The sequence below is a fragment of the Calidifontibacillus oryziterrae genome (genome assembly GCF_000331575.1).
GTDB lineage: Bacteria > Bacillota > Bacilli > Bacillales > Bacillaceae_J > Calidifontibacillus_A > Calidifontibacillus_A oryziterrae.
Genome location: NZ_ANOK01000007.1, coordinates 1 through 115083 on the forward strand (window position 1 = coordinate 1; position 115083 = coordinate 115083).

Consider the following 115083-nt stretch of genomic DNA (forward strand, 5'->3'; position numbering starts at 1 on the left):
TGAAACATCTAAGTACCCGGAGGAAGAGAAAGCAAACGCGATTTCCTAAGTAGCGGCGAGCGAAACGGAAGAAGCCCAAACCAAGAGGCTTGCCTCTTGGGGTTGTAGGACACTCAAAACGGAGTTACAAAAGAATGATGTAGGTGAAGCGACATGGAAAGGTCGGCCGAAGAAGGTAACAGCCCTGTAGCTGAAACATCATTCACTCTTGAGTGGATCCTGAGTACGGCGGGACACGAGAAATCCCGTCGGAAGCAGGGAGGACCATCTCCCAAGGCTAAATACTCCCTAGTGACCGATAGTGAACCAGTACCGTGAGGGAAAGGTGAAAAGCACCCCGGGAGGGGAGTGAAAGAGAACCTGAAACCGTGTGCCTACAAGTAGTCAGAGCCCGTTCAAGGGTGATGGCGTGCCTTTTGTAGAATGAACCGGCGAGTTACGATCTCGTGCAAGGTTAAGTTGAAGAAACGGAGCCGCAGCGAAAGCGAGTCTTAAGAGGGCGAGTAAGTACGAGGTCGTAGACCCGAAACCAGGTGATCTACCCATGTCCAGGGTGAAGGTAGGGTAACACCTACTGGAGGCCCGAACCCACGCACGTTGAAAAGTGCGGGGATGAGGTGTGGGTAGCGGAGAAATTCCAATCGAACTTGGAGATAGCTGGTTCTCCCCGAAATAGCTTTAGGGCTAGCCTTAAGAAAAGAGTCTTGGAGGTAGAGCACTGATTGGACTAGGGGCCCCCATCGGGTTACCGAATTCAGTCAAACTCCGAATGCCAAGCACTTATGCTTAGGAGTCAGACTACGAGTGATAAGGTCCGTGGTCAAGAGGGAAACAGCCCAGACCACCAGCTAAGGTCCCAAAGTGTACGTTAAGTGGCAAAGGATGTGGAGTTGCCCAGACAACCAGGATGTTGGCTTAGAAGCAGCCACCATTTAAAGAGTGCGTAATAGCTCACTGGTCGAGTGACTCTGCGCCGAAAATGTAACGGGGCTAAACGTACCACCGAAGCTGTGGGTGAACAGAAATGTTCGCGGTAGGGGAGCGTTCTAAGGGCATTGAAGCTAGACCGGAAGGACTGGTGGAGCGCTTAGAAGTGAGAATGCCGGTGTAAGTAGCGAAAAGACAGGTGAGAATCCTGTCCATCGAAAGCCTAAGGTTTCCTGAGGAAGGCTCGTCCGCTCAGGGTAAGTCGGGACCTAAGCCGAGGCCGAAAGGCGTAGGCGATGGCCAACAGGTTGAAATTCCTGTACCACCTCATTACCGTTTTCCCGCAAGGGGACAAGGGGCACTAAGCGCTAAAGCGCAAAGACCCCCTTCGAAGCAATGGAGGGACGCAGGAGGATAGGGCAAGCGCGCTGTTGGAAATGCGCGTCCAAGCAGGTAGGCTGAGAAGTAGGCAAATCCGCTTCTCGAAAAGGCTGAGCTGTGATGGCGAGGGAAAAACAGTACCGAAGTTCCTGATTCCACACTGCCAAGAAAAGCTTCTAGCGAGGTAGAAGGTGCCCGTACCGCAAACCGACACAGGTAGGCGAGGAGAGAATCCTAAGATGCGCGAGAGAACTCTCGTTAAGGAACTCGGCAAAATGACCCCGTAACTTCGGGAGAAGGGGTGCTCTGATAGCGTGCAAGCGTGAGAGAGCCGCAGTGAATAGGCCCAAGCGACTGTTTAGCAAAAACACAGGTCTCTGCGAAGCCGTAAGGCGAAGTATAGGGGCTGACACCTGCCCGGTGCTGGAAGGTTAAGAGGAGAGGTTATCGCAAGAGAAGCTTTGAATCGAAGCCCCAGTAAACGGCGGCCGTAACTATAACGGTCCTAAGGTAGCGAAATTCCTTGTCAGGTAAGTTCTGACCCGCACGAAAGGTGTAACGACTTGGGCACTGTCTCAACGAGAGACTCGGTGAAATCATAGTACCTGTGAAGATGCAGGTTACCCGCGACAGGACGGAAAGACCCCGTGGAGCTTTACTGCAGCCTGATATTGAATTTTGGTACAGCTTGTACAGGATAGGTAGGAGCCTGGGAAGTGGGAGCGCCAGCTTCCATGGAGGCAATCATCTAGTTGGGATTTAATACTTTGCAACTCTGTTAAAATCTGTTGTAATATTTTGTCGCCCATGGCTATCCACCCTTATTAGTTTTATTGTTTTTATTTGTTAGCAATTCAAATGTTCTTCGTAAGTGCTCGATATCTTTGCGGCTCATGTTTTTCCATTTTTCGATGTCAAAGAAGCCGATGTCGTCGATTTGATATTCATTAAGCAACTTATTAATCTCAGATAGCTGATTAAAATCTTCGTGAGAATAAGGTATTGATTGCTTTGGGTTGTCCGTTCTACCAAGTATATAGTCTGTTGTTGTACTAAATATTTCAGCAATCTTATTTATTGCATCAGCAGGCGGGATTTTTGTTCCATTTTCATAAGCAGTATAAGTTACTCTTGCAATTCCTATTAAATTTGCAACATATTCTTGAGTATATTTACTGTTTTCCTTTTTCTTTTCATCACGTAGTTGTTTTATTCTCTTAGCTAAAATATCCATTATCATCAGCTCGTTTCTATGCTACCTTATTCTAATTATAATGTTACCGAAAGAAACTTTGTATAAATGTTACTAATAGGATAAAAGATAAAGGAAACAAGACGAACAAAGTGAGTCAATGTTGACTTATCGTAGGGAGATGAGCGAAGTTTAGAAGTCGCTGGGAGCTGAAGCTGGACAAAAAAACGCAGTAGATATGAATGACTGTTATCTAGTTTTGAAGGAACAAACTTCAAGTAAATAGTAATGACGAATCAGGACAAGAAAGACAAGGCGACGAGCTTACGAGGAGCGGAGTGTACGTTTAAAGGGTACAACATGAGCACCACAGGAAGCGAAGTCAACGTAGTATTTCGCCGTTTATCATTTGTCAGATGTTTGGTGACGATAGCGAAGAGGTCACACCCGTTCCCATTCCGAACACGGAAGTTAAGCTCTTCAGCGCCGATGGTAGTTGGGGGCTGTCCCCCTGTGAGAGTAGGACGTTGCCAAGCATAAATCTTATTCCACAGTAGCTCAGTGGTAGAGCTATCGGCTGTTAACCGATCGGTCGCAGGTTCGAATCCTGCCTGTGGAGCCAATGCTTCCATAGCTCAGCAGGTAGAGCACTTCCATGGTAAGGAAGAGGTCACCGGTTCGAGCCCGGTTGGAAGCTTATTTAAATAATATAGATATATCAAGGGTTTCTCGATACTAGGGGAAGTCTTTTTTATTTGATTGGAATATTCGGGAGACTAAACAGGAGACCGATTTTAAATTTCAATTATATGTATTTTTGCATTTTGCTAGATTCTCTATTAAAGCGGAATGATCGACGATCAGGTAATTCTATATTAGAATCTAATGCATAAAGCCGTTAATGTTTGTTGATTTTTTAAGTTCCTCGATTTCATATGAAAAAATAAAAAACACACACCAACATGGATGTGTGTCCTTGTAGTTACCTATAAAAATGATTTTGCTACTGCTAGTAATTTATCTTTATAATTCATTAAGTCAGAGACTTGATCAATATTAACGACCGTACGATGTTCATCATTAAACTGGATATATTTGTTTTTGCTATTTAATCCAAGGCGGCATACCCATTTTCTAATACTGTCATCTAAAAGTACATTAAAGTAGCTTTGATTATCACGGTAGAAGACTCTTTCTGGTTCCACAGTTTCTTTTAATAGGAGTTTAACAGTTACATAGCCTTCAAGTTCTTCTTCTGTTGTGACTATGATTGGAGTATTTTCCGTTTCACTTTCCAGTTTTCCTTCTTGTATTTCATTTTTTGAATCAGTTGAAACTGCAGGTTCTGCTTCTGAATCATTTAAGGCTGCTTTCAACTTGTCGCTAACTAAATCATTAATGAATTGTTTAAGTGATTTTTTTACTACTGGTGTGAATTTCTCTATGACGTTCCGCGTCTTTTTACCAGGGTAAATATCCGCAATAATAAAAGAAATAAAGTCATCTGATGGGTTATCCCATTGTTTAGAAAGAAACTGTTTAATTTCACCAGTGTATTTAAGTTCTGAAGCTGTTGTTAAAATATTTTCGACGTCAAATCCACCTTTTCTAAATTTAGCTAATTCTATTATTTGTGTATCTCTTATGTCTGAGAGATTAAACTCAAAAAATGGTGCGGCATCCATTTTGTTTTGTTCATCCAAATCGGTGTAAAATCGGTATACGAGCCCGTTGGTTAGTATAGCGAATTTAGCGGTAGTTGTTCCAAAGTATCTAAATAATTGAGAGTCATGTTTTTCAAGCTGTTCGTTAATTGCTTTAGCTTCAACCAAAATGATTGGTTTACCATTTTGTAATATGGCATAGTCCACTTTTTCACCTTTTTTTATGCCAACATCAGCAACATATTCTGGAAGAAACTCCTCTGGATTAAAGACATCGTAACCTAGTACTTGGAAAAATGGCATGATTAAAGACGTTTTTGTTGCTTCTTCTGTACTAATATTACTCTTCACATTTTGAATTCGCCTCGAGATGCCCCTGATCTGATCGATAAAGTTTTCCATTTTAACAGCTCCAATCATTAATTAATAAAAAAGACACACTCCAACATTGGATGTGTGTCTGGTTGTATATCTATTTGTTGTCTTTTTCCTTCGTTAGTAAATCGAATGTTTTTCGTAAGTACTCGATATCTTCGTTGCTTATGTTTTTCCGTTACTTATTACTTAATTCGTTTTAAGTCACGAAGCTCTGTTTCTTGCTCAAGAGATCGCATAGCTAGTGATTCAAGAATTTTATCTTGACGTTCTTGACCTTCTTTCAACGATAGTAGTTCACCTTTTATTTTATGAACATCCATGGAAAGGTTTACTAATTTTGCGTCTGTTTCTTCTTGTCGATCACGTATTGTTTTTGTTATTTGGGTGTTTTCATCTAGTTGGGATTTAATACTTTGCAACTCTGTTAAAATCTGTTGTAATATTTTGTCGCCCATGGCTATCCACCCTTATTAGTTTTATTGTTTTTATTTGTTAGCAATTCAAATGTTCTTCGTAAGTGCTCGATATCTTTGCGGCTCATGTTTTTCCATTTTTCGATGTCAAAGAAGCCGATGTCGTCGATTTGATATTCATTAAGCAACTTATTAATCTCAGATAGCTGATTAAAATCTTCGTGAGAATAAGGTATTGATTGCTTTGGGTTGTCCGTTCTACCAAGTATATAGTCTGTTGTTGTACTAAATATTTCAGCAATCTTATTTATTGCATCAGCAGGCGGGATTTTTGTTCCATTTTCATAAGCAGTATAAGTTACTCTTGCAATTCCTATTAAATTTGCAACATATTCTTGAGTATATTTACTGTTTTCCTTTTTCTTTTCATCACGTAGTTGTTTTATTCTCTTAGCTAAAATATCCATTATCATCAGCTCGTTTCTATGCTACCTTATTCTAATTATAATGTTACCGAAAGAAACTTTGTATAAATGTTACTAAAAGGATAAACAAAATGTTATCATGTCACTTAAAGGAACTAATAATTGTATAATGTTACTTTATAGAACATTAATGAAAAGGATATCTTATAAAAGAAGAGGTTAACGTTTAGTTTTAACAACCATTTTATAAATCATTTTAAAAACTATAAACTTTGACTTTACAAATATGTTGGAGATTGTATATAATCTATTTTGTCAGCTTATTCATCTAAGAAATATTAATTATTTACGTGGGAATTAACTATGTTCGGCCCGTTGGTCAAGTGGTTAAGACACCGCCCTTTCACGGCGGTAACACGGGTTCGAATCCCGTACGGGTCACCATTTAATACAATTTCAAATTGCCGGCTTAGCTCAATTGGTAGAGCAACTGACTTGTAATCAGTAGGTTGGGGGTTCAAGTCCTCTAGCCGGCACCATTTTCCCTAAAATATCTGGAGGGGTAGCGAAGTGGCTAAACGCGGCGGACTGTAAATCCGCTCCCTGTGGGTTCGGCAGTTCGAATCTGCCCCCCTCCACCATTTCAATTAAAACAAAAATACTCAAGTTTGCGGAAGTAGTTCAGTGGTAGAACACCACCTTGCCAAGGTGGGGGTCGCGGGTTCGAATCCCGTCTTCCGCTCCAAAAGAACTATTTTTGCTAAAAGTTCGGGGGCTTAGCTCAGCTGGGAGAGCGCCTGCCTTGCACGCAGGAGGTCAGCGGTTCGATCCCGCTAGTCTCCACCATTTTATATACATATAAATAACTAACGTTCAGGACCATGCTCTGAACGTTTTTTGTTTTTTTCTAACATTAATTCAAGGTATAGACAACAGTACATATTTGCTTCTATATCTAAAAGAGAGCCTCCCTTGGGTTAATGTATATATATTCAAAATAATGTTGAGTTGAGTCATTCAATCTATTGCAGGTAAAATATACCTATAGTAGCTAGAGTAATGTTTAGGGAACTTTGTGGCAATATTTTTTTCATTAAACCAATATGTTAGTTGGTTACGCAAGAGTTCTTTGAAATCAATGGTTTTTAACAGCAGCTACCACAGGGATTTACAGGGGGGGTACTTAATGAAAAAAAAGATATCGATTATCGGTGTACCAATCGATTTAGGTCAAACCAGACGTGGAGTTGACATGGGACCTAGTGCCATTCGATATGCAGGGGTAATTGAAAGATTAAATGAATTAAATTACGACGTTATAGACCTTGGGAATATAGAAATTACACGACCTTCACACGGAAAGGAAGTAAAAACTTCAAACTTAAAAAATTTAAAAGAAGTAGTTGAAGTTAGTGGGAAGCTCACAGAGAAGGTTGAGGGAATTATAAAAGCAAATCGTTTTCCCTTAATATTAGGAGGAGACCATAGCCTTTCAATTGGTTCCTTGGCCGGAATCTCCAAGTATTATGAAAATTTAGGAGTCATTTGGTATGATGCACATGGTGACCTAAACACGGCTGAATCATCACCATCAGGTAATATTCATGGTATGCCTCTTGCGATCAGTCTTGGACTAGGTCATTCCGAATTGGTTAACATCGCAGATTATAGTCCAAAAGTAAAACCTGAGAATATTGTAATTATAGGTGCACGTGCATTAGATAAAGGGGAAAAACAATTAATTCGTAATATGGGTATTCGGGTTTATACAATGCATGAAATAGATAGACTAGGAATGGCAAAAGTTATGGAGGAAACAATACAGTATTTATCAAAACGAACAGATGGTGTTCATTTAAGTTTAGATTTAGATGGATTAGACCCAAGCGATGCCCCAGGAGTTGGGACGCCTGTTATTGGGGGATTAAGCTATCGTGAGAGCCACCTAGCAATGGAGATGCTTGAAGAAGCAAATATCATTACTTCAGCAGAATTTGTAGAAGTAAATCCTATTTTAGATGAAAGAAATAAAACAGCTTCTCTTGCAGTTGCATTAATGGGTTCTTTATTTGGTGAAAAAATATTATAAAACAAATGAAAAACAGTAATTGGTATTTCAGTTTCTGCTTTCTTTTTTTAATGATTCATATTCATTTAATAACATATCTAATTCTTGACTAATAAGTATAACTTCTTGTGATTGATAAGAAAAATGTGAAGAAAGCTTATGCATTTTTTTTCTACATTGTTCAATATTGTAGAGTAATCTATTTTCAGTTTTTTCATGATAATACACGTTTGCGTCACTCCTTATACCAAGAAATTAGCTATTCTATAGTATCATCTATATCCACTAAAATAATTTTTAACCGTATTGGTTCATTTCTTCAGAAAAAGGTATTATGTTTATGAAACCTTTTTGCATAGTTATCCGTAAATTAGGTTAGCCGCAGATGCGGAGGGAAAATAAAAATGGAAACCATAATAAAAAAGAGAATAAAACAAGTGAAAAAAGGCGATCAAAATGCATTTGCAGAAATAGTTGAGCTGTTCAAAGATAAAGTATATCAACTTTGCTATCGAATTGTTGGAAATGCACATGACGCAGAGGATTTAGCACAGGAAGCGTTTATAAGAGCATATGTTAATATTAATAGCTATGATACGAATCGTAAATTTTCTACGTGGATATTCAGGATTGCAACGAATCTGTCCATTGACAGATTGCGAAAGAAAAAGCCTGATTACTTTTTAGATGCAGAGGTTGAGGGAACAGAAGGACTTACCATGTACTCGCAAATTGCTTCCGAGGAACCATTGCCTGAGGAAAGTGTAGAGAATTTAGAATTTCAACAATGGATTCAGCAAGAAATTAATGAACTGCCTGTCATGTATCGATCGGTAATTGTATTAAAGTATATAGAAGAATTATCGTTAAAAGAAATAAGTGAAATTCTTGACCTGCCAATAGGTACTGTTAAAACTCGCATACATCGGGGCCGCGAGGCGCTGAGGAATAGATTACGGGAAGTGTAAGGGGTGAGATAAATGAGATGTTCACAAACCTATGTGGAGTTAATGCATAAATACTTAGACGATGAAGCTTCAGATATAGATCAGCAAAAACTTAAAGAACATTTACTTAGATGCACAGAGTGTCAGCTCCATTTTCAGGAGTTAAAGAAAGCAATAGCATTTGTACAAAGTACTGCAAATATACATGCGCCAGCAAATTTCACTAATAATGTAATGGCTAGGTTGCCTAAAGAGAAGTCGGCAGTAACATATAAAAGATGGTTTAGAAGACATCCAATGCTTGTGGCAGCAGCTGTTTTTATTTTATTAATGTCCGGAAGTCTGCTGTCAAATTGGAATAACGATAATCAATTGTTAGTTTCGAAGCAGTCTAACCTACAGATACAAGATCATACCGTCATCGTTCCTGAGGGTGTAGTAGTAGAAGGTGATGTCATCGTTCGAAACGGTGACCTAAAAATAGAAGGAGAAGTAAGAGGAGATGTCGTTGTCATTAATGGAGACCAATATCTCGCTTCTGCTGGGCATGTTACCGGTGAAATAGAAGAAATAGATAAAATGTTCGGTTGGATTTGGTATAATATGAAGCAACTTATTACAAAGATTATTTAATAGAATAACGTAGTTAAAGCCATCGTCTAATGAGTTGGCTTTCTTTATTTTTCTAATTTCTTGAACACCAAAAAGTGGTTGCAACCCAAAATATGTTATAATAATGTAGTTATAATTAGTGGACGGTAAAATAGAATGTTACGAATAATGTATAGAAGGAAGTGTAAAAATGCCTGTTGGAGATTTTTCAATATTAGATTACATCGGCGAAATTATAGATGTCCTCATAGTTGCTTTTGTAATCTATAAGTTATTAATGCTAATTCGTGGCACTAAGGCTGTCCAATTGTTAAAAGGCATTTTTGTTATCATTGCGGTTTGGCTATTAAGCGGTGCTTTAGGATTGAGCACAATGGAATGGCTAATGGACAAAGCGATAACGTGGGGATTTTTGGCCATTATCATTATCTTCCAGCCAGAATTAAGACGAGCATTGGAACAATTGGGGCGGGGACGTTTATTTTCACGAAGTGCTGTACATGAAGAGGAACAAATGACGAAAACAATTGAAGAAGTTGTAAAGGCTATAAGCTATATGGGCAAACGCCGTATTGGAGCGCTATTATCGATTGAGCGAGAAACAGGCATGGGAGATTATGTGGAAACGGGTATTCAGCTAAATGCAAATATTTCTTCAGAATTATTAATTAATATATTTATTCCGAATACCCCTTTACATGACGGGGCAGTTATTATCAAAGAAAATGAAATTAAAGCAGCGGCATGTTACCTACCTTTATCTGAAAGCCCGTTTATATCGAAGGAGCTTGGGACACGACATCGCGCTGCACTAGGTATAAGCGAGGTAACGGATAGCATTACAGTAATAGCTTCAGAAGAAACAGGTAATATATCGCTAGCAAAAAATGGAGAATTGTACCGGGATTTAACGAATGAAAAGCTTAAAGAAATGCTAACAGAAGAGCTTTCCAAAAAAGTGAAGGCAACTTCCTCATCACGTTGGAATTGGAGGGGGAAGAAAGATGAAAATCGACAAGTGGTTAAATAGTCCGTGGTTTATTAGAGTGTTAGCTCTTTTTATTGCGTTAATGCTCTATACGGCAGTTAATATGGAAACAAGGACAACTCCTAAGCCAACAGGAATATTGCCAACAATAAGCCAAGAAACAGAAGCATTAACGAATGTCCCACTTGATGTGTACTATAGTTCAGATGACTATGTTATAACGGGCTTACCACAAAATGTGAACGTTTATTTAGAAGGAACTAATAGTGCAATTAAAACTGCAAAGGCTCAGGGCGGGTATGAAGTTTTTGTTGATTTACAAAACTTACAACCGGGCACTCATACTGTTGAGGTGCAACATAGTGGTTTTTCAGAAAAATTAAAAGTTAGAATTGACCCGACAGTCGTAAATGTAACAATTAAAGAGAAGATTGAACAGGTTATGCCAATTACGATCAAAACATTAAATGAAGACCATTTACCAGAAGGGTATGTAGTTGAACAGCCAATTACAGTTCCGAATAGTGTAAAAATCAAAGGTTCAAAAGAAGAAATTGATAGAATAGGCTTTGTTGAAGGTTTTGTTGATTTAGATGGTGCAACGGAAACAGTTGAAAAGGACGTTGCATTAAATGTTTATGACGTAAACGGAGCTCAACTAAACTTGGAAATTGAACCTGCGGTAGTGGAGGCCAAAGTCCCAATTATTCCGCCTAACAAAAAAGTTCCATTTAAAATTAATCGAAAAGGGAATTTACCAAAAGGAGTAAGTATTCAAACGTTTGAAGTTACACCAAGTGAAATTACAATTTTTGGTCCAATAGAGATTATTGATCAAGTTGAAATGATTGAAAATATTGAAGTGGATTTATCTTTATTAGATAGCGACCAAACAATAGAAGTAAAGGTCCCAGTACCACAAGGTGTAAAAAATATTAATCCAGAAGTTTTGACCCTCAAAGTTGACGTGGAGCCAGAAGAGAGCAAGACACTAACGAGTGTTCCTGTAAAAGTAAATGGAATATTAGAAACAAAAAACGTAACATTAATTGCACCTGAGGATGGTTTGGTGAATTTAACGATATATGGTGCTACTAAGGTATTAGAAGAAATACAACAAAGCGATTTTGATATCAGGTTGAATACGAGTGGTTACACAAATGGAGAACATGAATTAGATATCGAGGTTGTTTCTGGCCCGCAAAACGTGAGATGGGAAATTAACCCGTCAAAGGCAATTATTCAAATTTCAAATGAATAGTGGGTAAATTCTGTTCAGTACGTTGATATTGAAGGAGCGATATAATATGGGAAAATATTTTGGAACCGATGGTGTTCGTGGGGTTGCTAATAGTGAACTAACCCCAGAACTTGCTTTTAAACTAGGACGTTACGGTGGATATGTGTTAACAAGAGATACAGCTACTCCAAAAGTATTAATTGGAAGAGATACAAGAATCTCAGGCCATATGTTAGAAGGGGCTTTGGTGGCAGGTTTGCTATCAATTGGAGCAGAAGTTATGAGAATTGGTGTCATTTCTACACCAGGAGTTGCTTACTTGACAAAAGCATTAGGAGCCCAAGCAGGGGTAATGATTTCAGCTTCTCATAATCCAGTTGAGGATAATGGTATAAAATTTTTTGGTTCAGACGGCTTCAAGCTTTCAGATGACCAAGAAGAAGAAATAGAAAAGCTACTAGACATGGAGGATACACTGCCACGACCAACAGGTGGAGATCTTGGTCAAGTAAATGATTATTTTGAAGGCGGACAAAAGTATTTGCAATTTCTAAAACAAACTGTGGATGAGGATTTTTCTGGAATTCATGTTGCATTAGACTGTGCGCATGGAGCGACATCATCCCTTGCACCTCACTTGTTTGCGGATCTAGAAGCTGATATTTCAACAATGGGAACAAATCCAGATGGCCTTAATATTAATGATGGAGTAGGGTCAACACATCCAGAAAGCTTAGCAAAGTTTGTACTGGAGAAGAATGCGGATATCGGGTTAGCATTTGATGGTGATGGAGATCGATTGATTGCCATCGATGAAAATGGAAAAATTGTTGATGGCGACCAAATCATGTATATATGTGCAAAATATTTACATGAACGAGGTAGATTGAACAAAGAAACGATAGTTTCAACAGTCATGAGTAACCTTGGCTTTTATAAGGCAATTGAAGCACTTGGCATAAATAGTGTACAAACGGCTGTAGGTGACCGGTATGTAATGGAGGAAATGAGAAATAGCGGCTATAACTTAGGCGGTGAGCAGTCAGGACATATCATTTTTCTAGATTATATTACTACTGGCGACGGAATGTTATCGGCAATTCAGCTTGTAAATATTATGAAATCAACGAATAAAAAATTATCAGAACTAGCTAATGAGGTAGAAAAATTTCCGCAAATATTAAAAAATGTACGTGTTAAGGAACGTACTTTAGCAGACGCAAATACAAAAATTCAATCAGTTATAGCTGAGGTTGAGCAAGAAATGGGTGAGAATGGACGCCTATTAGTACGTCCATCCGGAACAGAGCCTCTAATTCGCGTGATGGCTGAAGCTCAAACAAAAGAGCTTTGTGAATACTATGTAGACAAAGTTGTAAAAGTTGTTGAAGAAGAACTAGGAGAATAGTAAATACAATATGCATAGGCGGCACATGTGTATCCGCTTATGCATATTTATATTATGAGAGTTTGTAAACTTTACCACTATTACTGATGAAATATATAAATTGACGATTTTAATGCACTAAGGTAAGATTAGATGGATAATTTTAATTTAGAGGTAGAAAGGTGGATAGGGGTTAAATGGATTTATAAGCGCCTGAGCTATTCTGAGCGATAAGAATAGTTGACGAGGTGGGGGTTTATCGAATGTTCGGCGGATGCCTCCTGGTTGCGGTCACAACCATAAACTTAAGCGAAAACAAAGAGGCAACTCTTTGCATAAACGTTTAGGTATGATTAAGAAAACAATTTACAATTATAAACAACGGGGTAAGAGAGCCCCACTTTCTTGCCCCGGCAAGGAGGAAGATGTTAAGTGTGCGGAATAGTAGGATATATTGGTCATGAAGATGCAAAAGAAATTTTGTTAAAAGGTTTAGAAAAGCTAGAATATCGTGGATATGATTCGGCTGGTATTGCGGTAAATAACGGGAACGGTGTTCATTATTTCAAGGAAAAGGGACGTATTGCAGATTTACGTGAAGCTATTGATAATGAGGTAGAAGCAACAGCGGGTATTGGTCATACACGTTGGGCAACCCATGGAGTGCCAAATCGAATTAACGCTCATCCGCATCAAAGTGCATCGTGTCGTTTTACACTTGTTCATAATGGTGTTATTGAGAACTATGAGATGTTAAAACGTAGTTTTTTAGAAACGGTTGAACTAAAAAGTGAGACAGATACAGAAGTCATTGTGCAAATGGTCGAGTACTTTGTAAATAATGGAGATACGGTCGAAGATTCATTTCGGAAAACATTGAAAGAATTAAAGGGTTCGTATGCTTTAGCTCTTTTGGATAATGAAGACAAGGATCGTATTTATGTGGCTAAAAATAAAAGCCCATTACTTGTTGGCGTTGGAGATAACTTCAATGTTGTGGCAAGTGATGCGATGGCAATGCTGCAGGTTACCGATCAGTATATTGAATTGATGGATAAAGAAATGGTTATTGTAACGAGGGATTCCGTAATTATTAAAAACCTTGATGGCGCTGAAATAATTCGAAATTCGTTTACATGTGAATTAGATGCAAGTGAAATTGAAAAGGGTACGTATCCTCATTTCATGTTAAAGGAAATTGATGAGCAGCCATTTGTTATTCGAAAAATTATCCAAAGATATCAAGATGAACAAGGTGCGCTTAAGCTTGATGAAGATATCAGAGGTGCAATGCAGGATCCTGACCGTATCTACATTGTTGCTTGTGGCACAAGCTATCATGCCGGTCTTGTTGGTAAGCAGTTTATTGAAACGTTAGCCAAAATTCCAGTTGAGGTCCACGTAGCTAGTGAATTTTCATATAATATGCCATTATTGACGGGAAAACCATTATTTATTTTCATCTCACAAAGTGGTGAAACAGCTGATAGTCGTGCTGTTTTAGTAAAAATTAAAGCGTTAGGTCATCCAGCAATTACGATTACGAATGTACCTGGATCAACTTTATCCCGTGAAGCGGATTATACGTTGCACTTGCATGCTGGCCCGGAAATAGCGGTTGCTTCAACAAAAGCATATACAGCACAAATGGCGGTTTTAGCAATTTTAGCAGTTGATACCGCACGTACAAAAGGGATTGAGTTAGACTTTGACCCAATTCGTGAATTAAGTATTGTTGCGAATGCAATGGAAGTTCTTTGTGACCAAAAAGAAGAGATGAATCAAATCGCACGTGAATATCTAGCCACAACAAGAAATTGCTTCTTTATCGGACGTGGCATCGACTTCTATGTCGGTTTAGAAGGGGCCTTAAAATTAAAAGAAATTTCATACATTCAAGCAGAAGGGTTTGCAGGCGGTGAGTTAAAGCACGGAACAATTGCTTTAATTGAAGAAGGTACACCTGTGATCGCAATAGCAACCCAAGAACAAGTAAATTTAGGTATTCGCGGTAATGTAAAAGAGGTTGATGCTCGTGGTGCTAACTCATGTATTATAAGTATGAAAGGGTTAGAATCAGCAGGCGATCGATTTGTGATTCCAGCCGTTCATGAATTAATGACACCATTAGTTTCCGTTATACCTCTACAGCTTATTGCTTATTACGCAGCACTTCACCGTGATTGTGACGTTGATAAACCTAGGAATCTAGCAAAATCAGTAACAGTAGAATAATAGATACAGTTGTGATACATATATGTGTCTCTTTGTAACCAAGTTCTTCCCTCGTAATTCAAGTTCGTACCTGCGGTAATTAAGTTGGTACGCAAGAGGGGGAAAAGGGCGAGACCATTATGTATGTATTATTCAACTGAATTAAAAAATGGAGAGAAGAATCGGGAAACGTACCGTTGGTACGTATTCTCGGTTTATTTGTTTTGGGCTTACAATGGTTTCTACTAAATGATGAACAAAATAAGAACGTAGCTTGAATGAGTAAAATCCAAGCTACGTTCAATTATTGAAGAATGTAATTACTGAGTTGCTTTTAAGAGTAACCTTTTCCCATCAATGAATTAACATTGTTTTTTACCTCGACAAAAAGAGAATGCCACTAACAACCACAACAAATTTCAGATTACAACAGGTACATAGTTGCCAATAATCCTGTAAGAGACATAAGGATGGCGTATGGCAGAGCAAGTTTCACCATTTCCATGTAAGACAGACGAATCAGCGGTGCAAGTGCTGAGGTTAACAGAAATAGGAACGCTGCCTGTCCGTTTGGCGTGGCAACGGAAGGAATGTTTGTACCCATGTTGATGGCAACCGCCATCTTTTGATATTGATCTATCGCAATACCACCAGCCTCAAACGCTTTTTGTGTTTCTGACATATATACGGTCGCTACAAAGACGTTGTCGCTAATTGCCGAAAGAGCACCGTTTGCCAAGAAGAAAGCGACAAGCTGATTTTGTCCTTCCATGTTTAGTACCCAACTAATGATAGGAGCAAACAGATGCTGATCATGAATAACCGCAACAATGGCAAAAAATACAACCAACAAGGCAGTAAACGGCAGTGCTTCTTCGAATGCATGACCGATACGACCTTCTTCAGTAACCCCGTTAAATGCGGTAAGGATAATGATAATCATAAGACCTATAATACCAACTTCTGCAAGGTGCAATGCCAATGAGAAAATCAGCAGAACACCAGCTATAGCCATAATTATCAAACGTACACGTCCGCGTGTATCCATTGCAGCATCTTTTTCCTTAATATCCTCTTCCATAACGTTTCGCACTGACTCAGGAAGCTGATATCCATATCCCCAAAATTTTGTGATTTCGAGAGTAATAGATGTTAGAAGACCAACAATCAGTACGGGGATAGATACAGGTGCGCTATGTAAAAAGAAATCTATAAAGTCCCATTTCATAATGTTGCCGATCATAAGATTTTGTGGTTCGCCAACAAGTGTTGTTGCACCACCTAGAGCAGTACCCACAGCACCGTGCATCAATAGATTACGCAGAAAACCTCGGAACTCGTTTAAGTCCTCGCGATATTTGTCATCAACAATGTGGTCGTTATTGATATCATACTTATCGTATATTTTATCGCTAGAAGCAAATTTGTGGAAAATGCTGTAGAAACCATATCCTACGGCGATTATCACTGCCGTTACGGTTAGTGCATCTAGAAAAGCGGAAAGAATTGCCCCCATTATAGAGAACAAGAATGAAAGGGCGACTTTAGAACGCACTCTCGTTAGGACCTTGGAAAATAAATATACAAGACCTTCCTTCATAAAATAGATCCCCGCAACCATGAACATTAGAAGCAAAATGACAGGGAGGTTCAATTCAATTTCATGATAGATCGAGTAAGGGTTCGTTAACCCTATCACAACGGCTTCGATCGCAAGAAGTCCACCTGCAGGAAGCGGATAACATTTTAACGCCATTGCAAGCGTGAAAATAAATTCGATAATCAACATCCAACCGGTAAAGGACTTGCCGACGGTAAACATCAATATAGGGTTTAGCACTAGAAAAGCTAGAATTGTTGTTTTGTACCAGTTTGGAGCATTACCTAGAAAATTTGCTCTGAATGCTTGACCGAAACTCATTTGTTTCATATGTATAAGACACCTCCATAATAAAAAATTTCTTTCCTAACAACATTTGTAGGTTAGACACTATTTTATCACATTACCACATTAGTATTCAAAAATAAAATAAATAGAATAATAATGATGTAATTTCTATGGAATATATTTTAAGTACATTAAAATATCCATATCCGACCATAACCGTTTTTTATTCATCGGGTATTATTTTATGATTGTTATTAAAATGAACACAAGGAGGGAAAAGCGGTACTAAAAAGTATGAACGAGGCGTTATACATGGGCAAAAACGGCTTCAGAGTGGCTCCCTTCTTCGGATTATGAATTAGTAGGATCGCCAAATATTTCATTTACGGGAGATCTATCAGACAGGAATAATGTTTATAGTGAAATTTGGTTCTCTGTGAAGAAGAAAGGCGAAAATTAAATGATAAAAAGTTGACTGTATTCTAATAGGGGTACAGTCATTTTTTTCATTTTCATAAATGTTTATGAATAACGTAGAAAAATTAAGAAAACTTTAAGAATTTCCCTACTCTTTTCTTAATAAGTTTTCGCTATTCTTTTTAGGTGAAGGTCAATCGTGCACCTTCAAATAAGGAAGAAATAAATTTATGCATGTAGGATAGTAAAAGTCTTGGAGGTAGAAAAGTGAAAGAAGTATTTAAAACCCTCTATGAAAAGTATAACTTTGACCTATTTAATTTTTTATTTTATATGGTGAGTAATCGTGAACAAGCTGAAGTCGTTGTTCGAGAGGTGTACATAAAAGTATTAAATTCATATGATCAATTTGATAGAAAAAGTGATGAAAGAATTTATTTGTTTTCCATAGCTCAACAGGTTGCTATAGAACGTATAAAAAGACAAAATTGGCAAAACTCAATAAGTTCTCTAGATGAGGAAGATTTACAATTACCAAAAGAAATTGCTATTCAAGATAAAAAAATTCAGAGGTTATTTAAATGTATATGTAATTGTACTATTGAGCAACGGTCTGTACTTGTTTTACGTTATATTCAAGGGTTTTCGATAAAAGAAACATCCGACATAATAGGATGTACGGATAGGAAAGTAAAAACAGAACAGCGTAAAGGAATGATGCTTTTAAAAGATCATATTTTTTAGCTGTTTTCTGTGGAGATTCCTTTTTGTTTGTACAACCATTAAACTTCATTAAACTAAACTAAACATAGCAAATTCCGAATAAATCCCCTAAATCTTGAAACCATACTGCTATTTTTGCGACTAATCTATTGAATGAACTATATTGAATAAAAATGGGGGATAGGGGGATAAACATGAAAAAATTTTTTCTGTTAATCACTTGTAGTATGCTAATTATGCTTATTGGTTGCGATGCCAATTCAAATACTAATCAAGATCCAGGGAATGCCAGCGCTCCTAATGGACCTGGAATTGAGGGATATGTTGTTGGAAAAGAAAATGGGCGAATCCTTGTTATTGATCCAATCCCACAGGATTTTAGTTCATCGGGTGGTATATCTGAATTTTATAATGCGATTTGGTTCTCCAATGTTGACGATAACATTGAGATTGGTGAAAAAGTTCAAGTATGGTTTGACATTGTAGCGGAATCCTATCCTGGTCAAGCTGAGGCCACAAAAACGGCCGTAATGGAAACGGAAAAGCCAGGCAACTCTGATTTAACTGAAGCTCAAGCGATTCAAAGAGCTTTACAATCAGATGAAATTTCTTCGCAAAACATTACAGTTATTTTAACAACAGATTATGATGCAACAAATGACAAATGGAAAGTGGAAGTAAAGCAAGGTGAAAAAAGTTTAACAATTCAAGTGGTAGATTCTGAAAAGGAAGTGGCGGATAAACAGAAAGATTCTTCTAACATCCCAGAGGTTCCCGTTGAAAAATTAGAAACAGAATTTCAAAACCGCCTTTATAAAGAAATCGAAGTAGATGAACAAACGAGAAAAGTGAAAATGTTTAATTCAAAATCTCAGTGGATAGAACATATGACGAAGGTTATGGATGAAAAGCTTGCGCAAGAACTTGCAAATGATTTTTACAATGAAAAAGATGGCGAGCTCTACCTCATTTCTAGAGGCGGACCAGTAATCTTAACCATTGGTCAACCTTATGAAACAAATAAAATAGATGACACAAAAGTAGAAGTTTTCCAAAAAGGTGAAAATATGCTCCACGGGAAATATGAATTAGCGATTACTTACTCTTATAGAGATAGTGGTTGGATTATTCAAAATCGACAAGTTGATTTTTTAGATGATGTTGGAGAATAATACTAAAAAATATTTCCTAAATAAATAACCTCTTACGGACATAATACCGTAGAGGTTATTTATTATCGAGCTGGAAAACGCAAATAATGGTAAATATAACCTAAGTAGTAGTATAAGTGAGTAAGTCACATAATTTATATCGGGGTTTACTACAGCAGAAAGGACAATTTGCACAGACGTTTATATTTGAATACTCGTGAATCGGAATTTGTGTTATACATTGATAAAAATGAAATACTATGTTAAATTTATATAGTTACACATCGTATAATTATAACAAATGCTCACAAATACCCTTATTTTAATTATACAACATAATAGATGTGTTAGTCAACCCTTGAATAAATATTTAATGAGGAGTGTTGCTATGAATTCGGAATTTCTGCAGGAGCAAAAACGAGTAGACAGTGTAATGGCGACAATTAAGAAAGAAATCAACAGACTAGAAGAAGAAACTGTCAAACGTAGGAAAGAAGTTGTTCATATTCGCAAGCACTTTTGGGATGAAATTAAGGTGAATACGGATACGTTTGATGATTACCTTGAGACCATTATTGGCCTAAGGCAAGAGGCACAAGCCCTGTCCGTAAGCCAAAGCACCCATAGACATGCATCCAAGCGCTTATCCACGTTGCGCCGAATGCAGGATGTTCCATATTTTGGCCGGATCGATTTTATTGAAGATGGAGATGCAACGCAGGAACAAATTTATATAGGTATCGCTACCCTTAGTGATAGTAGTGGTGAAAATTTCCTGATTTACGACTGGAGGGCGCCAGTCTCGAGTGTATACTATGATTATCAGCCTGGACCAGCTAAGTATACAACACCCGGTGGTGTAATTGAGGGCATGCTTGAGAAAAAGTGGCAATATATTATCCGCAGCGGCGTTTTAGAATCCATGTTTGATACTAGTCTCACTATAGGAGACGAAATTTTGCAGCAGGTTTTGGGCAAAGGGACTGATAACCACATGCACAATATAGTAGCCACCATTCAACAGGAGCAAAATAAGATCATTCGTCATGATCGTGGACGGTTACTCATAGTACATGGTGCGGCGGGGAGTGGAAAGACATCAGCGGCCTTACAACGGATTGCTTATTTGCTTTACAAATATCGAGATAGTCTGAATGCTGATCAAATTATTCTTTTTTCACCTAATACGATGTTCAATAGTTATGTGTCCAATGTGTTGCCGGAACTTGGCGAAGAGAATATGCAACAGGTCACATTTCAAGAATATTTAAATCATCGGCTTAAAGAGTTTCAAGTTGAAAATGCATATGAGCAATTGGAATATGTTTTAACTGCAGCGAATACCCCTTCGTATAAGTCAAGGGTTGCAAGCATCAAATTTAAAGCCTCTACTTGTTTTTTTAAGGCGATCCAATCATATAGACAGTCTCTAGAAATATCAGGAATGATATTTAAAGACATTACCTTCAGAGGAAAACCAATTGTTACTGCCCAACAGATAGCAGATACTTTTTATAGTAGCGACACCTCACTTCGCTTCCATAATAGACTTGAGAAGTTGATGGATTGGCTAACTAAGCAAATAAATGAAGCTGAAAAGACCGAACGGACAAAGCCATGGGTACAGGAGGAAATCGAGTTGCTGAGCAATGAGGATTACCATAAGGCACGTGTCTATTTAGCGAAAAAACGAGGCTTTAGAGGTGAATCGATTGCGGACTATGAGGTAGAGCCAAAAGATCTGGCTCGTTTGATTGTTCAGCGGAAATGGAAGCCATTACGAAGTAGAATTCGATCTTTTCGCTTCATCAACTTTAAGGGAATCTATAAGCAACTTTTTTCTGATCAATTAGAGATCAAACAGTGGATTGAAGGGGATATACCTGTTGAGTGGCAAGATATTTGTCAGGCGACACTGAAAACGCTAGATGAAGATAGACTTTTTTATGAGGATGCTACTCCATATTTGCTTTTGAAAGAACTAATTCAAGGCTTTGAAACGAACAGTTCGATAAAGCACATCGTTGTTGATGAGGCACAAGATTATTCCCCTTTTCAATACGAGTTTTTGAAACGTTTGTTCCCTTCGGCAAGGATGACAGTGCTCGGAGACTTTAATCAGGCAATATTTGCTCATGCCAGCGAAATGGTGGATTTTCACACACTTACAAGTCTATATGGACGGGATGAAGCGGAAGTAATCGATTTAGCACGGAGCTACCGGTCAACGAAACCAATCATTGAATTTACACGAAGACTTGTTCCAAACGGCAATAGAATTATTCCTTTTGATCGTGACGGCGAGCTACCGAAACTAAAACAATTGTTCGATCATGCAGAACTCCACAGCTGTATTGAATCAAAAGTTGCCGATTTGCGAAATCAAGGGTTTAATAGTATTGCAATCATATGCAAATCTGCTGAGGAAAGTAGGATTGCATATGAATCCCTATCGAACATTGATGGAATTAAGCTTTTAAAAAGCAGCACAATTGAATATGAACAAGGAGTAGTTATAGTACCATCGTATTTGTCCAAAGGTATTGAATTTGATGCAGTTATTATTTATGATGCATCGGAGCATGTATATGGTAATGAGAGCCTGCGCAGAGTTTTCTATACCGCCTGCACCAGAGCGATGCATTATTTGCAGCTATACTGCGTAGGAGAACCGAGTCCATTCCTACAAAATGTTTTGCGCGATGGATTCATCCAATAAGGATGAATCCAAATGAGTTTTTTTGGAAAAACATGCACCGCCATAAAGGTCTTGAATGGACTAAAGTCCAAGCAAAACTGGAAGCTAATGCAGAATAGGTGAACCTTTACTTACAACAAGTACATAGTTGCCAACAATCCTGTTACAGACATCACGATCGCATATGGCAGTGCCAGCTTCACCATTTCCATATAAGACAGGCGAATCAACGGCGCAAGTGCCGATGTTAACAAGAACAGGAATGCTGCCTGACCGTTTGGTGTCGCAACAGAAGGGATGTTTGTACCCATGTTGATTGCAACGGCCATCTTTTGGTAGTGGTCGAGAGCAATACCACCAGCTTCAAACGCTTTCTGTGTTTCGGACATATATACGGTCGCAACAAAGACGTTGTCACTAATGGCAGAAAGGACACCGTTTGCTAGAAAAAATGCAACGAGTTGATTCTGGCCTTCCATGCTTTCCAGTACCCATTGAATAATTGGCGAAAACAGATGTTGGTCATGAATAACCGCAACAATCCCAAAAAATACGACTAGTAGTGCAGTAAACGGTAGTGCTTCTTCAAACGCATGGCCGATTCGCCCTTCTTCAATAACCCCGTTGAAAGCTGTAAGTAGAATGATAATCATTAAACCTATAATACCAACTTCTGCTAGGTGCATAGCTAAAGATATAATTAGAATAATACCGACTATAGCCATAATAAGTAGACGAATACGTCCGCGAGTGTCCATCGAGGCATCTTTCGCTTTTACGTCATCCTCCATAACTTTACGGACTGACTCTGGAAGCTGATAGCCGTACCCCAATAATTTCGTGACTTCAAGGAGAATCGCTGTTAGAAAACCAACAATCATTACTGGAATTGACACAGGTGCGCTTCGTAAGAAGAATTGAACGAAGTCCCAACCCATAATAGTGCCGATCATTAAATTTTGTGGTTCACCAACTAACGTTGCTGCGCCACCCAAAGCTGTTCCTACAGCACCATGCATCATAAGATTGCGCAGAAAGCCACGAAACTGATCCAAATCTTCATGATATTTTTCATCAATTATATGGTCGTTATTAATATCATACTGTTCGTATACTTTTTCACTAGAAGCAAACTTGTGGAAGATGCTATAGAATCCTAACCCTACGGCAATAATCACCGCCGTTACAGTTAGTGCATCTAGAAAAGCGGAAAGAATTGCACCCAATATAGAGAATAGGAGGGCAAGCACGACCTTAGATCGTACTTTCGTAAGGACTTTAGAAAATAGGTACACAAGGCCTTCTTTCATGAAGTAAATTCCAGCAACCATGAACATTAGTAGCAGAATGACTGGAAGATTCAATTCAATTTCATGATAAATGGAATAAGGATTAGTAAGTCCGATAATAACGGCTTCAATCGCAAGAAGTCCACCAGCAGGGAGGGGATAACATTTAAGCGCCATTGCAAGCGTAAAGATAAATTCAACAATCAACACCCATCCAGCAACAGTCTTACCAACAGTAAGCACCAAGATAGGATTCAATAGAAGAAAAGCGAGAATTGTTGTTTTGTACCAGTTCGGAGCACTACCTAGAAAATTAGCTGTAAACGCATTTCCTAAACTCATCTGTTTCAGTTGACACACCACCTACATGAAAAGTACGACACCTATACATTGCAAAAATAAATATTGTAAAAATAAATATTGTAAAAATAAATATTGTAAAAATAAATATTGTAAAAATCGATTGTAAAAATTGATTATAAAAATTGCAAAAAATCACAGGTAAGTCACTTGCTGTGGTATTTTGCCACATTCCCATTTTTTTATTCAATCAGATCGAGTTATAAAAATTAGAAATTGCGATGGATGGATTAACCTAAGTAGTTCAGTTCTTCGAACGTTTCTTTTGCTTCAAATAAAATATTTGTACATGATGCTTTTTTATAAATGGTACTATTTTGGTTGGAAGTATTACTCTCTGTAATCACAATTCAAGGTTTGACATTTGAGGATTATTTAGTTAAAGTCCACATATAAAGTTAAAAGGTGAGGAACGATGACCAATAAAGAAAAAAGTGCTGAAGTAATTCGCAAATTTGTGCATGCATTTAAATGTCCACTTTGTAATAGTTCAATGGAAGTAGTTGACTTAAAAAGCCTCGTATGCTCGAATAATCATACGTTTGATATAGCGAAACAAGGATATATAAACTTGATGACTCGGTCTTCAAATAGTCATTACGATAAAAATTTGTTTGAATCAAGACAAAAAATTATTATGGAAAGTAGCTTATATTCAGTGGTACATGCGAAGATATCAGAAATCATAAAGGAGCATGTGGATGATTCTATTTATCCTATAATGATTCTGGATGCAGGATGCGGGGAAGGTTCACATTTACAAAGGATCATCGAAGAATGCAACAATATAGCAACAATTGGAGTTGGTTTGGATATTTCAAAGGCAGGCATTTTGTTGGCAGCTAAGAAATACAAAAAGTCCATTTGGCTTGTAGGTGATTTAGCAAATTCGCCTTTAGAGGATCGGTCATTTCATGTTATTCTTAATATCCTATCGCCCTCAAATTACAAGGAGTTTAAAAGGGTTTTAGTTCCAAAAGGTCTCATAATTAAAGTTGTTCCTCGTCCAAATTATTTAGTAGAATTACGAGAAGCACTTTTTGATGATAATGAAAAGAAGGTTTATCAAAACGATGAAACGGTGGATCTTTTCAAAAAAAATTTTTATCTAAAAGATGTTTTCAACTTAAGTTATACAAGAAAGTTAGATCACGAAGAACTTGAAAATCTTGTGAAAATGTCTCCGCTCTCTTGGAATTCAGAGAAGGCAGATATAGGTGTTTTTCTGAATCGTGCTTCCTCTGAGATCACAGTAGATTTAGATATTTTAGTTGGATCGAATAATAACTAATACTAAAAATAAAATATTCAATACAAAAAATATAATAGGCTGTATAACAGGAGAGGGTTGTTTTTTATGAACAAAGGACCCAATTCGTCTGGATCCTTTGTTTATTATATTACAGTATTTAATTGTTTAAATGCCCCCTTATATTTTCCATTCACATTAAAGGACAACTGCCATTTGAGAAAAGTAACATGTGTTGAAACTTTAGAGCTTCATATTTTCCATTCACATATAATGGACAACTGCTCATTAATTAGCTCACCAGTAATAGCACCGTTCATTTTTTCCATGAGACCTTTAACAATTGACAAGCCCAACCCAGTGCTTTTGTCAGTCCGAGATTGGTCTGCCATATAAAATCGCTCAAACATGCGGTCAACATCTTTTTCAGTTAATAAATGTGCATCATTTTTTATAATCAGTCTAACTGTTGAATTGTTTTCCTCAAGACTGATGGCCATATTTCCATCTGAGTGTGTAATAGCATTAGAGATCAGATTCTCAATGACTCTCGTAACGGCTGATGCATCTCCGGTCATGAAAACATCGTCTTCTGGCATGTCGATGATTGGTTTCATGTTTTTCTCATTAAAACGGTCATAAAAACTCATTACTACATCTATTGTTAAATTCTTTAGATTAATTCTTTCGCTCTTAAGATGATGATCAGCAGACTCAATAACAGATAGCTCAAAAAAATCATTTAATAATGACTCCAATCTTTTGGCTCGGTTTTGGGCAATTGATAGTAATTCCATTTTTTCATCTGCTGTAACATCTTCCGATTGTGCTATTTGGATGTAACCTAAAATCGAAGTTAATGGCGTTCTCAAGTCATGAGATATATTTGCTACTGCTTGTTTATGATCATTTTCAAAACGTATTTTATTCCTGTTTTCAGCTACGTACAAATCAATTAGTTTATTGATCTCTAATCCCAGGTTTTCGATATCTTTATCTATAAGTGCCAAATCAACTTTTTTGTTTGTTTTTCGATTGTTATAGGATTGTAGCTGGTTGCTAATTTTTTTTATTTCTTTTTTAAAAGTAAATAAGCGGGTGAGTAAAAATGCTGTTACTAACGACATTATGATTACTAAATAAATCAAGACCATCACCCGCTTATTTGTAAGTTATTTAATTTCTTTTCTGTTGAAAACGAACATACCACATAATGAAATGACAATTAATGATACGGACCCTATAAGAATAGCTTTTATAATCGCATCGTTCGTCATCATAACCTTGAATACTTCTGTAAACTCAAAAAAGAATGTATTCTCATAAACCATCCTGACAATTGGAAAGGTAAAGAGTTTTTCAATCGCAAACATTATAATGGAAAGTAAAAGTGTAAATATAATAGTTTTTCCACTATCTTCTGTTACAATCGCGATTAATAATACTATCGCTGTAAAACACAAAAATTGTAATGCAAATAAACTAAACGCTCTTCCAAGATACATAAGATTAGATGCGTTCAATATTTCCCCATATCCAAATAAGCTAACCATGATGATAGCTGTTAATAATGGGATTACAATCGTAACAAGACTAGCGCCAAGCGAAAAAACAAGATATTTTGCAATATAAATATGCGACCTTTTATTACCGCTTATCACTTGATTTTTGATCACACTGCTTTGCGAAAATTCAGTTGAGATATAAAAACCAGCCAAACTACTGACAATTAAATTAAAGAATAATGGTATTGTGAATGGGGATAAAGCGTTCAATTCACTTAATCCAGCCTGATCAAACTCAGTTCCTGTTAATTGCCACCAATCAATAATAACGAGAAAATGTAACAATCCACTTAATCCTGCTACCGTTCCGAATAATACCCAGAATGTCTTATTTCGTTGTAATTTATACAATTCTGCCCGGATAAGGTTACTCATGGTCCACACCCCCTACAAGCTTTGAAAAATAATTTTCGAGACTGTCACCAGTTTGTGAGAGATGTTCGATTATAAGACCATTGTTTGTCAAGGTACGTGAAACTTCTCGTACATCATCAAGGTAGTTGTATAGTTTTATTGTTCCATCTGCCATTACTTCAAAATTAGTTGTCGATAAATTGTTTTCCAACACTGTTGCGCCCATAGGCGGATTATCAACTTTTATTCGTAAATGTTGTCTGCATTTTTCATCAAGCTCTTTCGCTGAAAGTTCCTCCAGTAGTCTCCCTTTATGGATTATCCCGTAACATGTAGCTAATTGGTGCAATTCACTTAGGATATGACTCGATATTAAAACGGTAAGTCCTTTTTCTTGATTCAGTTTCTTTATTAATTCCCTCAGTTCAACGATTCCCATTGGATCGAGTCCATTTGTTGGCTCGTCAAGAATTAAGAATTCCGGATCGCTTAATAGGCTAATAGCAAGACCAAGTCTTTGCTTCATTCCAAGGGAAAAGTTTTTCACTTTTTTCTTCCCTGTATCCCTGAGTCCTACAAGCTCTAATGTATTTTTGATACAGTCTTTTCCAGGGATACCCTTTTGTAAGCGATGGACTTCTAAATTTTCATAAGCGCTCATATTTGGAAAAAGTGCAGGATTTTCGATAACGGCACCCATTCTTTTCTGTGCCTCTGTTAACTGATTCGGGCTGTCATTCCCAAATAGCTCGATTGTTCCATCTGATGGGAAGGCAAGTCCTGTTACTAAACGTAGCAATGTTGACTTGCCGGCCCCATTTTGACCAATAAATCCATAAATTTCTCCCTTTCTGATGGTTACATTAATTTTTTTTAGGGCAAAATCATTTTTATATTTTTTAGAAAGTTCTTTTGTTTTTAGAATATATTCACTCATAATTGTTAGCCTCCTTATTCGCTTTAACCTTAGTATGCGATCTAAAACATAAGAAAGGCTTAAGATAAACCTTAAGAAAACCTTAAGATTTAAGACGATAGCCCATTCCCCATATGGTCTCTATATATTCTTCATTGGGATTTGCTTTGGCAAGTTTATTTCGTAGGTTACTCATGTGAACATTAACTGTATTATCATCCCCGTAGAAAGGCTCATTCCATACACTTTCAAAAAGGTTAGATTTTGAGAAGACTTTTTGTGGAGATGACATGAGAAGAACTAATATAGCATATTCCCGGACTGTTAATGTAAGCTCTGTACCATTTGCAACAACAGTTTTTGCATCCAAATCAATTTGAATATCCTTATGAGTCAACTGATTTCTATATGTAGCTTCATTGCTATATTTCGATCTTCTTAATAGAGAATCTATACGTGCAGATACTTCTTCAACATCAAATGGTTTAGAAATAAAGTCATCCGCGCCTGATCGTAAGCTATTAATTTTTGATTGTTTTGTGTTTTTTGCCGAAATAATAATCACCGGAGTAGGCCCCCTTGAATTAATTTCTGAAAGTACTTCCTCACCCTTTAAACCTGGAAGCATAAGATCCAATAGTACCAAGTCCCACTTCTGTTTTTCTAAATAAATTAGAGCTTCTGTACCTGAATAAGCAGGCTGTGGAAAGTAGTTGCTTTTTTTAATAATTTTACATAGCAACTGATTAATATCATTATCATCTTCAACAACTAAAACGTTTATTGGCTGTTCCACTTATTTTCTCCCTTTCATAATTCCGGATTTATGAATTCGAATCTTAAAATTTGTTTAAATTATAATATTGGAAGTAGTACACAAAATACCATACGTGGTATTATAAACCTTATGAAATAACAAAATATTAAAATTATTAGAAAGTATTATGAGCTATGTTTGACCAAATATAAAAATAAAATAGGTGTGATTATAAAATGATTAGTTATGAGCAGAGAATTCTTTATAGTTTTTTATCATTAGGGATATTAATGGGTGTAATATTCCCTATATTTGCAAATCTATTTGTAGAAGTTCAAGATGGGAAAAGACTTTTATTTGCTATTAGTTGTATTTTCGCTGGATTATTTATGGGTATTTTTAACTATTTAATTTATAAGTTTGTAATTAGTAGAGTGTTAGGGAAAATGAGAAAATTAGTTGCGCCTGTTTCAACTGGTGACTTGACAGTTTCAGTTAATATTCAATCAAAAGACGATATTGGATTGTTGGCATTAAGCTTTGAAAATGTCATTCAAAATCTCCGTAACTTGGTCAGAAAAATTCAGGAGGATTCATTATACGTTGCTTCATCCTCTGACGAATTAAAGTCTACTATTAAAAATAGTAAGCATGCGCTTGAGCAAATCTTAGAAGCTACGAAAAAGATTGCTAGTAGTGAAGAGTTACAATTAGCAAGTGTTGAACAGGCATTAGATTTTTCAATTCAAAGTTCGAATAGCATGAATGAAGTATCGTAAACCATTAGCCAAGGTACGAAGCTTGCAGACGAAACAAGCAGTAAAGCTATTAATGGTACAAAAATTGTAAATGAAACAGAATTAAAAATGACCGAAGTCCAACATCAGGTTGAGAACACTGCAAATGTTATTAAAAAATTCGAAGATCAAACAGCCCAAATAGGCAATGCTTTAAAAATTATTAATGAAATTGCTGAGCAAACAAATTTATTATCTTTAAACGCAGCGATTGAAGCTGTTAGAGCGGGCGAACATGGCAAAGGCTTTGCAGTAGTCGCAGAAGAAGTTAGAAAATTAGCACAACAATCTTCAATCGCATCAGGTGAAATTGCTAAAATTGTAGAAGAAATTCAACTAGAATCAAAAAATGCTGTTTATTCTATGCATAATGGTACACTGGCTTTACATGAAGGAATAGTCAAATTTCATGAGACAGAATCTGTTTTTAATGAAATTACTGAAATGATTCAAAATGTAACTAGTCACTTTTATGACGTAGAATCGAAAATAAAGCATATTAAAGATGGCTCGATTAACATGGAAAACATGATGAGAGAAATAGCGCAAAGTTCAAGGTTGAATTCTGATAACTCTCATAATATTGCAAATTCTGTGGCTGCATCTTCTGAGGAACAATTATCATCTATAAAGGATATAGAAAAATCAGCTGAGACACTATCAAGAGTATCGGTTGATCTACAAAACGTAACAAGTACTTTTAAGGTTTAAGAACGGGTTGTTTGTTATTCTAATTTGGGGTGGTTAAATGTTCTTAAAAAGAAAATTTATTCATTTGGTGGGCGAGTTTCAAAAAGACCATAAAATCACAACAAAAAGACGATTAAACAAACGTTTAATTAACATGATCGAAAAACCAACTGCTAATTTTTCAGATAGTGGGCTGCTCTATCCACGACTAGGCTTGTTATTGTCGCAATAATTGCACTGCCAACAATATCAATGGGATAATGGTGCCCCACCCAAATACGTGAAAAACCGGTCAATACAGATAAAATCCACATGAATGTTCCTAGTACACGTTCATAAATGAATATAGTTGTAGATATAGCGAAAGTCAGAAGCGTATGTTTACTAGGAAAGGTGGAATCCGTTTTTGAAGGTATGAGAATCCCAACGCGACTCTTTAAAAACGGGCGCGATTTATAATAAAATAGCTTTATTAGTGGATTGATAATTAAAGTAAGTCCAGCAGAAAGTATTGCATATAAAGCTACCTTCTTATAAAACTTATTCCTTACCCACATAATAATTAGTACAAAGATAAATAAATAACGAATTTTATTTGAGAGTATAATCATAAGAGAATCAATGAATGGAGTACGGCCGGAGAACTGGTTTAATATTTTAAAAAGTTTATCATTCATATAAATTACCCCTTGTTCTAAGATAATAAATAAAATACCCTTTTTAACAAAAAAATATGTAAAAGATGTCCCTTTGGGGTTTTTAGTTATAAAAATGAGCTAGCCGATATTAACTACCTCATTAGTATTGGTTAGTTTACCTAATGGATTAAGTTGGATACAATAAGGAGTAGATTGACAACTTGCTGGTGGAGGAATGTGCTATGAAATGCAAAATTAATCGTAATGCCGCAAAAGTATTAAATGAAATGCTAAGTAATGCAGATGCAGAAGGGAAGATGATTCGCGTATATATCACATATATGCACGACGATCATGCCCATTATGATATCAAATTGGATGTGCCTGCTGAACATGATGAAGTTGTTCACACAGATAAAGGGATTGATGTGATTTTAGATAAACGTGAGGAATTTTTAGATGGTGTGTGGATCAAATATTTTTATGTGCCTGAGGAAGGGTTTGAAATTACAAATCCTTCTAAAGAACCGCAAGGACATCATCATCATTAATATTGAAATGTACACTTTTTTATTGCTATAGCGGACGGTATTAGGCCTGTTCGCTATATTTTTTAAGGACGTTACATTAACGTGGTATGATTTTACATAATTTCAATAATATAGATGTTGGCTTAGATTAAAGAATGTTTCTTAAGTGATTTTGTTAAGTGAAGTAGTTCTCTAACAATCAATTGTATATTTCTATTTAGCATGGAGGATATTACCTTAAAATTGAGGTGAAGTGTATGATAGTAGTGAGTTCTTGTTTGGCGGGTTTAAAAGTAAGATATAATGGTACGCATTGTTTACAAGATAAAATTAGTAAGCTGTTGGCAGAGAACAAAGCAATTACAGTTTGTCCAGAAGTACTCGGCGGTTTATCAATCCCTAGAGAACCAGCTGAAATTGTCGGCGGCGACGGAGATGCAGTCCTTGATGGCAAGGCTAAGGTTATTAATAAATTAGGTAAAGATGTGACGGAGGAATTTTTAAAAGGGGCTTATGCAACATTAAAAACAGTTAAAGAAGTTAATGCTACCGTAGTTGTACTAAAAGAATCCAGTCCATCCTGCGGAAGCACGAAGATTTATAATGGGGAGTTCAACGGAATGAAAGTGGCTGGCAATGGCGTCACAGCAGCTTTGATGAAAAGAAATGGGATCAAAGTTCTTTCTGAAGAAAGCTTTGCTAATAACTTGGATTACGAAAGGTGATTAAATGGGTTTTTATTGGGTTGGTTTATTTTTTTATTTTTGATTGTTGTTGTGATCCTGTTAGATGTAAGGGGACTATCAAAAAAGTCATGGAAAACACTAATAATTAGTGGGATATTATTAGTGCTTCCATCGTTGTACTTTTTTGGCCCAGAAAATGGTTTGTATTGTACCACAAAATTTGTCAATTCTCTTAGGATTAAGCCAGCCTGCTTTACGCCGAGTTATATGGGTATTCCAGCAAAACTCGTGGGTAAATCCCTGAGTTATATGGGTATTCCACCCAAATTCGTGGGTAAAGCACCGAGTTATATGGGTATTCCACCCAAACTCGTGGGTAAACCGCCGAGTTATATGGTACTCCACCCAAACTCGTGGGTAAATTGCCGAGTTATATGAGTGTTCTACCAAAACTAAGTTTTATTGTTGATCTAGCTCACGCTTTTCTTTTAGTAGCTTCTGAAATTCCATCTCTAACTCCTCAGACGGCTCAATGCTAAGCCGGCTTAATACTTCAGAAATTTTTGTTTCTAATAAAAGTCGTTGGTCTTCTTTAGAATCACGTTTTTCTTGCGGCTCAAACCGCTTAAAATCCGCATATGTTCCATTAAAAATGGTAATTTCATTGTTATCAAACGATAATATACGAGTGGCAATATTTTCGACAAAACGGCGATCATGACTGACAAAGATAACCGTACCTTCGTACTCCTGCAGCAGAGATTCCAACGCTTCAACTGCTTCAATATCGAGAAAGTTCGTTGGTTCGTCTAAGATTAACGTATTAATATCACTCACAAATAGTTTAGCTAAAGCGACTTTGACACGCTCACCTCCACTTAAAACCTTCACTTGTTTATAAACGTCGTCTCTGAAAAAATGTAATCTTGCTAGGACAATTCGAATAAACGTTTCTGTTTGTTTCGAAGTGGAGCTGACATTTTTTAATATTGATTTTTCGCTATTTAAAATAGTTAAGTTTTGGCTAAAATAACCGATTTTCATTGTTGGAGAAATCGTGATCCCTTTGTCATGATTGATCATTTTTTTCGCGAGTGTCGTTTTTCCACAGCCATTTGACCCAATAATTGCAAGTTTATCACCACCGCGGACGTGAAAGCTTATCGGTTTCCAGAGAATGCGGTTACCAATTTCCCCAGACATATCTGTTATGCGTAGAATAATCCGATTTTTAAAAGCCTCTTCATTTGGTAAATTCATTTTTACAGGTGTTACATCTTTCACTTTTTCAACCTTTTCGAGTTTTTCCAATCTCGTTTCAATTGCTTTCGCAGCTTTGTTAAGCTTTTTTTGTTTTTTGGCAAAGTATGGTTTGGCACCTGTAATTTTTGCTTCTGAAGGGCTTACCTTTTTCGGTGCTTTTGTAGCTCGCGCAGCTTTCTTCTCTTTTAACTTAAGTGCTTCCTCCAACTGACTTTTCTTTTTCTCGTATTTTTCATAAGCCATTTCGTGTTGACGATGAGCAAGTTCTTTTTGTTCCATATAATCGGAATAGTTCCCTTTATATTCTTTAATGTGCGCTTCGTCAATTTCCCAAATTGTCGTACAAAGTGCATCGAGAAATGCTCGGTCATGGGAGACTATAACGAAAGCGCCTTGCCAGTTCTTTAGTTTTTTTTCGAGCCATTCAATATGGTTCGTGTCAAGGTTAGTTGTAGGTTCATCGGCAAATAAAATGGCCGGGTTTTTGGCAAGAGATTTAGTAATATAATCTTGTGTGACCTCACCGCCACTTCTTGTCGTTGTGTCCATTTGTTTTAGCTGTGGTAAAAGCTCACAGATTGCATGTGTTGCAACAGTTCCGCTGTCAGGAGCTTGTGCTTTAGCCAAGATGTTTAATAATGTTGTTTTACCGCTACCGTTTTTGCCAACTAAACCAATGCGATCACTTTTGTGGATTTGTAATTGCTCAACGTCAATTAATAAACGATCGTTTACAAAATGCTTAATATGATTTGCTTCTAGTAATTTCATAAAATCATCCCCATTTTCATCATGTGCTAGGGACAAAAAATGCCCCCTATCTACATTCAGAATAGGAGGCAATAGGTGCACGCACGCCAAAAGAGACTACTCTCTTTTTGGGTCCAGTTACATGGATGTCCAATCCTATTCTGAAAACTTCAATTGAAAGATACACGTGAAAGCAACACGAAAAGTGCAGAGAAATCTTCTGCTGTTCCAAATGTTTCTTCAATTGATTGTCTCGAAAAATAGGATTAGAACTTCATGTAATTGGGTCACCCTTTCGTTTTTTTGTTACTTTAACAATAAAATATTACAATAATGATGTCAATGATTGCCTAGCTATAAGGAGAAGCCAAGGTCGTTCTGAACGCTCTCATTAAAAAGGCATTTGTGGTCTCGGGTTATTAATGAATAGTTATTCGGTTCACATTAAAACGGTTGGAACTGGGTTCATCAAATCCAATTGCCCGTTTGCTAATTCATAACGGTTTCCATCATCATTAGCTGCATAGTCATCATATGTAAGACCATGTTCTTTAATGTTGAGCTTTGATTGATCTTGTTTTTCTTCGCTCATCAGAGATCCCTCCGAGTTTTTCCTTAATTTCAGTATAGCACATCCTTTTATGCTTATTAGCGGCAACAATACTTCGGTTTTTTATTCCGTTAATAGCCTTGTTCTCATTGGTGGTGTTTTCCTTTTTATAATGCTCCTTGGTTTTTAATCGTTAGCTATTATTAAAATCGTGGCAGGCGGAAAGATGTTTATTTTACAAGTATTTTTACGTCATTGTTATATTTTTCTAATAGACTATCCATATGATCGTTGAGATTTTTCGTAAATTCCTCTACGTTTTCTTTGGATGGGGTTCCAAATTTTTTCTCGATATATTGATTCATATATTCGGCTTTAATACTAGTCTCTTTAAGGAAGAAGTCATAATACTCCTCTAGTGTCATATCCAAATAATCGGCTTGTCTTTCAAAGAATTTGCGATTTTCTTCAGGCTGACTTTCGAGCGAAAACAGTTGTATTAAAGATTCAATATCTGCATCGTCGACGACAATCCCCATTTCGGTCGCTTCATAAATGACAAGCTCTTGTTGTACATAACCTTTAACAAATTGCTTCATTTCCTCGTCCTTTACACCATATATAGACCGAATATCTTTAACCGTGATTTCTTTCCCTTTTACAACCGCGACAACATCTGCATCGTTATACTTCGAGTTGGCAGTACAAGCAACAGTAAAAGCTACAAATGTCATTAAAAGAATAAACAAAAAGATTTTTTTCATTCAATATCATCCTTGTATACTTGAATTTCTCATGACCACATTCGCGAGGTTTCTGCTAGGGTACTAGATTTCGTTGCTGCACTACTACCTAATAATACCATTTTTTTCAAACGCATAATAGCAAGGCTTCGAAGGATATTAAATAATATCGCAATCGCAATGTTAAATGTATACGGCGATCCTAATTGAATGTTGATTGTGAAGGCGGCGGCTCCTAAGGGTTAAGCAAGCGAACCGAGATCCTAGACTGAGCATAGCGAGGGAATCGGCTCGGTGCTTGCCCGAGGAAAGCGTCCGCCTGGAACGAAAATCAACAATATAATTTAACTGCAATGATAATATAAAACAGCAATGAGGAGTGTATTCAGAGTGAGTAGGATTATTATGTTCGTTATTATATTAACAATGATTTTCCCACTAAATATATTAGCAGCAGGAGAAAGTGCGGATGTTAAAGCTAGCTTCATAAGGGATAGAAATTTATGGGTGTTTATAAATGGGAAAGAACAGCAAATCACAAATTCAGGTAACATATATAACAAACCAAAATGGTCCCATGATGGAATGTGGATATTGTACCAAGTTGAAGTTCCTTCAGAGCTACAAAAGGGTGAATTACAGGTTGAAATATGGGCTTATGAGCTTGAAAGCGGGAAAAAAAAGAAAATATACTATGATGGCTACTCACCAACATGGGCACCAAATGAAAATATTATTGCGTTTAACGATGCAGGAATATTGGACATTTCCGATTTCAAACGATTTTATAATATCGCAACGGGTGTCCACGGGTATACTTGGTTGCCGGATGGAAGTGGTTTTTTGCTATCATCATCAGGAGACTTGAAACCGGATGGTTGGTCAAGTGCGATCCTTTATAAAAAGAAGGTAAATAAAAATTATGAGGATATTGTTTTATTTGGTGGAGTGGAACACTTCTTTACTCTCCCTAGGGAGGTTGGCTTAAACGATAATAAAGTAATTTCGGTTTATGCTGATCATTTTGCTTTTTCACCTAGCAACAGATGGATTTCCTTTATTGTTTCACCGACAGCATCGTGGTCAATGGACAGCAATATGCTTTGTGTGATAGCAAGTAACGGCAAAAATTTCACAGTGTTAGATGAGGTTATTTTTGGTGTGGGAGAGCCAAAATGGGCTCCAACAAAAGACACGATTGCCTTTATTGCTGGTGGTGGCCGGATTGTCCTTGGTTTTAAAAATAAGGATTTGAAGGTGCAGGAAATGCCGGCATCAGGAACGTATACACCTGAGAATTACGCAGACCTTGACTTCGATTGGGTATCTGACCAAGCGATTGTGACTTCAAGAATTGAGGAACGAGAGTGGTCGAATGATTTCAGTGAGCATCCGTTACCGACTCTTTATTCTATTAATATTGATGATAATAAACAAATGCAAATTACAAAACCACCCGGAGGGTACGGAGATTACAATCCACGTTATGTAAAGTCTCTGGGACAACTTGTCTGGTTAAGAGGAACATCAATTTCCAATGAAGATAGGGTCGTTTGGAAGGCTAACCGTGATGGCTCTAATGCAGAGGAATGGATTAAAAATGTTGACCAGATTGAATTTTATTAAAAGGACTCCAGCCCTAGTATGTATGGGGCTGGAGTCCGTATTTGTTTTTTTATGGTTATAATTTTATTATTTTGAACCTGGCAGTAATTTATCTTGGATAAACACTACTATGACCATGATGGAAGCCATAACCAGGGTAGTAACCGCCATGACCATGATGGAAGCCATAGCCAGGATAATAACCGCCATGACCATGATGAAAGCCATAGCCAGGATAATAACCGCTATGACCATGATGGAAGCCATAATCAGGGTAGTAACCGTCATGACCATGATGGAAACCATAACTAGGGTAGTAACCGCCATGACCATGATGAATACCATATCTCTGATCTTCAATATATTGTTCCATAACCATTTCTCCCTTACTAGTTTTCAAATAGTGTATGTGTCTAAAATCTAATACGTATAGATATTTGCCCATAATGTATAAAAAAACTAGTAATCAAATATAATCTTATTAGGCTTGATTTTTTTACGATGGTTGTAGGAAAAGCTTAATAAAAATATATATAAAAGAAGCAAAAAATTAAGAAGTAAAAGTACTTACAACTATTAGATTTTTGAATGGAGGGATTGAAACGTGTGAAACCGCCTTATGAAACAAAAATTTTACAAAACTCAAACTATACTATTCAGCTTTTTTTAGATTATTTCAATGAACGTCTCCGGGTTGACGATTATCGGGGGAATTTAGATAGGATTGTCGAAGAGCTGGATTTAATTATGAATAATAATAGCTTTACTAAACTAATATTTTATTCTAAGTCTGAACATTGGAGGCAGCTTTTATGTAAAGGTTTTGAACTTGAAGGAATCATAAATGGATTTTTTAACGGATCAGACAACTATATTATGACAACATATAAAAAAAATGAGAGAAGGTCTACTGAACATTGGATTAAGGAAAATAACATTCTTGCATCAATCAAAACGAATAAGAAAAGCCTCGGTATAAACAAAATAGTTAGCAACTATATTTATAGAAAAGCAAATAGTAAAGATGCAAAAAGCCTTGCGGGTTTATACGAGAAAGTGTTCTCGATTTATCCAACACCAATGAATAATTCTGAGTACGTAGAGAAAATGATTAAGCAAGGCACAATTTTTTACGTTGTGGAGGGTGATAAGGAGTTAGTAAGTGCAGCATCCGTTGATATTAATTCAAAATGGCACAATGCGGAATTAACTGATTGTGCAACATTGCCTGACCATCGTAAAAACGGTTTGATGAAGTATTTACTTTCACTTTTAGAAAAAGAATTAAAAGATCAAGAGATTTATTGCGCGTATTCTCTAGCCCGAGCATTATCATACGGTATGAATGCTTCGCTTTTTCAGCTTGGCTATCAATATACAGGAAGATTAACAAACAACTGTTATATTTTTGATAAATTAGAGAATATGAATGTTTGGGTTAAAGATTTACGCCTTAGTACTAGTGAATGAATATTTAAGCTAATTCGCATATTAATTTTTTTATAAAGTTCCATTAATTACTCCCTCACCTTAAAGGTGATTTACAAGTGTAAAAGCAAAACAATAATTGAAGGGGGTTAATTACATGCTAAATGATTTATATAAACCACCGCGCCATTGGAAGGACATCGAGCTTTGGAAGGATGTGCCTGAGGAAAAATGGAATGATTGGATTTGGCAATTAACAAATACAATTCGCACGATTGATGATTTAAAAAAGGTAATCAACCTAACACCTGAAGAAGAAGAAGGTGTGAAAATATCTACAAAAACAATTCCACTAAACATTACCCCATATTATGCAGCGTTAATGAATCCTATCGATCCTAGATGCCCGATACGAATGCAATCCGTTCCAATTAGTCAAGAGATTTATAAAACAAAGTATGACTTAGAGGATCCGCTTGAAGAGGATGAAGATTCTCCTGTTGCAGGTTTAACTCATCGGTATCCAGATCGTGTACTGTTTCTCGTAACAAATCAATGTTCAATGTATTGTCGTTACTGTACGCGTCGCCGCTTCTCCGGGCAAATTGGGATGGGTGTTCCGAAAAAGCAAATTGATAATGCGATTGAATATATTCGTAATACTCCTGAGGTTCGAGATGTTCTGTTGTCAGGTGGAGATGGGTTACTCATCAATGATAATATTCTTGAATATATTTTGAAAAATTTACGGGAAATTCCTCATGTTGAAATTATTCGTATTGGCACAAGGGCTCCTGTTGTTTTCCCACAACGTATAACAGAAAATCTTTGTAATATCTTGAAAAAATACCATCCTGTTTGGTTGAATACGCACTTTAATACGCCTATTGAAATCACAGAGGAATCAAAACGAGCTTGTGAAATGCTTGTAAATGCAGGAGTTCCAGTTGGTAATCAATCGGTTATTTTAGCTGGAATTAATGACAGCGTACCAATTATGAAAAAATTAATGCATCAATTGGTGAAAATTCGCGTGCGTCCATATTACATTTATCAGTGTGATTTATCTGAAGGGATTGGCCATTTCCGTGCCCCTGTTTCAAAGGGGATTGAAATTATTGAAGGGCTGCGTGGACATACTTCGGGTTATGCTGTCCCTACCTTTGTTGTCGACGCTCCAGGTGGTGGTGGCAAAATAACGTTACATCCGAATTATTTACTTTCACAAAGTCCGACGAAGACGGTTTTGCGGAATTTCGAAGGTGTAATTACAACTTATCCAGAGCCAGAAAATTATGTTGCAGGTCGGGCAGAGGAGTATTTTTATGAGGTATTTCCAAAGCTCGAAATCAAATCTTCAAAAACTGGGATTACTTCATTATTGGATGATGAACGCCTAAATCTTATACCAAATTCGTTACAACGCTACGACCGCCGCGAAAATTTTAAGCAAAGTCCAACTTATTCTAGTTTAAAACAAAAGCGGGAAAAGCGTGACGAACTTAAGGAGAAAAAATTTCAAGCACAGCTTAAGAAGGATATAGGAGAAATAGATGAATAAAAATGAAGATTTCTGGTAGATGGTGCCACCTCGATTCGGGGTGGTATCTTCCTCAGAGAGGGGATATGCATGAAACGTTCGTTATTGATCAAGCCAATGATGAATGAATTCTATCCAATAGTCACTCATGGAGATGGTATTTACTTATATGATGATACTGGGAAAAAGTATATTGATGGTTGCTCTGGAGCGGTTACGGCATGTATAGGTCATGTGGTTCCAGAAATTGTTGAAGCAATGAATGATCAAGCAAAGAAAGTGTCATTTGTCTATCGCTCGCAATTTACATCGGAGCCGGCAGAACAGCTTGCCAACAAATTAAATGAGCTTTTGAGTAGTGACAATGATTATTGGTCATTCTTTGTAAATAGTGGCTCTGAGGCGATTGAGACAGCTATGAAGGTCTCAATTCAGCATTGGCAGGAGCAAGGAAACTACCAAAAAAATAAAATATTGTCACGGTGGATCAGTTATCACGGCATAACAATTGGCGCACTTTCATTGTCTGGCCATGTGAAAAGGCGCGAGAGATTTGTAAGTATGTTAGAAGATTGTCCGGCTGTGGCAGCTCCTTATTGTTATCGATGCCCTTTTAATAGCAGCTTTCCTGAGTGTAAGCTAGCTTGTGCAACTGATTTGGAAACAGCCGTTGAGCGTATAGGTGCAGAACAAATTGCTGCTTTCATTGCTGAACCTGTTGTCGGGGCCGCAGGAGGAGTGATCCTTCCACCACCCGGGTATTACGAAAAAGTGAGAGAAATATGTGATAGACATAATATATTGTTTATAGCTGATGAAGTAATGACCGGTATAGGGCGAACTGGTAAAATGTTTGGCTTAAATCATTGGAATGTCCAGGCTGATATCATTGCACTAGGAAAAGGTATGAGTGCTGGATATACACCTATAGCCGCAACACTTGTAAGTGAAAAAGTGATATCACCAATTTTGAAGGGTTCAAATTCTATTATGAGTGGTCACACCCTTAGTGCAAATCCTCAATCAGCAGCCACTTCTTTAGCGGTTGTTAGATATATCGAGAATAATAAATTGGTAGAAAATGCAAATAAACTAGGAGCACATTTGCTGAAAAGACTAAAAGAATTAGCTATATCTTCTCCAATCATTGGGGATGTTCGCGGAGTTGGATTAATGATAGGAATTGAATTTGTGACAGATAAACAATCCAAGAAATCTTTTCCTAAGAGTAGCATGGTAACCAAAAAAGTAGTTGATCAAGCTAGAGAAAAAGGATTGTTAGTGTATCCTTCAGCAGCAGGGAAGGAAGGGGTGCATGGTGATGCAATAATCATTGCTCCGCCATTTACTATTACAAAGTTGGAAATTGATCAGCTTGTTTCAATTTTGGAAAAAGTAGTTTCAGAAGTTGAAAGTGAAATAACTTAAAAGGACAAGGTATTTCATGGGGTTGAATGTACCGATTAGATAAAGATTAGCTACAGGGAGTGAATAATGGCATGCAAGCTGCTCCACAGAGATTAATAAACAAAGTTATTAGTTTAGAAGAGGCTATTAAGTATATTGAGGATGAAAACACAATTATGTTTGGTGGATTTGGTGGAGTAGGGAATCCACCGACTCTTATAAATGGAATCATTGAAAAGGGCGTAAAGAATCTAACTCTAATTGGGAATGATGCAGGGTTTCCAACAATAGGAATTGGTAAGATTGTTAGTTTAGGTAGAGTGAAAAAACTAATTGCATCACATATTGGCTCCAATCCGATCGCAGGACTGCTAATGCTTGAAGGGAAGATGGAAGTGGAATTTTCACCGCAAGGTACTTTGGCGGAACGAATCCGCGCAGGTGGAGTTGGTCTTGTAGGCTTTTTAACAGATATCGGTCTAGATAGTATAGTGGCGGAAGGAAAACAGAATGTTAGTGTTAATGGCCAACATTACTTATTAGAAACAGCTCTAACGGCGGATGTGGCAATTATATATGCAAAAAAGGCAGATACATTTGGCAATCTTGTATATGAAACAAGCGCCAGAAATACGAACCCGTTAGTAGCTATGGCAGGTAGGTATACGATTGCAGAAGTTGAAGAAATTGTTGAAGCTGGGGAGCTTGATCCTGAAGAGATTATAACTCCAGGTATATTTGTGGACCGTGTTGTTCAGAGCAAAGGGGTCGATTGGAAATGGGCATGGGAGTAGATGTGCGAAACAGAATTGCAAAACGGGCAGCTAAAGAAATTAGTGAAGGTATGATAGTGAATTTAGGAATAGGAATTCCGTCACTTGTTCCAAACCATCTCCCACCGAACAGTAAGGTGATGTTTCATGCGGAAAATGGAATTTTAGGAATGGGGGAATCACCGAAAAGAGGGAATGAGAATCCAACTCTTTGTAATGCAGCGGGTTTCCCGGTAACAATCGTACCCGGTGCTTCATTCTTTGACAGTGCGATTGCATTTGGAATGATCCGCGCTGGATTTCTAGATGTTACAATCCTTGGTGGATTAGAAGTGAGTGAAAAAGGTGATCTAGCTAATTGGATTGTGCCAGGGAAAAGAGTACCTGGAATAGGTGGCGCAATGGAACTAGCGAAAAAAGCGCAGAAAGTCATTGTTTTAATGAATCATTGTAATAAAAAAGGAGAGCCGAAAATTGTAAAGGAATGTACATTGCCATTAACTGCTAAAGCTTGTGTAAATATGATTATTACCGATATGGCAGTTATTGAGGTAACTGGGGGTGGCCTACTTTTAAAGGAAGTGATGGCGCCATTTACAACGGATGATGTTGTAAAATACACAGACGCTCCTTTAGAAATTGCCAATAATGTTGAGGTTATAATGTAATTGTGATTAAGCTAAGCACTATTTCATATTTATAAATTGGTACAAAGTTCACACGGAAAACGTCCGTTCTACGATTTTCTCGATTCAGTATTCAAAAAAGGTTTAAAAACTATTATACGAGGAGGGGAAAAATTGAAAGATGAGCGCTTAAAGCAGCAAATCCGTCAGTGGCTTTTTGAAAATAAGAGCGATGGTATCAAGCTCTTACAACAACTAGTTCAGGCAGATAGTACACAGGGAAATGAACAAACAGCGCAAGACATTGTCATCGCTACCCTGCAAAATATAGGTTTAGAGGTAGATGTTTGGGAACCAGATGGAGTGGAATTAATTAATCATCCATATTTTGTTTCGCCTCGGGGAAAATTTCAGGGAAGCCCCAATGTCGTCGGTATAAAAAAAGGAAACGGGGAAGGTAGGTCGCTAATTTTAAATGGGCATATAGATGTTGTTCCGGCTGGTGATATCGAACAATGGGAGCATGATCCTTTTAGTGGAGAAATTATTGATGGTAAATTGTTTGGTCGTGGTGCGACCGATATGAAAGGTGGTAATGTATCGCTACTATTAGCATTATCAGCACTTCAAAATTTAAAAGTGTCTCTTAAAGGGGATGTATATTTTCAAAGTGTAATAGAAGAAGAAAGTGGGGGCTCAGGAACGTTAGCTGCAATTTTAAGAGGCTATAAGGCGGATGCTGCCATTATTCCAGAACCAACAAATATGAAAATATTCCCAAAACAGCAAGGGTCTATATGGTTTAAAATTCATATAAAAGGCCGTGCTGCACATGGTGGAACTCGCTATGAAGGTGTGAGCGCAATTGAAAAGGCACTCATTGCCATAGAACATATTCAGGAGCTTGAGAAAAAACGAAACGAAAGAATAATAGATCCTCTTTATAAAAGTGTACCTATCCCAATTCCGATAAACATCGGAAAAATTGAGGGGGGGAATTGGCCTTCATCAGTAGCAGACTACGTTTGCATAGAAGGACGCATTGGTGTAGCTCCGGAGGAAACGATTGAGGCGGCAAAATTAGAAGTGGAGAATTGGCTTGCTTGTTTGAAACAAGTAGACCCTTGGTTTGTAGAGCATCCTACTATTGTGGAATGGTTTGGAGCAAGATGGCTACCGGGCGCGATTGACACTAAGCATGAGTTTGTTAATAAGCTCATTAATAATTATGAACATGTATTAGGCACACCTCCGGTCGTTGAAGCGTCCCCTTGGGGAACCGATGGTGGATTATTAACGAAAGTTGCAGAAACACCAACAATTGTATTTGGACCTGGAGTAACAGAAAAAGCGCATCACCCTAATGAATATATTGAAATTGATAAGGTTTTTCAGGCAGCGGAAATCATTGCACTAACAATAATTGACTGGTGTGGAGAAAACTAATTAAAATAATAATAAGAGTGTAGATCCAACAAAAAAGGACTGGTTTTAAAATCAGCCCTTTGACTTTTTTAAAGATTAAGAAAGCATATAAGTTTGCGCTTTGGAATCCAGCTCCAGCACCCAGCGACTAGTAAACTTCGTTCATCTCTTTTGCGATAAGTCAACATCGACTCGTTCCTCGTCGTGTTTCCTTTATCTCAGTCGATGCACTCTTAGTTTATACGTCGCTAATCAGGGTGCTTGCGCTTTTTTTATATTGATCCATTTGGTGAAACGGCATCAAGAAGTTCAGTTTCAAGCTCTTCCTTATATGTAATAATTTGTTCGTCTGTCCAATTAAGTAAATCAGCCATTGCCTCAATGATTGCATGCTTCCATTTGTGCACCCATTGAATATTAAATAATAATGCCCCTGTACGACGGATGAAAAAGTCAACCGGTTTTACAGCCATTTCATTCTCGATCGCATATAAAATCTGTACATAGATTTCTAGAGGTAGACGATATTTGTTTTCTGGATCGTATGTTTTTGCAATCTTAAATATGGAATCAATATTAGAACCATAGCGGGTTACAAGCGTTTTAAAAGATTCAACTGGAAATCCTAATTGTTCGGCTTCTTTACATTTAGCAACAATAAAGGCTGGAAACATACTTGAACCGCCAAAATGTCCGCCGGAAATAGGCAGTTTACCAGTTTGACATTGTTTAAATATTGTCCCGTTTTCAATTTGAAATTGTTTGACTACTACGTCTATAACCGTTTCCGCCATCTTCCGGTACCCTGTTAATTTTCCGCCTGCTATTGTGATAAGCCCAGATTCTGATATCCAAATTTCATCTTTACGGGATATTTCTGATGGATCTTTCCCGTCTTCATATATAAGTGGTCTTACTCCTGCCCAGCTTGATTCAATTTCATCTGCTTTTATCCCGACAGTAGGGAATATATAATTAATCGCATTAATAATATATTCTAGATCACTCGTTGTCATTTTCGGATGTGCTGGATCGGTATCATAAAGAGTTTCTGTTGTTCCAACATATGTTTTTCCTTCTCTTGGAATAGCGAAAACCATTCGGCCATCTGGTGTATCAAAATAAACAGCATGTTGCAAAGGGAATTTTAATTGGTCAATTACTACGTGCACACCTTTTGTTAACCGTAGCTTGTTTCCTTGCAAAGAATGATCTGTATCTTGCATTCTATCCACCCAAGGGCCAGTGGCATTAATTATTTTTTTTGCAAAAATATTATAGCAATTTCCATTTATTTGATCTTCTACTGTAACACCGGAAACTTTGCCATCTATATAAAGGAAGGTAGTTACTTTTGCATAGTTTACGGCTTTAGTGCCTAAATTGACAGCTTCTTTAATTACCTCGATCGTTAAGCGTGCATCATCAGTGCGATATTCAACATAATAACCGCATCCCATTAACCCATCTCTTTTTAAGAGAGGCTCTTTTTGAATAGCTTGTTCGGCAGATAACATCGTCCTACGTTCCTCTTTTTTAACTCTTGCTAAAAAATCATAAACCCGAAGTCCAATGGACGTACTAAAAAAACCAAAGGTTCTATTTTTATATATTGGCAAAAGCATCCACTCGGGGGTTGTTACATGCGGTCCATTTTCATATACGATGGCTCGTTCCTTTCCAACCTCTCTTACCATACCTATTTCAAATTGCTTTAAGTAACGGAGCCCACCGTGAATAAGCTTTGTTGAGCGGCTAGAAGTTCCTGCTGCGAAATCTTGCATTTCGATCAATGCTGTCTTCATCCCCCTAGTAGTTGCATCCAATGCAATTCCGCATCCGGTAATTCCACCACCAATAACTAACACATCAAAAAGGGTAGCTGATATTTGTTGTAATATCGTTTTTCTAGTTTTACTTGAAAATTTTACTGGTTCCATTTCGTACCCCCTAACACGAACCAAAAGAGACCTACAACACAATGGTTCAAAACCACTCCTGAGTTAGATCTCTCTAATTATTTTGTTTGCTGGAACAATTGTTATGACGGGTGAAATATATTGTAACGAGGTGATAAAGATGAAAAAGATTTTGAATTGTACAAAAGAGAAATCGTTATGGATAGTTGTTGGTGTTGCAGCCTCAATCATAATATTATTTATGAAATAAATCTTATTATTAAAAAATAAAGGCTAGTTTTCTTTCTAGCTAGCCTTATAGAAATCTAGAATTAGTGAAGTATTTTCTCAGAAAAATTCTCTAATAATGAGAGGGATGAAATATCCTCCTCAAGTAATGGTATATACAATTTTTCTTGGGACTTGAATGTTTGTTCAATTTTATTAATATATTCTTTTTCACGTAGCTTTCTTTTTTGGAAAAATTGATCTGTAATTTCTTCTGGCAATACTTTATTAATGATTAATAAATTTACATGGAGATGATATTGATTTAAAAGTTTTATAGCCTTTTCAGTTTCAAGAATTGGTAATCTTTCAGGGTTTAATACAAAGATAAATCCAGTTTGAGACGAACTTAATAGAATGTCGCGGACTGTGGAGAAACGTTTCTTGCGGGTTTGCAACACTTTAAAGATAGGATCATCAATCGGCTCACCATCATTAAAAATTTGGTTGTAGTTATCTGTCGTTTTTTTACGTCTATCAAGCATCCCTTCAATCCATACGCCCATTAATTCGGGTAAAGTTAAAAGGCGAATAGTATGACCGGTGGGTGCTGTATCAAAAATAATGGTATCATACGTATCGTTGTGATCTATGATTATCGTTACAATTGCATCAAAAAGGGCAGCTTCGTCAGCTCCAGGTGAGGAGCTTGCTGTATCAATTTGTCGATGTACTTCTTCAATCATTGATGCTCTAACAAGTCCTTTTATGTTGTCTTTCACTTGTTGTATATACTTTTTTGACTCTTTGGCAGGGTCTATTTCTAATGCGTCAAGCAGGGGGGTTATTTCAGATATGTTATTTCCAATTTTTTCATGAAAAATATCACCTGTATTATGGGCGGGATCGGTTGATACAAGCAATGTTCTATTTCCTTTTTTTGCATTTAATATAGCAATAGCTGCAGCGCTTGTTGATTTTCCTACGCCACCTTTACCACCAACAAAAAGTATTTTTTTAGAGAATAAAAGTTCCATAATATTGTTATTTAACAACACCGTATTCCAGCTCCTTCAAGTGGTGATTTTTCCATTCCCATGCGCAAATGCCAATCGTGGAATTTTTCAATTATGTGGGGGTAAAGCTCCAACGTATAATAAAAAGCAGGATTTGGAATACCAAGTAGCTCCGAAAAGCAAAGTAGCATAAATAAATCATCTTCATCTCTAAGCTCTCTAGCAATTTCTGCTCGATGCTGAACTGTTAAAATTTCATCATAAAGCTGGATTAATCTTTTTAATGAAAAGGGTTTTCCCACCATCTATTACACCACCTATGTTTCTTACTACAATCATATGAAAAACAAACGGGATCAGTGTATCTGACCCCGAAGCTTACATCAATTGCGTGTGTTAATTTTATTATTATTTCCCCAAAGCGAGGAAGAAGCAACAATAAGAATCCAAATTGTAAATACAAGGATAATACTGCCTAAAATAAAGAGGAGCATATTGCCATCTGTAGCCCCGAGGCCTGACCAATCTAAGACAACTTGCTGGGTCATAGCCCAAATCGTCATAACGAGAACGAATACCATTGGAACAAAGGTTGGCATGTAATTTCTTCCTTGCCTTTTCAACCAAATCGATATTAATAGTAAACTGATAGCAGCAAGAAGCTGGTTAGATGTACCAAAAAGTGGCCATAACGTGTATCCGCCTGAACCAAAGCCGTTAGGACCTTTCGGAAGTAGGACTAATGCCGCAGTTGCTACAACGGCAAGAGTTGTAGCTGGATGTGTTTTTGTTAAGAAATTAATTTTGTATTCGTTTGAAATCTCAGAAATAATGTAACGCATTAATCGAACAGAGGTATCTAAAGTTGTTGCAGCAAAGCTAACGACAATAATTGCAATAATTGTCGCAGCAATGTCAGCAGGAATTCCCAAACCAGTTGCGAGGTTGGCACCACCGTTAATAAAGTTTCCTAGACCGCCGCCGTTAGCTGCAGCAAAACTACTATAAGCCTCTTTAAACTCCCCAGGTGTAGCAAAAAACGTAACGACCGCGATAATTGATATTAGTGCTAATATGCCTTCACCGACAGCACCTAAATAGCCTACAAACTTAGCATCTGTCTCTTTATCAAGCTGTTTTGATGATGTTCCCGAAGATACAAGTCCGTGGAATCCTGAAATTGCCCCACAGGCAATTGTAATAAATAGTAGTGGTAGCCAAGAAACATCTGATGCCGCTGTATTCGTGGCGGGTGCAGTAACAACTGGCTGTAGTAAAAATAATCCACCATACATGATGACTAGACCAATCACTAATTGATGAGAGTTAATATAATCACGTGGTTGCAGTAGCTTCCATACTGGTAAAGTTGAAGCAAAATAACAATAAACCATTAAAATAATGATCCAAACGAAAAATGCCATGGCAACTCCGTTTAAGCCAAATGCTACTGTATTTTCTGCACCACCAAAATATTTAACTAAATCGATTTGTAGGGCAGGGATTTTACTAGTTAGAATTGCGGACCCATACATAATTGCTAAAGCAATAATGGACGGAACGAGCATACTTCCTTTCTTCTTATAGACTGCAATACCAATCCAAATAGCGAGAGGAATTTCAATAAATACTGGAATAACACTTGCTGGGAATTTAATAAATAAATTTGAAATAACCCAGGCAAATACCGCATTTACCATCAATACGAGAATCAAAATGATAAATAAGAATAATAGCTTAGCATTTTGACCGATTAATTTGTTTGCTAATGTTCCAACGGATTGACCTTTATGACGAACAGATAAAACAAGTGTACCGAAGTCGTGGACCCCAGCTGCAAATACAGTCCCTAATACAACCCATAAAAATGCCGGCAACCAGCCCCAGTAAACAGCGATTGCAGGACCAACAATTGGCGCAGCCCCAGCTACAGAAGTAAAGTGATGCCCCCAGAGTACATGTTTATTTGTGGGAACAAAGTCAACGCCGTCCTCAAACTGATGAGAAGGTGTTACAAAATTTCGATCAAGGCGAAAAATCTTTTCAGCAATGAACTTCGCATAAAACTTATAACCTAATGCAAAAACTACCATACCGATAATGGCTAGCAAGACTCCATTCAATGGACATTCCTCCTTTTTCATATATTCATAAAAAATATATGAAACCGCTATCATAAATATTACTAGAGTCGTCCTTTATGAAATGGAGTTGGATAATTATTTATTAGAAAAGACAAAAAAAACCGAGCAAACGCACTCGGATTTTTCCTATATTAAACGTATATTCTCGATATGAGGACTTTAAAGATTTTATCTATGATCTTTGCGCGGTTTTGGTTTAAAGTATAAGCCGAGTTCTTTTTTCTCTTTAGTTAGAGACCGATATAGAGAAATGATCATAAGTACCATAATAAAAGAAAATGGAAACGCTGCTGCAATTAACGCATTTTGAAGTGCTTGTAAGCCACCACTATATAAAAGGATTAAGGCAACAGTTGATTGGGCAATTCCCCACGTTAATTTTACTCTGCTGGGTGGTATCAGTGACCCGTATGTAGTTTGCATACCAAGTACAAAGGTTGCTGAATCAGCTGAAGTAATAAAAAATGTACATACAAGTGTAATCGCAACGATTGAAAGAACTGTAGACCAAGGAAATTCGTTAAAAACTGCAAATAACACTTCTTCTGTTGCAAATTGTGTTAAATCGATGCTTTCGATCTTCTGTACTTGAATAGCTGATGTTCCAAAAACAGCAAACCAAAAAAAACTAACAATAGCCGGAAGTAATAAAACTCCAATAATAAATTCTCGTATCGTTCTTCCGCGAGACACACGTGCAATAAAAATTCCTACAAACGGGGACCATGAAATCCACCAGGCCCAATAAAAAATTGTCCAAGCATTAATCCAGGAGCGATGTTCCTCATTAAGGGGGGCAATTCGAAAACTCATTTGAATGATATTTTGAATGTAGCCTCCGAGTGAGTCTGTAAACATGTTTAAGATTAATATAGTCGGTCCTGCAATGAACATTAATAGTAATAACGCAATCGCCAAAATCATGTTTGTATTGCTTAAATATTTGATTCCTTTCCCTAGTCCAGACCATGCTGAAATCATAAATAGTATAGTAACTACGATAATAATGATAAGTTGAACAGTAAAATTATTAGGTATTCCTAATAAATACGATAGTCCACCATTAATTTGTGCTGCCCCAAATCCTAAAGTTGTGGCAACACCAATGACTGTAGCGAATACAGCTAAAACATCAACTACTGTACCTAAAGGTCCATTCATGCTTTTTCCTAGTACAGGTTTTAATGTTGCAGAAATTAATCCTGGTTCATCTTTTCGAAATTGAAAGTAGGCTAATGCGAGAGCAACAATTGCATAAATACCCCAAGCATGAATTCCCCAGTGAAAAAATGTATATCTCATTGCTTCTTTATGGGCAGCATTTGTCCCACCTTCAGCAAGTGGGGGCTCTATAAAGTGTGATAGCGGTTCTGCTGATCCCCAGAAAACAAGTCCAATTCCCATACCAGCACTAAATAACATCGCAAACCATGTTCCCTTTGAGAAATCGGGCTTTTCATCAGGCTTCCCTAGTCTAATAGCACCGACAGGGCTAAAAATGAGGAAAATACAGAAAATAACTATAAGAGTTACTAAAATTAAATAGTACCAACCGAAGGCTGTAGTAAGGAAATTTTGGAAACTTTCAGTTACTTGTTCAAAAAGATTAGGTGTGATTGCACCAAATATTACTGCTGCGATAACTATCGATATTGATATCCAAAAAACGTTAGAAATTCTTTTCATTGTAAGTCCCTTTCTCTGTATAAGGCTCTTTCAAATATAATCATTTACTGTCCTGCTTGAGGTGTTACATCCTTTTCCTGTTGTCCAATTGCTTCAATCCCGATTTGTTCTTGTACATTTAATTGAACTTTTTTTTCGGCAAGTTCTTCTTTATTAAAGTTTAAATCTGGCTGTATATTATTGTTTTGACTAGCTTGCTTATTCCAGTCACCCAAGTTATTCACCCCCAAGAAATGGCTATAAGTAGTATGAGAAAAATGACTCTTTTTTATCCACAGATCATTTTTTAAGAAAAGTGAATCGCTCAATAATTTTGCAAGTCGCTATAAGTAACACATATCTAAAATTTTTCGCACCCACTAATAAACCTTTCTTAATATGATACTTGGTAGGATATGGGAGCATCTGGAAAGAATTTTATGTTATTTCAGAATATTAGGTGCTCATGCCACGTGAACCTTTATTATGTAAATTTATCCTAGAATATGAGGTTTGCCCCAACTTTTATGTTCCCGTAGACTTAAAAAGTGGCAGCAAAAAATTGTATGTATTTTAAAAAAAGAAGGGGGATTGATTATGAGGAAGCTTATTACAGGACTAGTCATATGTCTTTTGATGCTGAGTGCTGTAGCTTGTTCAACAACAACACCATCAGGATCTGAAGGAGATATGTCTACACTGGAACGAGCTAAAGAGGAAGGGAAAATTGTTGTTGGTTTTTCAGGAGAAGTTCCATATGCATATGAAGATGAAAATGGTAATTTAACAGGTCAATCTGTTGAAGTTGCCCGTGCAGTATTTAAGGAGCTGGGAATTGAAGAAATGGAAGGGAAGCTGACAAAGTTTGGCTCACTTATTCCTGGTTTACAATCGGAAACATTTGATGTCATTACAGCGGGAATGTACATCACACCAGATCGCTGTGAACAAGTAGATTTTGGTGAACCAGAGTATAGTATTGGTGAAGCTTTAGCAGTTCAAAAAGGAAATCCATTAGATTTACATAGTTATGAGGATATCGTTAACAATCCAGATGTAAAAGTTTCGATTATGAATGGTGCAATTGAGATTGATTATTTAAAGGCTGTAGGTATTGACGAAAGTCAATTTGAGATTGTCCAAGATATCCCGTCTAATATTGCCGCACTTGAATCTGGACGTGTAGATGCAATTACAATGACTGGGCCTACATTGGAGGCAGCACTTGCAACAGCGAATGCAAAAAATATTGATCGTGTAGACGATTTCATCCAACCGACAGTAGATGGCGAATCTATTCGTGGATATGGAGCTGCTGCTTTTAGAATTGGCGATGATGATTTAAAGGCTGCATATAATGAAGCATTACAAAAGTTGAAGGATTCTGGAGAACTATTAAACATCATAAGTGAATTTGGCTTTACTGAAGCTGATTTACCTGGAGATATGACAACAGAGCAACTTTGCAAAAAGTAGATTAAGAGATACAAATACAGGCGCTCGATTGTTGGGTGCCTGTTTTTTGAATGTAGGGAAAATGAAATAGGAAGTGATGATATATATGAGCGCGTATTTAGATATTATTCCGAAAATAATTCCGGGGGCTGTTGTAACGATAGAAATATTATTGGCTGCTTCTTGTCTAGCATTTTTCGTTGCGTTTATTGCCGGGTTAGGACGTGTTTCTAGATTCTCTATCATTAGACGAATAACGACTGTCTATGTCGAGCTTTTTAGAGGGACATCATTATTAGTCCAACTTTTTTGGATTTTTTTCGCTCTTCCTGCTTTTGGGTTAAAGCTTTCACCTTTTCTTGCAGGAGTTGTAGCGTTGGGGCTAAACTATGGTGCTTATGCTTCTGAGGTTGTACGAGGTGCGATACTGGCAATTCCATATGGACAAACCGAAGCGTCAATAGCTTTAAACATGACACGTTTTCAGAGAATGAGACTTGTAATTCTTCCGCAGGCGCTACGAATCATGCTCCCAGGGTTTGGAAATATTTCGATTGAATTATTAAAGGGCACATCGCTTGTTTCACTCATTACGTTAACAGATTTAACCTATAAAGGTTTGATTATTCAAAATACAAATATTAGCTATACTTTTCCAGTATTTATTGTTCTGTTAATTATTTATTTTATTATTGCGCTTCCACTAATCCTCGCGGTAAGGAAATTAGAAAAAAATGCATCGAAAGGAGTGGCTAAAGCATGACATGGGATTGGAATTTTGCCTTCGAAGTATTTCCCGAGATTGCTAGTGCGATTTGGCTTGTAATTGCTATCACTCTTGGTGCTTACATTGTCTCGTTAGTGTTTGGACTTGTTCTCACATTTGCAAGAAGATCGAGCTTTAAACCTTTGTCTATGATGACTTATGGTTTTATTGAATTTGTAAGAAGTACACCTCCGTTAGTGCAACTGTTTTTTGTATTTTTTGCTTTACCTTCTATTGGAATTTCCTTCGATAAATATACAGCCGGAATACTCACTTTAGGAATCCATTACAGCACTTATCTTTCTGAAGTATACCGTTCGGGAATCGATGCGGTGCCGAAAGGACAATGGGAGGCTGCTAAAGCCATGAATTTTACAAAAACCCAAACATGGTTTAGGATTATTCTTCCTCAAGCTATTCCACCCGTTATTCCAATGATTGGAAACTATTTGCTCGTACTATTTAAAGAAACACCATTATTAATGGCTATTGGAGTAGGTGAATTTTTACAAGAAGCACAGTTAATAGGGGCTGACCATTTCAAATATCTCGAGCCAATTACAATAGTTGGTTTCTTATTCCTAGTATTAAGTTATCCATCTGCGTTATTGATAAGTAAACTCGAAAAAAAATCAAAACTAGCTTTTGGTGCACGAAAGAATTGAAAGGGTGATAATGTATGAGTGCGATTGAAAAGGAGCGAAATACGGAAGACACATTAAGCGATGTGACTGAACCTTTAGTTCGATATGAAAATATAACGAAAAAATTTGGAGATACAGAGGTTTTAAAAGGTGTAAATTTAGACATTAAGCCTGGAGAAAAGGTTGCCTTAATTGGTCCTAGTGGTTCAGGAAAAACGACGATTATTAGGATGTTGATGACGCTAGAAAAACCGACATCAGGCTTAATAAAAATGGGGAACGGACCATTATGGCATAAAAAATCGAAAGATGGCAAGCTCATCCCGGCAGATGAAAAGCATTTACGTAAAATGCGAAGTGATATTGGGATGGTGTTCCAGCACTTTAATTTGTTTCCACATATGACAATCTTACGAAACGTAACAGAAGCTCCCATTCATGTATTAGGACTTTCAAAGGAAGAAGCTCATGCAAGGGCAGTTGATATGTTAACGAAGGTAGGCCTCGGTGATAAATTAGATGCATACCCAGAACAGCTTTCAGGTGGACAAAAGCAGCGGGTAGCTATTGCGAGGGCTGTTGTCATGCACCCAAAGGTTATGCTATTTGATGAAGTGACGTCAGCATTGGATCCTGAATTAGTTGGTGAAGTGCTCGAAGTTATTAGAGATTTGGCAACAGAAACGGACATGGCTATGATCTTAGTTACTCATGAAATGGATTTTGCACGTGATATCGCGGATCGAGTTGTATTTTTGCATAATGGCCAAATAGAAGAACAAGGTAGACCTGAAGAGATTTTTGGAAATCCAAAAAGTGAGAGGCTTAAAGCATTTCTAAGCCGTTTCTTAAATAATTAGACGTACAAGTAGAGGCTGACTCAAAACGATTGTGTAAGGTACTATTACTTGAATTTTCTCAATATAATAGAAGATGATAGGGAGGTGAATAAGTTTGGCTGACATCAAAATTTTGGATAATGGTCCTTTGCTTGCTAGTGGAGTATCGATCGTAGACGGTGAAGGTAAACGAATGGAGACTAAAGAACAAGTCTATCTTTGTCGTTGTGGTCTTTCAAGTAATAAACCATTTTGTAATGGTTCGCATAAAAACAAATTTCAAAGTCAAGTAAGAGCGTAAAAATCTAACAATTTTGGACAGTTAATGGCTGTCCGTTTTTTTTTGTTGAAATTTTGTTTAGATTTCTATTTACTTATATAAAATATTAAATTATAATAATTATAAATAAGAGTCGTTGGAGGGATTACATATATGGGAAACATTGAGATTGTTTTATATAGTAGTACAGGCTGTCCGTATTGTGAAAAGGTAAAGACATTCTTAAAAGATTGGGGCTTTCCTTATGAAGAGCGGAATGTTTCTATTAATAAGGAATACTTTGATCAGTTACAGGCGAAAAAAATTTTTGGGACACCGGCAACCTTTATTAATGGTAAGCTAGCATTAGGGTTCCAAGAAAAGAAATTAAAAAAATTACTAGGGCTTGATGAAGATGCAACCCCAGCAATCATTGCGAATGAGAATCAATTAGAGGTGAATCATCACTCGAATGAAAGGGAGCTTTTCCAAGCTGTAACGAACAATATTTTAGATGAAGTGTTCGACTTTGTTGCGATTGGTGCAGGCCCTGCAGGTGCGTCAGCAGCAGTTTATGGTGCTCGTGGGAAGCTTAAAACACTTGTCATTGATAAAGCACCAAAAGCGGGAACACTTGCCGTTACTCATAAAATTGCCAATTATCCTGGTGTGAAGGAAGAACTTACTGGTTTAGAGCTTCTTACAAGAATGCAAGAGCAAGCTCGAGATTTTGGAGCTCGCTTCGTTCGTTCCACTGTCCTTTCAGTTGACTTTTCGGACGAAGAAGTGAAAAAAATTCAAGTTGCAGAGGGCACGATTAAAGCCAAAAGTGTTTTTATTGGTGTTGGTGCGAAGGCGCCATCAGGTAAGATTTCGGGTGAAGAAGAGTTTACTGGACGTGGTGTAAGCTATTGTTCAACATGTGATGCTGCTTTTTATCAAGATCGTATTGTAGCAGTTGTAGGAGATAATGAAGAAGCCGTCCATGAAGCTGAAACTCTTTCCAAGTTTTGTAGCGAAGTAAAAGTCCTTATTCCAACAAATAGTCTTAAAGGTGAAGTTAGCTTAGACGAACTTGAACAAAAGGCTAATGTGAAAATCTATAAAAAATATCGCTTAAAGGAAATTACTGGTACAGATGCAGTTGAAAACATTATTGTCCTTGATGATCAGAAAAAAGAACAAACATGGGCAGTTGACGGTGTTTTTATATATTTAGGTGGGATAAAGCCTGGTACAGACTTCTTGGGAACTGCGGTTGATCGTGATGAAGACGGTTATATTAACGTAGATGAAAATATGCGCACAAATGTTGAAGGAGTTTTTGCTGGTGGAGATGCACGTCGAACACCGATTAAGCAAGCTATTCTATCTGCTGCAGATGGAGCGATTGCTGCTATGAGTGCAGACCAGTACGTAAATAACCGTTCTAAAGTTCGTCCGCAGTATAGTTAATTATATAGATATAGTCAAAGAGGTTGATCTAAATTTTTGGATCAGCCTTTTTTATTTTTAATTTTAAGGTTTTTCATAGAGAAGAGTCGGTGATTTAAATGAATCTTATTTCTTTCAGAAAGAGTATACTATATGAATAAGAATAATTAAGGATGATAATGCATGAATGAATATAATTCACAAGTTCAGAAAGAGCTTCAAACTTGGAAGTTAAAAATGACTAAACGCCCTGGTCTAATTAATAAAGTGTCAAAGAGAGCACAAACAAAAGTAAACGCACTTATACCAGAAAAAGCGCAGAAAATCATGACAGAAAGTATTAAAGGAATGATTAAGGCGACATTAGTTGGCTCTAATATTACAACAAATAAACGACAAGCTGCCGGAATGAGCCTATTTGAACGGGATAAATTAATGAAGGAAAAGCTGGCTGCCTATCGGAAAACGGCAATGATAGAAGGGGCCGGAACTGGTGCAGGTGGCTTCTTGCTTGGATTGGCTGATTTTCCGCTTCTATTATCAATAAAAATGAAGTTTTTATTTGAAGCGGCTGCTGTTTACGGATTTGATACGAATGAATACGAAGAACGACTTTTTATACTTCATGTATTTCAGCTTGCCTTTTCTAGTGATGAAAAACGAAGGGAAACATTTTATATGGTAGAAGGCTGGGATGAATACAAGAACCAGCTTACTGATATGGATTGGCATCAGTTTCAACAAGAATATCGTGATTATATTGATCTCGTGAAAATGTTTCAAATGATTCCAGGTATTGGAGCCGCTATAGGAGCAGTTGCTAATTATAATCTTCTTGATCAACTTGGAGAGACAGCAATGAATGCTTATCGGTTGCGACTTTTATAATTGCTATTTTTCAACAACTGACTATACTAAATAGTATTGTTGCAGTTTTTTGTGGAGGTTTTCTTCGATGAAGAAGAGGGAGTTTTATTTTGATAACGCGAAGTTTTTGCTTATTTTTCTTGTTGTAGTAGGCCATTTTATTACATCATTTATAGGAAATAAGGCATTTGCAGAGTTTTATATTTTGATTTATTTATTCCATATGCCAGCATTTATTTTGTTATCTGGGTATTTTGCAAAAGGGATTCATAGAGAGGGTTATATCAAAAAGGTTGCAAAAAAGTTGCTAATTCCGTATTTGTTATTTCAAATCATCTATTCATTTTATTATTTTTTCCTTTACGACAAAGAGGAGCTTATAATCCAAATTTTCCAGCCTCACTGGTCACTATGGTTTTTGTTAAGTATGTTTTGTTGGAATGTACTCTTATTGTTATTTACAAAAAATATAAAAAGCGTAACATGGAGTATGCTTATTGCGATTCTTGTTGGACTAATTGTAGGTTACTTTGACGATATTGGCAATTATCTAAGTTTATCTAGAACATTTGTCCTTTTTCCAGTCTTTTTACTTGGCTATTATATGAAGAAAGAGCATTTTCAAAGGCTTGTATCTAAAAAAGGGAAATGGATTTCCGCAATAGCGATTGTAGCAATACTAGTATGCATTCATTTCGTACTTATTGATATGCCAAAGGAATGGATGTATGGTTCAAAATCATATGGGACTCTTGATGCAGGATGGGAAGGTGGCATAATACGATTCCTATATTACGGTTTGAGTTTAATCATGATGCTTAGCTTTTTCACGTTTGTTCCAAAAAGAGAGCTCTTTTTCACGAAATGGGGAGCTCGTACACTATATGTATACCTTTTACATGGTTTTATTATTATGTATTTCCGTGATAGCGGGCTTGTCACTTATATTAAAGAAACAAACGCTCATTATCTTTTATTGATATTTTCGATAGTTGTTACACTCGTACTTTCAAGTCAACCTGTCTATGTATTAGCGCAGCCAATACTTGAGCTTCGTATGGATGGTTTAAGACAACTATTTAAGAGGCAAAAGCAAATGGGAAGGTAATCTCACAACTGGGATTCCCTTTTTTATTTTAGAAAGGACTACCACTTTGTACTATTAAACTATTGTAATTTAAATTAAAATAGTAATATATTACTATTTCATAATAAAAGAGACTTATGCGACTAGAGAGAAGGATTTCATGTTTACAAAAATTCCCAGACTGATAACATTTTTTACATTGAGTATTTTTCTGCTTTTTTCATTTACGATAAATGTAAAAGCTTCTACAACTGATCAAATCGTTTTTATTGCTGTAAACGATGAATTGGTTGAATTTGTCGATGCTAGACCATTCGTTGCTGATGGCGTTACTTACGTTCCATTAAGATCACTAGCAACTATATTGAAAGCAAACGTCTTTTACAATTCTAATGAAAATTCAGTAATTATAAAAAAGGATAGTCGATTTTTCAAAATCTATATCTCTGAAAATAAGTATGTAACTGAAGCTAAAAACAAAATGGAAGCAGCCGAGAAATTACCGTTTTTAATTAAAACTGAAAATGACCGGATTATGGTACCGTTGCAATTTATAGCGGAGTATTTTCAATTAGAGATTACTTTTTTTGAAGCTGGCCCGATTGCTAGATTAATAGAAAAGAACGATTTATTAAACTATACTGACGAACAGCTTTACGTCAAGTACAAAGAGGAAATTGAAGTGGAAACAGAACGATGGAAAGCAGAACGAAGGCATAAAAAGATAAACAAAATTGCGTATTTAACTTTTGATGATGGACCTAATAAACATACAAAGCCAATTCTTGATATTTTACAGGAACATGACGTGAAAGCTACATTTTTTATGATTGAGCCGCAAATAAAAGACTTTAAAGATGACGTGCAGAGAATGATAGCAGAAGGCCATATGATTGGTTCCCACAGTGTTACTCATGATAAAGCAACAGTATATCAAAGCCCGAAAACGCTACTTGATGAAATGAATAAAACGAGAGAAACATTATTAACAATTACTAGTTTTGACAGTAGATTAGTCCGTGTTCCTTATGGAAGTAAGCCTTACTTGACGAAAGAGTTTAGAGATATTTTAGCGAATAATAATATACAAGTATGGGATTGGAATGTTGATAGTAATGACTGGCGTTATTCACAAGAGATGTTAATTTCAACTGTTAAGAAACAAGTTATAGGTCTCGAGCAGAAGAATATAACTCCAGTTATTCTTTTTCACAACAGTTTAAATACTGTACAATCGCTGCCTGAAATTATAAAATTTTTAAAATCTGAAGGCTATTTTTTAGAAGCTTATGACAGAGAACATCATATCATGATAAACTTTTGGAACGATGAACGCCTATGAAATAGGTGTTCGCTTTTTTTTATCATTGACAAATTTATAAAATGAATTAGTTCTAATATTTACCATGAGTTTATACTATGTTTTTGAAAAAAATAAGAAATAATAGGAACAAAATATTTATTAAGGACTTATATGATATGAAAATTCAATTACAAGGATCAAAATTTTTGTATATCATAATGTTCGTTCTATTATTGATTTTCCCCTTTAGCGAGGTCCATAGTGAACAATCCCATAAAAAAATGTATATTAAAATTGATTTATGGACTAAAGAACTTTATTTGTTTGAGGGTGAAAAAGTAGTAAAGAAATATATAATTTCACCAGGATCAGAGGAGATGCCAACACCAATCGGGATATTTACGGTCACAGAGAAGTCAAAATCCTGGGGTGGTGGATTTGGCACTCGCTGGATTGGATTAAATGTCCCTTGGGGTACTTATGGAATACATGGTACTAATAAACCATGGTTGATTGGTAAAAATGTAAGTAGTGGTTGCATTAGAATGCGGAACAAAGATGTCGAGGAATTATATGAAAGCGTAAGTGAAGGTATCACTGTGCAAATAGATGGGCCAATTACCGGTATAGGGAAAGGGGAACTAAAAAATTTGTCACTAGGCTCAAAAGGCAATTTGGTACAAATTGTTCAACAAAGATTAAAGCTAATGGGCTTTTATAATGGTCCGGTTAATGGGATCTATGATAAAGAAACCGAGAATGCAGTAGAGAAGTTCCAAGTGTCTCATGATCTTCCAATGACTGGTGGAATTATGATAAGGGAGTATATATTATTAGGTATATTAGAGTGAAAATAAGCGAGCGAAAATGCCCGCTTTTTTTAAGTATTTAATCAGGTTTTATGTTTAACATTTAGAGTAGTGTTATTGTTTCGCTTTTCGATCTCGATTAATACGGCGTTGAAAGAAAATATAAACAGGAAATGGGATAATAATCCAGCCTATGCTTTTAATAAAACTGTTTAATGCACGTTGCTTACTATTTTCAATCTGTTGGTGTACTTTAGCATCATATTGCTTTCGTAAGTCTTCTTCACTAAGTTGAACTGGTTGTTTCTCTTCATTTTCAAATTTAGTAGGATAATTGGTCCGCATCTCTTTGTACTCTTCAAATGTTTCGATATAAGTGTTTGGTGATACATAATCAGCCAATGACATAAAAGCAAATACTCCGCCGCCGATAACCATTATTAATGTAATAAAGGCAACGGCATATTGATAAACTTGTTTAATCATATCCTCTCTCTCCTCCTGTTCAGCGTTTAGAACATGTCTTGCTCCGAACGCAATCAATATTAAAGGCAAAACAAAGCCGACAAGTAGTAGTAAGATAGAAATCACAATAACTCTCACCTCAATTTCTTCATCTGCAAAAATAACTTACCACAAATATAATGAAAACTCTTCTGACAAAATATTATTGAAATAAATACTATTGTATAGAATAGACGAAAAAGTCGTGAAAAAGGTTTCGATTTTTTTAAAAGAGTGGATATATGATTAAAATTTTTGAAAAGCGGAAGAAACTTCCTGTGCGAACCGGAAAATTTCTCCGCTTTACTATTTCCTATATTCAAAATAAATAAATAATTACAAGGGTTTTATGGTTGGCACGGAACTTGCATTATTAAAAGTGAAACGCTTACAAAATAAAAGGGGGAAACAAAACATGAAAAAAACATTTATTTCTGGGGCAACTGCATTGATGCTAGCAGGCGGACTTCTTGCAGGCTGTTCTTCAGGAGAAACAACATCAGAACCAGCTGAGACAAACAACAGCTCTGAGGAAGTTCAAAAAACAGGCTTAGAGACAAAGTTTGCAACGATAGCTACAGGTGGTGCTTCGGGGCCTTATAACATTATAGCCACTGCACTTGCAGAAACGTATGCACAAACATATGGTGTTAACTCAAAAACACAAACAACTGGAGCCTCTGTAGAAAATATTAACTTAATGGCACAGGGAAAAGTAGAAATGGCTTTTGTCATGAGTGATGTACTAAGTGAAGCAGTAAATGGGATTGGTAATTTCTCGGAAAAAGTGGAAAATGTTCAACAAATTGCAGCATTATATCCAAACTATGTGCAAGTTGTTACATCAAAAAAATCAGGAATTAAAACTCTTGCAGATTTAAAAGGTAAACGAATTGCTGTTGGAGCGCAAAACTCAGGTGTGGAAGTAAACGCTCGCAACTTACTTAACGGTCATGGTATTACATATGACGATATAAAAGTGGATTACTTAGGTTATGCTGAGGCTGCAGATGCATTAAAATCAGGAAAGTTAGATGCAGCATTCTTAACAAGTGGTATTCCGAACTCTTCATTGATGGAGCTTGAACAAGGATTTGATCTTCAACTAGTAACAATCGAAGAAGAGAACGTTAAAAAAATAGCAGCAGACCAATCTTATTTTATTCCGATGGTGATTCCAGCTGGAACATATGGAAATGAAGAAGATGTTCCGACTGCAGCAATTATGAATGCGTTAGTTGTTCGTTCGGACTTAAGCGAATCTGATGTGTATGAATTGACAAAAACATTTTTTGAAAACTTAGATGCACTTGGAAATGCTCACCAAGCAGCAAAAGACATTTCACTTGAAAAAGCACAACAAGGTTTGGTAGCCCCGATGCATCCAGGAGCAAAGAAATACTACGATGAGCAATAAAAAGTTGAAGAGGAGATCGTTTGTCTTTGGTCTCCTTTTTATCCTTATTTTATTTTTTCCAGTATCAGTTACGAAAGTTAGCAGCTTAGACAATGCGTTTTATTTTACAGACAAAGAATTTAGCATTTATTGGATTCACTCCGTTGAAAAAGAAGCATGGCAGGAGTTTTATGAAAGGCAAGGAAAAGACTTAGTGTTAACGTACACAAAGTTCAAAACATTTGGTGCAGGTGTGCCTTCTCAAGGGAAAATTAAAAAGAATGAAAAAGGCTTTATTACGTATGAAATTGGACGACGAATGGAAGGAATTAATTTAATTGTATCTGAAAATGTAAAGTCTACACTTTTTATAAAAAATAGAAAAATTCCTCTTTATAAGTTTGCGGGAAATTATGAAGAGATCACCATAAAACAAGTAAAACGTCCACTTTGTATGGCGTGGATGAATCAAAAAATATAGTTGGGAGTGTTCACAATGACAAAGATAGATGAGCCTCAAATAGAATTTAGTGAGAACCCTTCACAAAATGAAAATCAAAAGGATATTCTTGAAAAGTATGATCGAGAATCTGTCGTTCGGAATCTAACAAACAATAAAATTACTCTATTTATTGCAGGGCTGGCAATTTTTTATTCACTTTTTCATTTATATAATACATATTACCCGATGCCAGAGCTCAAACAACGGGCCATTCATGTAGGATGGGGTATTGCTTTAATATTTTTAATTTATCCTATAAGTAAAAAAAGTTCACGTACAAACATTCATGTTATGGATTGGGTGTTATTTCTCCTAACAATTGCTTCAACTGGATATTTACTAATCGAATATCAAGATATTGTGACAACTAGGGGTGGGATACCTAACAACCTGGATATTATTTTTGCCATCATTACGGTAATTCTTGTTTTAGAGTCATCAAGAAGAATTACAGGTTTAATTTTGCCAGTTCTTGCATTGATTTTTTTAGCATATCCGTTTTTTAGTCACCTACCATTTATGCCAGATCGCCTCTTAACACGTCCATATGATCTTGGTGATATATTTGGACAACTATATTTAAAGACGGAAGGTTTATATTCTTCAGCAATTGGAGCATCGGTTACATTTATTTTCTTATTTATATTATTTGGAGCATTCCTATCAAAGTCAGGGATGGGACAGCTATTTAACGATTTAGCATTAGCGCTTGCAGGTAGCAAACAAGGCGGACCCGCAAAAGTTGCGGTTATTTCAAGTGGCTTTATGGGAAGTATTAATGGCGCGGCTGTTGCCAATGTTGTAGGGACAGGAGCCTTCACAATTCCGCTCATGAAAAAAGTAGGCTATAGTAAAAACTTTGCTGGTGCAGTAGAAGCAAGTGCTTCAGTTGGTGGTCAAATTCTTCCGCCAATTATGGGAGCAAGTGCTTTTATTATGGCGGAAACTACTGGTGTAAGCTATGGGACAATTGCTCTTGCAGCGCTTTTACCTGCACTCCTTTATTATTTAGGTGTTATTGCACAAGTACATTTTCGAGCTGGAAAAGATAACTTACGTGGAGTACCAAAAGCAGATCTTCCAAGAATTAAAGAGGTACTGAAGGCTCGCGGACACTTACTGTTACCGATTTTTGGATTAGTTTACTTTTTATCAATCTCAACACCAGTAGGCTATGCGGCTTTTTACACAATTTTATTAACTATTGTTGTGAGCATGTTAAAGAAAGAGACAAGAATGTCTATCAAGGATATATTACGTGCCTTAGAAGATGGGGCAAAACAATCGCTATCTGTTATGGCAGCCTGTGCTGTTGTCGGAATTATTATTGGAGTTGTTAGCTTAACTAGTTTTGGAACTGTCATGACATCTTCTATTATGAGTATTGGCCAAGGATCATTGCTATTAACGCTATTCTTTACAATGATTGCGTCGATGATCTTAGGTATGGGGCTTCCTTCAATACCTTGCTATATTATTACAGCGACAATGGCAGCACCTGCATTAGCAAGCTTTGATATTCCAATTCTCGTTGCTCATATGTTTGTTTTCTATTTTGGGATTTTTGCTAATATTACTCCACCAGTTGCACTCGCTTCATTTGCTGGTGCCGGTATATCTGGTGGTGATCCGATGAAAACGGGCTTCCAATCTCTGAAGCTAGCGTTAGCAGGATTTATTATTCCATACTTATTTGTGTATAATCCTACGATGCTAATGATTGACACTACAGGAGTGTCAACAACTGCAACCGAATTTCCATTACCTGCAGTGACAAGTATTATTATAGTAGTGCTTTCCTCTATTATCGGAGTGATTGCTTTAGGAGCGGCAGTCGAGGGTTATTTCTTAGATAGATATAATTTTATTACTAGGTTAATACTCGGAGCGGGAGCGCTTATGCTGATTATTCCAGAAGGTGTAACGGATATTCTTGGACTTATTATCGTTTCTGTCCTAATGGGACAACAATTAATTTTTTCTAGGAAAAATAAGAAAACGATTGCTATATAAAAAGAAAAAGCATGATACAATATGGCTAGAGGGTAGTGTTATATAATACTAACCCTCTGTTTGTATTCGGTTTATATTGATGACTAATCATTGTTTGCTCTAAATATTATTAACTCATTCTCTTAATGAAATACTAGATTACTATATTGGAGGGAGGCCCATTATGAGAGTGATTATAACGTTTATCATCTTATTTTGTTGCTTCCTTTCTATTTCTGTATACGCAGATTATGAGGTGCCTGAAAAGCTTGTCGTTGGTTATAATAGTGAGTTACCGCCTTTTTCGTATCAAGATCAAACACGTCAACCAGTTGGTTTCACAATTGATTTAATGAATGAAATTGCAGCCAATCATGGAATCGAAATCATATATGAGCCTGTTAAAGAAAGAGAACTCATTAATAAGCTGGAAAGAGGAGAAATTGATGTTATTTTAGGAGTTAAATACAACTCGACTCTAGCGGAAATAGTGGATTTTACGGAGTCTGTTTTTACATTATCAGATTCCTTATTTGTATTTGAAAATGATAATTCAATTTACAGCTTAACTGATCTAAATAAATCAGTCGTTGCGTTAAGTGTTAGTTCGTCTATGGATACACTTGACCATATAAGGGATGTAAAAGTAAACGTAGCAGGAAGTCAGCCTAATGCGTTACAAATGTTTCTTAGCGGAAGAAGTGATGCTTACATTGGTAATCCTTGGACGACGGAATTTCTTTTGGGGGAACAGGATCAAATGGATAATATCGAGGAAAGAGTTGCGGCAATTCAATCGTATGAACTTTCCTTTGCGGTTTCTAAAGGACAAATAGGACTAACTTCTCTTATAAATTTAGAGTTAGCAAAATTAAAAGCAGATAAAACATTTCAACAAATACATAATAAGTGGTTTCAACGCTATAAAGCTGATGATTCGTGGTTGAAGAAGCTAGCAATATTTTTGGCGATTACTGTCAATATTGCCTTACTAGTTATCTTTATCGTTTTTTTACTGAATCAACGCTTGAAAAAAGAAGTTGCCAAGAAGACGACAGCATTAACTCGAAGCTTTTTATTTCAGGAGCAAGTGTTAAATTCAGTTGATACTGGTATCATTTCCTTCCATAAAACTGGGAAAATAAGATTAATGAATGAAGAAGCGTGTAATCTATTACAGGGCGACTTTATTAATCGAAATATGGAAGATGTCACGCTTCTATGTGAAATTTGGAGAAGGGTTCAAGGGGATCCTTTACAAAAGAAATTTGTGGGAGAAAGTAAGCTCGAAGCAAATAATAGTACTGAAAGAATGATACATTACGAGGTTGTTCCTTTGAAAAATGAGGACTCCCGTTCAGTTGGGTGGATTGTTACATTAGTTGATATAACGGAGCAAAAATTATTGCAGCAAAAATTAATGGTTCAAGAAAAACTAAAGGCTCTTGGACAACTCACAGCAGGAATAGCGCATGAATTAAGGAATCCATTAACGTCAATGAAGCTTTTTATTGAGTTATTACCAACTAAGGTACATGATTCTCGTTTTCGCGAAGAGCTTATTAAGCATGTTCCAACTGAAATTAACAGGTTAAATCACTTGGTAGAAGATTTATTGGATTATACAAGGCGTAAAGAACCTGTAACAGAATGGATTCCACTCAAAGAGTTTTTAGAATCGCTCCTTTACTCCTTTAAAATTAATGTTAAATCTAAGAATATTGCCTTCAAGTTATTAGTAGATGAAGGTATAGAGTGGCATGGGGATAGACAGCGGATTAAACAAGTGTTTATAAACCTGTTAATGAATGCGATCGAAGCAGTTCAACATACTGAGGAAAAGGTAATTACGATTGCGACAAAAATAGATGAAGAGTATTTCTACATAAAAGTCACCGATACTGGAGAAGGGATTTCCGAGGAAGACCAAAAGAATTTATTTCAGCCCTTTTTCACCACAAAGGGAAGTGGAGTGGGTTTAGGGTTATATACAAGCTATAATATTGTTCTTGACCACCACGGTGACATTGAGGTTCATTCTGAAAAGGGTGTAGGAAGTACATTTACGATAAAATTTAGAAAGGAGGATGTTCGATGAGAAAAATAGTAGTAATTGATGATGAGCAGGCGATTTGTACATCATTAATGTTTGCACTTGAGGACGAGTATCAGGTTACAGCCATTACCGAACCAAGGATTGGTATAGAAAAGGTTGAAGATATACAACCTGATGTTGTTTTATTAGACATGAGAATTAAAGATGTAGATGGCTTGTCCCTTATTGAGCCGATTCTTTCCGTTCAGCCTAATGCAATTATTATTGTGATGACAGCTTATGGGACAATAGAGACTTCTGTAGAGGCATTAAAACGAGGGGCATTCCACTATTTAACAAAGCCAATCAATATTGATGAATTGAAAATTTTAATTCGAAAAGGACTGGACTACCATTGTTTAAATGAAAAAGTGGAAAAATTAGAGGCGATTATTCACCCGAAGGATAGCTATGCTGGAATGATTGGGAAATCACCTATGATGAAACAATTATTTTCTTTAATTGAACGGATAAAAAACATTCCTTCACATGTACTTATCACTGGTGAGAGCGGAACAGGAAAAGAGCTTGTGGCACGGGCTTTGCATTATGAAGGTTTACGGAGCTCTTATCCATATAGTGTATTAAACTGTGCAGCAATTCCTGAAAGCTTATTAGAAAGTGAATTGTTTGGCCATGAAAAAGGGTCTTTTACAGGAGCGATTACAGCTAAGGAAGGGATTTTTGAAAGAACGGATAAAGGCACTTTGTTTCTTGATGAGATTGGTGAAATGTCACTCAATTTGCAGGTAAAGCTATTACGTGTAATTCAGGAAGGTGAAATTACACCGGTTGGGTCCGGAAAAGTAAAAAAGGTAGATGTACGTATTATCGCTGCAACTAACCGTGATTTATTCGAAGAAGTCAAAAATGGAAAATTCCGAGAGGACTTGTTTTATAGATTAAATGTTATCCCAATTCAGCTTCAGCCGTTAAGAAGTAGAATGGAGGATGTACCACTGCTAGTCGAACACTTTATTAGTCTTTATTCCAAAAAGCTAAATCGATCAGCATTAGAATTAAGTCACCAAGCAAAAAAATGGCTTTTTAGCTATGAGTATCCTGGGAATATCCGTGAATTGTCAAATATTATTGAATATGCTGTAGCTTTATCTGATGATGATGTCATACAATTGGAAGACCTCCCTTTGAGTCAGGTAAAACAATTAACCAGTAGTTCGATGGAGTTAGGGTCGGATATGATTGTAATTAGGCCAGGAATTTCATTAGCAGAAGCTGAAAAGGAAATCATCCTTCATACATTAAAACAAAATGAGAACCACCGTAAAAATACCGCTGATATTTTGGGCATCAGTGAAAGAACATTACGGGAAAAATTAAAACAGTATAGTGTGGCATCGTTACTATGAATTGGAAAATGATAAAAAAGCAATTTATTGTCGTATTATGTATCCTATTTTTAATAACGGGTTGTGGTTCTCAATTCGATCAACCCAAATATTTTAATAACATAGATGATAATAAGCATGCAACGATAGCAACAGGTGGGAAATACGGTCCATACTTTATGATTGGTAGTGCGTTAGCAGAAATCTATTCACTTGAAAGAAATATGAATGCTTCTGTGCAAACAACAGGTGGTTCAGTTGATAATATTCTATTATTAAACGATGGAAAAGCTGAAATAGCATTTGTGATGTCAGATGTGGCACTTGCTGCTTATGAAGGACAAGGAAATTTCTCAAAAAAATATAAAGATTTGCGGGTTATGGCGGGATTGTACACAAATTATGTGCAAATTGTAACCTTGCAAAGAAGTAATATTCATTCAGTTCATGATCTTGTTGGGAAAAGAGTTGGAGTGGGAGCGCCGAATAGTGGGGTTGAGGTAAATGCCAGAATGATTTTAAAAGGATACGGTCTAGGTGATGCTGATTATGAACCGTATATGCTATCTTATCACGAATCAATGGAAAAGCTGAAACAAGGTGAAATTGACGCGGCTTTTGTTACGTCAGGGTTACCAAATTCTCCAGTAGTAGAACTCTCTAAAGAAGAACAATTAACAATTGTACCTATTTATTTCACTGAAATGAATATGAAAGAGTTGTCCTCATACTTTATCGAAACAGATATTCCAGCGGATACCTATGGAAATAAAGAGCCCGTTCGAACAATTGGAATCCAAAATCTATTACTTGCGCGCAAGGATCTTCCGGAAGTATATGTATTTGATTTAATTTCGACATTGTATGACAACATTGAAAAGCTGCAGTCTGCACACGAAGCAATGCTTCAAGTTTCTCCTTTAGATCCAGCCCCTAATTTGTCTATACCGTTACATGATGGTGCTAAACGATACTATGAAACTAAGAAGTAATGCGTTGAAGCAACTATTAAATACGACAAAAATTTTCAATTTTCGTACAAATTTTTCTTTAATATTTATGGAAAAATTGGTATATTTAGAGGGAATTGGCTATTGAACTATTCAATTTACTTGGGGGGAATGGGGATGGAAACAAAAGGAATTCATCATAAGCTTGAGTACTTAATAAATATGGCAGCTGTTATAAAGGATGCAATCCCTGTTGAATCAATGATTGCAGTTACAGATACTGAGAAATATTTATTATATATTCCCGGAGAAGAATTAAATCTCGGTGATATTGTGGGAATGCCTATTCCGGAAGGGGATGCGATTTCTCTTTCTCTTAAGACGAAAAAAACAGAAATGGTGACAGTTCCCCGTGAGGTTTATGGTATACCATTTAAAGCAAAGGCTTCATTGATAAAAGATGAAAATGGTGAGATAATCGGGGCATTTGGGTTCGGTGTAAGTTTGGATCATCAAGACAAGTTAAGTAATATGGCCCAACAATTTGCCTCGACGACTGAACAAATTTCAGCTTCAACAGAGGAGCTATCGGCATCTGCACAGGATTTAGCACAATTTATGGAAAGCTTAATGACAGCTCAACAAGATATGAATGAGCAGGTGAAAAAAACCGAAAATATATTAGGCTTCATTAATTCAATTGCTAGCAGTTCAAGAATTTTAGGTTTAAACGCAGGCATCGAAGCGGCTAGATCCGGAGAACATGGCAGGGGTTTTAGTGTAGTTGCTAAAGAGATTACAAAATTAGCGGACAGTAGTGCAAAATCTGTAGATGAAATCCGTGAATTGCTTGTACAATTAAAAGAAAAAGTTGATTATATAGCTGAAACAGTAAGTAAAACAGCCGAGATTGCTCAGCAACAATCAGCCTCAACTGAAGAAATATCTTCAGCGATTAATCACCTAGCTACATCTGCAGAGGATATTGAAGAATTGGCATCAATTATATAATATATATGTAAAGCGAGGATTCTTAAGGACTCTCGCTTTTTATTTTTTATGATTTTGATTTAACTTTAATATTTAAAGGGATATGATAAAATTTAACTAGCTTTGTTAGGAGGTTGGTACGATGTACTGGGAATGGCCAGTTTTTTTTACATATGAGCATTTATACGATATTGGGATATCAATAGGAATTTTGCTCGTATTTTTATTGCTACGGAAAATCTTTTCGAAATATGTATTTAACTTACTTTTAAAGGTAAGTAAAAAAGCACCAAGCGAATTTTTTTCATACGTATTTTTATCATTTGAGAAGCCATTACAGTGGTTGTTTATCATTATCGGGATAAATATTGCTGCACGTTATTTTCCGTATTTTGATCATAGGAATCTATTGTTTATAAATATTGTGAAAGCATCGTTTATTTTCTTAATTAGTTGGGGATTGTTTAATCTTTCCTCAGCATCATCACTCGTTTTTAAAAGAATCAATGAAAAATCCAACATTGAAATTGATAAAATCCTAATCCCATTTTTATCAAAAACGGTACGATTTATTATTATTGCGATTAGCTTTAGTGTAATTATACAAGTATTTGGGTATGAAATTAGCGGCTTAGTTGCCGGCTTAGGGTTAGGTGGTCTGGCGTTTTCCTTGGCAGCAAAGGATGCACTTGCGAACCTTTTTGGTGGGGTCGTTATCATTACCGAAAAGCCGTTCTCGATTGGCGATTGGATTAAAACGCCAAGTGTTGAAGGTACGGTTGAGGATATTACATTCCGAAGTACGAAGGTGCGTACTTTTGCGCAAGCGCTTGTTACCGTTCCTAATGCAACGCTTGCCAATGAATCGATAACAAATTGGAGTGAAATGGGGAAGCGCCAAATTACATTTAACTTAAGTGTCACCCATGATACATCTAAAGAGCAAATGGGAAAAATTGTTTCGGAAATTAGGTCATTATTAGAAAACCATCCAGCTATTCATCCTGAAACGATCTTTGTTACATTTGATCAGTACATGGAAAATGGGTTAGGAATATTTTTATATTTCTTTACTAAAACAACAGATTGGGGCGAATTTCTTAAGGTTAAAGAAGAGATTAACTTTAAAATTATGGAAATTCTTGAAAATGAAGACGTACTGTTTGCAGTCCAAAGCAGAAGGGTATATGTTGACAAGCAAACAAGGATTGATTCAATTTTGAAACAAGAAGGATAACATATTATTTAGCAACAGGAAAGCCGGGGCAGTCTAGTATACTGATTCCGGCTTTTGAACCTTATTGTTTAGGAAATTATAAAATTTGATCCTGTGGATCAATACTATAGCACAGAGAGTAGTCCTCCAGCGCAAGCGCCCAGCGACTAGTAAACTTCGCTCATCTCTTTTGCGATAAGTCAACATCGACTCGTCCCTCGACGTGTTTTGTTTATCTCAGTCGATGCGCTCTTATTTTTACGTCGCTAATCAGGGTGCCTATAGCTTTTGTTCTTTTTGATTCTTTTTCCCCATGGTTTAAAAATAGAAATAGCTGATAAGAACGTTAAGATTGCTAACGAGATGACGAGTTCGATCATTAGTACTTGCCAATCATACATATAAGCAGGGTTTTGTATCGGATCATCCATTGCCGATAATGTACTGTTTTCAATCCCAATTCTCACAAACGTACTTCCAAATAAAATCGCGCCAATATTTCCAATCCATTTAGTGATGATCCAATAATAGTTTGTCAGCCCACCCCAGTTTGTTCTTACGGAAAGCCATACCCCTGTAAGTAGTGAAGCAAACGCTCCAGGGATTATTAGAAACCAATCAAAGTAATGAATAAAATGATGAGCGGCATATATTAACTCTCTATTCGCATTAAATGTTGTTAAAATGGCAAGAAGTAAAGCGCCCAATACACCACTTAGGTAAATTATCGCAGCGCCAATATGGATAAATAGCCACCACCGTTTTTGTCTTACATTTAGTTTTGTTTTAGGGATTTTTGCAAGCAAAACGAGTATAAAAATCAAGATAAAAATAACGGCTAAAAGACTACTAGTCATAATAATTGATTCCCACATTACAAATCCCTCCTACTTTTTGTTCAAGGAAGCATGGGGACGGTTCTTATTGTCCCGTGCTATTCAACAACTGAGACATAAAGGTTGTAAACTAGTTCAGTGGTAGGAAACTACTGAACTAGTTTAGCGTTACATTATTGCACTTTTTTGCGATTTGTTCCTGTAAAGAGTAGCACTAAATAAAGGCCAACCCCTGCAAGCAAAAACACCATTAAAGAGGCAACCGCAATAAAAGCTTCTCCAGTAGCGGTACCCGTTACGAAAGCAGTATACACACTAAAAAGGATTAGTCCGATGGCAAGAGCATAAAGAACGGCACGGACTTTGTTCATTGCAAATCTTTTCCGTGTTTCCCTTGTCAGAATGCTATAGGTTACTAACGCACCACCAACAACAATGAATATTCCTGGTCCTGAACTACTACCTAGGGGTAAGTTCATGAAAAATAACATGGTCGAAGTGAGAGCCCCGAATAATATGAGTAAAATACCAGCAATGAAACCCGCTGTTGAAATCCTTGCTGTCATAGAAGTATAAACAGCTTGCTTTGCTTTATCCTGACCAAGCTTACGCATATCCTCTACTAATCCACTTAAATCTCCTATTGATATAATAGCTTCTTTAAATGCTGCATCTTCATCCATACCACGGGATTTAAGCGGGCTGAAATTAAATAAGCAGGGGAATTGTAAATAAGGAAGTTGAAATTGTAAATAAGCGGGCTGAAATTGTAAATAAGCAAGTTGAAATTGTAAATAAACAGGGAGATTGTAATTTTTACTTCAAAAAAATCATATGTACATTTCGGAAAGAACGGGAAACTGACAAATTGCAAACGATGTAGGCAAAATATATTATTTATCTCTTGCATAATCGCTAGTAAGATTAGACAATTTGTGAAATACAATCAAAAAAGCAGGAATTAAGATCAGTTTTATTGAAATTTTATAAAAAATTGAAAGGAGATAGAGTATTTTGATAAAAAAACCTTTTAAAGCTCCAATAAAAATTAAAAAGTTGGAAGCTTTATTAAGAAGATTACCTGTCAATCATCCGAAACGACTTGAAATTGAGGAAGAGTTATCAAGAAGTGTAGCTGGTTTTAAAGGAGAGCAATCATTGGAATATTATTTAAGTTTTTTAGATAAAGAAAAATTCCACATATTCCACAATATCCGTCTCTCCTTCAATCAATACTACTTTCAGCAAGATATATTAATTCTGTCACCTAATTATTTCCTCATTATTGAAGCAAAAAATATTTCAGGAATATTAACCATTGACCCTTCCTTAAATCAAATGATTAGATTAGTCAATGGAGAAGAAACTATAATGCCAGATCCAATTCTTCAGGTCAAGCATCAGCAATTTCAATTTGAAAAATGGTTAAATCATTACAAATATGCCAATGTACCAATTGAATCTATTGTTGTTATGACAAATCCATATACGATAATAAAATATACAAGTGAGGACTTAGAGTATAAGAATAAAATTGTTAGAAGTACAAAACTTCCTATAAAAATTGCCTCATACAACAACCATCATAAAAATCCGCTTTCAGCTTCTGAATTGTGCAAAATATCAAATTTCATAAATAAACACCATACTCCATATGATCCTGATATATTGACTAAATATAACTTACTAATAGATGATATTTTACCAGGTGTTATATGTTCTCATTGTAATTATCGGCCGATGATTAGGGCGTGGGGGAAATGGAGTTGTCCGAAATGCTCATATATTTCAAATGATGCACACATAGAAGCTTTAAATGACTATATACTCCTATTTCAATCAACGATTACAAATCATCAGTTGAGATGGTTTTTGCAATTACCATCAATTAGGGTTGCAAATTATATTTTAACCTCTTCAAACTTGAACTTAACATTCACTGGGACAAATAAGGGAAGATATTACTCTCTAACTTATCCTGTAAAACAGAACTTAAAATAAAAACACCACTAAAACAGAACTTAAAATAATAAAACAGGCGCTTTACTATATAGCTAATTGTTAATGTGGTGTTTAGTGATTTCATATAAAAAATATACCTCTACTTGTTAATTTCCTATATTACAAGTAGAGGTTCAGGTTGGTAGATGAATGAAGTTTTATTATTAAAATAACGTTTCAACGTTATTACTGCAGTTTGATAGTGGAATTCTATTAAATTTGCTTGATAACGGAATTTGTTTATTAAATTACTACGGATTTTCTATTCGTTTAATGGAATGATCACATCGGCAGTCATTCCATTTTTTAATTTGCCGTCATGATCATCGATTGCGACTTTAATTTTTGTTGCGATTCGTTTGCCGTCAGAGGTTGATTGCTTATCCTTCGGTGTATACTCATGATGCAAATCAATGTAGCTTACTTTACCAGTTTGTTCTCCGAGTGATGTTATGACTGTGAGTTCTTGATTGTAAGAAATTTTATCTAAATATTCATTTGGCAAATAGCAAAGCACATAAACGTCATCTTGAATGGCAATGTCTGCGATGTTGCTGCCAACGCCCGCGACATCACCAAGTTCAAAGTTTTTGCTAACGATGATTCCATCAGCTAAAGCAGTTATGGTACTATTAGCTAAATTATTTTTAGCTACGTTTAATTGAGCAATAGATTGCTCTAGGTCAGCTTTAGCAGCATCGATTGTTTGTTTCGTAGCGCCACTTTCAAGCAGCTTTAATTGTGCCACCGCGGCATCATAATTTGCTTTTGTAGCATTAATCTCTTCAGGTGTAGCGCCGTTTTCAAGTAGTGCTAATTGCTGTTTGGCTGTTTCTAGCTGATATTTGGTTGAAGCCAGTTGTTTTGCTTTTGTGTCTAATTCTAGCTTGGCCTGATCCAATTGATTTTGGGAGACTGCCCCTTCATTATATAAGGTGACTGTTTTTTTATATTGCGTTTCGATATGGTCATACGTTAGTTGCATACTTTTAACTGCCTCTTCAGCAATTGCAACACTGTTTTTGGCTTGAGCAATTTGTTCCTTTCTTGTTCCAGAAGTTATTAAATCGAGTTTTGCTTTCGCAGCACGCACTTGTGCCTCGGCTTGCTCAATTTGCTCAAGGCGGGTACCGGCTTGCAATTCTTCAAGTTTTGCTTTTTTTAAGTCAACAACTGCTTGAAGTTGATCAACAGTGTACTTTTGGTTTGTATTGTCGATAACAGCGATCACATCGCCTTTTTTAACAGTCTCACCTTGTGCTTTGTTCATTTCAATAATTTTACCAGCGACCGTGCTCGTTGCAGAGATAATATTGTTTTGAATGTCCCCCGTTAATGTTAATTGGTCTTTGCCAAAGAGGCTGCTAACCTTTGCTGAACAACCTGTTGCGACTATAATGATAGCTAGCAAACTTAATAGCATTTTTTTCATACAATCACTCCTCTCAAAGCAACTATTTTCAAGTTTTTTTATCGTTGTAGACTTTGGATTTAAAAAGGTTCAAAATATTAGCTTTTAGTTGGTTTAATTCCATTCATAATATATTGAATAAGAAGCTCTGTTTCTTTCTCTTTGTCCCAGTCAAAATCTAATTGGGCAATATAACGAATAAACATATTGCCAAAAATGGATGTAATAATTAGATTTGCGATTGTGTTGCTAGGTAAGTCAATAATTTGTCCTTGTCCTTTGAAATAATCAATTACTTTAATGATCTGCTGCCTTGCAGGAGAAAAAATTGATTGTGTGATTTTTGCTTTTAGGTCAGGGTGAAACGGTAGCTCTTGTAACAGTACTTTTATAATTAAAAAATTTGTTGCTACTAAAGTCCGCCTGTTTTGAATGATGGCACGTAGGAAGTCTTCAACCGTAACCTTTGGATCCTCTAATGTTTTTCCGATATTCGATATAAATTCCTTTGAAATGGATAGCTTGCTTACATATTCAGGTATTGCTAATAAAAGGTCTTTTTTCGTGTTGTAATGGCGAAAAATAGTTCCTTCAGCCACCCCAGCTTTTTTAGCGATTTCACTTGTAGAAGTTGCTGCGAAGCCTTTTTCGGAAAACATCTCGATTGCAGCGCAAACAATATTCATTTGCTTCTCGGTTAAATTTATTTCTCCATCAGAGGAATTTGTTAACTCTTGCAAAAGTTTTTTAACAGACAATGTAATTCACCTCTTTCAGCCGTTAAATTGATCATGCCTATAAGGTCAAAATCCAAACAATCTATTAAATTTTCCGATGTTTTTTAAGTGCAAAAATATTGGCAAACATAAATAGTAAACATAGCGCGATTAAAACATAAGCATCAAAGGCGATATCCGCCCAGCCTTGTCCGCGAATCATCACGCTTCTTAGTGCATCCGCAACGTACCATAACGGTACAAATTTCGCAAAAACCTGAAGCCAAGGAGCCATCGTACTTAGATCAAATAAACCTGAAAAAAACACTTGTGGAACGACGACGATCGGGATAAATTGAATCATTTGCAGTTCATTATTTGCGTAAGCGGAAATGAACGTCCCCATCGTAAGGGCGACTAACGCTGTTAAAATCGTGATCAAAATAACTAAAGGAAAAGACCCGATCATCATAATATCGAGAACTTCAATTGAATACCAGGCAATTAATGTCGATTGAATAATTGTAAAGCTTCCAAACCCTAAAACGTACCCTAAGACAAGCTCCCATCTTTTGATCGGAGTGGCAAGAAGTCGTTCTAATGTACCTGAAGTCCGCTCGCTTAGGAACGATACGCCTGATATTAAAAACACAAAAAAGAAGATAAAAAAGCCAATTAAAATTGGCCCGAAGTTATCAAAAGACGACATGTCTTCATAGCCATATAAATACGTAATATCGAGTTCAGCCCCTTGTGGCATCGCTGTTGGCTGTATAACAGTTTGCACAAGCTTAATGACAGTCTTGTTTTTCGCTGGATCACTACCTTCTAATTCAATCGTTGGGACACCATTTTCATAATTAATGACAGCGTCAATTTCTGAAGAACGAAGCGCTTCGTGTGCTTCATATTCGGTCAATCTCGAAATCTTTGCATCATTGTATTCCAATTTATTCACCAGTTGGCTCGGGGCATTAATAATACCGATTTTTGGATGATATTCATTTCCGTTAAAAATTAAACCCATTAAGGTTAATACAAACATTGGGGCAATGATCATCAGGGCCATTGTTCGTTTATCATGACGAAGGCCGAGTAGTATTCGAATCATCAAGGCAAATACTTTCATTGTGTCGCACCCCCAAAATACAAGAAGGCTTCCTCAATCGTATCGGAGGATGAATCTGCCTTTAGTTTTGCAGGCGATCCGACCGCGATTAATTTACCTTCACGAATCATTCCCAAATTATCGCACTTCTCTAGCTCATCCATGACGTGTGTTGTGACAATAATTGTTGTACCGTTATCGCGTAAGCGGTGTAATTCAGCCCAGATCGATTTGCGCAAAATCGGGTCAATGCCAACGGTAGGTTCATCAAGAATTAAAACAGGTGGTTCGTGAATTAAGGCAATTGCTAACGAAAGGCGTCGCTTCATGCCACCGGAATAGTTCTTAACTTGTCTTTTTAAAAATTCAGTCAGGTTAACAAGTTCCATCACTTTAGTAATCCTTTGTTTTCTTTTTGCTTTTGGAAAACCATACATTGAAGCAAAAAAGGTAAGATTTTCTTCTGCTGTCAGATCTCCATATAAGGCATCGGCCTGTGCCATATAACCAATTTTGTTCATCATTTCAAGCTTTGGCATTTTTTTATCTAATACAAAGACATCACCATTAGTGGGAACGTCAATCCCGGCAATCATTTTAACGAGTGTTGTTTTGCCTGAACCAGATGGACCTAGTATTCCAAGGATTTGGGAATATGGAATATCTAAACAAATATCAAAAAGCACCTGTTTTTTCCCAAAGCTTCTATCCACATGATCAATTCGTATACAGGGTGATGTTGTCGATGTTAAAGTATGGGTATCTTTAATGGCTGGCATTACGTTGCTCCTTTCAATAAAGATGAGGTAACGAGGATCTTAGAAAATAGCTTTATTTTGAATAGGAATTTATCAACTAAAGCTACGATTTAAATAAGAGTGAGTGATTACTCACTTTTATTGAAAAAGATTTTACTAAATTTGTCAATAAGGTTTTAAGTTAAAATAAGAGCATTTATTGAATATTATTTTAAGATTTATATCGGAATAATAAATAGTAGACTGTCGTAAAGGGAAACTGCTTTAAAAATGAAACTTTTTCTAGTTTCATTCGTAGTCAATATTATGATGCGTAATGTTAAAATCGTATGAAAACTAAAGGTTTTCATACATACTACGATGGGAGTTGAGATTAAAAGATGAAACGTACAATTCTACAAGCAATTGGATTTTCTGCACTTATTCATGCCGTTGTTATTGGGTATCAGGTGGTCCACGGTTATTTGCTGACTAGGGCTTATGAGCCTAGTATTACAAATGGATACGATAATGTATATTATTTACAAAATGAGGTATCGTTCGGGGTCATTTACCGACCTATTGCGGGTGTCCCTCTTGAACTATTAAGTTTTGTGGGTATAGCTGTTTTGTTTTTTGCCGGTAAGTATGCTTGGTTAAAAATGAAGCCAAAATAAGGTTTAACTTTAGTTAGCACAAATCTATATCAATGAATACAATTCACCTTTTTCGTCCAAAGTAAGTAGGAAACAGAGTTGGCAGCAGGAGGGAATTGTGTGTTTTGGATTCAGTTTGTCATTCTATTGGCATGTATTTTCGTAGGTGCTCGTCTTGGTGGTGTTGGACTTGGCGTAATGGGTGGAGTCGGTCTGGCGATTCTTGTATTCGGTTTTGGTTTGGAACCAACATCAGCACCAATTGACGTTATGCTTATGATTTTAGCGGTGATAACCGCAGCTGGTGCTTTACAGGCATCAGGTGGAATGGAATATCTTGTGTTTATTGCAGAAAGAGCATTGCGCAAAAACCCGAAAAGAATAACCTTCATGGCGCCAATAATTACATATTTATTTACTTTATCTGCCGGAACAGGGCATGTAGCCTATTCAGTTTTACCTGTTATTGCTGAAGTTTCAAGGGAATCAGGTGTAAGACCGGAAAGGCCAATGTCAATTGCGGTTATTGCTTCACAACAAGCAATTACAGCTAGTCCAATTTCAGCGGCAACGGTAGCATTACTTTCGCTCTTAGCTAATTTCGAAATTAGTCTTATTGATATTTTAATGATTTGTATTCCTTCGACCTTCAGTGCTTGTATGTTTGCTGCATTTGTTGTAAGTAAAATCGGAAAAGAATTAGATGATGATCCAATTTATCAAAAGCGTTTGATTGATGGACTTGAGCCGATACATAAAGAAAAGGAATCTTTCATACCTACTAAAGGCGCAAAGCTTTCTGTTATTTTGTTTCTAACCGCCGCATTCTTTGTCGTATTGCTAGGGTCGTTTGAGGAACTGCGCCCTGGCTGGTCACATGAAGGGGAGTTTATACGAATGACGATGCCAGCAGCGATTGAGATTGTGATGTTATCGATTTCGGCGCTTATCATTATACTATGTAAACCAAATGTAGAAGAAATTGTAGCAGGTAGTGTATTTAAAGCAGGAGCTTCGGCTGTCGTGGCAATTTTCGGTATTGCCTGGATGGGTGATACCTTCTTTAATGGGAATGCCGAATTCATTAATAACTCGATCTCTGGTTTAGTGACAGCGGCACCGTGGCTGTTTGCAGTAGCTTTATTTGCACTCTCCATTCTTTTATATAGCCAAGCAGCAACGGTAAGAACGCTAATGCCGTTAGGTGTAACATTAGCAATTAACCCAGCATTGTTAATAGCGATGTTTCCAGCCGTAAACGGTTATTTTTTTATTCCCAATTATCCAACAGTGGTCGCTGCCATCAATTTCGATCGTACTGGAACAACGCGAATAGGGAAATATATTTTAAACCATAGTTTTATGGTGCCAGGTCTAATCGCGACAGTTGGTGCAATTGCGATTGGTATGATATTAAGCACGATAGTCCTTTAATAACGGGACTCTTATGAATATGTAAGTAGTGAAAATCAGGTAAAAAATTTCCTGCAAAGCATGGTATTTGGTAGAGATATTAGGTAGGAGAGAGTGCTAATAAGAATTCGTAGGCGGAGAAATTCCGATTAGCTTCCCTTAATAGGGCAAAATCCATGGATTTAAATAAGATAAACGGAAAACTACCTTTTATTTTTAACGATATATGGAAATTTTACAATTTAAACAAAATTTTTCCGTTTATTTTTCAAACATAGGAAAATCAATTATTTATTACAAAGCCAAAATTAAAAAATTCAAGGATAAATTATCTTTTTGTGCGTATCCTAAAGTCTGTATGAAACAGATTTTAGGAGGGTAATGAAATGACAAATCAAATTGATACGAACAAATTAAAACAAGCAGAAGCGGCATCTTCGCTAGCAAAGGATGCAATAACACAAGCCATAGAGCAATCTGCAGCCAACACAGTTTTAGCTCAAGAGGCGTTAAAGCAAGCATCAACAGAAATTGCGCAAGTACAAACGTTAATAAGCCAGGTACAATCGCAGTTGCAAACACAGGCATCCTCTCAATCGGAATAAAAAAACAGTCGCCCAAAAGTGAACGGCACCCCAATTGTTGGGCTTGCGTAACAATTGGAGGTGCCGTTTCTGTGTTCACTTCAATTCTAATAGCTTTTGTTTTAGTTCATTCTCCATCTTTATAAGTTCTTGTTCTGCTTGCTGACGTTTAGTTCTTCCTTCATGTTGAATTCGGATGGTTTCCTCTAATGTTGAAATTAAGTTTTCCTGGGTTTGCTTCAACGTTTCAATATCAACTAGCCCTCGTTCGTTTTCGATTGCTGTTTCAATGCTATTTGTTTTTAGCATTTCTGCATTTTTCAGCAATAACTCATTTGTTGTTTGACTTACTTGCTTTTGAGCATCAACAGCTCTTTTTTGACGGAACAATGTTAGCGCAATTGTGATTTGATTTTTCCATAATGGTATTGCGGTTAAAATAGAAGCTTGAATTTTTTCAACTAGTGCTTGATTCATATTTTGAATCATCCGAATTTGTGGTGCACTTTGGATTGTAATCTGGCGACTGAGTTTTAAGTCATATAGGCGTTTTTCAAGGCGATCTGCAAACTGAATTAAATCATTTAACTCTTGATAAACCATTTGGTTGTTTGACTGCTCCGCATTTATCTTCAAAGCAGGAATTTCCTTTTCGCGAAGCTCTTCTAATTTTATCTCTCCAGCAGCGATATAAATATTTAAGCCATCGAAATATTCCTTATTCTTTTGAAACAGTTCTTCAAGCATTTTAATATCTGATAGTAATATGTTTTTTTGATGATCTAATTTCACGCCAATCTTATCGATTTGTGCTCCAATTTTTTGGTATTTAGATAATATTTCATTTATCGAGCTTGAGAGTCGTTTAAATAAACGTTTAAATAAGCTCCTATTTTCTGCTTGTAGTTCGTCCGGGTTAACCTGCTCTAATTTTTGCATAAGCTCCTTTAAACTATCACCAATAGGGCCTGTGTCTTTGCTTTGAACATGATCTAGCATTGAATGTGAAAAGTCCGATAGCTTCATTTGTGCTGCTGTGCCGAATTGAATAATTGATTGGTGATCGGTTGGATTAATTTGAGTTGCTAATGCAACAGCTTTTTGCTGGTACTCCTCTGGAAGAGTTTCAAACAAGCGTTTTGTACTGTGTTCGTTATTTGTGCGATCATTTGTAATTTCTCCAAAAGGATTTGATAAAAGATCATCTAATCCCCCATTTACATTGCCTGCTAGCTTGTTGTGTTGAGTAGACATTTTCTTCTAGCTCCTTTCTTTCGGAAAAAAGTTGTTTTCTCTCGTAATCGTCTGTTTTGCTACATCTAGCTCCAAATTTAATTGATTTATATCATTTGACAATAGAAGTAGTAAATCATCATTCGTTGACTTTATTAAATTGTCAAGTGTTTGCTCCGCATCAGATAAAGAACGTCGAACTTGCGGATCGTTGATCTGTTGTTTTGTTAAAAAGACGTATTGTTCTGACAGTTCAACAATCGAATCAAGATGGTAAAAGAAAAATCTCTCTGATTGGTAGAATCTTCTAGGTTCTTTTTTAACAATTAAATAGATTTTACTCGCAATTCGATTTAGTTTACTTAACTGTCTAGCGGAATGAATGGAACGAACACCTAAAAGTGCTTTGTTAAGGCGTTTAATTTTAAGATGAGCTTCTTTTAAATTATTTTTGATATATATATAGTCCTTACTAGATAATTGATTCTCTTTTAAAAACCTTTGGTGAAATCTCCATTTTAAAAAATAATTGCTGATAATTCCTCCCAAAATCCCTATAAATAATGATATCCAGATCGTTGCGTCAAAACCGAAAAAGGCTACTAACCCTATAATAATTGTTATGTTAACCGCTATGAAGCTACGAAGGAAAAAATTCAAAATGGATTTCATTGTAAATCGGCCCCTATTAGAAGTTTTCTTCTTTCCCTTATTATACGACATTAAATATAGACAAGTTTCGTTGCAAAAGCAAAATAAATAAAATTTAGTTGGGGTAGTGGATAGTAATGGCTATATTTTGTAACTAATATCAAATATGTTGTCATATTATCAAAAAAATGGTAAAAATATAATAAATCAAAATTTTGTCTAAATTGTGAACATAATGTATAGAATCTGAAAAAAGTCGAGTCGGTTTAGGTGAAAGGGGGCTGGACAATGCAACGCCATGAGTTAAGTATGATTATTGAGCAGCAATTATTCGAACATTATTGCCAACCTATATACGATTTGAATAATCAGCTCCCAAATGGTGCAGAAATGCTTTTGCGAGCACGTTTTGCAACGCCTGACATTATTTTTAATGAAGCAAAAAAGGCAGATTGTCTTTATGAATTAGATACACTTTCAATTATAAAAGCACTAGAGATACAACAGAGTTATCGAGACCGTCTATTTTTTTTAAATGTGTTTCCTTCGACATTAAAGAATCCGTTATTTCCTGAATTTCTTGAATACACTGTACGAGATTTACCTTTAATACGAGAAAAAATTGTTTTTGAAATAAATGAGGGTGAATCTGTATTCGATCTATCGTTATTAAGAGATCGTATTAACTGGCTAAAGGAAATAGGGTTTCAGGTAGCGCTTGACGATGTTGGGAAGGGGGCATTGTCACTGACGAATATGATTGAATTGAACGTGAATTTTATTAAATTAGATCGCTACTTTTCTAACCACTTACACCTTTCAACAAAGAAACAAAATATGATCAGTGCTATCCTTCATTATTGTCACGCTAACCATATAAAAGTTATTTTAGAAGGGATTGAAACCGAGGAAGAGCTACTAACAGCGAATTCACTAGGTGTTGACATGGGGCAGGGATATTATTTAGGTAAACCAGAGAAAACAAATTTACAACATAATAGTTTCTAGTTTATATATTCATGAAAACTCAGGGCCACCAGAATTGAGGGGGGCGGTCCTAAATTATTTAGGTTATTTTAAAGGATAATATTGACTCGATATTTAAAAAGAGTGCTGTCTGGTAAGTCCCCATTATAGAGACTTATCAGCCAGCACTTTTTTAGTTAATCTCCATAAAGTTTGTTAGACGAGTAATTTCGAATATTTCTTTTACAGGTCCTTGAAGGCCTTTTACGATAACCTTGCCTTCCGCACTAAATGCTTTCTTGTGGAAACTTAGTATGAATCCAATACCTGTACTATCGATATAAGTAACCTCGCCCATATCGAGTAGAAAGTTTTTGTAACCTTTTTCTAAATACGATATAAGTTGTTCCCTTAAATTTGTAGTATTATCAACATATAGTTCTTTTTTTAATTTTACCATAATTTGATTATTTAGAACTGTTATTTCATGCATGAAGATAATGCCTCCAAAATCTAATAGTATTAAGAATAGTATCGTTGTTTTTCCTGAATGTGAGTATCAGGGAGATCCCTAAAACCAGTGGGAAAACACCCTGTTTGTAATAAAGGTTATTAAAATGGGATGGAGGGCTGGAGTTGGAGAGATATATTTTAGCTTTAGATCAAGGCACAACTAGTTCAAGGGCAATTATATTTAATAAAGCCGGGGATGCAATACATATCGTACAAAAGGAGTTTACACAACATTTTCCTAGACCAGGCTGGGTTGAGCATGACCCAGAGGAAATTTGGGAGTCTATACTAGACGTTTCAAAACGAGTGCTAAAAGAAGCTACTATCATGCCAAAACAAATTGCTGGAATTGGAATTACTAACCAAAGAGAGACGACTATTGTTTGGGACAAGAACACGGGTAAGCCAATTTATAATGCAATTGTTTGGCAGTCAAGACAAACAGCAAACATTTGTGACCAATTAAAAAGTCAAGGTTATCATGAGTTATTTCATAATAAAACTGGCTTATTAATTGATGCTTATTTTTCTGGTACGAAAGTCAAATGGATTTTAGATCATGTGGAGGGTGCTAGAAAAAAAGCCGAAAACAATGAATTATTATTTGGAACGATTGATACATGGTTAATTTGGAAATTAACAAACGGTCGTGTACATGTAACAGACTATACTAACGCTTCGCGCACATTAATGTTTAATATTCATGAGTTGTGTTGGGATGAAGAGTTGTTAGACTTATTGTCCATACCAAAGTCAATGCTTCCTCAAGTTCGTCCCTCTTCTGAAGTGTATGGTCATACAAGTCATGAAATATTTGATGTACCGGTACCAATTTCTGGTGTAGCAGGTGACCAGCAGGCAGCTTTATTTGGTCAGGCATGTTACCGCGAAGGGATGGCTAAAAATACGTATGGAACTGGCTGTTTCATGCTGATGAATACGGGAGAAAAAGCAGTTACATCAGTAAATGGGTTACTAACTACAATTGCTTGGGGACTGAACGGTAAGGTAGAATACGCCCTTGAAGGTAGTATATTTGTAGCAGGCTCTGCGATACAGTGGTTACGAGACGGCCTAAAAATGATAAACACGTCCTCAGAGAGTGAAGAATATGCGGAAAAAATTACATCAACAGAAGGGGTGTATGTAGTGCCTGCTTTTGTAGGCTTAGGAACACCGTATTGGGATAGCGATGTTCGAGGGGCCATATTTGGGATCACTCGTGGAACAAAAAAGGAACACTTTATAAGGGCAACACTCGAATCATTGGCTTACCAGACGAAGGATGTTCTTAGTGCAATGGAAATGGACTCAGGCATATCCCTTAAAGCATTAAGAGTGGACGGTGGGGCAATAGCCAATCAATTTCTAATGCAATTTCAAAGTGATATTTTAGATGTTCCAGTCGAACTACCTAAATTGAACGAGACAACGGCTCTAGGAGCGGCATACTTGGCTGGGCTTGCGGTTGGATATTGGCATAATCAAGCTGAGATCCAGAAACAATGGGAGATGAATGGCCGCTTTGTACCACAAATCCACAAATCTGAACGAGATAAATTATATGGTGGATGGAAACGGGCTGTACATGCAGCGAAAGCTTTTAAAGAATAATCCAATCGTAAAAAACTAGTAAACTTGGGATGTTAAACAAAATGGCGTATTTATTTGCAAAAATAACGAGGCTTCCTTAGGAAGGAGCCCCGTTATTTTTTTGCTGTTTAGGAAATTTAAAAATTTGATCTTGTGGATAAATACTATAGCACAGAGAGTAGTCGCCCAGCTCCAGCTCCCAGCGACTAGTAAACTTCGCTCATCTTTTTTGCGATAAGTCAACATCGACTCGTCCCTCGACGTGTTTTGTTTATCTCAGTCGATGCGCTCTTAGTTTATACGTCGCTAATCAGGGCGCCTATAGCTTTTGTTCTTTTTTTGGAATGTAATTAAAAATTTCATGTGATTCAAAGCTATCAACAAGTCGGTTCAGCCAATCATAATACTCCAAACAGCTTTTTAATTTTTCTATATCAATACTTGCTTCTTCTTTAATACTTTCCTCTGTGTCTTCTCTGTGTACAAGTTCGGTAAGTTCCTTTATAGATTTTTCTATAGCGGTAACATTCATGGAAATCCCAGCGCGCCATTTTATTGTAAAGAAATCTATAAACGTCTGATACCAGTCTTCCTCAGCACGATATAAATCTCTTCGAACTCCTTTTCTCCAAACCTTATCCACCATTTTTAAATCCATTAATGATCGTACTGATGTACTCATGCTAGTCTTACTCATACCAAGCTCGTCCTTCATTTCATCCAATGTCATCGGGGCATTGTTGAAGTATAAAAAGCCGAACAATCTCCCGACAGAATCAGTAACACCGTATAAGTTCATATTCTGAGCGATTGTATCAATTACTCGTTCCCTCGCTTGTTCTAATTGTTGTTTTGGATCCTTCATGATTTTATACCCACCAATCCTTCTGTGAAAAATCGTAACAAATCATACTTTTGATAATAGACTACCACTTTATTAATGAAAGTAAAGATATTAATTAGGGAGCATATGGGAGCATTTCTAAGGATTTCTAAGAATATTGTATATATAGAATGTACAGTTTTTTCTGTACAAAGATTATAGCTGAATATCGCTGATTTTCGGTTTTGATGGAATGTTACGAAAAGTCTAAGCTTAATAATAGGTCGGCTATAAAAGCCGTTAACGAGGTGAACGTATGAAACAGGAACGAAAGATTAAGCTAAAGGTTCAAAGTGTTACAAAAATATTTGGAAAAAATAGCAAAAAAGCACTTCAACTACTTAAAGAAGGAAAGTCAAAGTCTGAAATATTAAAAATGACAGGATCAACAGTTGGAGTCAATCAAGCTAGCTTTGAAGTATATGCCGGAGAAATATTTGTCATAATGGGGCTTTCAGGCAGTGGGAAATCCACATTAGTAAGGATGTTAAATCGCTTAATTGATCCCACAATTGGTGAAGTATATGTTGATGGGGAAGATGTTGTAAAAATGTCAAAGTCTGAATTACGCAATATTCGGCGTGGGAAAATTAGTATGGTCTTCCAAAAATTTGCTCTTCTTCCGCACAGGACTGTTTTAGAAAATACAGAGTACGGACTTGAAGTACAGGGTATTAAAAAGGAAGAAAGAAAAGAAAGAGCATTAGAGGCATTAAAGCTTGTTGATTTATGTGGTTATGAAAATCAGTATCCAAGCCAATTAAGTGGCGGGATGCAGCAACGTGTTGGTTTAGCGAGAGCATTAGCAAATAATCCTGATATTTTATTAATGGATGAAGCGTTCAGTGCATTAGATCCGTTAATAAGAAAGGATATGCAAGATGAACTGTTGGAGTTGCAAGCCCGAATGGAAAAAACCATTGTATTTATTACGCACGATTTAGATGAAGCGTTAAGGATTGGGGACCGAATCGCGTTAATGAAGGATGGTCTTATTGTTCAAATTGGAACTCCGGAAGAAATATTAATGAATCCTTCAAATGAATATGTTGAAAGATTTGTCGAGGATGTTGATTTAAGTAAGGTGTTAACAGCTGGGCATGTTATGAAGCGTGCTGAATCAATTCGGATTGATAAAGGTCCTTTAGTTGCGTTGCAAAATATGAAGGATTTGGGGATATCAAGTATTTATGTTGTTGATAAAAAGCAAAGATTGTTAGGGGCAATAACTGCAGTCGCGGCAAAACAGGCAGTAGAAAAAGGGCAAACATTAGAGGAAATATTGGATACAAATGTGCAAACAGTTTTTAAAGACACACTTTTAGTAGATCTTTTTGATATTGTTTCGGAAGCCGTTATACCTGTAGCAGTTGTAGATGATGATAGACATCTTAGGGGTATTGTAATTCGTGGTGCTGTCATAGGGGCTCTTGCGGGTAATGAGCGTTATATAAATGGAGTAGCAAACAGTGTTCATGATGGAAAAACCGATCATCAGCTAAAAGAGGTGAATGTAAATGGCGCTTAAGACAGAAGGACTTTTACCGAAACTTCCTTTAGCAGACTGGATTGATGGATTTATTGATTGGTTGACAGCTACGTTTGGTGCCGCTTTTGATGGGATTTCTGAGGGGTTAAAAGCATTTGTTGAAGGAATAGTAGACGGTCTAGGAGTAATTCCACCAATTATCGTTATTATATTAATGGCTTTATTAACATGGAAGATTTGTAATCGAAATATTGGGTTATTTACATTAGTTGGTTTATTTTTAATTGATAATTTAGGATATTGGGAGCCAATGCTTGATACAATCGCATTGGTACTGACATCGGTGATTTTATCGATTGTGATTGGAATACCAATTGGCATTTGGGCATCACAAAGTAAAGTAGTTAAAAGTATAGTAATCCCGATATTAGACTTTATGCAAACAATGCCTGCCTTTGTATACTTAATTCCGGCTATTTTCTTTTTTAATATCGGTGTTGTACCTGGGGTTGTGGCATCTGTTATTTTTGCAACACCACCGACGATACGTTTAACAATTTTAGGGATTGAGCAAGTGCCTGGAGATATTATTGAAGCAACAGAGGCTTTTGGCTCAACGACAAATCAAAGATTACTAAAGGTGCAGCTTCCATTAGCCATGCCAACGATCATGGCAGGCATTAACCAAAGTATTATGCTTGCATTGTCCATGGTTGTTATTGCTTCAATGGTTGGAGCGCCAGGTCTTGGTACTGATGTGTATCGTGCTGTTACGCAAATCAAGACAGGAGTTGGTTTTGAAGCTGGTCTAGCAATAGTGATTATAGCTATCATTCTAGATCGGATTTCTCAAAATATAGGAAAAACTAAACAAGGGGGAACTATGTAATGAAGAAATGGTTAAGTTTTTTACTAGTTTTCGTATTGGCGATAGGCTTAGCTGCCTGTGGCTCGCAAGAAACTAGTAACGAAGAGCCCGCTACTGAGACGGAGCCGGCAACGACTGAAACAACAGGTAGTGAAGCTGCTACACCTATTGGTGAAAGCGTAGATTACCAGATTGTTGGTATTGACCCAGGTGCAGGTATAATGAAAGCGACTGCAAGTGCCATCGAGGAATATGAGCTAGAGGATTGGGAGGTTATTGAGGGTTCTGGGGCTGCAATGACTGCTGCATTAAAAAAAGCTTATGACAAGGAAGAACCAATTATTGTGACAGGTTGGACACCGCATTGGAAATTCGCAAAGTTTGATTTGAAATATTTAGAAGACCCTAAAGGTGTATATGGTGAAGATGAAAACATTCATACAATTACACGTGCTGGCTTAAAAGAAGATCATCCAAATGCATATATAGTTTTAGATCAATTCCATTGGACTGCAGATGATATGAGTGACGTGATGGTAATGATTGAAGACGGTATGAAGGAAGAAGAAGCTGCTGCAAAATGGGTAGAAGAAAATGCCGATAGAGTTGCAGAATGGACTGCTGGAGCAGAACAAGTTGAGAGCGATGAAATTACCCTTGCATATGTTGCTTGGGCAAGTGAAATTGCAAGCACAAATGTGCTTGCCAAAGTATTAACTGATGTTGGTTATGACGTTACAATGACTCAATTAGAAGCAGGCCCGCTGTGGGCTGGTATTGCCGATGGAAGTGCTGATGCATCTGTAGCGGCATGGTTGCCAGTTACACATGCTGACTACTATGCAGAGTTTGAAGGTCAGTTCGAGGACCTTGGTTCAAACATGGAAGGGACTAGAATTGGATTAGTTGTACCAAGTTATATGGATATAAATTCAATTGAAGATTTAAAATAAGCTACGCTAAAGAGGTTAACCATATTGGTTAACCTCTTTATAATTTGTCTATAGATAAAATATATCAATATAATTAGGTTGCAACCATATAATGGTCATGTCGAAAATGGTTGCTACTGTCAAAAAAGGCGACTAGGTTAAATTGATAGTTTACTTTGTATTCATTAAAATAATAGAAAATATATAGTGAATGAACATTCACTCAAATGCAATAAAATGAGTTTATAGCAACGTTCTCCATTGTGAACGATTTTTTAAGTTTTTCATACGAAATATTTGTAGAAATTTAGCGACAATTGCCGGTAATTTTAGTAGAATAGAAACAGAATACAATTTTATAAAAAAATTACAAAAAAACCACTATATTCCCATGTAGGGATTTTTGGGAGGCTAACATGAGAGCGAAAATTAGAACAAAATTAATTATAGTATCACTACTTTTATTAGCGGTTCCAAGTTTAATAATTGGTGTTATAGGATACTCATCAGCAAAGCAAAGCCTTGATGAACTTGGTGCAATCGGTTTACAAAATGATGTTCGTCTCGTAATAAAGCTAATAGAGAGTTTGGATCAGCAGGTTAAAAGTGGCGCCCTTTCATTAGAAGATGCCCAAGAACTTGTAAAAATAGAAATCCTTGGGGAGAAGGATCCTGAAGGGAAAAGACCGATTGATAAAAGTGTTGATATCGGTGAAAATGGTTATTATTTTGTTATGGATTCAGAAGGCTTACTGTTGGCACATCCTTCCTTAGAAGGTGAAAATTTATGGAATACGGAAGACCCTAATGGATTAAAAGTCGGAAAGGTAATTGTGGAAGCAGCTTTAAAGGGTAATGGCTTTTCGTATTATGAATGGCCTTTACCTGGGAATGCAAATAGAATTGCTCCGAAAATTACGTATGCGGAGCAGGATGAAAACTGGGGATGGGTTGTAGCTGCTAGCACATACAAAATGGACTTTAATAGTAATGCAAATAAAATTCTTCATGCTGTTCTCATTACTTTAATCATATCATTAATAGCTGGAGTTATAGTTATTATCGGATTTTCAAGACATATCTCAATTCCGATTCGAATGATTGCTAATCACGTCCATAGGATTGCTGGTGGTGATTTAAGTATGGGTGCTATATCAGTAAAAAATAATGATGAAATCGGCCAGCTTGCCAATGACGTGAATACAATGACGGTTAATTTAAAAAACATGATAAGTAAAGTTTCAGAAGCTGCAGAGCGAGTTGCAACGGACTCATTAGAATTGTCTGCAAATACTGATCAAACGTCACAAGCAACGGAGCAAATTGCAAAAGCAATTGGAGAGGTAGCAACAGGGGCAGACCGTCAGCTAACAAGTATGCAAGAAGCTTCTGAAGGGGTAAATGAAATTGCAGTAGGTGTTAAAAAAATTGCAGAAAGTGTTGAAACCGTAAAGCAATCCACTGTGCAAGCTTCTGAGACAGCACAAAATGGGAACGAGTCAGTGCATAAAGCTGTAGATCAAATTGGATTTATTAATACAAAAACAGAAGAAACTGCGGAAGTATTGGATTTATTAGGTGATAAATCAAATGAGATTGAGAATATCGTGACGATGATTACAGCAATAGCTGAACAAACCAATTTATTAGCATTAAATGCATCAATCGAAGCAGCTAGAGCTGGGGAGCATGGCAAAGGTTTTGCAGTTGTAGCTGAAGAAGTTCGAAAATTGGCTGAAGAATCAGGATCAGCTGCTTCTAAGATTAGTTCCTTAATTAGTGATATTCAAGAAAATATGAAGCTTGCAATTGATGCAATGGGCGAGGGGCGGACAGCTGTAATAGGTGGAAAAAACCTAGTTGAACAAGCAGGAGATTATTTCGAAAAAATTACTGAAGCGGTTATTCATATTGTAAGCCAAATGGAGGATGTCAATGAAGCTGTTATAAAAGTGAATTCCGGAACGACTCAGTTAGTCTCAAGAATAGATGATGTGAGTGAGATCTCTGAAAAATCAGCGAATTACACACAATCAGTTGCTGCGATTTCGGAGGAACAAACAGCTTCGGTGGAAGAAATAGCGGCCAGTGTAAACATGCTATCACAAGTTGCAGATGACCTACATGAAAGTATAAAAATGTTTAAAGTTTAATAAATAAATAGTTGTATCCTATATTAGCAAGAGAGGATCATATATTTGTAAGATAGGATCATAGAGCTATTACTATACTTGGGAAATAACAATTAATCTCAAATCAAAAGTGATGCAAACTATTGTAGTTTGCATCACTTAAATTTTTGCAATGAGAAACTGGTATTGCAAAGCAGAATAATAGTTTTAAGGTTTGAAATTAATAGTAATAATATTGCAAATATTTTAATGCCGAACTTTAAATTTTATAGTATATAATTAATTATATAATGATAGCGGGAGCAGGTGAATTCATGAGAAGGTTTATTTCAATTGGATTTTTATTATTATTGCTATCTTTGATCATAAGTTGTGGATTAATAGACACAACTAAACAAGTTGGTGAAGAGGTTGACAATAATGAAAGTACTCCAACAATTTCAATTATAGGTGATGGACCTAATACGATGGAGCTACTCAAAATGGAGGAAGATGAAATCCTAAGAAGATTTGGGGTCAGGCTTTCCTATCATTATCCAGAACGAATTACAGAAAACTTAGAGGATTATTTATTTAATACGAATGAAAAGTACGATATTTATATCCTTTTTCCAGTGAAAATACCACTCTACGTAGAACGCGGTTTAATTGCACCGTTAGATCCTTATATTTCCGAACCGATAGATAGTGATATTTTACCGATTTACCGAAATATGTTTATGAGTTTTGACGATCATTATTATGGAATGGTGTATGATGGTGATTCGCATTTATTATTTTATCGAAAAGATATTTTTCAAAGGTATAATGACGAATACAAGCAATTATATGGCGTGGATTTGACTCCGCCGCAAAATTGGTCGGAGTATGACCGAATAGCAAAGTTTTTAACTCGAGATACAGATTTAGACGGAAAAATTGATATTCATGGTACAGCCACGCTAAACGGTGACGGCATGAGGTATATTTGGTTTTGCTCACGCTTTTTATCGATGGGCGGATCTTATTTTGATGAAGAAATGAATCCGCTTATTGAATCAAGTATAGGATTAAAAGCTTTAAATGATTTAGTAGTATTAAATAATGGTAGTGGGGTTCCGCCTAAATCAATGTTTGATTGGACAGATTTGAATAATGTTTTTCTTCAAGGGAAGGTGGCCATGATTATACAATGGAGTGATACAGGGCGCTTTTCTTATGATGAAAAATCATGGGGATCAAAGGTGTCTGGAAAGGTAGATTGGGACTTAGTACCTGGTGGATTACCTAACGCTCCTCGAGGGGGTGTCTGGTTAGGAAGGGTATTGGCTATCTCAAATGAAGCAGCTGACCCCGAAAAGGCATGGCAAATAATTGAATATATTACGTCCAAAGATGTGAGTAAACGTGGTACAACCTCTTATGAAACAGGTACTGATCCGTTTCGATATAGCCACTTTACAGTCGATGAGAACGGACCATTCCCGACTGAACAGGATTATAAACATTTTTTGACAACAGTTCAAAAAAGCTTACTGAATACAAATACAGATTTAATCATTCCGGGTAGTTGGGAATATATGCAAAGCTTAGATCGAAACGTAGGTTTAGCGCTTATCCAAAAGCTTACACCCGAAGAAGCTTTAAGGCAAACAGCTGAAGAATGGCAGGACATAACAAATAAATATGGCCGTCAACAACAAAAAGAATATTATGGGAAATGGCTGGAAAAGTTAGAAAAGATCCGCTCCGAACAGCAGCAATAACGTAACCAAATTTATATAAAGTTCACACGTTGCTTTAAATAGTAAAAAAAGGTTGACCACGATTTTTGGCCAACCTTTTAGTATATCGTTCATTCAAGGTCGTTCGATTTATTTTCCGTTGTTCATCTACATTGCTTTAAAGGCTATAACGATACCGCCTTCACCCGCATAGGTTCCAATTAATGGACCCATCTCAGATAAAATTGTTTCCTTGAATTTATATTTGTCTTTAATCTCATTAAGGATTTTTAATGCCTTTTCCTCGCAGTTGCTATGGGTCATCGTTAAGACCTTCTGTTCAAGGTCCTTCCCATATTCTCCAATTTGCTCGATAAAACGACGCAATACTTTTTTATCACCACGAGCTTTTTCACGGACTTCTATGGCGCCTTCCTTACTAACCCCAAGGATAAGTTTAATATTTAGTGCGTTAGCAATGGCCGCTTTTGTTTTACTTAATCGCCCACCCTTAATAACGTTTTCCAGCGTTTCTAATAAAATGAATGTATTCGTATTATCTATTAATTTTTTTTCGTTATCAACGACTTCGTCAAAACTTGCTCCTGATTTAATAAGTTTTATTGCCTCATCAATATGAAGGATTTGTCCGCAGGAACCTGTCTTTGTATTCAAAACTTCAATTTTACGAGTAGGTTGCTCTTCAAGGAGCATGTCTTTAGCAATTAAGGCACTTTCATACGTGCCACTTAAGCTTTTTGACAAGCAAAAAACAATAATATCCTCAGTCTCGGGAACATCCTTATAAGCTTCAAGAAACTCATACGGAGAAGGACAGGACGATTTAGGTAGTTCTTCAGCTTCACGCATCATTTGATAAAAAGTTTTATTATCTATTTCAATTCCTGTTTTATAAGTTTGCTCACCGAAGCTTACATTTAACGGAACAACCTTTATATCATTATCCTCGATATACGATAATGGTAAATCGGAAGCGCCATCTGTAATAATTTTGATTGTCATGGTATCACCTTCTATGCTCATTAAATTATTTCATTCAATTCTACCATTGTTTCGCGGTATTACATACTTTTTTCGACGATTTTTGTAAATTTTCTTATATTAGTTGGTTTTTTGGAAATAATACCCAACATTATAATTAGGTTATTGTTCATTATATTTAAGTTTCTTTTCATTTTTTGCATGTGAATTACTTAGCCAAATAAATAAGAACAACCCGAATAGTACGATTAATCCACCAACTAATTGCGTGAAAGTTATTGTTTCTTTGAGAATAAAATATGCCAAAATGGACGCCCCAACTGGTTCGAATAGTATACTCATGGAGATAACCGAAGTGCTTAACCAGCGAATTGCCCAATTGAACAATGTGTGGCCAAGCAGGGTAGGAATTATCGCTAATAACAAAAATAATAACCAGTCCTTGGGAGGATAAGAGAAAAATGAGTAACCTTGGATAAGATCATAAATAATTAATGTAACAGAACTAATGCTATAAACAACAAATGTATAGGTCATTAAGGATAGACGTTTTCGTACGGTTTGACCAAACAAAAAATATGCTGTCACCCATATTGCTGCGGTTAATGCTAAAAAATCTCCCCAAAGAGCTATCCCACTTATTTTAAAGTCTCCCCAACTGATAATAATACTTCCTATAATTGCTATTATTCCACTTATTATTGCTCCTAAACTAATTCTTTCTTTAAAAAAGACATATGTACCAATAAAGGCAAAAATAGGCTGCAGAGAAACTAAAACAACAGAACTTGCAACGGATGTATAATTTAGAGATTCAAACCAAAAAATAAAGTGGAGGGCGAGAAGGATTCCGGAAATAATTGAGAAAAGCCACTCCTTCTTGTGAATATCTTTTAGCTCTCTAAAATATTTTGTCATAAATAATGGTGTCATTAAAAATACAGTAAATACTAATCTGTATGTAGCAATAATGGCAGCTGGTGCACTAGAAAGTTTTACAAAAATTGCCGATGTTGAAACAGCTATTGCCCCAATTATTAATGCAAAATAAGGATTGATTTTTGGTTGCAACATAATCCCCTCGTTTCAGTGGTGGAAAGGTTATTTGTGATTGTTGATATTTTATCATAAGCAGTAATTAAGGAGTTAATATTTTTGTTGGTTGAAATACCAGGAAACTTATGATATGATTGGTAAATATGCCAAAAAGTAGACTATTTAGGGAGTATGAACGAAATTGACAATGTTTCAAGAATTAGGAATAAGTGAAAAATTATTAAAATCTATTCAGGCAATGGGGTTTGAAGAAGCGACACCGATTCAAGCTGAAACCATTCCAGTAACATTAACAGGAAAAGATTTAATTGGACAAGCGCAAACGGGAACTGGTAAAACAGCTGCCTTTGGAATTCCAATGATCGAGAAAATCAGTACAAATAAGCCAAACATTCAAGGGATTGTAGTTGCGCCAACTCGAGAATTAGCAATTCAGGTTGCTGAAGAGCTTAATAAGATAGGGCAATTTAAGGGAGTAAAAGCGTTGCCGATTTATGGTGGTCAGGATATTGCTCGGCAAATACGTGCATTAAAGAATCGACCGCAGATTATTGTTGGAACGCCAGGTCGATTAATTGACCATATTAATCGTAAAACAGTACGCCTGCAAGCAATTGAAATTGTCGTATTGGACGAAGCTGATGAAATGCTAAATATGGGATTTATTGAAGATATTGAATCAATTCTAAAAGAAGTTCCTGAACAGCGACAAACCCTTTTATTCTCAGCTACAATGCCTGAACCGATTCGGAAGATTGCCGAAAAATTCATGTCTGAACCAGTATTAATTAAGACAAAAGCAAAAGAAATGACGGTTCCAAACATCGAACAATACTATATTGAGATGCAAGAGAAAAAGAAATTTGATGTCCTAACACGACTGTTAGATATGGAATCGCCTGAGCTTGCAATTGTTTTTGGGCGTACAAAGCGCAGAGTTGATGAGTTAAGCGAAGCTTTGAATACAAGAGGTTATGCGGCAGAGGGTATTCATGGTGATCTAACACAGGCAAAACGTAGCTCTGTTTTGAAGAAATTTAAGAATGGAGCGATTGAGGTACTTGTTGCAACCGATGTTGCTGCACGCGGTTTAGATATTTCAGGAGTTACACATGTGTATAATTTTGACATTCCGCAAGATCCGGAAAGCTATGTTCATCGCATCGGCAGAACGGGCCGGGCTGGTAAAACTGGTTTAGCCTATACGTTTGTTACACCAAGAGAAATTGGACAGTTGAAAAATATTGAGCGAACTACTAAGAAAAGTATGTCTCGCAAGCCAATACCATCTATGGATGATGCGTTAGAAGGTCAAAAACAAATTACGATTGATAAGATATTATATACGATTGAAAATGAAAATATTTCATTTTATAAGCAAATGGCTGAGAATTTATTAGATGAGCATGATTCAGTCACAGTTGTTGCAGCGGCTTTAAAATTATTAACAAAAGAACCTGACACAACTCCGGTTCAATTAACAGCTGAAGCGCCAGTCGTTGTTAAAGAACGAGGACGCGAAAAGAATCGTTCACGTGATAGTAGAGGACGTGGAGATAATAGAGGTCGAGGAGATAATAGAGGGAAGAGTGGCTTCCATCGTAGTGGACGTTCCCGTAATACAAATCCTCGCGGAGCAGGATCAGGTTCCCATAGTAGCGGACGGAAAAAAGCATACAGCCACAGTAAAAATGACTAATTGATTACAATATCAACTGCTAGCCTTTTCGGCTAGCAGTTTTTACATATAATGGAGGGGTCAGGCGCCTCTATGGACACCTCTATGGACACCGCCCTGGCACCTAATGAAACTTTTTTTTGGGTAAATGCATCTATTAATATGAAGGAGGGGAGATAGTGGACGTAATCGAGCGATTAAAGAACAAGGATGAACAAGCACTGATCGAATTAATGAATGAATACGGAGACTATCTCCTGCGGACATCATACTTACTTGTAAAGGATATGCAAGTGGCTGAAGAAGCGGTGCAAGATACATTTATAGTTGCATATAGGAAAATAAACCAGCTCCATGATAGCTTAAAGATAAAGAGTTGGCTTGCGAAAATTGCGATTAATCAGTGTCGGGCAAGAATGCGAAGATGGAGTTGGAAAAATGTCTTACTTAAATTTAATCAAAACGAAATTGAAAAGGAACTTAGCCATACAAATTTACAAGATGAGGAGATTCCAGAAGTTCTTATATTAAAGTTTAGTAGAAATCAACAATTATATAAATCAATCCAACAATTAGACTATATGTATCGAGAAGTGATTACCTTATTTTATTTTAATCAACTGTCAATTGAGGAGATTGCTGCGCTTTTAAAAGAGAAAGAGAATACTATAAAAACGAGACTTCGACGTGGACGAAGTAAGCTTAAAATCATGCTTGAAGAAGGGGGGATGAATGATGTTGAATAAGGAAATATCTGAAATAAAGAAACAGCTCGACAATGAGCTGAGGCATATTCATTTTTCAAACGAGAATAATGTTTTAGAACGTTCACATCCACGGACATTTCTCCAGAAAATTAAGTATTGGTGGAATAAAGAAATCACGATTCCTCTAGTCCCTGTAGGTGCAATTATTGTCATTGTCATGGGGAGTGCTTTGACGGACGAACTGGGTAGCTTGAATTCTCAAAAGCAGGTTATCTCTCAACAACGCCAGCTTGTGAAAATTGCTGGAAATATATATTGGAATGACCTAGTGGAAGAGGAGCTGAGAAGATGACGGTTCGAATAAAAGTGAAGCACCTAATTTACACACTAATCTTAGTATTTGCTTTGTTGCCAGTGTTTTCTCATTATATACAACCTAAAATTGAAATGAATTCGATTGAAGCAAATATTGAAACGGGTAACATAACTAAAGCAAAAAAACAGATAGATAAGCTTCTTCATCAGAAAATCTCAGCAAATGAGAGATGGGAGCTTGTCCAAAAATATATGCTCGACGGGGCTTTAGCTCATCGCTTCGATGTGTATGTTGGTCCTTCAATGTCGTCGTGGACACCAGTAGCTGAGCGTAATTTTTTTACAGAAGAGGAAACGATCCCGTATTTAATGGAATATATAAAGGTGGGTCCTATTGATGGCTACATGCGTTCGGCAGCGGAGCAATTAGCTGCTTATTTTCAACGCGAGGGTGATTATGAAAGAGCTGATCAAATACTAGCGGATACAGTGCAAAGAGCACAGACCGCCAAAAAGGATTATATTACAAATGAATTGTCTTTTAAAAGAATTGAGCTTGCTTTTGACACCCGAAATTTAGCAAAAGCAGAAGCACTTATACAACAGTTAGCTGAGGAAATTGACGGCATCAATCAAAACCTTCCAACAATGGTTGCTCTATTAGAAACGGAAAAGCTTTTATACATGGGAGAATTTGATAAGGCTTTAGAAAAAGTGACGACTGATATTGAGGCGCTCAAAAAACTATGGGACGAGGAAAATCAAAAATACCGAGATTTGGAAGCCAAAGAAGGACAGCAGCCTATAGAGGAATTTGGTTTTGAGCAATCCCGATTTGCGAGAGAGTTATTTGCGATTCGCAATCAACTTGAAAGGGCGCAGAAGTTGGGGTATGACTCGTTAACTACAGTTGAGGGCAGTATTATGAGGTCTGATGGAACGCCGATGGCAAATGTGGGTGTATTTTTACGAGAAGAATCGTACGTTAATATGAGTGTCAGTGATGATGAAAGATTTCAGACTGTTACAGACGAAGATGGTTTTTACCGGTTTAATGGTGTGATTCCTGGGAGCTATCAAATTCACCTTGGATTACGGTTTGAACAAGTGGACGGTTGGGCATGGTCAATTCCTTTAGATGATTGGATTGATGTAGAGGATGGGGAAACAATAACATATAATATTGATTTTAATCCACTCATTACGATTGATTCACCGGTAAATCATCAAGAAATCCGAGCTGACGAAATTAAGTTTAAATGGGAAAAAGTCGAGCAAGCAGACTATTATAATTTAAATTTATGTCTTGAATTTGATGGCGGCGTTACGTGCTCGCCAATTAAATCAAATGTAAAAGAAAATGAAATGACGATTCTTTTGGAAGAGTTGTACGATAAACAATCTGGAGTATCTTTTTCCGGTGACGGTTCCGCACTTGAAACCGTTCAACCTGAGAGCTTACTAGCCTTTGCTAATCCTGAAGGAGAATTTTCATGGTACGTTGAAGCGTTTGATAGAGACGGGAATATGATTACGAAAAGCAATGGTTATCGACTAAATAAGCAATCGATGGGAAAGATACCAGTGTTTTATTTAAAAGAACGTACGTTAACCGATGCAGATCGACTCCTACTTGATCATAAAATAGTAGAAGCGCTTGAATTCTATAAACAAGCCGTCGCAGCTGATCCAAATGATATTCATAGCTTACGAATGGTGGCCCGTTTAATAGGGTTTGAGGATGAGGGGGAAAATGGTGATTACCGTAGTCAGTTTTCCGAAGATGCGTTACCATACTTAATTGCGCTAGCCGAAAAGCGTCCTACAGAGAATTCGGTTTCTACATTAGTATTTTACTATTATGAAAGAAGGAATTGGGATCAATATGAACGATGGTTTCATGAGTATGAACGCATTATAGAGGATGATATATCTAGTTATGTCAAATCGATCCATGCGACAGCGCGAATGAGGCAAGGCGACTTGAAAAAGGCACAACAGCTTTTGTATGAGGTTTTGGAAAACGACCCGAGCCGTCGCTTTGTTGGAAATTTAATTGCAATAGAACTGTATTTAAATTCAACTATTGGAAATGCATTACGTGTTGCTGAACAGTACCCGCAACGAGATTACGATAGCCCGGATTGGGTATCGATCGTAAAGAATCTCAGTGATGTACAAAAGCTCGATATAAACGAGGCCCTAGAGCTTTACTTTTTTGCTGACGAACAGGAAATGACACAGCAACTAGAAAAACAAAAGGTTTCGCCACCAATAGAAACATTAATTCATGCGTTGTTGACGGTGAGATAATAACCATATAATGGAGGGGTCAGGAACCTCTATGGACACCTCTATGGACACCGCCCTGGCACCAAATAGAAAATGCATCCTGCTAGTAATAGCGGGATGCATTTTTTAACATGATTGGAGCCAGTGCAGCTCCACCGATTAAGCCGAAAATATGGGCGGAAATATTAACGTTAGATTTGAAAATAGTCATAGCGAAGCCAATTACTAATATAGAAATGATTACTTGAGAATTCATGCGGTCTATTAAATCTTTACGGTAAATAACCATATAAAGATAAATGCCAAATAAAGCAAAAATGGCACTTGAAGATCCAAGATGGAGATAATTTGCTGATTCAACAATATAAGTCCCGATATTAGCAATTATTCCACCAATTAAATAAATTAGTATGAACTTTACTTTGCCTAACATGATCTCTAAAGCAGGACCGAACAAAACTAATGAAAATGAATTAAACAGCATATGCCCAAAGCCGCCATGTAAAAAAATCGAAGTAATAATCCTCCAGTATTCTCCATTAGAAACGTCGAAATTTGATCCAATGCCAAGTTCTAATAAGAGTATACCCCCAGGCACATATGAAATAATGAACCATAAAAGTAAATGCAGAACAACTATTGTAGTAACGATAGGATAAGAATGGACAAACGTGCGAAAATTCTCAGTCCGGATAAACATTAAGCCTCTCCTTTGTTATACTTATTTTATACTTAAATTTATTATACTATTGATTAATTGCATAGTATTACTGATATGTTTCACTATTTGTAATTAGAAACAGAACGCGCCTAGCTTCCTGCCGCATTTGAAAGAAACCAAAGAAAGGACAACCTAAAATGATAAAAGGTATTGGCATAGATATTGTTGAAATAAATAGAATACATACTATTTTAGTCAGGCAGCCGCACTTCCCAAATCGGATTTTAACAAGAAAAGAATTAGAAATATATGAAAAACTAGCAAACCGGCGTCAATCAGAATTTTTGGCTGGGCGTTTCGCGGCTAAAGAGGCGTTTGCGAAAGCGAGAGGAACTGGTTTCGGTAAACAGTTAAGCTTTCTTGATCTTGAAATATTACCAGACAAGCTTGGAAAACCCAACATAGGTTTCAAATCTGCTCATGATAATCTAGAGGAAATGGTGCATCTAACGATCACGCACTCAAAAGAATATGCTGTTGCTCAGGTGATTATTGAGAAAAAGTAGGTAGACAATCTAATGTTATTATAAGATTACTTGAAAATCTTTTGGATTGCTTGTCATGCTAGTCTGCATATTGTGATACTTTGTCACATATATTTTTAGTGCGGTTAGGAGGGAACACTTTGCAAATTGTAACTGCAAATGAAATGTACGGAATTGACCGCTTTACGATGGATGAAATTGGGCTTCCAGGTGTGCTGTTAATGGAGAATGCCGGCCAAGCTATTGTGAACAAGGCTTTGGATTTTTTGGATAGGAAAAGCAAACTAGCAATTTTAATTGGTTCCGGCAATAACGGGGGAGATGGAATTGTAATTGCTCGTATTTTGAAGAGTCTCGGATTTAGCGTTGATGCATATTTGCTGGTAGAGGAGGATTGTTTAAAAGGTGATGCACTGTTTCACTTTAAAGTCTATCGCAAATCAGGATTTGACGTGATGTCATTAAGAGATTTTAGTTGCTTGAAAAAATATCAAGTTATCTTTGATGCGATGCTAGGAATCGGGTTTAAGGGTGAGTTAAGATCACCGTATCGTGAAATCATTTCCGAATGTAATAAACTCGATATTACGAAAATTTCTGTGGATATTCCTAGTGGAATATCTGCGGATGGAAGGCATCCAACTAAACTAGCTTTTCAGGCAACAACAACAATTACTCTGCAGCATCCGAAGCAAAGTGCGTATACGTATCCAGCTCGAAACTTTTATGGGAATATTGAGGTAGTTTCAATTGGAATTCCTCCAAAAGCCACCAACAAAGTCCTACAATATGATCGAAAAAGTTGGTTGAGCAAAGATGTGGAACGAACGTTACCACATCGATCTCCAACAGCTCATAAAGGTATGCATGGGAAAGGATTAGTAATTGGTGGTTCACAAGAGATGACCGGAGCGCCAATCATGACTACAAAGGCTGCACTCACAGCTGGTGGCGGTCTAATAACGGTAGCGATTCCAGATACAATTCATTCGATTGTGGCTAGCCAAATTGTTGAAGCGATGTTTATACCTTGTCCTGCAAAAAATGGTCAATTCCAAGGAGAAATCAATACGGATCTTTCTATGTACAATGCTATAGCATTTGGTCCGGGGATTGGAAGGGAGAAAGGTGGCGAAACACTTCTTTCTTCTTTACTAGAAACATTGCAGGTTCCATTAATTGTAGATGCAGATGGCTTATACCATCTTGCTTTGATTAAGGAAAAACTAAAACATCGGACATATCCAACGATTTTAACGCCGCACACTGGTGAAATGGCCCAGTTACTAGGTTGTTCGGCTAATGAGGTTGATCAAAATCGATTTGAACTATCGCGCGAGTTTGCGATCCAATACGGTGTTTACCTTGTATTAAAAGGCCCCTGCTCCATTGTAACAACGCCTACAGGAGCACAGTATGTAAACGTAACTGGAAATGCCGCATTAGCCAAAGGCGGTTCGGGAGACGTCCTTACTGGAATCATTTTGGCATTTGTAATGAATCATCCATCAATTCAGGAAGCGATTAGCAATGCTGTTTTTGTCCATGGAAAAGCGGCTGATGTGTTAGTGGAGCAAAACCATACGATGCTTGATGTATTGGCATCTGATGTGATTGGGGCGCTACCATCTGTATTTCGTACATTTTTTTAAGCTTATCTAGGTTCCCTTCTTTGTCCGAAATGAGACAAAGGGGTTGAGGAGATGAAGAAAAGCTTTACAATACTTATTTTAGGACTGTTACTAATCTTAGGGTTGTCAGCATGTGGAGAAAAAAGTCAGGAGGATGTTAAAAAAGCACTTGATAACAAGCTTGAAGAAATGACTGGTTATAAGGCAAATGCAACACTAACTTTACAAACAGGTAACCAGCCGCAAGAATATAATATTGATATTTGGCATAACAAGCCAGATTTGTATCGTGTTTATTTAAAGAGTGATAATAAAGAACAAAGCCAGATGATTTTACGTAATGATGAGGGTGTTTTTGTGCTAACACCTGCTTTAAATAAGAGCTTCCGTTTCCAAAGTGATTGGCCGCAAAATAGTAGTCAGGCTTATCTATATGAATCGCTGGTGAGTGATATTTTAAACGATGACGAAGCAAAATTTACAGCTACAGAAACAGAGTTTGTTTTTGAAACAAAGACGAACTATCAAAATAATAAAACACTCCCGGTACAAGAAATTACGCTTAACAAAAAAGATTTATCACCAAAAATGGTAAAGGTGATGGATCAAGACATGCAGCCGCTTGTACAGGTAGATTTCACTGGATTTGAATTTGATTCACCATTTGATAAGGATGCTTTTGATTTAGAGAAAAATAAAACAGGTGCAGAAATGGATACGCCAACAATGGCACAGCCTTCCGGCCAAAAGCTAATGGTACTCTACCCAGAATACACTCCTGGAATGGAGTTAGTTGAAGAAAAGAAAGTAGCTCTTGAAAACGGAGAGCGAATTGTTTTAACGTATGCTGGGGAAAAATCATTCACTCTATTTGAGGAAATGTCTTCAGTTTTACCTGCAAATAAACCAATTTTTGTTGATGGAGAGCCTGTTGATTTAGGATTCACTGTTGGTGCCCTTACAGAAAATTCAATATCCTGGTCTTATGACGGCGTCGATTACTATCTTGCTTCTAAGGATTTAACTCAAGGAGAAATGACGGAAATCGCTAGATCCGTTCAAGGCCAAGCGGTGAAGTAATAATTTAAGTAGTGTTCATATAATATTTGGAATTTTGGCTCAGATGGATTTCTGGGCCTTTATTTTTATCAATGTTTTGTTAGAGTAGAATAATTTTGTGGACCTTTTATAATCTCATATCAATATGAAAATACTACGGAATCTCATTGACAAATAGAATGATTAGTTAAATAATCGACATATATTTATTGAATAGCTTTACAGAAAAAAATAGTTGGAGTTGCACAAAAAGGCTATTGGGAGGAAAAACAGTTGGTTGCGCCGTTTTATCGTGATACTTGGGTCGAGATAGATCTGAATTGTATAAAAGAAAATATTGAAAATATGGAAAAACACCTCCCAGATCATACAGCAATAATTGCCGTTGTGAAAGCAAACGGTTATGGTCATGGCGCTGTTGAAGTAGCTAGGACAGCATTGAACGCTGGTGCTGCAATGTTAGCGGTCGCTTTATTAGATGAAGCGCTTGAATTAAGGGATCATGGTATCGAAGCACCAATTTTGGTGTTAGGCTGGGTTTGCCCTGATGATGTCCAAGTTGTAATTAGTAATCATATCATCATTCCAGTTTTTCAACTCGATTGGTTGCATAGAGCAAAGCAGTATTTACGTAGTGGTGATACAGTTCAATTTCATTTAAAGCTAGATACTGGTATGGGCAGAATCGGTGTGAAGGAAAAGTCAGAATTAGACGAAATTATTGATTTTGTACGTGAGAATCCACAATTTAAAATGACAGGAATTTTTACACACTTTGCTACGGCTGATGAAGTAGACCTTTCTTATTTCTATGAACAGTACAGCCGTTTTCTAACAATGATCAATTGGATAAAGAGAAAAAATGTGGATGCAGAAACAATTCATTGTGCAAATAGTGCAACAGGATTACGATTTCCAGATAAGGTTTTTAATGCAGTAAGGTTTGGAATTTCGATGTATGGATTGACCCCTTCATTGGAAATGAAGAATAAACTTCCTTTTCCTTTAAAGGAGGCTTTTTCATTAAAAAGTAAAATCGTTCATGTAAAGCAAATTGAACCTGGTGAAAAAGTAAGTTACGGTGGAACATATGAGGCAAAAGAATTTGAATGGATAGGAACAGTCCCAATTGGATATGCTGATGGATGGATACGTAAGTTAAATTCTGCTAATGTACTTGTTAATGGTGACAGATGCCCGATAGTAGGCCGTATTTGTATGGATCAGATGATGATTCGCTTACCCAAAAAAGTACCAATTGGAACTGAAGTTACACTGATAGGTAAACAAGGCGATGAACGAATTCATATTGATGAGATTGCGAAGTTGTTAGGAACCATTAATTATGAGATTCCTTGTACCATTACTTCAAGGGTTCCTCGAATATTTATTACCAATTAGGATAAAATTTTTATAATAATAAGAATGTAAAAGTTTTGGTAGATAGCTTTGTCAGAAAGAACATTTACTACGGATATAATCGGTGGGAAACTTGTATTTTTCTAATACTAATTATTGTCATAATAAATTTTCACTTTGCATTACATCTTTCTGAATGGTATTATTAATGTGGAAAAAATCAGTTTGTTTATTATGGTGTGTAGTTGACGGCGGAGGTGTATATTTGTGTCTGACAGTACACAAGAGATTTTAATTCGTTTACCTGAGGCTCTAATTAATGAAGTTGATGGTTTTCTTAAGCAAGAAGAAAGTAATCGTAACGAATTTATTTATCAAGCAACGAAAGCTTACCTCAGAGAGCGGAAAAAACGACAAATTCGCGAATCTATGAGACGTGGTTACATGGAGATGGCAAAAATTAATTTAAATATTGCTTCAGAGGCCTTTTTAGCTGAAGCTGAAGCGGACAACACCCTAGAGCGCTTAGTAAGCGGGGTGTAATGATTTGAATGTTAAACGAGGCGACGTTTATTTTGCTGACCTTTCACCCGTTGTCGGCTCTGAACAAGGTGGCGTTCGCCCAGTACTTGTCATCCAAAATGATATTGGGAACAGATTTAGTCCCACGGTTATTGTTGCAGCGATCACAGCACAAATTCAAAAAGCGAAACTACCCACTCATGTGGAAATTGATGCGAAAAAGTATGGATTTGAACGTGACTCTGTTATTTTGTTAGAGCAGATTCGAACAATAGATAAACAACGACTTACAGATAAGATTACACATCTTGATGACACGATGATGAGCAAGGTGGACGATGCTCTACAAATTAGTATAGGTCTTATTGATTTTTAAAAAAGAATAATTTTTCCAAAATATAGGTTACTTCAATTGTGAGGTAGCCTTTTTATTTTGTCTTTATAATCACAAATAATTGAAAGAATATTATAAAAATGGAATAATACAAGTATCCTTTACATTATTCCGTATTAAAGTGAGATGTTTATTAAGTCAGTTTAGAGGGAATGGTTACTCTAAACGGAATAAGAACAAAAGAGTGGAGGTTAGGAAGTGAATCTTGAAATTAATATTGAGCTTTTGGATAATACTCATCTATTAAAATTAAGTGGTGAAGTTGATGCATATACTGCTCCGAAGCTCCGTGAAGCAATTATTCCGTTAGTAGAAAAAGAAAATGCGAATGTAATTGTAAATTTATCTGGAGTTCGTTATATGGATAGTACAGGATTAGGGGTATTTATTGGTGCTCTTAAATCATCATATAAATTTAGGAGTAGCTTGAAATTGCAAGGTTTAACTACTCAAGTAGAGCGGTTATTTCATATAACGGGTCTTTCAGAGGTTATTAACATCGAAGCCGAGTGCGGAGTAAGAGGTGAAAAATAATGAATGAACCCATTGACTTCATTGAGATGAAAATCCCGGCAAAACCAGACTATATTAGTGTAATTAGGCTAACTATTTCCGGAATAGCAAATCGCATGGGATTTTCATATGAAGACATCGAAGATTTAAAGGTAGCATTATCCGAGGCAGTAACGAATGCAGTCCATCATGCTTATGATGACAATAAAGGAAAAGATGTAACAATTGGATTTGCGATTTTTAAAGACCGGTTAGAAATCATCGTAACTGATCATGGGAAAGGTTTTGAAGGTCACAATAACACTAATAGTATGAAAACAAAGCCTTTTAATAATTTGTCATCAGTTGAGGAGTTACGTGAAGGTGGGGTAGGACTTTTCTTGATTGAAGCTTTAATGGATAAAGTATCTATCGACAATGATACCGGTGGGGTTGTAATCTCTATGATAAAGCACCTAGTAAGAGATGAGGTGGGACATAGTGACAACACATTCTCAACCTCCGAAACAAAATAATATTGTTTATGAATGGATAAAGGCTTTTCAAGAAACATCAGATGAACATGCTCAACACAATCTTGTAGAGCATTATCAGTCCTTAGTGGAGTCGTTAGCTAGAAAATTTTCAAAAGGAAAAGCTATTCATGAGGATTTTTTTCAGGTTGGTATGCTAGGACTATTAGCAGCGATTCGGAGGTATGATGAAAGTCTTGGGAAAAACTTTGAATCATTTGCGATTCCTACAATTATCGGTGAAATAAAGAGGTATATACGAGATAAAACATGGAGTGTACAGGTACCTAGACGTATTAAAGAACTTGGTCCGAAATTGACTAAAGCTATAGATTTTTTAACGAATGAACTGGAGCGGTCTCCTAAAGTAGAAGAATTAGCAAAATATTTGGACGTAACAGAGGAAGAGATATTAGAAACAATGGAAATGACTAGAAGCTATCGTGCCCTTTCGATTGAAGCAAAAGTTGAAGGTGACTATGACGGGAAAATAGTTACTTTATTGGATTTAATTGGGATTCACGATAATGGATTTCAAGAGGTTGACCATACATTATTAATTGAAAAAATATTTAGCATTTTAACAGAGCGGGAACGGCAAATCATTAATTATACATATTTTAATAACTTAAGCCAAAAAGAAACGGGAGAAATAATTGGGATTTCCCAAATGCACGTATCACGATTGCAAAGGCGCGCCCTTAAAAAGCTTAGGGAAGTAGTCAAATTGGGGCAACATGATGATGCGGAAAATATAAGCTAGCATAGTGATTTTTGGGATCGAGATTACGCGGATAATAGAAACAGTAAGAGATGCGAACAAAAGGGGCTATTATAAGCTCTTTTTTTATACTATAAAATCTTAGCTTTATGAGGTTTTAGAATAGGAAGGGTATCGACTGCTATATTTGATAGCAGATAGACAGTCTCTTTTAATTATTTCGTTATTACCTGTAATTTTTGATAAAATAGACGATAGAATATTTTATAAAAGATAGGTGGCCAAACAAGTGAGTACAAATAATGAAATAATTATTAAAGGCATCGCCAAAGAATTAAACATTCACACAAAACAAATACATAGTGTTATAACTTTAATTGAAGAGGGAAACACGGTTCCGTTTATTGCTCGATATCGTAAGGAACGTACGAATGGTCTAGATGAAGTTCAAATTCGAGCTATTATGGAAAAATGGGAATATGCACAAAACCTTGAAAAGCGGAAAGAAGAAGTAATTCGTTTAATTGAGGAGCAAGGGAAATTAACAGACGAATTAAAGCGTGACATAGAAGCAGCGGACAAACTCCAAAAGGTAGAGGATTTATATCGTCCTTATAAACAGAAAAGAAGAACAAAGGCAACCATTGCGAAAGAGAAGGGTCTTGAGCCGTTAGCGGAGTGGCTTTATGCCTTGCCTATAGAAGGGGACGTTTTTGAAAAAGCCCAGGAATTTCTAAATGAAGAAAACGGGTTATTATCAGTGGAAGACGTTTTGCAGGGGGCTAGGGACATAATTGCGGAATATATTTCGGATTCAGCTGAATTCCGTGAATGGATTCGCGAGGAAACGTTTAAAAAAGGTAGGCTAAAAGCAGTTTTAAAGGATGAAGAAAAAGATGAAAAGAACGTATATGAAATGTATTACGATTATGAAGAGCCGATCGGCAAGGTAGTACCGCATCGTGTTTTAGCTCTTAATCGTGGTGAAAGAGAAGAAGTATTGCGAGTGGCGATTGAGTCACCGTTAGAAAATATTGTTTACTTTTTAAATGAAAAGGTAATTGGCGGAAAGGAAACTGTTGCTAAAGAACAAGTAGAGGTTTCGATTGAGGACTCTTATAAACGCCTAATACAACCATCAATAGAAAGAGAAATACGTAATTCGTTAACGGAAAAAGCGGAGGATCAAGCCATTCTAATTTTTTCAGAAAATTTACGAAATCTGCTTTTACAGCCACCGTTAAAAGGGAAAATGGTTTTAGGAGTAGACCCTGCTTATCGAACAGGTTGCAAGCTTGCCGTAGTTGATGAAACAGGGAAGGTTCTTACAATTGGTGTCATTTACCCGCACCCACCAAAGGCAAAGCCTGAAGAAGCCAAACAAAAAATTGATGCCCTTTTGAAGGATTTTCCAATTGAAATTATAGCGATTGGTAATGGGACTGCATCTCGTGAAACTGAGCAGTTCATAGCTGATGTCTTAAAGGAAGTCGAAGGTGAAATTTACTATTTGATTGTAAATGAAGCAGGTGCGAGTGTTTACTCCGCTTCGGATTTAGCGCGAGAAGAATTTCCGGATTTTCAGGTTGAAGAAAGAAGTGCGGTATCCATTGCAAGAAGGCTACAAGATCCATTGGCAGAGTTAGTAAAGATAGATCCTAAATCGATCGGAGTAGGGCAATATCAGCACGATGTTTCACAAAAAAAATTAACTGATTCATTAACATTTGTTGTGGAAACCGTTGTAAACCAAGTAGGGGTTAACGTAAATACCGCTTCAGTGTCTTTGTTACAATATGTCTCTGGTCTAAGTAAAGCTGTTGCTGCAAATATAGTCAAAAAAAGAGAAGAAGAAGGAAAGTTTACGTCAAGAAAGCAATTAAAAGGTATTCCAAGGCTTGGAGCAAAAACGTATGAACAATGTATCGGGTTTTTAAGAATCATTGACGGAGTACAACCTTTAGACCGTACCTCTATTCATCCAGAAAGCTATGAGGTAACTATGCAATTGCTTGAAAAAGTTAGTTGTACAGAAGAAGATTTGGGGTCTGAAAAGTTGAAAAACTCATTGGCTAATCTTGATATTACGGGAATTTCAACTGAAATAGGCATCGGTATACCGACATTGAAGGATATAATTGATGCGCTTGTTCGACCGGAACGAGATCCCCGAGATGAAGTTTCAAAACCGTTATTAAAAAAGGATATTCTAAAGCTAGAAGATCTTCAAAAGGGAATGGAATTAGAAGGTACGGTTCGAAATGTAGTAGACTTTGGTGCGTTTATTGATATTGGCGTTAAACAGGATGGATTAGTTCACATCTCTAAACTAAGTAAGCGTTTTGTAAAGCATCCAATGGACATTGTTTCTGTTGGTGATGTTGTAACAGTATGGGTGGAGGATGTTGATCAAAATAAAGGCCGTGTTGCTTTAACGATGCTACCACCACAATAAAGTTTGAAAGCACTGCTTACGAGCAGTGCTTTTTTCTATAAAAAAACCAGCATTGATTGAGGAGTTTAATTTGATAGCGATTTTTATCATGATAGGCTTGCTTTAATTGGTTAATTAACCAACGGGGCATAACGCTTCCTCCTTTAAAAATGTTCAATTAAGCAGATTTCAGTCTATTGAACAATTATTAACACTTTGTATAAGGTATTACATAGTGTATGCATTGTTTATGTGTTATGTGCAATAGTAATAAAGTAAAAAGTGTCCTTTTATGGTAAAATAGCAAAAAACGATGCTGGAGATTTTATTATGGAACAAAAGGAATTGCAGATTCTTTGTGAAAAAATCTCGATTGATTTATTTGGAGAGGTATTTAGACATGAAGTGCGATTTAATAATAAGCTAAGGACAACAGGTGGAAGATACTTATTAAAGACGCATGATATAGAGATTAATCCAAAATATTTAAAAGAACAAGGAGTAGATGCTGTAATTGAAATTATTAAGCATGAATTATGCCATTATCATCTTCATATTAAAGGAAGAGGTTACAAACATGGAGATAGGGATTTCAAATGCTTAATGAAAAAAGTGGGAGCCCCTAGATTTTGTAAGCCTCTTACGACTGTTAAACGTGTGAAGCAAAGTTACAAATATATTTATCAATGTAGCACTTGCAAGCAGGAGTATAAAAGAAAAAAAAGGATGGATATTTCACGATATGCTTGTGGAAAATGTAGAGGAGAACTTATCTTAAAACAAGAAATTAAAGGTAGTTGACGCTGAAAAATTGGATATGATATATTATATAAGCCGTAGGAATTGTTGATGAATGTGAGAGTCTAATTTTTTCTTGACAACTCCCTGAGGTTCGTATAAGATATTAAACGTTGTCACTTAACGTTCCACAGTAGCTCAGTGGTAGAGCTATCGGCTGTTAACCGATCGGTCGCAGGTTCGAATCCTGCCTGTGGAGCCAAGAGGAGAAGTACTCAAGTGGCTGAAGAGGCGCCCCTGCTAAGGGTGTAGGTCGGGTAACCGGCGCGAGGGTTCAAATCCCTCCTTCTCCGCCAGTATGGCCCGTTGGTCAAGCGGTTAAGACACCGCCCTTTCACGGCGGTAACACGGGTTCGAATCCCGTACGGGTCACCATTTGTTTTAAGTTCAGGATAGAGTTTGGTAAACAGTTTTTGTGGTCAATGTGGTCAATTTAAAATGGAGGATTAGCTCAGCTGGGAGAGCACCTGCCTTACAAGCAGGGGGTCGGCGGTTCGATCCCGTCATCCTCCACCATCCTATAGTTAAGTTTTCCATGATTGTAACTTTATAATGTAGATTAGATATATTATAGATCAAATGGTTCCGTGGTGTAGTGGTTAACATGCCTGCCTGTCACGCAGGAGATCGCGGGTTCGATCCCCGTCGGAACCGCCATTATTACTTATTATATTGAAGCTAATCTTGTTACTAAAAGGTCATTTAGTTAGTATCCTTGATTTAGGATGTTGAATAACATGATGTTGAATCAATGGGCTATAGCCAAGCGGTAAGGCAACGGACTTTGACTCCGTCATGCGCTGGTTCGAATCCAGCTAGCCCAGCCATTGTTTTGTATGAAATGATATACAATTTAAGTATGAGCCATTAGCTCAGTAGGTAGAGCATTTGACTTTTAATCAAAGGGTCGCAGGTTCGAATCCTGCATGGCTCACCATTTGCGGGTGTGGCGGAATTGGCAGACGCACTAGACTTAGGATCTAGCGCCTATGGCGTGGGGGTTCAAGTCCCTCCACCCGCACCATTGACTTTTAATAAAATTAATAGTAATATAGATTAAGTCGCTGTTGTTATTGCAGTGTCTTTTGTTTTCTTTATAGCGATTACCGCGGTCGTGGCGGAATGGCAGACGCGCTAGGTTGAGGGCCTAGTGGGGGCAACCCCGTGGAGGTTCAAGTCCTCTCGGCCGCACCAAATATTGGCAACAAATTTGCACTTGATAAAACGAAATAAGCGTGATATATTAATTAAGTCGCTTTAATTACAAGTGCGCCCGTAGCTCAATTGGATAGAGCGTCTGACTACGGATCAGAAGGTTATGGGTTCGACTCCTGTCGGGCGCGCCATTATAAGTTAATTATTATCTCGGGAAGTAGCTCAGCTTGGTAGAGCACATGGTTTGGGACCATGGGGTCGCAGGTTCGAATCCTGTCTTCCCGACCATCGAATTTAATATTAAGCGGGTGTAGTTTAATGGTAAAACTTCAGCCTTCCAAGCTGATGTCGTGGGTTCGATTCCCATCACCCGCTCCATTTTTTTTGTGTGTTTTACGGGCCTGTAGCTCAGCTGGTTAGAGCGCACGCCTGATAAGCGTGAGGTCGATGGTTCAAGTCCATTCAGGCCCACCATAATTTTAGGAAAAATAGTTATTGACTTCCACGAAACAAAATGATATGATTGGTTTTGTCGCTGGAGATAAGCGACATCGTAACATTTTTGCTTTTGAGAAGGTCAGATGTTCTTTGAAAACTAAACAAAATGTCAAGCGTGCAAAAGAAGTTGAACGAAGGTTCAACAACCAAGTCAGTATGAATAAGAGTTAAGAATCATCGGCTAAGATCGTCACGTCCTGTGACAACGCCGATGGTAGCACATTCATGTGCGTCAAACACTTTTCGGAGAGTTTGATCCTGGCTCAGGACGAACGCTGGCGGCGTGCCTAATACATGCAAGTCGAGCGGAAGTCAAGAAGCTTGCTTCTTGACTTTAGCGGCGGACGGGTGAGTAACACGTGGGCAACCTGCCTGTAAGACTGGGATAACTTCGGGAAACCGGAGCTAATACCGGATAACTTATCGCATCACATGGTGAGATAATAAAAGATGGTTTCGGCTATCACTTACAGATGGGCCCGCGGCGCATTAGCTAGTTGGAGAGGTAACGGCTCCCCAAGGCGACGATGCGTAGCCGACCTGAGAGGGTGATCGGCCACACTGGGACTGAGACACGGCCCAGACTCCTACGGGAGGCAGCAGTAGGGAATCTTCCGCAATGGACGAAAGTCTGACGGAGCAACGCCGCGTGAGCGAAGAAGGTTTTCGGATCGTAAAGCTCTGTTGTTAGGGAAGAACAGGTAGAAGAGTAACTGCTTTTACCGTGACGGTACCTAACGAGAAAGCCACGGCTAACTACGTGCCAGCAGCCGCGGTAATACGTAGGTGGCAAGCGTTGTCCGGAATTATTGGGCGTAAAGCGCGCGCAGGCGGTTCTTTAAGTCTGATGTGAAAGCCCCCGGCTCAACCGGGGAGGGTCATTGGAAACTGGGGAACTTGAGTGCAGAAGAGGAGAGTGGAATTCCACGTGTAGCGGTGAAATGCGTAGAGATGTGGAGGAACACCAGTGGCGAAGGCGACTCTCTGGTCTGTAACTGACGCTGAGGCGCGAAAGCGTGGGGAGCGAACAGGATTAGATACCCTGGTAGTCCACGCCGTAAACGATGAGTGCTAAGTGTTGGAGGGTTTCCGCCCTTCAGTGCTGCAGCTAACGCATTAAGCACTCCGCCTGGGGAGTACGGTCGCAAGACTGAAACTCAAAGGAATTGACGGGGGCCCGCACAAGCGGTGGAGCATGTGGTTTAATTCGAAGCAACGCGAAGAACCTTACCAGGTCTTGACATCTCCTGAAAGCTCTAGAGATAGAGGGATCCCCTTCGGGGGACAGGAAGACAGGTGGTGCATGGTTGTCGTCAGCTCGTGTCGTGAGATGTTGGGTTAAGTCCCGCAACGAGCGCAACCCTTGTCCTTAGTTGCCAGCATTGAGTTGGGCACTCTAAGGAGACTGCCGGTGACAAACCGGAGGAAGGTGGGGATGACGTCAAATCATCATGCCCCTTATGACCTGGGCTACACACGTGCTACAATGGATGGTACAAAGGGAAGCAAGACCGCGAGGTGGAGCGAATCCCATAAAGCCATTCTCAGTTCGGATTGTAGGCTGCAACTCGCCTACATGAAGCCGGAATCGCTAGTAATCGCGGATCAGCATGCCGCGGTGAATACGTTCCCGGGCCTTGTACACACCGCCCGTCACACCACGAGAGTTTGTAACACCCGAAGTCGGTGGAGTAACCGTAAGGAGCTAGCCGCCTAAGGTGGGACAGATGATTGGGGTGAAGTC

General features: G+C 37.0%; 102 protein-coding genes, 20 tRNA genes, 3 rRNA genes and 3 pseudogenes. 91 read left to right on the plus strand and 37 right to left on the minus strand.

Annotated elements, in window-relative coordinates; genetic code table 11:
* Window positions 1-2385 (plus strand): 23S ribosomal RNA (locus tag D612_RS18985); the annotation flags it as partial.
* Window positions 2386-2398: 13 nt separating this feature from the next.
* On the opposite strand, the pseudogene D612_RS20100 reads toward D612_RS18985, so the two are convergent.
* A pseudogene (locus tag D612_RS20100) lies at window positions 2399-2548 on the minus strand (helix-turn-helix domain-containing protein); the annotation flags it as partial.
* A gap of 371 nt (window positions 2549-2919) precedes the next feature.
* On the opposite strand from D612_RS20100, the gene rrf reads away from it, so the two are divergent.
* The 3 genes from rrf to D612_RS0106680 all read left to right on the plus strand — a co-directional run bounded on the left by rrf (window position 2920) and on the right by D612_RS0106680 (window position 3197).
* Window positions 2920-3036 (plus strand): 5S ribosomal RNA (rrf, locus tag D612_RS0106670).
* Between the two features lie 11 nt (window positions 3037-3047).
* Window positions 3048-3122 (plus strand) — tRNA-Asn (locus tag D612_RS0106675).
* A gap of 2 nt (window positions 3123-3124) precedes the next feature.
* A tRNA-Thr gene (locus D612_RS0106680) sits at window positions 3125-3197 on the plus strand.
* 289 nt (window positions 3198-3486) lie between these two features.
* Here the strand turns inward: D612_RS0106680 and D612_RS0106685 are convergent.
* The 3 genes from D612_RS0106685 to D612_RS0106695 form a co-directional block, all read right to left on the minus strand.
* Complete coding sequence (locus D612_RS0106685; RefSeq protein ID WP_017754719.1) at window positions 3487-4566, minus strand: type I restriction endonuclease; 1080 nt, start codon at window positions 4564-4566, stop codon at window positions 3487-3489.
* 158 nt (window positions 4567-4724) lie between these two features.
* The gene (locus tag D612_RS0106690; protein WP_017754720.1) at window positions 4725-4997 is read right to left on the minus strand and encodes a hypothetical protein; all 273 of its coding nucleotides are present in this window, start codon (window positions 4995-4997) and stop codon (window positions 4725-4727) included.
* Window positions 4998-4999: 2 nt separating this feature from the next.
* Window positions 5000-5422, minus strand: a complete 423-nt coding sequence (locus D612_RS0106695; protein WP_017754718.1) for a helix-turn-helix domain-containing protein — start codon at window positions 5420-5422, stop codon at window positions 5000-5002.
* Window positions 5423-5749: 327 nt separating this feature from the next.
* Between D612_RS0106695 and D612_RS0106700 the strand changes: the two genes are divergently transcribed.
* The 6 genes from D612_RS0106700 to rocF all read left to right on the plus strand — a co-directional run bounded on the left by D612_RS0106700 (window position 5750) and on the right by rocF (window position 7469).
* A tRNA-Glu gene (locus D612_RS0106700) sits at window positions 5750-5824 on the plus strand.
* Window positions 5825-5843: 19 nt separating this feature from the next.
* Window positions 5844-5919, plus strand: a tRNA-Thr gene (locus tag D612_RS0106705).
* Between the two features lie 17 nt (window positions 5920-5936).
* Window positions 5937-6021: transfer RNA gene (locus D612_RS0106710), tRNA-Tyr, on the plus strand.
* Between the two features lie 29 nt (window positions 6022-6050).
* Window positions 6051-6125, plus strand: a tRNA-Gly gene (locus tag D612_RS0106715).
* 25 nt (window positions 6126-6150) lie between these two features.
* Window positions 6151-6226, plus strand: a tRNA-Ala gene (locus D612_RS0106720).
* A gap of 340 nt (window positions 6227-6566) precedes the next feature.
* Window positions 6567-7469, plus strand: a complete 903-nt coding sequence (gene rocF / locus D612_RS0106725) for an arginase (RefSeq protein ID WP_017754721.1) — start codon at window positions 6567-6569, stop codon at window positions 7467-7469.
* Window positions 7470-7496: 27 nt separating this feature from the next.
* Here rocF and D612_RS0106730 read toward each other — a convergent pair whose 3' ends face one another.
* Window positions 7497-7676, minus strand: coding sequence for an aspartyl-phosphate phosphatase Spo0E family protein (locus tag D612_RS0106730; RefSeq protein ID WP_017754722.1), 180 nt, complete (start codon window positions 7674-7676; stop codon window positions 7497-7499).
* A gap of 176 nt (window positions 7677-7852) precedes the next feature.
* On the opposite strand from D612_RS0106730, the gene sigW reads away from it, so the two are divergent.
* The 6 genes from sigW (at window position 7853) to glmS (ending at window position 14857) form a co-directional block, all read left to right on the plus strand.
* Window positions 7853-8416, plus strand: a complete 564-nt coding sequence (sigW, locus tag D612_RS0106735; protein ID WP_017754723.1) for an RNA polymerase sigma factor SigW — start codon at window positions 7853-7855, stop codon at window positions 8414-8416.
* A gap of 12 nt (window positions 8417-8428) precedes the next feature.
* Entirely contained in the window at window positions 8429-9028 is a 600-nt protein-coding gene (locus D612_RS0106740) for an anti-sigma factor family protein (protein ID WP_017754724.1), read from the plus strand.
* Between the two features lie 169 nt (window positions 9029-9197).
* Window positions 9198-10037, plus strand: a complete 840-nt coding sequence (cdaA, locus tag D612_RS0106745; protein ID WP_017754725.1) for a diadenylate cyclase CdaA — start codon at window positions 9198-9200, stop codon at window positions 10035-10037.
* Window positions 10012-11256, plus strand: coding sequence for a CdaR family protein (locus D612_RS0106750; RefSeq protein ID WP_017754726.1), 1245 nt, complete (start codon window positions 10012-10014; stop codon window positions 11254-11256). The genes cdaA and D612_RS0106750 overlap by 26 nt, the downstream gene beginning before the upstream one ends.
* A 46-nt stretch (window positions 11257-11302) precedes the next feature.
* A complete protein-coding gene (gene glmM / locus D612_RS0106755) occupies window positions 11303-12643 on the plus strand; it encodes a phosphoglucosamine mutase (RefSeq protein ID WP_017754727.1) in 1341 nt (446 codons plus the stop codon).
* Between the two features lie 411 nt (window positions 12644-13054).
* Window positions 13055-14857 (plus strand): glutamine--fructose-6-phosphate transaminase (isomerizing), encoded by a 1803-nt coding sequence (glmS, locus tag D612_RS0106760; protein ID WP_017754728.1) that lies wholly within the window; start codon window positions 13055-13057, stop codon window positions 14855-14857.
* A 403-nt stretch (window positions 14858-15260) separates the two neighbouring features.
* Here the strand turns inward: glmS and nhaB (D612_RS0106765) are convergent, their stop codons facing one another.
* Complete coding sequence (gene nhaB, locus D612_RS0106765) at window positions 15261-16766, minus strand: sodium/proton antiporter NhaB (protein WP_017754729.1); 1506 nt, start codon at window positions 16764-16766, stop codon at window positions 15261-15263.
* Between the two features lie 268 nt (window positions 16767-17034).
* Between nhaB (D612_RS0106765) and D612_RS19940 the strand changes: the two are divergent.
* The 5 genes and pseudogenes from D612_RS19940 to D612_RS20050 form a co-directional block, all read left to right on the plus strand.
* Window positions 17035-17184, plus strand: a pseudogene (locus D612_RS19940) (AraC family transcriptional regulator); the annotation flags it as partial.
* A gap of 224 nt (window positions 17185-17408) precedes the next feature.
* Window positions 17409-17885 (plus strand): sigma-70 family RNA polymerase sigma factor, encoded by a 477-nt coding sequence (locus D612_RS0106770; protein WP_017754730.1) that lies wholly within the window; start codon window positions 17409-17411, stop codon window positions 17883-17885.
* A gap of 173 nt (window positions 17886-18058) precedes the next feature.
* The gene (locus tag D612_RS18675; protein WP_017754731.1) at window positions 18059-19036 is read left to right on the plus strand and encodes a YobA family protein; all 978 of its coding nucleotides are present in this window, start codon (window positions 18059-18061) and stop codon (window positions 19034-19036) included.
* Between the two features lie 367 nt (window positions 19037-19403).
* Window positions 19404-21734 carry an RNA polymerase recycling motor HelD gene (gene helD, locus D612_RS0106780; protein ID WP_017754732.1) on the plus strand — a complete coding sequence of 777 codons (2331 nt, stop codon included), beginning with the start codon at window positions 19404-19406 and terminating at the stop codon, window positions 21732-21734.
* Window positions 21735-21754: 20 nt separating this feature from the next.
* Window positions 21755-21829 (plus strand): annotated as a pseudogene (locus D612_RS20050) (DUF4256 domain-containing protein); the annotation flags it as partial.
* A 15-nt stretch (window positions 21830-21844) separates the two neighbouring features.
* On the opposite strand, the gene nhaB (D612_RS0106785) reads toward D612_RS20050, so the two are convergent.
* Window positions 21845-23344, minus strand: coding sequence for a sodium/proton antiporter NhaB (gene nhaB / locus D612_RS0106785; protein WP_017754733.1), 1500 nt, complete (start codon window positions 23342-23344; stop codon window positions 21845-21847).
* Window positions 23345-23777: 433 nt separating this feature from the next.
* On the opposite strand from nhaB (D612_RS0106785), the gene D612_RS0106790 reads away from it, so the two are divergent.
* Window positions 23778-24653: a putative RNA methyltransferase gene (locus D612_RS0106790; protein ID WP_017754734.1), complete on the plus strand. Its 876-nt coding sequence runs from the start codon at window positions 23778-23780 to the stop codon at window positions 24651-24653.
* A 209-nt stretch (window positions 24654-24862) separates the two neighbouring features.
* On the opposite strand, the gene D612_RS0106795 is transcribed toward D612_RS0106790, so the two are convergent.
* The 4 genes from D612_RS0106795 to D612_RS0106810 all read right to left on the minus strand — a co-directional run bounded on the left by D612_RS0106795 (window position 24863) and on the right by D612_RS0106810 (window position 28242).
* Window positions 24863-25765 carry a sensor histidine kinase gene (locus D612_RS0106795; protein ID WP_233274987.1) on the minus strand — a complete coding sequence of 301 codons (903 nt, stop codon included), beginning with the start codon at window positions 25763-25765 and terminating at the stop codon, window positions 24863-24865.
* Window positions 25766-25783: 18 nt separating this feature from the next.
* Window positions 25784-26551 carry an ABC-2 transporter permease gene (locus D612_RS0106800; RefSeq protein WP_017754736.1) on the minus strand — a complete coding sequence of 256 codons (768 nt, stop codon included), beginning with the start codon at window positions 26549-26551 and terminating at the stop codon, window positions 25784-25786.
* On the minus strand, window positions 26544-27467 hold the full coding sequence (locus D612_RS0106805; protein ID WP_017754737.1) for an ATP-binding cassette domain-containing protein: 924 nt from the start codon (window positions 27465-27467) through the stop codon (window positions 26544-26546). Before D612_RS0106805 ends, D612_RS0106800 begins: the two co-directional genes overlap by 8 nt.
* Window positions 27468-27549: 82 nt before the next feature.
* Window positions 27550-28242 carry a response regulator transcription factor gene (locus tag D612_RS0106810; RefSeq protein ID WP_017754738.1) on the minus strand — a complete coding sequence of 231 codons (693 nt, stop codon included), beginning with the start codon at window positions 28240-28242 and terminating at the stop codon, window positions 27550-27552.
* Window positions 28243-28439: 197 nt separating this feature from the next.
* Between D612_RS0106810 and D612_RS0106815 the strand changes: the two genes are divergently transcribed.
* Together D612_RS0106815 and D612_RS0106820 are read left to right on the plus strand one after the other, a co-directional pair.
* A complete protein-coding gene (locus D612_RS0106815) occupies window positions 28440-28982 on the plus strand; it encodes a HAMP domain-containing protein (RefSeq protein ID WP_017754739.1) in 543 nt (180 codons plus the stop codon).
* A 3-nt stretch (window positions 28983-28985) separates the two neighbouring features.
* Window positions 28986-29711: a methyl-accepting chemotaxis protein gene (locus D612_RS0106820; RefSeq protein WP_083888492.1), complete on the plus strand. Its 726-nt coding sequence runs from the start codon at window positions 28986-28988 to the stop codon at window positions 29709-29711.
* 152 nt (window positions 29712-29863) lie between these two features.
* Here D612_RS0106820 and D612_RS0106825 read toward each other — a convergent pair whose 3' ends face one another.
* Window positions 29864-30367, minus strand: coding sequence for an undecaprenyl-diphosphatase (locus D612_RS0106825; protein WP_017754741.1), 504 nt, complete (start codon window positions 30365-30367; stop codon window positions 29864-29866).
* A 203-nt stretch (window positions 30368-30570) separates the two neighbouring features.
* Here D612_RS0106825 and D612_RS0106830 point away from each other — a divergent pair, with 203 nt between their 5' ends.
* Both D612_RS0106830 and D612_RS0106835 read left to right on the plus strand, forming a co-directional pair.
* Window positions 30571-30879: an iron-sulfur cluster assembly accessory protein gene (locus tag D612_RS0106830; RefSeq protein ID WP_017754742.1), complete on the plus strand. Its 309-nt coding sequence runs from the start codon at window positions 30571-30573 to the stop codon at window positions 30877-30879.
* Between the two features lie 236 nt (window positions 30880-31115).
* Window positions 31116-31583 carry a DUF523 domain-containing protein gene (locus D612_RS0106835; protein ID WP_017754743.1) on the plus strand — a complete coding sequence of 156 codons (468 nt, stop codon included), beginning with the start codon at window positions 31116-31118 and terminating at the stop codon, window positions 31581-31583.
* A 420-nt stretch (window positions 31584-32003) separates the two neighbouring features.
* Here D612_RS0106835 and D612_RS0106845 read toward each other — a convergent pair whose 3' ends face one another.
* The 3 genes from D612_RS0106845 to D612_RS0106855 all read right to left on the minus strand — a co-directional run bounded on the left by D612_RS0106845 (window position 32004) and on the right by D612_RS0106855 (window position 34871).
* Window positions 32004-33578, minus strand: coding sequence for a Vga family ABC-F type ribosomal protection protein (locus D612_RS0106845; RefSeq protein WP_026092424.1), 1575 nt, complete (start codon window positions 33576-33578; stop codon window positions 32004-32006).
* A 418-nt stretch (window positions 33579-33996) separates the two neighbouring features.
* Window positions 33997-34149, minus strand: a complete 153-nt coding sequence (locus tag D612_RS19400; protein ID WP_017754746.1) for a hypothetical protein — start codon at window positions 34147-34149, stop codon at window positions 33997-33999.
* Between the two features lie 188 nt (window positions 34150-34337).
* Window positions 34338-34871: a SurA N-terminal domain-containing protein gene (locus D612_RS0106855; RefSeq protein ID WP_017754747.1), complete on the minus strand. Its 534-nt coding sequence runs from the start codon at window positions 34869-34871 to the stop codon at window positions 34338-34340.
* Between the two features lie 369 nt (window positions 34872-35240).
* Here D612_RS0106855 and D612_RS0106860 point away from each other — a divergent pair, with 369 nt between their 5' ends.
* Window positions 35241-36476: a TolB family protein gene (locus tag D612_RS0106860; RefSeq protein ID WP_017754748.1), complete on the plus strand. Its 1236-nt coding sequence runs from the start codon at window positions 35241-35243 to the stop codon at window positions 36474-36476.
* Between the two features lie 88 nt (window positions 36477-36564).
* Here D612_RS0106860 and D612_RS0106865 read toward each other — a convergent pair whose 3' ends face one another.
* Window positions 36565-36834: a hypothetical protein gene (locus D612_RS0106865; RefSeq protein WP_034726139.1), complete on the minus strand. Its 270-nt coding sequence runs from the start codon at window positions 36832-36834 to the stop codon at window positions 36565-36567.
* 227 nt (window positions 36835-37061) lie between these two features.
* On the opposite strand from D612_RS0106865, the gene ablB reads away from it, so the two are divergent.
* The 6 genes from ablB (at window position 37062) to D612_RS0106895 (ending at window position 43675) form a co-directional block, all read left to right on the plus strand.
* Window positions 37062-37925, plus strand: coding sequence for a putative beta-lysine N-acetyltransferase (gene ablB / locus D612_RS0106870; protein WP_017754750.1), 864 nt, complete (start codon window positions 37062-37064; stop codon window positions 37923-37925).
* Window positions 37926-38040: 115 nt separating this feature from the next.
* The gene (gene kamA, locus D612_RS0106875; protein ID WP_017754751.1) at window positions 38041-39444 is read left to right on the plus strand and encodes a lysine 2,3-aminomutase; all 1404 of its coding nucleotides are present in this window, start codon (window positions 38041-38043) and stop codon (window positions 39442-39444) included.
* Window positions 39445-39513: 69 nt separating this feature from the next.
* Window positions 39514-40851, plus strand: a complete 1338-nt coding sequence (locus D612_RS0106880) for an aspartate aminotransferase family protein (RefSeq protein ID WP_017754752.1) — start codon at window positions 39514-39516, stop codon at window positions 40849-40851.
* A gap of 71 nt (window positions 40852-40922) precedes the next feature.
* Entirely contained in the window at window positions 40923-41624 is a 702-nt protein-coding gene (locus D612_RS0106885) for a CoA transferase subunit A (protein ID WP_017754753.1), read from the plus strand.
* Window positions 41609-42271, plus strand: a complete 663-nt coding sequence (locus D612_RS0106890; protein ID WP_017754754.1) for a 3-oxoacid CoA-transferase subunit B — start codon at window positions 41609-41611, stop codon at window positions 42269-42271. The genes D612_RS0106885 and D612_RS0106890 overlap by 16 nt, the downstream gene beginning before the upstream one ends.
* A gap of 132 nt (window positions 42272-42403) precedes the next feature.
* On the plus strand, window positions 42404-43675 hold the full coding sequence (locus D612_RS0106895; RefSeq protein WP_017754755.1) for a peptidase: 1272 nt from the start codon (window positions 42404-42406) through the stop codon (window positions 43673-43675).
* Window positions 43676-43926: 251 nt separating this feature from the next.
* Here D612_RS0106895 and D612_RS0106900 read toward each other — a convergent pair whose 3' ends face one another.
* The 6 genes from D612_RS0106900 to D612_RS19740 all read right to left on the minus strand — a co-directional run bounded on the left by D612_RS0106900 (window position 43927) and on the right by D612_RS19740 (window position 50841).
* Window positions 43927-45594, minus strand: coding sequence for a glycerol-3-phosphate dehydrogenase/oxidase (locus tag D612_RS0106900; RefSeq protein WP_017754756.1), 1668 nt, complete (start codon window positions 45592-45594; stop codon window positions 43927-43929).
* Window positions 45595-45884: 290 nt separating this feature from the next.
* A complete protein-coding gene (locus tag D612_RS0106910; protein ID WP_026092425.1) occupies window positions 45885-46817 on the minus strand; it encodes an ArsA family ATPase in 933 nt (310 codons plus the stop codon).
* A gap of 11 nt (window positions 46818-46828) precedes the next feature.
* Window positions 46829-47101 (minus strand): cory-CC-star protein, encoded by a 273-nt coding sequence (locus D612_RS0106915; protein ID WP_017754758.1) that lies wholly within the window; start codon window positions 47099-47101, stop codon window positions 46829-46831.
* Between the two features lie 78 nt (window positions 47102-47179).
* Window positions 47180-48919, minus strand: a complete 1740-nt coding sequence (locus D612_RS0106920) for a carbon starvation CstA family protein (protein ID WP_017754759.1) — start codon at window positions 48917-48919, stop codon at window positions 47180-47182.
* A gap of 189 nt (window positions 48920-49108) precedes the next feature.
* Window positions 49109-50626, minus strand: a complete 1518-nt coding sequence (locus tag D612_RS0106925) for a glycine betaine uptake BCCT transporter (protein ID WP_017754760.1) — start codon at window positions 50624-50626, stop codon at window positions 49109-49111.
* Between the two features lie 44 nt (window positions 50627-50670).
* Window positions 50671-50841, minus strand: coding sequence for a hypothetical protein (locus tag D612_RS19740; RefSeq protein WP_017754761.1), 171 nt, complete (start codon window positions 50839-50841; stop codon window positions 50671-50673).
* A gap of 361 nt (window positions 50842-51202) precedes the next feature.
* Here D612_RS19740 and ehuB point away from each other — a divergent pair, with 361 nt between their 5' ends.
* From ehuB to D612_RS0106985, 10 genes are all read left to right on the plus strand, one after another.
* On the plus strand, window positions 51203-52081 hold the full coding sequence (gene ehuB / locus D612_RS0106935; RefSeq protein ID WP_017754762.1) for an ectoine/hydroxyectoine ABC transporter substrate-binding protein EhuB: 879 nt from the start codon (window positions 51203-51205) through the stop codon (window positions 52079-52081).
* Window positions 52082-52166: 85 nt separating this feature from the next.
* Complete coding sequence (ehuC, locus tag D612_RS0106940) at window positions 52167-52823, plus strand: ectoine/hydroxyectoine ABC transporter permease subunit EhuC (protein ID WP_017754763.1); 657 nt, start codon at window positions 52167-52169, stop codon at window positions 52821-52823.
* Window positions 52820-53491 carry an ectoine/hydroxyectoine ABC transporter permease subunit EhuD gene (gene ehuD / locus D612_RS0106945; protein ID WP_017754764.1) on the plus strand — a complete coding sequence of 224 codons (672 nt, stop codon included), beginning with the start codon at window positions 52820-52822 and terminating at the stop codon, window positions 53489-53491. Before ehuC ends, ehuD begins: the two co-directional genes overlap by 4 nt.
* Before the next feature lie 14 nt (window positions 53492-53505).
* Window positions 53506-54330, plus strand: a complete 825-nt coding sequence (gene ehuA, locus D612_RS0106950) for an ectoine/hydroxyectoine ABC transporter ATP-binding protein EhuA (protein ID WP_017754765.1) — start codon at window positions 53506-53508, stop codon at window positions 54328-54330.
* Window positions 54331-54418: 88 nt separating this feature from the next.
* Entirely contained in the window at window positions 54419-54610 is a 192-nt protein-coding gene (locus D612_RS0106955) for a CDGSH iron-sulfur domain-containing protein (protein WP_026092426.1), read from the plus strand.
* 132 nt (window positions 54611-54742) lie between these two features.
* Window positions 54743-56023, plus strand: coding sequence for an FAD-dependent oxidoreductase (locus D612_RS0106965; protein ID WP_017754767.1), 1281 nt, complete (start codon window positions 54743-54745; stop codon window positions 56021-56023).
* A 162-nt stretch (window positions 56024-56185) separates the two neighbouring features.
* Entirely contained in the window at window positions 56186-56890 is a 705-nt protein-coding gene (locus D612_RS0106970; protein WP_017754768.1) for an EcsC family protein, read from the plus strand.
* A 67-nt stretch (window positions 56891-56957) separates the two neighbouring features.
* Window positions 56958-57977 (plus strand): acyltransferase family protein, encoded by a 1020-nt coding sequence (locus tag D612_RS0106975; protein WP_017754769.1) that lies wholly within the window; start codon window positions 56958-56960, stop codon window positions 57975-57977.
* A gap of 139 nt (window positions 57978-58116) precedes the next feature.
* Window positions 58117-59298 (plus strand): polysaccharide deacetylase family protein, encoded by a 1182-nt coding sequence (locus D612_RS18680; RefSeq protein WP_017754770.1) that lies wholly within the window; start codon window positions 58117-58119, stop codon window positions 59296-59298.
* 137 nt (window positions 59299-59435) lie between these two features.
* Entirely contained in the window at window positions 59436-60110 is a 675-nt protein-coding gene (locus tag D612_RS0106985; RefSeq protein WP_051023168.1) for a L,D-transpeptidase family protein, read from the plus strand.
* Window positions 60111-60182: 72 nt separating this feature from the next.
* Here the strand turns inward: D612_RS0106985 and D612_RS0106990 are convergent, their stop codons facing one another.
* Window positions 60183-60659: a hypothetical protein gene (locus D612_RS0106990; RefSeq protein ID WP_017754772.1), complete on the minus strand. Its 477-nt coding sequence runs from the start codon at window positions 60657-60659 to the stop codon at window positions 60183-60185.
* Between the two features lie 328 nt (window positions 60660-60987).
* Here D612_RS0106990 and D612_RS0106995 point away from each other — a divergent pair, with 328 nt between their 5' ends.
* The 8 genes from D612_RS0106995 to D612_RS0107035 all read left to right on the plus strand — a co-directional run bounded on the left by D612_RS0106995 (window position 60988) and on the right by D612_RS0107035 (window position 71083).
* Window positions 60988-61989, plus strand: a complete 1002-nt coding sequence (locus D612_RS0106995; RefSeq protein ID WP_017754773.1) for a TAXI family TRAP transporter solute-binding subunit — start codon at window positions 60988-60990, stop codon at window positions 61987-61989.
* A complete protein-coding gene (locus tag D612_RS18035; protein ID WP_017754774.1) occupies window positions 61979-62449 on the plus strand; it encodes a DUF1850 domain-containing protein in 471 nt (156 codons plus the stop codon). Before D612_RS0106995 ends, D612_RS18035 begins: the two co-directional genes overlap by 11 nt.
* A 15-nt stretch (window positions 62450-62464) precedes the next feature.
* A complete protein-coding gene (locus D612_RS0107005; RefSeq protein ID WP_017754775.1) occupies window positions 62465-64483 on the plus strand; it encodes a TRAP transporter permease in 2019 nt (672 codons plus the stop codon).
* Window positions 64484-64646: 163 nt separating this feature from the next.
* A complete protein-coding gene (locus tag D612_RS0107010) occupies window positions 64647-66560 on the plus strand; it encodes a transporter substrate-binding domain-containing protein (protein ID WP_017754776.1) in 1914 nt (637 codons plus the stop codon).
* On the plus strand, window positions 66557-67927 hold the full coding sequence (locus D612_RS0107015) for a sigma-54-dependent transcriptional regulator (protein WP_017754777.1): 1371 nt from the start codon (window positions 66557-66559) through the stop codon (window positions 67925-67927). Before D612_RS0107010 ends, D612_RS0107015 begins: the two co-directional genes overlap by 4 nt.
* Window positions 67924-68898, plus strand: a complete 975-nt coding sequence (locus D612_RS0107020) for a TAXI family TRAP transporter solute-binding subunit (RefSeq protein WP_017754778.1) — start codon at window positions 67924-67926, stop codon at window positions 68896-68898. The genes D612_RS0107015 and D612_RS0107020 overlap by 4 nt, the downstream gene beginning before the upstream one ends.
* Before the next feature lie 135 nt (window positions 68899-69033).
* Complete coding sequence (locus D612_RS0107030) at window positions 69034-69867, plus strand: methyl-accepting chemotaxis protein (protein WP_017754780.1); 834 nt, start codon at window positions 69034-69036, stop codon at window positions 69865-69867.
* Window positions 69868-69988: 121 nt separating this feature from the next.
* Window positions 69989-71083 (plus strand): mechanosensitive ion channel family protein, encoded by a 1095-nt coding sequence (locus tag D612_RS0107035; RefSeq protein WP_017754781.1) that lies wholly within the window; start codon window positions 69989-69991, stop codon window positions 71081-71083.
* Between the two features lie 245 nt (window positions 71084-71328).
* On the opposite strand, the gene D612_RS0107040 is transcribed toward D612_RS0107035, so the two are convergent.
* Both D612_RS0107040 and D612_RS0107045 read right to left on the minus strand, forming a co-directional pair.
* Window positions 71329-71937, minus strand: coding sequence for a DUF2269 family protein (locus tag D612_RS0107040; protein ID WP_017754782.1), 609 nt, complete (start codon window positions 71935-71937; stop codon window positions 71329-71331).
* A 134-nt stretch (window positions 71938-72071) separates the two neighbouring features.
* Window positions 72072-72581 carry a hypothetical protein gene (locus D612_RS0107045; protein WP_017754783.1) on the minus strand — a complete coding sequence of 170 codons (510 nt, stop codon included), beginning with the start codon at window positions 72579-72581 and terminating at the stop codon, window positions 72072-72074.
* 331 nt (window positions 72582-72912) lie between these two features.
* On the opposite strand from D612_RS0107045, the gene D612_RS0107050 reads away from it, so the two are divergent.
* Window positions 72913-73899 carry a nuclease-related domain-containing protein gene (locus tag D612_RS0107050; protein ID WP_017754784.1) on the plus strand — a complete coding sequence of 329 codons (987 nt, stop codon included), beginning with the start codon at window positions 72913-72915 and terminating at the stop codon, window positions 73897-73899.
* 262 nt (window positions 73900-74161) lie between these two features.
* Here D612_RS0107050 and D612_RS0107055 read toward each other — a convergent pair whose 3' ends face one another.
* The 4 genes from D612_RS0107055 to D612_RS0107070 form a co-directional block, all read right to left on the minus strand.
* Window positions 74162-75331, minus strand: coding sequence for an HlyD family secretion protein (locus D612_RS0107055; RefSeq protein ID WP_017754785.1), 1170 nt, complete (start codon window positions 75329-75331; stop codon window positions 74162-74164).
* Between the two features lie 77 nt (window positions 75332-75408).
* A complete protein-coding gene (locus D612_RS0107060) occupies window positions 75409-76068 on the minus strand; it encodes a TetR/AcrR family transcriptional regulator (RefSeq protein WP_017754786.1) in 660 nt (219 codons plus the stop codon).
* Between the two features lie 64 nt (window positions 76069-76132).
* The gene (locus tag D612_RS0107065; RefSeq protein WP_017754787.1) at window positions 76133-77155 is read right to left on the minus strand and encodes an ABC transporter permease; all 1023 of its coding nucleotides are present in this window, start codon (window positions 77153-77155) and stop codon (window positions 76133-76135) included.
* Window positions 77152-77913, minus strand: coding sequence for an ABC transporter ATP-binding protein (locus tag D612_RS0107070; protein WP_017754788.1), 762 nt, complete (start codon window positions 77911-77913; stop codon window positions 77152-77154). Before D612_RS0107070 ends, D612_RS0107065 begins: the two co-directional genes overlap by 4 nt.
* Before the next feature lie 359 nt (window positions 77914-78272).
* Here D612_RS0107070 and D612_RS18040 point away from each other — a divergent pair, with 359 nt between their 5' ends.
* The 3 genes from D612_RS18040 to D612_RS0107085 all read left to right on the plus strand — a co-directional run bounded on the left by D612_RS18040 (window position 78273) and on the right by D612_RS0107085 (window position 80545).
* Complete coding sequence (locus D612_RS18040; protein ID WP_017754789.1) at window positions 78273-78548, plus strand: hypothetical protein; 276 nt, start codon at window positions 78273-78275, stop codon at window positions 78546-78548.
* Between the two features lie 99 nt (window positions 78549-78647).
* Window positions 78648-79961 (plus strand): anaerobic C4-dicarboxylate transporter family protein, encoded by a 1314-nt coding sequence (locus D612_RS0107080; RefSeq protein WP_017754790.1) that lies wholly within the window; start codon window positions 78648-78650, stop codon window positions 79959-79961.
* A 365-nt stretch (window positions 79962-80326) separates the two neighbouring features.
* A complete protein-coding gene (locus tag D612_RS0107085; protein WP_017754791.1) occupies window positions 80327-80545 on the plus strand; it encodes a hypothetical protein in 219 nt (72 codons plus the stop codon).
* 75 nt (window positions 80546-80620) lie between these two features.
* On the opposite strand, the gene D612_RS0107090 is transcribed toward D612_RS0107085, so the two are convergent.
* Together D612_RS0107090 and D612_RS0107095 are read right to left on the minus strand one after the other, a co-directional pair.
* Entirely contained in the window at window positions 80621-81778 is a 1158-nt protein-coding gene (locus tag D612_RS0107090; protein WP_017754792.1) for a toxic anion resistance protein, read from the minus strand.
* A gap of 6 nt (window positions 81779-81784) precedes the next feature.
* Complete coding sequence (locus tag D612_RS0107095) at window positions 81785-82429, minus strand: 5-bromo-4-chloroindolyl phosphate hydrolysis family protein (RefSeq protein ID WP_017754793.1); 645 nt, start codon at window positions 82427-82429, stop codon at window positions 81785-81787.
* A gap of 267 nt (window positions 82430-82696) precedes the next feature.
* Here D612_RS0107095 and D612_RS0107100 point away from each other — a divergent pair, with 267 nt between their 5' ends.
* Window positions 82697-83416, plus strand: a complete 720-nt coding sequence (locus D612_RS0107100; protein WP_017754794.1) for an EAL domain-containing protein — start codon at window positions 82697-82699, stop codon at window positions 83414-83416.
* 151 nt (window positions 83417-83567) lie between these two features.
* On the opposite strand, the gene D612_RS0107105 is transcribed toward D612_RS0107100, so the two are convergent.
* Window positions 83568-83867, minus strand: coding sequence for an STAS domain-containing protein (locus D612_RS0107105; RefSeq protein WP_017754795.1), 300 nt, complete (start codon window positions 83865-83867; stop codon window positions 83568-83570).
* Window positions 83868-84010: 143 nt separating this feature from the next.
* Between D612_RS0107105 and glpK the strand changes: the two genes are divergently transcribed.
* The gene (gene glpK / locus D612_RS0107110) at window positions 84011-85501 is read left to right on the plus strand and encodes a glycerol kinase GlpK (protein ID WP_017754796.1); all 1491 of its coding nucleotides are present in this window, start codon (window positions 84011-84013) and stop codon (window positions 85499-85501) included.
* A 298-nt stretch (window positions 85502-85799) separates the two neighbouring features.
* Here the strand turns inward: glpK and cudC are convergent, their stop codons facing one another.
* Window positions 85800-86345, minus strand: a complete 546-nt coding sequence (cudC, locus tag D612_RS0107115; protein WP_017754797.1) for a choline uptake/conversion transcriptional regulator CudC — start codon at window positions 86343-86345, stop codon at window positions 85800-85802.
* 274 nt (window positions 86346-86619) lie between these two features.
* Between cudC and D612_RS0107120 the strand changes: the two genes are divergently transcribed.
* The 5 genes from D612_RS0107120 (at window position 86620) to D612_RS0107140 (ending at window position 93529) form a co-directional block, all read left to right on the plus strand.
* The gene (locus tag D612_RS0107120) at window positions 86620-87891 is read left to right on the plus strand and encodes a quaternary amine ABC transporter ATP-binding protein (protein ID WP_017754798.1); all 1272 of its coding nucleotides are present in this window, start codon (window positions 86620-86622) and stop codon (window positions 87889-87891) included.
* Window positions 87881-88741 carry an ABC transporter permease gene (locus D612_RS0107125; RefSeq protein WP_017754799.1) on the plus strand — a complete coding sequence of 287 codons (861 nt, stop codon included), beginning with the start codon at window positions 87881-87883 and terminating at the stop codon, window positions 88739-88741. The genes D612_RS0107120 and D612_RS0107125 overlap by 11 nt, the downstream gene beginning before the upstream one ends.
* The gene (locus D612_RS0107130) at window positions 88741-89673 is read left to right on the plus strand and encodes a glycine betaine ABC transporter substrate-binding protein (protein WP_017754800.1); all 933 of its coding nucleotides are present in this window, start codon (window positions 88741-88743) and stop codon (window positions 89671-89673) included. The genes D612_RS0107125 and D612_RS0107130 overlap by 1 nt, the downstream gene beginning before the upstream one ends.
* Before the next feature lie 395 nt (window positions 89674-90068).
* Complete coding sequence (locus D612_RS0107135; RefSeq protein WP_017754801.1) at window positions 90069-91805, plus strand: methyl-accepting chemotaxis protein; 1737 nt, start codon at window positions 90069-90071, stop codon at window positions 91803-91805.
* 293 nt (window positions 91806-92098) lie between these two features.
* Window positions 92099-93529 (plus strand): extracellular solute-binding protein, encoded by a 1431-nt coding sequence (locus D612_RS0107140; protein WP_017754802.1) that lies wholly within the window; start codon window positions 92099-92101, stop codon window positions 93527-93529.
* A gap of 126 nt (window positions 93530-93655) precedes the next feature.
* Here D612_RS0107140 and D612_RS0107145 read toward each other — a convergent pair whose 3' ends face one another.
* Entirely contained in the window at window positions 93656-94510 is an 855-nt protein-coding gene (locus tag D612_RS0107145) for a DegV family protein (protein ID WP_017754803.1), read from the minus strand.
* Window positions 94511-94651: 141 nt separating this feature from the next.
* A complete protein-coding gene (locus D612_RS0107150) occupies window positions 94652-95563 on the minus strand; it encodes a DMT family transporter (protein WP_034726146.1) in 912 nt (303 codons plus the stop codon).
* Window positions 95564-95726: 163 nt separating this feature from the next.
* On the opposite strand from D612_RS0107150, the gene D612_RS0107155 reads away from it, so the two are divergent.
* From D612_RS0107155 to D612_RS0107175, 4 genes are all read left to right on the plus strand, one after another.
* A complete protein-coding gene (locus D612_RS0107155) occupies window positions 95727-97244 on the plus strand; it encodes a DEAD/DEAH box helicase (RefSeq protein ID WP_017754805.1) in 1518 nt (505 codons plus the stop codon).
* A 158-nt stretch (window positions 97245-97402) separates the two neighbouring features.
* Window positions 97403-97969: a sigma-70 family RNA polymerase sigma factor gene (locus D612_RS0107165; protein ID WP_017754806.1), complete on the plus strand. Its 567-nt coding sequence runs from the start codon at window positions 97403-97405 to the stop codon at window positions 97967-97969.
* On the plus strand, window positions 97959-98282 hold the full coding sequence (locus D612_RS0107170; RefSeq protein ID WP_017754807.1) for a hypothetical protein: 324 nt from the start codon (window positions 97959-97961) through the stop codon (window positions 98280-98282). Before D612_RS0107165 ends, D612_RS0107170 begins: the two co-directional genes overlap by 11 nt.
* Complete coding sequence (locus D612_RS0107175) at window positions 98279-100558, plus strand: hypothetical protein (protein WP_017754808.1); 2280 nt, start codon at window positions 98279-98281, stop codon at window positions 100556-100558. Before D612_RS0107170 ends, D612_RS0107175 begins: the two co-directional genes overlap by 4 nt.
* Window positions 100559-100640: 82 nt before the next feature.
* Here the strand turns inward: D612_RS0107175 and D612_RS0107180 are convergent, their stop codons facing one another.
* Entirely contained in the window at window positions 100641-101237 is a 597-nt protein-coding gene (locus D612_RS0107180) for a rhomboid family intramembrane serine protease (protein WP_017754809.1), read from the minus strand.
* A gap of 158 nt (window positions 101238-101395) precedes the next feature.
* On the opposite strand from D612_RS0107180, the gene acpS reads away from it, so the two are divergent.
* The 10 genes from acpS to D612_RS0107230 all read left to right on the plus strand — a co-directional run bounded on the left by acpS (window position 101396) and on the right by D612_RS0107230 (window position 110909).
* Window positions 101396-101764, plus strand: coding sequence for a holo-ACP synthase (acpS, locus tag D612_RS0107185; protein WP_017754810.1), 369 nt, complete (start codon window positions 101396-101398; stop codon window positions 101762-101764).
* Window positions 101765-101883: 119 nt separating this feature from the next.
* Window positions 101884-103395 carry a bifunctional ADP-dependent NAD(P)H-hydrate dehydratase/NAD(P)H-hydrate epimerase gene (locus tag D612_RS0107190; protein WP_017754811.1) on the plus strand — a complete coding sequence of 504 codons (1512 nt, stop codon included), beginning with the start codon at window positions 101884-101886 and terminating at the stop codon, window positions 103393-103395.
* 51 nt (window positions 103396-103446) lie between these two features.
* Window positions 103447-104454 carry a LolA family protein gene (locus tag D612_RS0107195; RefSeq protein ID WP_017754812.1) on the plus strand — a complete coding sequence of 336 codons (1008 nt, stop codon included), beginning with the start codon at window positions 103447-103449 and terminating at the stop codon, window positions 104452-104454.
* A gap of 252 nt (window positions 104455-104706) precedes the next feature.
* On the plus strand, window positions 104707-105834 hold the full coding sequence (gene alr, locus D612_RS0107200; protein WP_017754813.1) for an alanine racemase: 1128 nt from the start codon (window positions 104707-104709) through the stop codon (window positions 105832-105834).
* A gap of 219 nt (window positions 105835-106053) precedes the next feature.
* A complete protein-coding gene (locus tag D612_RS0107205) occupies window positions 106054-106335 on the plus strand; it encodes a CopG family ribbon-helix-helix protein (RefSeq protein ID WP_026092430.1) in 282 nt (93 codons plus the stop codon).
* 4 nt (window positions 106336-106339) lie between these two features.
* On the plus strand, window positions 106340-106690 hold the full coding sequence (locus tag D612_RS0107210; protein WP_017754815.1) for a type II toxin-antitoxin system PemK/MazF family toxin: 351 nt from the start codon (window positions 106340-106342) through the stop codon (window positions 106688-106690).
* 216 nt (window positions 106691-106906) lie between these two features.
* Window positions 106907-107242, plus strand: a complete 336-nt coding sequence (locus D612_RS0107215) for an STAS domain-containing protein (RefSeq protein ID WP_017754816.1) — start codon at window positions 106907-106909, stop codon at window positions 107240-107242.
* A complete protein-coding gene (gene rsbW, locus D612_RS0107220) occupies window positions 107242-107736 on the plus strand; it encodes an anti-sigma B factor RsbW (protein WP_017754817.1) in 495 nt (164 codons plus the stop codon). The genes D612_RS0107215 and rsbW overlap by 1 nt, the downstream gene beginning before the upstream one ends.
* A complete protein-coding gene (gene sigB / locus D612_RS0107225) occupies window positions 107702-108496 on the plus strand; it encodes an RNA polymerase sigma factor SigB (protein WP_017754818.1) in 795 nt (264 codons plus the stop codon). The genes rsbW and sigB overlap by 35 nt, the downstream gene beginning before the upstream one ends.
* A 247-nt stretch (window positions 108497-108743) precedes the next feature.
* On the plus strand, window positions 108744-110909 hold the full coding sequence (locus D612_RS0107230) for a Tex family protein (protein WP_017754819.1): 2166 nt from the start codon (window positions 108744-108746) through the stop codon (window positions 110907-110909).
* A gap of 16 nt (window positions 110910-110925) precedes the next feature.
* Here D612_RS0107230 and cmpA read toward each other — a convergent pair whose 3' ends face one another.
* Entirely contained in the window at window positions 110926-111039 is a 114-nt protein-coding gene (gene cmpA, locus D612_RS19240; RefSeq protein ID WP_017754820.1) for a cortex morphogenetic protein CmpA, read from the minus strand.
* A 179-nt stretch (window positions 111040-111218) separates the two neighbouring features.
* Between cmpA and D612_RS0107240 the strand changes: the two genes are divergently transcribed.
* From D612_RS0107240 to D612_RS18045, 15 genes are all read left to right on the plus strand, one after another.
* Window positions 111219-111689: a SprT family protein gene (locus D612_RS0107240; protein WP_017754821.1), complete on the plus strand. Its 471-nt coding sequence runs from the start codon at window positions 111219-111221 to the stop codon at window positions 111687-111689.
* 124 nt (window positions 111690-111813) lie between these two features.
* Window positions 111814-111888: transfer RNA gene (locus D612_RS0107245), tRNA-Asn, on the plus strand.
* A 3-nt stretch (window positions 111889-111891) separates the two neighbouring features.
* Window positions 111892-111982, plus strand: a tRNA-Ser gene (locus D612_RS0107250).
* Between the two features lie 4 nt (window positions 111983-111986).
* A tRNA-Glu gene (locus D612_RS0107255) sits at window positions 111987-112061 on the plus strand.
* 65 nt (window positions 112062-112126) lie between these two features.
* Window positions 112127-112202: transfer RNA gene (locus tag D612_RS0107260), tRNA-Val, on the plus strand.
* 65 nt (window positions 112203-112267) lie between these two features.
* A tRNA-Asp gene (locus tag D612_RS0107265) sits at window positions 112268-112343 on the plus strand.
* Window positions 112344-112438: 95 nt separating this feature from the next.
* Window positions 112439-112513, plus strand: a tRNA-Gln gene (locus D612_RS0107270).
* Between the two features lie 34 nt (window positions 112514-112547).
* A tRNA-Lys gene (locus tag D612_RS0107275) sits at window positions 112548-112623 on the plus strand.
* A gap of 3 nt (window positions 112624-112626) precedes the next feature.
* Window positions 112627-112710 (plus strand) — tRNA-Leu (locus D612_RS0107280).
* Between the two features lie 84 nt (window positions 112711-112794).
* A tRNA-Leu gene (locus D612_RS0107285) sits at window positions 112795-112880 on the plus strand.
* A gap of 75 nt (window positions 112881-112955) precedes the next feature.
* Window positions 112956-113032, plus strand: a tRNA-Arg gene (locus D612_RS0107290).
* 20 nt (window positions 113033-113052) lie between these two features.
* Window positions 113053-113129 (plus strand) — tRNA-Pro (locus tag D612_RS0107295).
* 16 nt (window positions 113130-113145) lie between these two features.
* A tRNA-Gly gene (locus D612_RS0107300) sits at window positions 113146-113219 on the plus strand.
* 19 nt (window positions 113220-113238) lie between these two features.
* Window positions 113239-113315 (plus strand) — tRNA-Ile (locus tag D612_RS0107305).
* 264 nt (window positions 113316-113579) lie between these two features.
* Window positions 113580-115083: ribosomal RNA gene (locus D612_RS18045) — 16S ribosomal RNA — on the plus strand; the annotation flags it as partial.

Coding starts and splice junctions, on each gene's coding strand:
- D612_RS0106685 (WP_017754719.1), bottom strand. CDS start 4,566: ATGGAAAACTTTATCGATCAGATCAGGGGCATCTCGAGGCGAATTCAA.
- D612_RS0106690 (WP_017754720.1), bottom strand. CDS start 4,997: ATGGGCGACAAAATATTACAACAGATTTTAACAGAGTTGCAAAGTATT.
- D612_RS0106695 (WP_017754718.1), bottom strand. CDS start 5,422: ATGGATATTTTAGCTAAGAGAATAAAACAACTACGTGATGAAAAGAAA.
- rocF (WP_017754721.1), top strand. CDS start 6,567: ATGAAAAAAAAGATATCGATTATCGGTGTACCAATCGATTTAGGTCAA.
- sigW (WP_017754723.1), top strand. CDS start 7,853: ATGGAAACCATAATAAAAAAGAGAATAAAACAAGTGAAAAAAGGCGAT.
- D612_RS0106740 (WP_017754724.1), top strand. CDS start 8,429: ATGAGATGTTCACAAACCTATGTGGAGTTAATGCATAAATACTTAGAC.
- cdaA (WP_017754725.1), top strand. CDS start 9,198: ATGCCTGTTGGAGATTTTTCAATATTAGATTACATCGGCGAAATTATA.
- D612_RS0106750 (WP_017754726.1), top strand. CDS start 10,012: ATGAAAATCGACAAGTGGTTAAATAGTCCGTGGTTTATTAGAGTGTTA.
- glmM (WP_017754727.1), top strand. CDS start 11,303: ATGGGAAAATATTTTGGAACCGATGGTGTTCGTGGGGTTGCTAATAGT.
- nhaB (WP_017754729.1), bottom strand. CDS start 16,766: ATGAAACAAATGAGTTTCGGTCAAGCATTCAGAGCAAATTTTCTAGGT.
- D612_RS18675 (WP_017754731.1), top strand. CDS start 18,059: ATGAAAAAATTTTTTCTGTTAATCACTTGTAGTATGCTAATTATGCTT.
- helD (WP_017754732.1), top strand. CDS start 19,404: ATGAATTCGGAATTTCTGCAGGAGCAAAAACGAGTAGACAGTGTAATG.
- nhaB (WP_017754733.1), bottom strand. CDS start 23,344: ATGAGTTTAGGAAATGCGTTTACAGCTAATTTTCTAGGTAGTGCTCCG.
- D612_RS0106790 (WP_017754734.1), top strand. CDS start 23,778: ATGACCAATAAAGAAAAAAGTGCTGAAGTAATTCGCAAATTTGTGCAT.
- D612_RS0106795 (WP_233274987.1), bottom strand. CDS start 25,765: ATGGTCTTGATTTATTTAGTAATCATAATGTCGTTAGTAACAGCATTT.
- D612_RS0106800 (WP_017754736.1), bottom strand. CDS start 26,551: ATGAGTAACCTTATCCGGGCAGAATTGTATAAATTACAACGAAATAAG.
- D612_RS0106805 (WP_017754737.1), bottom strand. CDS start 27,467: ATGAGTGAATATATTCTAAAAACAAAAGAACTTTCTAAAAAATATAAA.
- D612_RS0106815 (WP_017754739.1), top strand. CDS start 28,440: ATGATTAGTTATGAGCAGAGAATTCTTTATAGTTTTTTATCATTAGGG.
- D612_RS0106825 (WP_017754741.1), bottom strand. CDS start 30,367: ATGAATGATAAACTTTTTAAAATATTAAACCAGTTCTCCGGCCGTACT.
- D612_RS0106830 (WP_017754742.1), top strand. CDS start 30,571: ATGAAATGCAAAATTAATCGTAATGCCGCAAAAGTATTAAATGAAATG.
- D612_RS0106835 (WP_017754743.1), top strand. CDS start 31,116: ATGATAGTAGTGAGTTCTTGTTTGGCGGGTTTAAAAGTAAGATATAAT.
- D612_RS0106845 (WP_026092424.1), bottom strand. CDS start 33,578: ATGAAATTACTAGAAGCAAATCATATTAAGCATTTTGTAAACGATCGT.
- D612_RS19400 (WP_017754746.1), bottom strand. CDS start 34,149: ATGAGCGAAGAAAAACAAGATCAATCAAAGCTCAACATTAAAGAACAT.
- D612_RS0106855 (WP_017754747.1), bottom strand. CDS start 34,871: ATGAAAAAAATCTTTTTGTTTATTCTTTTAATGACATTTGTAGCTTTT.
- D612_RS0106865 (WP_034726139.1), bottom strand. CDS start 36,834: ATGGTTATGGAACAATATATTGAAGATCAGAGATATGGTATTCATCAT.
- kamA (WP_017754751.1), top strand. CDS start 38,041: ATGCTAAATGATTTATATAAACCACCGCGCCATTGGAAGGACATCGAG.
- D612_RS0106880 (WP_017754752.1), top strand. CDS start 39,514: ATGAAACGTTCGTTATTGATCAAGCCAATGATGAATGAATTCTATCCA.
- D612_RS0106885 (WP_017754753.1), top strand. CDS start 40,923: ATGCAAGCTGCTCCACAGAGATTAATAAACAAAGTTATTAGTTTAGAA.
- D612_RS0106890 (WP_017754754.1), top strand. CDS start 41,609: ATGGGCATGGGAGTAGATGTGCGAAACAGAATTGCAAAACGGGCAGCT.
- D612_RS0106900 (WP_017754756.1), bottom strand. CDS start 45,594: ATGGAACCAGTAAAATTTTCAAGTAAAACTAGAAAAACGATATTACAA.
- D612_RS0106910 (WP_026092425.1), bottom strand. CDS start 46,817: ATGGAACTTTTATTCTCTAAAAAAATACTTTTTGTTGGTGGTAAAGGT.
- D612_RS0106915 (WP_017754758.1), bottom strand. CDS start 47,101: ATGGTGGGAAAACCCTTTTCATTAAAAAGATTAATCCAGCTTTATGAT.
- D612_RS0106925 (WP_017754760.1), bottom strand. CDS start 50,626: ATGAAAAGAATTTCTAACGTTTTTTGGATATCAATATCGATAGTTATC.
- ehuB (WP_017754762.1), top strand. CDS start 51,203: ATGAGGAAGCTTATTACAGGACTAGTCATATGTCTTTTGATGCTGAGT.
- ehuC (WP_017754763.1), top strand. CDS start 52,167: ATGAGCGCGTATTTAGATATTATTCCGAAAATAATTCCGGGGGCTGTT.
- ehuD (WP_017754764.1), top strand. CDS start 52,820: ATGACATGGGATTGGAATTTTGCCTTCGAAGTATTTCCCGAGATTGCT.
- ehuA (WP_017754765.1), top strand. CDS start 53,506: ATGAGTGCGATTGAAAAGGAGCGAAATACGGAAGACACATTAAGCGAT.
- D612_RS0106965 (WP_017754767.1), top strand. CDS start 54,743: ATGGGAAACATTGAGATTGTTTTATATAGTAGTACAGGCTGTCCGTAT.
- D612_RS0106970 (WP_017754768.1), top strand. CDS start 56,186: ATGAATGAATATAATTCACAAGTTCAGAAAGAGCTTCAAACTTGGAAG.
- D612_RS0106975 (WP_017754769.1), top strand. CDS start 56,958: ATGAAGAAGAGGGAGTTTTATTTTGATAACGCGAAGTTTTTGCTTATT.
- D612_RS18680 (WP_017754770.1), top strand. CDS start 58,117: ATGTTTACAAAAATTCCCAGACTGATAACATTTTTTACATTGAGTATT.
- D612_RS0106985 (WP_051023168.1), top strand. CDS start 59,436: ATGAAAATTCAATTACAAGGATCAAAATTTTTGTATATCATAATGTTC.
- D612_RS0106995 (WP_017754773.1), top strand. CDS start 60,988: ATGAAAAAAACATTTATTTCTGGGGCAACTGCATTGATGCTAGCAGGC.
- D612_RS18035 (WP_017754774.1), top strand. CDS start 61,979: ATGAGCAATAAAAAGTTGAAGAGGAGATCGTTTGTCTTTGGTCTCCTT.
- D612_RS0107005 (WP_017754775.1), top strand. CDS start 62,465: ATGACAAAGATAGATGAGCCTCAAATAGAATTTAGTGAGAACCCTTCA.
- D612_RS0107010 (WP_017754776.1), top strand. CDS start 64,647: ATGAGAGTGATTATAACGTTTATCATCTTATTTTGTTGCTTCCTTTCT.
- D612_RS0107015 (WP_017754777.1), top strand. CDS start 66,557: ATGAGAAAAATAGTAGTAATTGATGATGAGCAGGCGATTTGTACATCA.
- D612_RS0107020 (WP_017754778.1), top strand. CDS start 67,924: ATGAATTGGAAAATGATAAAAAAGCAATTTATTGTCGTATTATGTATC.
- D612_RS0107030 (WP_017754780.1), top strand. CDS start 69,034: ATGGAAACAAAAGGAATTCATCATAAGCTTGAGTACTTAATAAATATG.
- D612_RS0107035 (WP_017754781.1), top strand. CDS start 69,989: ATGTACTGGGAATGGCCAGTTTTTTTTACATATGAGCATTTATACGAT.
- D612_RS0107040 (WP_017754782.1), bottom strand. CDS start 71,937: ATGTGGGAATCAATTATTATGACTAGTAGTCTTTTAGCCGTTATTTTT.
- D612_RS0107045 (WP_017754783.1), bottom strand. CDS start 72,581: ATGGATGAAGATGCAGCATTTAAAGAAGCTATTATATCAATAGGAGAT.
- D612_RS0107055 (WP_017754785.1), bottom strand. CDS start 75,331: ATGAAAAAAATGCTATTAAGTTTGCTAGCTATCATTATAGTCGCAACA.
- D612_RS0107065 (WP_017754787.1), bottom strand. CDS start 77,155: ATGAAAGTATTTGCCTTGATGATTCGAATACTACTCGGCCTTCGTCAT.
- D612_RS0107070 (WP_017754788.1), bottom strand. CDS start 77,913: ATGCCAGCCATTAAAGATACCCATACTTTAACATCGACAACATCACCC.
- D612_RS18040 (WP_017754789.1), top strand. CDS start 78,273: ATGAAACGTACAATTCTACAAGCAATTGGATTTTCTGCACTTATTCAT.
- D612_RS0107085 (WP_017754791.1), top strand. CDS start 80,327: ATGACAAATCAAATTGATACGAACAAATTAAAACAAGCAGAAGCGGCA.
- D612_RS0107090 (WP_017754792.1), bottom strand. CDS start 81,778: ATGTCTACTCAACACAACAAGCTAGCAGGCAATGTAAATGGGGGATTA.
- D612_RS0107095 (WP_017754793.1), bottom strand. CDS start 82,429: ATGAAATCCATTTTGAATTTTTTCCTTCGTAGCTTCATAGCGGTTAAC.
- D612_RS0107100 (WP_017754794.1), top strand. CDS start 82,697: ATGCAACGCCATGAGTTAAGTATGATTATTGAGCAGCAATTATTCGAA.
- D612_RS0107105 (WP_017754795.1), bottom strand. CDS start 83,867: ATGCATGAAATAACAGTTCTAAATAATCAAATTATGGTAAAATTAAAA.
- cudC (WP_017754797.1), bottom strand. CDS start 86,345: ATGAAGGATCCAAAACAACAATTAGAACAAGCGAGGGAACGAGTAATT.
- D612_RS0107120 (WP_017754798.1), top strand. CDS start 86,620: ATGAAACAGGAACGAAAGATTAAGCTAAAGGTTCAAAGTGTTACAAAA.
- D612_RS0107125 (WP_017754799.1), top strand. CDS start 87,881: ATGGCGCTTAAGACAGAAGGACTTTTACCGAAACTTCCTTTAGCAGAC.
- D612_RS0107130 (WP_017754800.1), top strand. CDS start 88,741: ATGAAGAAATGGTTAAGTTTTTTACTAGTTTTCGTATTGGCGATAGGC.
- D612_RS0107135 (WP_017754801.1), top strand. CDS start 90,069: ATGAGAGCGAAAATTAGAACAAAATTAATTATAGTATCACTACTTTTA.
- D612_RS0107140 (WP_017754802.1), top strand. CDS start 92,099: ATGAGAAGGTTTATTTCAATTGGATTTTTATTATTATTGCTATCTTTG.
- D612_RS0107145 (WP_017754803.1), bottom strand. CDS start 94,510: ATGACAATCAAAATTATTACAGATGGCGCTTCCGATTTACCATTATCG.
- D612_RS0107150 (WP_034726146.1), bottom strand. CDS start 95,563: ATGTTGCAACCAAAAATCAATCCTTATTTTGCATTAATAATTGGGGCA.
- D612_RS0107170 (WP_017754807.1), top strand. CDS start 97,959: ATGTTGAATAAGGAAATATCTGAAATAAAGAAACAGCTCGACAATGAG.
- D612_RS0107175 (WP_017754808.1), top strand. CDS start 98,279: ATGACGGTTCGAATAAAAGTGAAGCACCTAATTTACACACTAATCTTA.
- D612_RS0107180 (WP_017754809.1), bottom strand. CDS start 101,237: ATGTTTATCCGGACTGAGAATTTTCGCACGTTTGTCCATTCTTATCCT.
- acpS (WP_017754810.1), top strand. CDS start 101,396: ATGATAAAAGGTATTGGCATAGATATTGTTGAAATAAATAGAATACAT.
- D612_RS0107195 (WP_017754812.1), top strand. CDS start 103,447: ATGAAGAAAAGCTTTACAATACTTATTTTAGGACTGTTACTAATCTTA.
- rsbW (WP_017754817.1), top strand. CDS start 107,242: ATGAATGAACCCATTGACTTCATTGAGATGAAAATCCCGGCAAAACCA.
- cmpA (WP_017754820.1), bottom strand. CDS start 111,039: ATGCCCCGTTGGTTAATTAACCAATTAAAGCAAGCCTATCATGATAAA.
- D612_RS0107240 (WP_017754821.1), top strand. CDS start 111,219: ATGGAACAAAAGGAATTGCAGATTCTTTGTGAAAAAATCTCGATTGAT.